The following is a 112885-nucleotide window of genomic DNA, read 5'->3' as shown; positions in this document are numbered from 1 at the left end:
CAGCCGAGGTCCGGCTCCACACCATCGATGTCTCCCTCGACGTCCGTGACGCCACGCGCGCCGAGGAGACCACGTTCAGCACCCGCGCGATCCTGTCGTTCGATGCGCGCGTCGGCGGTGAGACCTGGGTCGACTTCCTCGGTTCGAGCGTCGATGCGGTCATCGTGAACGGCGAGAGCCGGCCGGTGGAATGGGACGGCGCGCGCATCCGCATCCGCGACCTCTCGGAGCACAACACCGTCTCGATCGCGGCGCGCGGCGTCTACAGCCGCTCGGGCGAGGGCCTTCACCGCTTCGTCGACCCGGTCGACGGCGCCGTCTATCTGTACACGCAGTACGAGCCCGCGGACGCGCGACGCGTCTACCCGTGTTTCGAGCAGCCGGACCTGAAGGCACGCTGGCGGATGCGGGTCACGGCGCCGGAGGGCTGGCGGGTGCTGTCCAACGGTGCGGAGACCGACCGCCGGGACCTCGGCGGCGGCACCGAGGTCACCTTCGCTGAGACCCTTCCGATCTCCAGTTACATCACCGCCGTCGCAGCGGGCCCTTACCACCGCGTCAGCGCGGTCTGGGACGGACCCGAGGGGCCGGTCGACCTGGGCGTCCTGTGCCGTGCCTCGCTGGCGCCGTACCTCGACGCCGAGGAGATCATCGACATCACCCGCCGTGGGCTCGCGTACTTCGGTGAGGCGTTCGGACTCGGCTATCCGTGGGGCAAGTACGACCAGATCTTCGTGCCCGAGTACAACCTCGGTGCGATGGAGAACCCCGGTCTCGTCACATTCACCGAGGCGTACGTCTTCCGCGGGGCCGCGACCGCCGCGCAGCGCGAGGCCCGCGCCAACACGATCCTTCACGAGATGGCGCACATGTGGTTCGGCGACCTCGTGACCATGCGGTGGTGGGACGACCTGTGGCTCAAGGAGTCCTTCGCGGACTTCATGGGCTCGCATGCGTCTGTCGTGACCGGGCTCTATCCGGATGCCTGGGTGAGCTTCGCGAGCCGGCGGAAGGGGTGGGCCTACGAGCAGGACCAGCTTCCGACCACGCATCCGATCGTGGCCGACATCCCCGACCTGCAGGCGGCCAAGCTCAACTTCGACGGGATCACGTACGCCAAGGGAGCGTCCGTGCTCAAGCAGCTCGTCGCGTACGTGGGGGAGGAGGCGTTCTTCGCCGGCGCGCGCAAGTACTTCGCCGACAACGCCTTCGGGAACACCACGCTCGGTGATCTGCTGGACGCCCTGGAGCACACGTCCGGGCGCGACCTGCGGGCGTGGAGTCGCGCCTGGCTCGAGACCACCGGGATGTCGGATCTGTCGGTCGAGCGCGATGGATCGGACGGCGTCACGATCGTCCAGACCGATCCCCGACCCCACCGCGTGACGATCGGACGGTACGCGGCGTCGGAGGGGGCGCTCCGCCGAGAGGGCGGGGTCGAGCTCGATCTCGTCGACGCCCGGACGCCGCTGCCCGGGGATGCCGCGGGCGTGATCATCCCGAACGACGACGACCGCACCTATGCCAAGGTGCGCCTCGACGGTGACACGACGGCAGCGCTCGAGCGCTCGCTCTCGACGATCGGCGATCCGCTCGCCCGATCGGTGGCGTGGGCCGCGCTCTGGAACGCGGTTCGCGACGGTCGCCTCGATGTGGCACGCTACCTCGAGATCGTCGGAGTGCACGCCGCGGCCGAGACCCACATCGGCCTCCTCACCGACGCGGTCGCGCATGCCGACTACGCGATCGCCCACTACGCCGCTCCCGCACAGCGCGAGTCGCTCGCCGCGGCCTGGCTGGAGACCGTCTGGCGGTCGTTGCACGAAGCCCGCCCCGGGACGGACGCCCAGCTCGTCTGGGCGCGCGCCCTGGGCGCTGCCGCCGCGGTGGATGCGGGGCGTGCGGCGTCGTTGCGCCAGCTGCTCGCCGGCGAAGGGCAGCTCCCCGACGGTCTCGTGCTCGATGCGGACCTGCGATGGAGCTGGCTGTTCGCGCTCGCCTCGACGGGCCAGGCCAGCGCCGCCGAGATCGACGCCGAGCTGGTCCGCGACGATACCGCGAAGGGGAGGCGAGCCTACCGCGCCGCCCGAGCGGCGCTGCCCGAGGCGCCGGTGCGCGAGGCCGCGTGGGTCGCGGCGTGGACGGATGAGACCCTGTCGAACGACGAGCTCGACGCCACGATCGCCGGTGTCCGCGCCGGAGGGCGACGCGATCTCATCGCGGCCCTCGACGGGGACTATTTCTCGCGCATCGGCCGAGTGTGGGAGACCCGGAGTATCGAGATCGCGCGCCGCCTCGTGCGCGGTCTGTTCCCGGCGACGGCTGACCTGACGGCGGCGACGACGTGGCTGGACTCGAACCCCGGGGCGCCGGCCGCGTTGCGTCGCATCGTGATCGAGCAGCGCGATGTCCGCGAGCGCGACCTGCGCGTGCAGAGCGCGCAGGGCCGACCGGCGTGACGCGAGGAGGACCCCGGGGCTTCATGCCACGGGGTCCTCGTCGGCGGTGCAGCGCTGGCTGTCAGCGGTTCGCGATCCCGCGGATGGGCGGGTGGTGGAACGTGTCGCCGAACGCCCGCTCCGATGCGCCCTCCCGATCGAGGTAGGGCGAAGCACCGCCGTCGATGAACGGCCAGCCGGCGCCCAGGATGAGACACAGGTCGATGTCCTGGACCTCGGGAACGACGCCCTCGTCGAGCATGAGCTTGATCTCCTGCGCCAGGCCGTCCTGAACGCGCTGGAGGATCGTGTCGGCCGCGACCGGCGACGAACCCGTCGCCTTCTTCGCGATCTTCTCCGCGGCCTTGGTGAAGCCGGTGACCCGTCCTCCCTTGTCCTTCTCGACGACCTCGGGCAGTTCCGCGAGCTGGTGGAAGTTCTCGTTCGCATAGAAGCGGTCGGGGAACGCCGAGGTCATCGTGTCCTGCACGTGTGCGGCGACCTTCCAGCCGACGAGGTCGATGAGCTGGAAGGGCCCCATCGGCAGCCCCAGCGGCGCGAAGGCCTTCTCGACATCGGCGACCGGCGTGCCCTCGTAGACGGCACGCGCCGCCTCGCCCATGACTTTCGCCAGCAGTCGGTTCACGACGAAGCCGGGCGCGTCGGCCGTCAGGACGGCGTTCTTGCCGAGGCCCTTCGCGACGACGAACGCGGTCGACAGGGCAGCATCCGTCGTCTGCGATGTCTTCACGACCTCGATCAGCGGCATGACCGCGACGGGGTTGAAGAAGTGGAAGCCGACGAGACGCTCGGGGTGGGCGAGCTTCGCGCCGATCTCCGCCACGGACAGCGACGAGGTGTTCGTCGCGAGGATCGCGTCGTCGGCGATGATCTTCTCGATCTCGCCGAAGACCTGCTGCTTGACCCCGACCTCCTCGAACACCGCCTCGATGACGAAGCCGCAGTCGGCGTACTCGCTCTTGTCGACCGTGCCGTGCACGAGCGAGCGGAGCTTGCCCGCCGTGTCGGAATCGATGCGGCCCTTCGCCTCGAGCTTGCCGATCTCGTCACGGATGTAGGCGAGCCCCTTGTCGACGCGCGCCTGATCGAGGTCCGTGATGAGCACGGGCACCTGGAGCTTGCGGACGAACAGCAGCGCGAACTGGCTGGCCATGAGGCCCGCGCCGATGACGCCGACCTTCGTCACCTTCTTCGCCAGCGCCTTGTCGGGAGCGCCGACCGGCCGCTTCGCGCGCTTCTGCACCAGGTCGAAGGCGTACATCGACGCGGCGAACTGGTCACCCGAGATCAGTTCGGCCAGAGCGTCGTCCTCGCGGGCGAAGCCTTCGTCGCGTGAGCCGCCGCGGGCCTTCTCGAGCAGCTCGAGGGCCAGGTAGGGAGCCTTCGGGACGGTGCCGATCTTCGACTCGAGCATGCCGCGGGCAACCTTGACGGCGATCGGCCACTTGGTCAGACGCTCGAGCTTGCCGGGCTCGTTCTTGCGCGTGACCGAGACGGCGCCCGACAGCACGCGGTCGGCCCAGGCGAGCGAGTCCTCGAGGTAGCTCACCGCGGGGAAGATCGCGTCCATGATGCCCAGGTCGTGCGCCTGCTGCGGCTTGAGCACGCGGTTCTGCTTGAGCGGATTGCTGATGACCACTTCGAGCGCGTTCTCGATCCCGATGAGGTTCGGCAGCAGGTAGGCGCCTCCCCAGCCCGGGATGAGCCCGAGGAAGACCTCGGGCAGCGCGATCGCCGCGGCGGAGGCGTCCACGGTGCGGTACGTGCTGTTGAGCGCGATCTCGAGACCGCCGCCGAGGGCGAGGCCGTTCACGAAAGCGAAGGAGGGGACGCCGAGCTGCGACAGACGCCCGAGCACCTGGTGTCCGCGCTGCGCGACGAGCTTAGCGATCTCCTTCGAGGGCAACCGTGAGACATCGGAGAGGTCGGCGCCCGCGGCGAGGATGTACTGCTTGCCGGTGATGCCGACGGCGTCGATCTCCCCGGCCGCCGCGCGGGCGGCGAGCGTCTCGAGCACGCCGCCCAGCTCGGCGAGCGTCGCCGGACCGAGCGTGTTCGGCCGGGTGTGGTCTCGTCCGTTGTCGAGGGTGATGAGCGCCAGCGTGCGCCCCGAGGCGAGCCGGACATCGCGCAGCAGCGAATGCGTGACGACCTCGTCACCGGTGAGGGCGTCGAGGGGGGAGAAGTCGATGTCGTCGTAGGTCATGTCGGCGCGCCTCACTTCTTCGCGGTCTTCTTCTTGCCGGTGTAGTGCGGGTTCTCCCAGATCACGGATCCGCCCTGGCCGAGGCCCACGCACATCGCGGTGAGGCCGTAGCGGACGTCGGGGCGCTCGGCGAACTGCGCGGCGAGCTGGATCATCAGACGCACACCGGATGCCGCCAGGGGGTGACCGACCGCGATGGCGCCGCCCCACGGGTTGACGCGCGGATCGTCGTCGTCGATGCCGAAGTGGTCGAGCAGCGAGAGCACCTGCACCGCGAACGCCTCGTTGAGCTCGAAGAGCCCGATGTCGTCGATCGTCAGGCCGGCCTTGGCGAGCGCCTTCTCGGTCGAGGGGATGGGGCCGATGCCCATCACCTCGGGCTGGACGCCGGCGAAGCCGAACGAGACCATCCGCATCTTCGGGGTGAGCCCGAGCTCCTTCACCGCGCGCGAGCCGGCGAGGAGGCTGATGGTCGCGCCATCGGTGAGGGGCGACGAAGTGCCTGCGGTGACGCGGCCGTGCGGCCGGAAGGGGGTCTTCAGCTGCGCGAGGCCCTCCATGGTGGTCTCGGGCCGGCGCCCCTCATCCTCGGTCGCGAGGCCCCACGCGCCGTCCGCGGACTTCACCGCGACGGGAACGAGGTCGGGCTGAAGCTTGCCGGCGTCGTACGCGGCCTGCGCCTTCTGCTGGCTGCGCATGCCGAACCGGTCGGCGCGCTCCTTCGTGAGCACTGGGAAGCGGTCGTGCAGGCGCTCGGCGGTGATGCCCATGTTCAGGGCATCTGCGCTGACGAGCTTCTCGGTGAGGAATCGGGGATTCGGGTCGGTGTCTCCGCCGCCGAGCGGGTGGCGGCCCATGTGCTCGACGCCGCCCGCGAGGGCGAGGTCGTACATGCCGATGCCGATCGACCCGGCCATCGTGGTGACGCTGGTCATCGCGCCTGCGCACATGCGGTCGATGGCGAAGCCCGGCACACTCTGCGGAAGGCCGGCGAGGATCGCCGCAGTGCGGCCGAGGGTCAGGCCCTGATCGCCCTGCTGCGTCGTCGCGGCGATCGCCACGTCATCGATCCGGTCGAGCGGCACATCGGGGTTGCGTTCGATCACGCCCCGGATCGCTTTGACGACGAGGTCGTCCGCTCGGGTGTTCCAGTACATGCCCTTCTCGCCGGCGCGCCCGAACGGGGTACGCATGCCGTCGATGAAGTAGACGTCCGAGATCTCGGCCACTTTGCCTCCAGAAGATGGGATCGACTCCAGCCTAGAGAGCCGGGGAGGCCGGGAAAATCGGTTGGATCGAACCTACGAACCGCTCGAGGAGGGCGCGGCATCCCCGTTCACGGAATCCACAAAGGCTTGCGCGATCACCTGTGCGGTCTGCTCAATCTGCCACGGACGTGCGCCGAGCTCGGCGAGTGCTGCGCCGACCGTCTCGGCGGAGATCTCGGCGGGCGGCGCCCACGCCACGCGGCGCAGGAGCTCGGGCGTGAGCAGGTTCTCCGTCGGCATCGACAGCTCCTCGGCACGCTGCTCGACGAGTGGCTTCGCCGCCTTCAGGCGGGCGTCGGCGGGAGGGTTCCGGTCGACCCAGGCCCGCACCGGCGGAAGTCCGTCGCCGGGCAGCCGGTCCGGCGGCAGCGACTGCTCGGCCCGGCCCGCCTCGAAGGCCGCCCACCAGCGGTCGAGCTGCGAGCGGCTCGCGCGGCCGGTGAAGTCCTTGACCTTCGCCAGGTCCTGCTTCGTCTTCGGGTCGGCGGCGAGCGCCGCGACGAGCGCGCGGTCGGGGACGAGCCGGCCGGGAGCGATGTCCTGCTCGCGGGCGTACTCCTCGCGTGCGGTCCACAGCGCACGAGCGACGGCGAGGGCACGCCGGCCGCGAATGGTGTGCAGGCCGCTGAGCCGGCGCCACGGATCCTCGCGGGGCGGTTTGACCGGCCGGTCGAGCACGGCTTGGAACTCCTGGGCCGCGAACTCCACCTTGCCCTGGGCCTCGAGCTCGCGGGCGAGCACGTCGCGGACGTCGATCAGGTGCTCGACGTCGAGAGCGGCGTACTCGAGCCACGATTGCGGCAGCGGGCGCGTCGACCAGTCGGCGGCCGAGTGCGCTTTCGCGAGGACGATGCCCAGCGTGTCCTCGACCACGGCGCCGAGCCCGACGCGGGCGTGGCCCAGTAGCCGTGCGGCCAGCTCGGTGTCGAAGATCGATGTCGGGTCGAGGCCGGCCTCGCGCAGCGAAGGCAGGTCTTGGCTCGCGGCGTGCAGCACCCACTCGACGTCGCCGATGGCGGCCTGGAGGGGCGCGAAGGTCGAGATCGCCGGCGGGTCGAACAGGTGCACGCCCGCGCCGCGGCGGAAGACCTGGATGAGATAGGCGCGTTGCGAGTATCGGAAGCCCGACGCCCGTTCGACGTCGACGGCGACGGGGCCGTCACCGGCCGCGAGCAGTTCCGCGGCGCGTTCGAGTCCGGCGTCATCGGCGATGACGGTGTATTCAGCCACGGTTCCCCCGGCGTGCTCCGAAAACGGCGACGCCCTCCGACCCCGGAGGAAGGCCGGCCAGCATGCAGGTCAGTTCCGCCCAGGCGTCGATGTGAGCGGTGATGTCTCCGACGGGGGTCCACGAGGCGCGCAGCTCGATCTGCGCACCGTCGCCCTCCTCGGCAAGGCTCCCGAAGCCGCGCGAAAGTGTCTTCGTCGCGGTCCCCGAAACCGAGTGGAACGAGGCGTCGCGGTGATCGAGAGCGTCGATCAGCCATGACCAGGCGACCTCGGCGAGAAGCGGATCGACTCCGATCTCGGGTTCGAGCGGCGCCTGAGCGAAAGCGACGATGCGCCACGGACCGCCCCAGGCGTCGGGCTCGTCGTCGTCGTCGTGGAGGATGACGATGCGCCCGGTGCCGTAGGGGGAGTCGACGGCGTGATCCTCGGGCCGCACATCGCCGGCGAGTGCGAGGGCTTCCGGCGCGAGCCCGGTCGGTGCGGGGATCTCGCGCACCACGAGGTCGTCGCGGAACGTCATCGCCAGCACCGCATCGCGAGCGACGACGAATGCCGTCGCGTCGGCGGGAGGACGGGAATCGGCCACGTCGACAGACTAGAGTGAGGCCTCGATGATGGGTTCCAGGCGCGCCGGGGCTGCGGGCGCATCTCCCGCAGCAGCCACCGCCGCGAAGGCGACGATCGCGGCGCTCGCCGGAGCCCTCGGTATCTCGCTCGCGGCGCTCGGCACCGTGTCGATGCGCGTAGCTCGCAGAGTCGTGACGCCCGCGGGGCGGGTGCCCGACACGGAACTGCTCGCCGTCGACGTCGCCGCGCAGACGCTCACCCTCTCGCGCACCCCAGACACCGAGCTCCCCGGTCGATACGGGCTGTTCACGACGGGCACCGCGTCGTACGTCAAGGTCGGTGCCGTGCTGGCTCTGGACGAGAGTTCGGTCAAGCGCAAGCTGCTCACGCAGATCGGAACCGACGACCGGCTGTCGGCTGCTGCCGCGTTCAGCGGCTGGTACTACTCCGATCCCGCGGAGCTGCACCTGCCTTACCACTCCGAGCTCGTCGGGTCCCCGCTCGGACCCTGCCCGGCATGGTTCTTCCCGGCCACGGACGAAACCGGAGCGCCGAGCGACACCTGGGTCATTCAGATCCACGGACGTGGCACGACGCGGACCGAGACGCTCCGCGCGGTGCCGGTGTTCCACGCCGCCGGTGTCTCATCCCTGCTGGTGTCGTATCGCAACGACGGCGAGGCGCCGCGCAGTCGCTCGGGCACGTACATGCTCGGCGCGACCGAATGGCGCGACGTGGATGCCGCGATCGGAGCGGCCCGCCGCCGCGGCGCGCGCCGGATCTTCCTCATGGGCTGGTCGATGGGCGGCGCGATCGCCCTCCAGGTGGCACTCAACTCGGCCCATCGCGACATCATCGCCGGAGTCGTGCTCGAATCGCCGGCGATCGACTGGCGCATCGTGCTCGACTACCAGGCGCACCTGCTGCGCATCCCGGGGCCGGTCGCGAGCACGGCCGTGCGGGCACTGGACAGTGAGTGGGGCTCGCGGGTCGTCGGGCTGAACACGCCGATACCGTTCGACCGGCTCGACGTGGTCGCGCGTGCGGCCGAGCTGCGGCATCCGATCCTCATCCTGCACAGCGACGACGACGGCTTCGTCCCCGCGGACGCGTCGTATCAGCTGGCGGAGGCGCGTCCCGATCTCGTCGAGCTCGAGGTGTTCCGGATCGCCCGTCACACGAAGCTGTGGAACTACGATCCGGAGCGCTGGACCTCGGTCATCCGCGAGTGGATCGAGCGCCGACGCTCAGCCGCAGATAGCTGAAGCCGGCGGCATCCATCAGCGCACCCGCGACGGCGGTCGGCGCGTCGTCGGCGACCGGCAGGACCGGAAGTCGGACGGGGCCGATCCGTGGCGCGACCGTGAGACAGATCTCGTCGACCACGCCCGCGGCGACGAACTGCGCTGCGAGGGTCGGACCTCCCTCGCAGACGACGCGCTCCCAGCCGCGGGCCGACAGGGCGGCCAGCACGTCGGCGGGGGACAGATCGGGACCGCGGCCAGCGGTGACGACGGTGACGCCGGCGGGCGCCTCGGGGTGGACGCCGTCGGGGACGACGAGGACGACGCGCCCGGCCTCGGCCTCGGTCAGGCGGTGGCCGTCGAGACGCCCCGACCGCGAGACGATCGCGAGGGCAGCGGTGCGCGGGACGACGTAGCCCTCGGCCCGGACGCTCTCCGCGCCCACGACGACGACGTCGGCATCCCGGCGGATGATGCCGAGGATGCTGCGGTCGGTCGGGCTCGTGATGGTGTCGCTCGTCCCGTCGCCGCCGGAAGCCGACCCGGTGAGGGTGGTGACCATGTTCAGGCGGACGTACGCGCCCGGCGCTCGCCGGTAGCGCCGCTCGAGCCACGCCCGTCCGTCATCCGTCGCGGAATCGGCGCTTTCGCCGGTTTCCGGAAGCATCTCGGTCACACGCACGGCGTCATCCTTTCACGCGGTTAGGGTTGATCCGTGACGAGCACATCCGCCGGAATCCTGCGCCTCAGCGACCGCCGTCCCGAGGTGAGCGGCACCGAGATGCTCGCCGCCCTGGTGCCGCCGCCGCAGTTCGACGCGGCGACCTTCGATTCGTACCGGGCCGACCCGCAGTACCCGTCGCAGCAAGAGGCGAAGGACCTCCTCGAGGCGTTCGCCGGGGGCGGCGCCCCCGCGGCGCGCGGGGGACTGTTCCGCCGTGCGAAGAAGGTGCCCGAGACGAAGCCCGGCGTGTATCTCGACGGCGGCTTCGGCGTTGGCAAGACCCACCTTCTCGCCGCGATCTATCACGCGATGCCGGCACGCCGGAAGTACTTCGGGTCGTTCATCGAGTACACCGCGCTCGTGGGGGCCGTCGGCTACCAGAACACCGTGCAGCTCCTCCGCGGGGCCGATCTGCTCTGCATCGACGAGTTCGAGCTCGACGACCCGGGCGACACGATGGTGATGACGCGGCTCCTCGGCGAGCTCGTCGCGTCGGGCACGCGTCTCGCGGCGACCTCTAACACGCCGCCGAACGCGCTGGGCGAAGGGCGATTCGCCGCTCAGGACTTCCTGCGCGAGATCCACGCGATGTCGGCGAGCTTCCAGACGATCCGGATCGACGGCATCGACTACCGGCAGCGTGCCGTCGACGGGCACGCCGTCGCACTCGCGCCCGATGAATACGAGGCGACGATCGCGGAGGCCGCGGCATCCGGACTCGTTTCGGACGACGCGTTCGCCGACGTCATCGCGCACCTCGCGACCGTCCACCCCTCGCGCTACATCCGTCTCGTCGATGACATCGCTACGATCGGCCTGCGTGACGTGACGCAGTTGGCAGACCAGTCGGCCGCCCTGCGCTTCGTCGCGTTCGTCGACCGCGCCTACGACGCCCAGATCCCGATCCGCGCGACGGGGCGTCCGCTCGACGAGGTGTTCGGCGACGAGATGCTCGGCGGCGGATACCGCAAGAAGTACCTGCGCGCCATCTCGCGCCTCGTGGCTCTCACCCACTCCTGAGCGCCTGTGCAGGAGTCGTGCGGCGCGAGGAAACCTGATGTTTACCTGGGGAGCGGCAGCGTAACCGTTCGGAAACACGACTGCGCCGTCGGGGGAAACTGGGCGCCTCGACACTGAGGGGACCCGACGCTACACCTGCGTCCCTGCAGAGAGGTTCCCTTCGAGATGGATCAAGGCAACACCGCATTCATACTCATCGCGGCCGCATTCGTCCTGCTGATGACGCCAGGACTCGCGTTCTTCTACGGCGGTCTCGTCAAGGCCAAGAGCGTCATCAGCATGATGATGATGAGCTTCGGCGCCCTCGGGCTCATCGGCGTCCTCTGGGTGCTCTTCGGCTACGCCATCGCTTTCCCCGGCGCTGAGGGAACCGTCGCCCCCTGGTCGATCGACTGGAGCGCGATCGGTCTGAGCAGCCTGCTCGAGACGCCCGCCGACGCCGACTTCCCGCCGATGGCCTTCGTGTGCTTCCAGGCGACCTTCGCGATCCTCACCGTCGCGCTCGTCTCGGGCGCCATCGCCGACCGCGCCAAGTTCGGTGCGTGGATGCTGTTCGCCGGCGTCTGGGCGACGATCGTCTACTTCCCCGTCGCGAGCTGGGTCTTCAACTTCGGCCTCGCTGATGACGGCTCCTTCGAATACGGCGGTTGGATCACCAAGGGCCTGCAGGATGTCTTCGGCGTCGGAGCGATCGACTTCGCCGGTGGTACCGCGGTGCACATCAACGCCGGTGCTGCGGCTCTCGCCCTCGCCCTGGTCCTCGGCAAGCGCGTCGGCTTCCAGAAGGGCGTCCACGTTCCCCACAACCCGCCGTTCGTGCTCCTCGGCGCCGGCCTGCTGTGGTTCGGCTGGTTCGGCTTCAACGCGGGCTCCGAGCTCGCTGCCGACGGCACCGCCGCGCTCGCCTTCATCAACACGATCGCCGCTCCCGCCGCAGCTCTCCTGGCCTGGCTGCTCGTCGAGAAGATCAAGGACGGCAAGCCCACCTCCGTCGGCGCCGCGTCGGGCGCTGTCGCGGGCCTCGTCGCCATCACCCCGGCGTGCGCCTCGGTGGACCCCATCTGGGCGATCGTGCTCGGCCTCATCGCCGGTGCCGCCTGCGCCCTGGCGATCGAGCTGAAGTACAAGCTCGGCTTCGACGACTCGCTCGACGTCGTGGGCATCCACCTCGTCGGCGGCCTCATCGGAACGCTCTACCTCGGCTTCTTCGCCAACGGCACGGGCCTGTTCATGGGCGGCGACGCCAGCCAGCTGATCGTCCAGGCGATCGCGGCCCTCGCTGTCCTCGTCTACTCCTTCGTGCTGGCCTTCATCATCGGCTTCGCGATCGAGAAGACCATCGGCTTCCGCGTGAAGAACGAGGACGAGATCGCCGGCATCGACACGGTCATGCACGGCGAGGTCGGCTACACCCTCTCGGACGCGAAGGTCTGATCAGACCTCGGCTCTGACCCGGGCGGGGCATCGCGGAGTGATCCGCGGTGTCCCGCCCTGTTTCTCGTTGGCGCTCGGTTGGCAGGCGGCGCCGCTTCGCGAGAGGTGAAGCGGCGCGAGCTGCCAGGCGAAGCGGAGGGGGAGACGGGGTGGCGCGCCTCGCGAGCTGGGTAGGTTTGGGCGCATGGGTGTGCTTTCGCGTGTGTGGGACCTGCTGCGACCGCGTCGGACGGCGGGTGACTCGGGTCGGCCTGCCGCTGCGCGTCCGCGGCCGGGGACCGTCACGCCGGCTCGCCCCAACATGCCGTCCGCGTCGGGCGGAGGGGTCGCGGGCGCGGCATCCGTCGTCGAGGTGGCGCTGCCCGATGCGCGCAGCCTGCGTCTGGCTTACGAGCCGACGCCCGACGGGCAACCCGATCCCGGCGAGATCGTCTGGGCGTGGGTTCCGTATGCGGAGGATGCCGCGCGCGGCAAGGATCGCCCGCTCCTCGTGCTCGCGCGCGCCGACAGTGGCCGCAGCTGGGCGATGAAGCTCACGAGCAAGCCGCACGACGGCGAGCGCGACCACATCCCGCTCGGGACGGGGGACTGGGACCGCGAGCGGCGACCATCGTGGCTCGACGTCGACCAGATCTACCTCGTGCCCGCGAGCGGCATCCGCCGCACGGCCGGCGCCCTCGACCGCGCGACCTACGGTCGGGTCGCGCAAGCCCTCTCGCAGCGCTACGGCTGGCGCGCCGCGCGCTGACCCGCGCCGGCTCGGCGCCTCGAAAGCGCACCCTCTCGGCGAGGACGTGCCGGGGAGCGTGCGCTCTCGCGGAGACGGTGCGTCCTCGGCGCATGGGGGCCTGCCGTGATCGCCGCACGGGTGGTTTCATGGCGTCATGAGCGAATCGTTCTCGGAGGCCCCGGGGGCGCACCCGGGGGAGCCGCACGCGTCGTCCATGTCGGGGCGGCTCAACTGGTTGCGCGCGGGCGTCCTCGGCGCGAACGACGGCATCGTGTCGACCGCGGCCCTGGTCGTCGGTGTCGCGGGGGCGACGACGGAGGCCGCACCGATCTTCGCCGCCGGCGTCGCGGGCCTCGTGGGCGGCGCGATCTCCATGGCGCTCGGCGAGTACGTCTCGGTCAGCAGCCAGAGCGACAGTCAGCGGGCGATGATCACCAAGGAGCGCCGCGAGCTCGCCCAGGACCCCGAGGCGGAGCTCATCGAGCTGGCGGGGCTCTACGAGCAGCGCGGGCTCTCGCCCGAGACCGCGCGACGGGTGGCGGAGGAACTGACCCAGCACGATGTGGTCGCCGCGCACCTCGAGGCCGAGCTGGGGCTGACCGAGGACGAGGTCGTCAGTCCGTCGGCGGCGGCCGGAGCGAGTGCGCTCGCCTTCACCATCGGCGCGCTGCTGCCGCTCCTCGCGATCCTCCTGCCGCCCGCCGGCATCCGGGTTCCCGTCACTTTCGTCGCGGTCCTCGTCGCTCTCGCTCTCACCGGCTACCTGAGCGCGCGTCTCGGCGACAGTCCGCCGCTTCGCCCCGTCATCCGGGTCGTCGTCGGAGGGGCACTCGCGCTGATCGCGACGTTCACGGTGGGCTCGCTCCTCGGCGTCTCCGGTGCCGTCTGACCCCGTCTGACCCGCCGTCGAGTGCGCACCGCTGACGCGAGGACGCATGGTGTTCGGTGCGGGCTCGCGGCCTTGGTGCGTGCTCGGCGAGGGCAGCGCGCACGCCCAACGAAAAACGCCCCGGCTGTGAGAGCCGGGGCAGGGTGGTGGGCGATGCGGGACTCGAACCCACGACCTCTTCCGTGTGAAGGAAGCGCGCTAACCAACTGCGCCAATCGCCCATCTGGCCCGTGAGGGCCGAGACACGAGCATACCGGATGCCGCGACGGTTCCCGAACGCGGCGGCGAGACACGCGCGGGGCGACGCCGGTTTTGCACTCGTGCGATCGTCGGCTAATGTTTAACAAGTGCCGGAGCGATCCGGAACGAAATGCGGATGTAGCGCAGTGGTAGCGCATCACCTTGCCAAGGTGAGGGTCGCGAGTTCGAATCTCGTCATCCGCTCGAGTGCGAGGATCTCCCGTCAGGGTGATCCGGCACGTGGGTCAGAACCACACACGGTGGCGTGGCCGAGCGGCTAGGCACCGGCCTGCAAAGCCGTTTACACGGGTTCGAATCCCGTCGCCACCTCGCCTCATAACTGAACAGCCTGTATAGGCGCGATTGGCGCAGCGGTAGCGCGCTTCCCTGACACGGAAGAGGTCACTGGTTCGATCCCAGTATCGCGCACCGAGAAGCCCCCGGTTCTGCCGGGGGTTTTGTCGTTTCCGGGTCCGTGACCTGGGTCTCCGCTGCGCCGGAGTTCTCCGCCGGTTAGGCTCGGCGCCATGACTCAGCTCGTGCTCACCGTCGTCGGAGACGACCGGGTGGGACTCGTCCGCACACTCGCCGACACCGTCGCCGCGCACGGCGGCAACTGGGCGCGCAGCGAACTCGCGGAGCTCGCCGGCGCCTTCGCGGGGATCGTGCTGGTGGAGGTGCCCGCAGACCGCGAGGCCGGCCTCACCGAGGCGCTCGAGCGTCTGGACGGCTTACTGCGCATCACGACACACCAGCCGTTGACGCCAGTCGTCGCGAGCGGGCAGGTGCTGCGTTTCACGGTGCTCGGCAACGACCGTCCCGGAATCGTGCGCGAGATGAGCGACGCGATCGGCGCCCACGCGCTGAGCATCGACGCGCTGACCAGCCGCACCCTCGACGCTCCGATGGCGGGCGGCACGCTGTTCGAGGCGACTCTCGTGGTCCGCCTGCCCGCGGAGTTCGACGCCGCCGACATCGTGGCGGACCTCGAGCGTCTCGCGGGTGAGATCCAGGTCGACCTCACCCTGACGTGAGCCTCGACACCTCTGGCGGTTACGCCCGGGCGCGGTGAGGCTCAGCGCAGCGCGAGCGGCAGGACCGACAAGCCGACGACGAGCGGTGCGGCGACGAGGCCCCAGAGGATGAAGCGCCGCCAGGGGACGTCGACACCCACCGCGTGCAGCCGCTCGTGCCAGAGCAGCGTCGCGAGCGACGCCCAGGGGGTGATGAGCGGTCCCGCGTTGACACCGACGAGCAGCGCGCCGAGACGCTCCGGGGTTCCCGCCGCCGACTCGAGCAGCAGGTACGCGGGCAGGTTGTCGACGGTGTTCGCCGCGACGAGGGCGGTGCCCGCCATGCGCCACAGCTCGAACGGCCCGCCGGCCTCTCCGGCGACCAGCGACACCACCGCTGCGGAGCCGAGGGACTCGAGCGCCGCCATGGCGGTGAACAGCCCCGCCGCGAACACGAGCAGCTGCCACGGGACGAGGCGCGCGGAGAGCCCGCGGGGCGATCGCCATGCGAAGAGTCCGATGAGCAGAATCGCGGCGACCGTCGCCGGGATCCACGGCTCCAGCCCGCTGACGAGGGCCGGCATGAGTGCGAGGACGACGACGGATGCCACGACCAGCTGCATCCGGTCGGTGACGCGCGGCACAGGCGCGGGCTCGAAGCGGCCGACGAGCGAGCGCCGATGGACGGCGAACAGCAGCGCGACCGTCACGAGGATCGCGACGGCTGCAGACGGCCCCATCAGCGCGAGGAACGCCAGGGGGCCGCCCTCGGGCAGCCGGCTGAGGGCCAGCAGGTTGGTCAGGTTCGACACGGGAAGCACAAGCGAAGCTGTGTTCGCGAGCCACACCGTTGTGAAGGCGAAGGGCAGCGGCGGCAGTCCGTTGGCGCGTGCGACGGCGACGACGACCGGGGTGAGCAGCACCGCGGTCGTGTCGAGCGAGAGGAAGGCCGTGGCGACGACGGCGAGCGCCACGACGAGGAGCCAGAGCACAATGGTCCGGCCCCGGGAGGCGCGGGCGAGCCGGCCGGCTGCGACGTCGAACACGCCGGCCTTCGCCGCCAGCTCCGCCACGATCGTGACGGCGACCACGAAGGCGAGGATCGGCGCGACCCGCTCGACGATCCTGACGAGCTCGCTCGGGGGCAGGATGCCGCTGACGACCGCGCCCGCCGCCACGAGCAGCAGTGCGGCTCCGGCGATGGCGAGCTTCACGGCATCCATCATGGGCCCTCGGGGCCCGCTCTGAAGCCGCCGACGCTCACGAGTAGGATCGACGCATGGAACGCCGGATCGGAGCCCGTGTGCTCACCCGCTTCGTCGCCGCCGGCCGAACGCTCTCGGCCTGAGCGGGCGGGACGCGGCGAGCGTCCGAAGCTGAGTAGCCTTGATCCGAGCCAACCATCTGGAGATGTTCCCTTGACTGACGTCGTTTCCCCGTCGGACGTGTCGTACCCCGCCGACGGCTTCGCCCTCTTCCCCGACCGCTCCGTCGTCGCCCTGCGCGTCAACGGCGATCTGAAGGACCTCGCGACGGTCGTCGCCGAGACGGATGCCGTCGAGCCGGTGACCGTATCGAGCCCCGACGGTCTCGCGATCCTCCGCCACTCGACGGCGCACGTGCTGGCCCAGGCCGTGCAGCGCATCCGGCCGCAGTCGAACCTCGGGATCGGACCGCCCATCGAGGACGGCTTCTACTACGACTTCGGCGTCGATGAGCCCTTCACTCCGGAGGACCTCAAGTCGATCAAGAAGGAGATGGAGCGCATCGTCCGCGAGAACCAGCGATTCGTCCGCCGGGTCGTCACCGCTGACGAGGCGCGCGCCGAGCTCGCCGACGAGCCCTTCAAGCTCGAGCTCGTCGACCTCGCCGGCGGCCCCGGGTCGGGCGCTGACGCGGCAGAGGGGGCGTCAGCCGAGATCGGCGCCGGTGAGCTGACGATCTACGACAACGTCACCCGCGACGGGGAGACCGCCTGGAAGGACCTCTGCCGCGGACCGCACGTGCCTGGCACCCGCATGGTCGGCAACGGCTGGGATCTGACCCGGGTGGCGGCCGCCTACTGGCGCGGCAGCGAGAAGAACCCGCAGCTGCAGCGCATCTACGGCACCGCGTGGCCGTCGAAGGACGAACTGCGCGCGTACCAGGAGCGCCTGGCCGAGGCGGCCCGCCGCGATCACCGCAAGCTCGGCGTCGAGCTCGACCTGTTCTCGTTCCCCGACGAGATCGGCCCCGGCCTGTCGGTGTTCCACCCCAAGGGCGGCATCATCCGCTACGAGATCGAGCGCTACATGCGCGAGCAGCTGCTCGCGAACGACTACGAGGTCGTGAACACGCCGCACATCACCAAGGGCGATCTGTTCATGACGAGCGGCCACCTGCAGTGGTATGCCGACGGCATGTACCCGCCCATGAAGCTCGATGAGACCGTCGACGCCGAGGGCAACGTGACGCGGCAGGGGCAGGAGTACTACCTCAAGCCGATGAACTGCCCGTTCCACAACCTGATCTTCCGCTCGCGCGGACGCAGCTACCGCGAGCTGCCGCTGCGGCTCAGCGAGTTCGGGTCTGTCTACCGCTACGAGAAGAGCGGCACGCTGTCCGGGCTCACCCGCGTGCGCGGCATGACCCAGGACGACACGCACATCTACGTCACCCCCGACCAGGTCGAGGACGAGCTCGTGCGGAGCCTCGAGTTCGTGCTGCAGACTCTGCGCGACTACGGACTCAACGACTTCTACCTCGAGCTGTCGACGAAGGAGGAGGGCAACCCGAAGTTCATCGGCGACGACTCCCTCTGGCAGCAGGCGACCGAGACGCTCCGGCGTGTTGCCGAGGGGTCGGGTCTCGAGCTCGTTCCGGATCCCGGCGGCGCGGCGTTCTACGGCCCGAAGATCTCGGTGCAGGCCCGCGATGCGATCGGCCGCACCTGGCAGATGTCGACCATCCAGCTCGATTTCAATCAGCCCGAGCGTTTCGAACTCGAGTACACCGGCCCTGACGGCGAGAAGCACCGCCCGGTGATGATCCACCGTGCCCTGTTCGGGTCGATCGAGCGCTTCTTCGCGATCCTGCTCGAGCACTACGCGGGTGCCTTCCCGGTCTGGCTCGCGCCCGTGCAGGTCGTCGGCATCCCCGTCGCCGACGACTACGCGCCGTACCTGCAGGAGATCGTCTCGCGTCTGCGCAAGGCCGGCGTCCGTGCCGAGCTCGACCGCTCGGATGACCGGATGCAGAAGAAGATCCGCACCCACACCACGCAGAAGGTTCCGCTGCAGCTCATCGCGGGCGAACAGGACCGCGCCGGAGGCACGGTCTCGTTCCGCTTCCGCGACGGATCGCAGACCAACAGCGTCGCCGTTGACGAAGCCGTCGAGCGCATCCTGGCGGCCATCGCGAACCGCACGCTCGTCGACACGGCGGAGCACCTGGACGCTGCGGGACAGCTCGCGTGACCGGCTCGTCGGACACCCCGCGCCCTGTCGAGGACGCCGCGCGCCTGGCCGGGGTGCCCGACGAGTTCCAGCGGCTGTGGACACCGCACCGGATGGCGTACATCCAGGCCGGTCCCGAGCCGCTGCGCGACGAGTGCCCCTTCTGCGCGGCGCCCGGCAAGTCGGATGCCGACGGCCTCATCGTCGCGCGGGGGCGCACCGCCTACGTGCTGCTGAACCTCTTCCCGTACAACTCGGGTCACCTGCTGGTGTGCCCGTACCGGCACATCCCGACGTACGACCTCGCGACCGCTGAGGAGGTGGCCGAGATCGGCGCGCTGACGCAGACGGCCATGCGCGTGCTGCGCGAGGTGTCGCGGTGCGACGGTTTCAACCTCGGGATGAATCAGGGCGCGGTCGCGGGCGCCGGCGTCGACGGGCACCTGCACCAGCACGTCGTGCCCCGGTGGGCGACCGACGCGAACTTCTTCCCGATCATCGCGAAGACGAAGGCACTCCCGCAGCTGCTCGGCGAGGTCCGCGAAGCGGTCGCGGGCGCCTGGCCGACCGACTGACCAGTCCTTCCTCGTGCTCGACCCCGAGCGCAAGCCCCGCCGCGGGGCGCCGCGGGGACGATAACCTGAGCGCTCCCTGAGGAGGCACCATGTCGATCACCGCCCGTCCCCGTACCGCGACCCTCGCCGCACTGGCCGTCCTGGGCGTGGTCGCCCTGGCGGGGTGCACGCCCGCGAGTGATGCGGGCTCTTCGGAGGGGACTCCGACTCCGGCTCCGACGGCGTCCGCGCAGGAGGAGAGCTCGGCTGCGACCCCCGACGCGGGCGACGCTCTCGCCGAGCGCGACGCCTTCATCGCGGAGCAGCAGCAGCCCGTGGGACAGCCCACGCTCACCGCGAAGACGCCCGCGCAGCAGGAGCTCGTCGCCCAACAGCGCGCGCACCTCGAGGCGAACGGCGGACAGTGGTCCGAGCAGGCCGAGACCGTGACGCTCGCCCTTGCCCTGGACGCGTGCGAGACCTCCATCCTCAACGGGCACCAGGTCGACCAGAACGTGTTCCAGATGCACGTCACGTCGTCGCCGCTCATCCAGAGCCTCGCCGTCGACGACGCGTCGCGCGAGGGCGCCGTGAGCATCATGGTCTTCGGCACGCGGTTCCTGTGCCCGGACGACGCTCCGCAGTGGGAGCAGGCGTGGACGGAGTCCGGCGGACAGTAGTGACGCCGGTCAGCGCACCTGCTCGACCGTGAACTGCATCCGCGGGTGCGCGTAGGCCTCCTGGCTCTCGACGAGCTGGAGTTCGCGCTCGCCCGACTCGTGCGTACGCGTGAGCAGGTCGAACACGCTCGAGGTCGTGCGCGCCAGCGCCTCGGCTGCGGAGCCGGTGCTGCGGTAGTGAGCGGTGAACAGGGCCGCCGTCACATCGCCGGATCCGTTCGCCTTCATGGGAATGTGGGGCGTGCGGACGATCCAAGCCCCGGCGTCGTCCGCGGCGAGCATCTCGATCGTGCCTTCGGGTCGGTCCGGGCGCTCGACGCTCGTCACGAGCACGGTGCGCGGACCCATCGCGCGGGCGGCGTCGACGGATGCGAGAGTCGAGTCGAGATCGGTCGGCTCGGTCTCGGTCAGGAAGCCGAGCTCGAACTGGTTCGGGGTGATGATGTCTGCGGCCGGCACGACGCGCTCGCGGAGCAGGATCGGGATTGCGGGCGCCACGAAGCACCCGGACTTCGCGTTGCCCATGACGGGGTCGCACGCGTAGACGGCATCCGGATTCGCGGCCTTGACACGCGCGACGGTGTCGAGGATGACGTCGGCGATGCCCTCGCCCCCCTGGTAGCCCGACAGGACGACGTCGATCTGCGGGAAGGCGCCGCGATCCTCGACACCCGCGATGACGGCGCGGACGTCGTCCGGGCTGATCATCGGGCCGCCCCAGGCGCCGTACCCGGTGTGGTTGGAGAAGTTCACCGTGTAGACCGGCATGACCTCCACGCCGATGCGCTGCAGCGGGAACACCGCGGCGGAGTTGCCGACGTGTCCGTATGCGACGGCCGACTGGATCGAGAGCACCTTCATGGGGTCATGCCTTTCGAGAGGGGAGGGCGGATGCGACGAGGTCGCGCGTGAGCAGTGCGGCGTCGGCGTCGTCCAGGTCGTGCACGGTCAGCCGCAGGTGGCGCGAAGGTGCGTCGTCGGCCAGCCGGAATTCGTCGCCGGTGCGCGCGAGCCAGCCCCGGCGCATCAGGGCGTCGGCGACGGAGCGGGCGGTGCCGGGTACCTCGACCCAGAGACTGAGTCCGTCACCGGGTGCGCAGGGGAGGCCCGCGCGCGTCAGCTCGGCTGCGAAGGCGCTGTTGCGGTCGGCGTAGTGAGCCCGAGCGGCGGCGATCGTGCCGGCGGCGGTGTCGTCCGAGACGAGAGCGTGTGTCAGTCGCTGCAGCAGGTGGCTGACCCATGTGGTGCCCGAGCCGAGGCGCAGAGCCAGGCGTTCCGCGGTCGTGGGGTCGGATGCCGTGACCGCGAGGCACATGTCCGGTCCGAGGAACTTCGACACCGAGCGCACCCGTGCCCAGCGTTCGTGCTGGTCGCCGATGACCGAGCGGTACGGCTGGGTCGACAGGAGGGAGAAGTGGTCGTCCTCGATGACGAGGACGAACGGATGATCGGCCAGTACCGCGCGCAGGGCTGCCGCACGCTCGGCCGACAGGCTCGCTCCGGTGGGATTCTGCGCTCGCGGGGTGATGACGACGGCGCGGGCGCCCGCGTCCAGGGCTGCTCGCAGTCCATCGATCGTCATGCCCTCGTTGTCGACGGGCACCGGGATCGCGCGGTAGCCGGCGAGGCGCACCGTGTGGATGCTCGCGAGGAAGCACGGGTCTTCGAGGGCAACCGCGTCGTCGCGGGTGAGAGCCTGCGCCAGGAGGCGCTCGACGGCGTCGACGGCGCCACCGGTGACGGTGAGGTGGATGCCGGCATCCGCTGCCGTGTCAGCGGCGAACCAGTTCCTGGCCCAGGCTGCGAGACCGCCGTCGATGACCGGTTCGCCGTACAGGACGGGGCGTCCGGCGACTCGGCCGAGCACGCCGCGCGGATCGGGGATGAGAGCAGGATCCGGATTTCCGGACCCGACGTCGCGCAGCACCGTGTCGGCGGCCACGCCCTCGGCGGCGACGGGGGAGACCTCGGCGATTCGCGTTCCGCCGCGGCCGCGGGCCACGACGACGCCGGCCTGCGCGAGGAGCCGGTAGGCGGCGACCACGGTGTTCCGGTTGACGCCGAGCTGCTCCGCCAGGGCGCGCACCGGTGGCAGCGCGTCGTCCGCGCGCAGGGCGCCTCGCTCGAGCAGCATCCGGACGCTGTCGGCGATCTCACCCGCCGTGTGTCCGGTGATCGTGTCACGGGAAGTCATCGGGACGATCTTATGTCGGATGCCATGCTACTTTTTGGCCTAGGCCGAACTGCATCCCGAAAAGACGGCCGGATCGGAGCCCCATCGTGTCGAACGACCAGACCGTCACCGGATCATCGCGCGTCAAGCGCGGCCTCGCAGAGATGCTGAAGGGCGGCGTCATCATGGACGTCGTCACCGCCGACCAGGCACGGGTCGCGGAGGATGCCGGCGCCGTGGCCGTCATGGCGCTCGAGCGCGTCCCCGCCGACATCCGCGCCCAGGGCGGGGTGGCGCGCATGAGCGACCCCGACCTGATCGACGAGATCATCGCGTCGGTGTCGATCCCCGTGATGGCGAAGGCGCGCATCGGGCACTTCGTCGAAGCGCGCGTGCTCCAGGAGCTCGGTGTGGACTACATCGACGAGTCCGAAGTGCTGTCGCCGGCCGACTACACGCACCACATCGACAAGTGGGGCTTCACCGTCCCGTTCGTGTGCGGTGCCACCAACCTCGGCGAGGCTCTGCGTCGCATCACGGAGGGGGCCGCGATGATCCGCTCCAAGGGCGAGGCCGGCACGGGCGACGTCTCGGAGGCGACGCGCCACATCCGCACGATCACCGCCGAGATCCGTGCTCTGCGAGCGAAGAGCCCCGACGAGCTGTACGTCGCGGCGAAGGAGCTCCAGGCGCCGTACGACCTCGTCGCCGAGGTCGCAGCCACCGGCACCCTGCCGGTCGTGCTCTTCACCGCGGGCGGTGTGGCCACCCCTGCCGACGCCGCGATGATGATGCAGCTCGGCGCGGACGGCGTCTTCGTGGGTTCCGGCATCTTCAAGTCGGGCGACCCTGCTCGCCGTGCCGCGGCCATCGTGAAGGCGACCACCTTCCACGATGACGCCGCCGTCGTCGCCGAGGCCTCGCGCGGACTCGGCGAGGCGATGGTCGGCATCACCGTCTCCGATCTGCCTGCCCCGCACCGTCTCGCCGACCGCGGCTGGTGAGCCGGTGGACGAAGGGATGCCGCCGCACGTCGGAATCCTCGCCCTGCAGGGAGACGTCCGCGAACACCTGCGCGTGCTCACGGAGCTCGGCGCGACGGCATCCCTCGTCCGTCGTCCCGGCGACCTGGCGGCGGTAAACGGTCTCGTCCTGCCGGGCGGTGAGTCGAGCGTCATCGACAAGCTGGCACGCGCGTTCGGGATGCAGCAGCCCATCCGCGACGCGATCACGGCGGGCATGCCGGTCTACGGCACCTGCGCCGGGCTCATCCTGCTCGCCGACCGCCTCGACGGGGCGATCGCGGGTCAGGAGACCTTCGGCGGGCTCGACGTGACCGTGCGACGGAACGCCTTCGGCGGGCAGACCGAATCGTTCGAGACGGCGCTCGCCGTCGCGGGCTGGGACGCGCCCGTCCACGCGGCGTTCATCCGAGCGCCGCTCGTCACCGAGCTCGGGCCGCGGGTGCGGTCGCTCGCGACCCTGCCGGATGTCGGGGTCGTCGCGGTCGAGCAGGGCCGTCTGCTCGCGACGGCGTTCCACCCGGAGGTCTCGGGCGAGCGCCGCTTCCACGAGAGGTTCCTCGCGCACGTCCGCGAGGCGAGCGCATCCGCCCGGTAAGATCGAGCGCATGTCCGGTCACTCCAAATGGGCCACGACCAAGCACAAGAAAGCCGTCGTCGACGCGCGCCGTGCCAAGTCGTGGGCCAAGCTCATCAAGAACATCGAGGTCGCCGCGAAGCTGGGCGGCCCCGATCTGCAGGGCAACCCCACGCTCTTCGACGCCGTCCTGAAGGCCAAGAAGACCTCGGTCCCGAAAGACAATATCGACCGCGCGATCAAGCGTGGCGCCGGTATCGGCGGCGAGGCCGTCGAGTACTCCTCGATCATGTACGAGGGCTACGGACCGAACGGAGTCGCGTTCCTCATCGAGTGTCTGACCGACAACAAGAACCGCGCCGCGGCCGAGGTCCGCACCGCTCTCAGTCGCAACGGCGGAACGCTGGCCGACCCGGGCAGCGTCGCTTACAACTTCAGCCGCAAGGGCGTCATCGTCGTCCCGTCCGAGGGCACGACCGAAGACGACGTCATGCTCGCGGTCCTCGAGGCGGGGGCGGAGGAGGTCGAGCCGCACGGCGACGGCTTCGGCGTCATCACCGAGGCCTCCGACCTCGTGTCGGTGCGCAGCGCCCTGCAGGACGCCGGCATCGAGTACGACTCCGCCGACGTCGAGTTCGTCCCCTCGCTCAAGGTGGAGGTCGACGCCGACACCGCCCGCAAGGTGTTCCGTCTCATCGACGCCCTCGAGGACAGCGACGACGTGCAGAACGTCTACACGAACTTCGACCTCACGCCCGAGGTGCAGGCCGAGCTCGAGAGCGACGACGAGTAACAGTCCGGGCATCGCTCGCAGTTCCCGGCATCCCGCGCACCTCGTTCTGCGTCGGATGCCGGGAACTGCGCGTTTCGCGGGTTGTCGCCGCTCCGCTCGGCTGCGGCAGACGTAGCGTGGGGGAGTGACCTCTCTGCGCGTGCTCGGTGTCGATCCCGGGCTCACCCGATGCGGAGTCGGCGTCGTCGACGTCGCCCGCGATCGATCCGCCGCCCTCGTGCATGTCGGGGTCGTCAGATCCGACGTCGAGCTGCCGATCGAGCGGCGGCTCGCGACGATCGCGGCGGGCCTGCGTGCGGTCATCGCGGAGCACCAGCCTCACGTCGTCGCCGTCGAGCGGGTCTTCGCTCAGCACAACCGGAGCACCGTCATGGGGACGGCGCAGGCGAGCGGCATCGCGCTGCTCGTCGCCGCGGAGAGCGGCCTCGATGCCGCGACCCACACGCCCTCCGAGGTCAAGGCGGCGATCACCGGCTACGGCTCGGCGGAGAAGCTGCAGGTGCAGACGATGGTCGCCCGCGTGCTGCGCCTGGACGCGCTGCCCCGGCCCGCGGATGCCGCTGATGCCCTGGCCCTCGCGATCTGCCATGCGTGGCGACGCGGTGTCGGCGGCCCGGCGTCGTCCGCCGGCGCGGCGGCGCTCACTCCGGCGCAGCGGGCGTGGGCGGACGCCGAGCGCCTGGCCCGGCGCTGACGCTCCCACCCGGTGGTCAGCGACGCGTGTCGCTCGAACATACCTGCGAAGCGGCGCCTAGGCTCGGATCATGATCTCCTCCCTGCGCGGCAGCGTGCTGCACCTCGAGTCCGACAGCGTCGTCATCGACGTCGGCGGGGTCGGGTTCTCGGTCGCCGTGACCCCCGACATCCCGCGCTCGTTCCACGTCGGCGATGAGATCGTGCTGCACACGAACCTCGTCGTCCGCGAAGACGCGCTCTCGCTGTTCGGCTTCGAGACGCGCGAGCAGCTCGGAGTCTTCCTGCTGCTCATCGGCGTGACCGGTGTCGGACCGAAGTCGGCTCTCGGCGTGCTCTCGGCATTGAGCGTCGCCCAGATCGCCGAGGCGGTCACCGCCGAAGACGACGCCCCGTTCCGGCGGGTGTCGGGCATCGGGCCCAAGACCGCGAAGCTCATCGTGGTACAGCTGGCGGGCAAGCTGCAGGCGGTGCCGTCTGCTCAGCCGGCGTCCGCTCCCTCGGGGGGAGGGACGCTCGTGGGTCAGGTCGTCGCAGCGCTCGTGGCTCTGGGGTGGAGCGAACGCGTGGCGACGGATGCCGTCGCGCAGGTCACGGCGGATGCTGCGGCCCCCGCGACCGTGCCCGCCCTGCTGAAGCTCGCGCTCGCGCAGCTCGGGCCGGCGCGACCGGAGCAGACCGGTGTCTGACGCGCACGAGCTCGCCGCCGACGAGACCGAGCTGGCCGTCGAGGGGGCACTGCGGCCGACCTCGCTCGCGGAGTTCGTCGGACAGCAGAAGGTGCGCGGGCAGCTCGAGCTGCTTCTGCAGGCGGCCGCGATGCAGGACCGTCCAGCCGACCACATCCTGCTGTCGGGACCTCCCGGTCTCGGGAAGACGACGCTCGCGATGATCGTCGCCCACGAGAGCGGCCGGCCGCTGCGGATGTCGAGCGGCCCGGCGATCCAGCACGCGGGCGATCTCGCGGCGCTGCTGTCGAGCCTCGTGCCCGGCGAGGTGCTCTTCATCGACGAGATCCACCGTATGGCGCGCTCGGCGGAGGAGATGCTGTACCTCGCGATGGAGGACTTCCGCATCGACATCATGGTCGGCAAGGGTGCCGGTGCCACCAGCATCCCTCTCGAGCTGGCCCCGTTCACCCTCGTCGGCGCAACGACCCGGTCGGGCCTCCTGCCCAACCCGCTTCGCGACCGGTTCGGGTTCACCGCGCACATGGAGTATTACGAGCCGGAGGAGCTCGAACGCGTGATCCAGCGGTCCGCGAGCGTCCTCGCCGTCGATGTCCCGGCCGTCGCACGGGCCGAGATCGCGCGCCGCTCCCGCGGCACACCGCGCATCGCGAACCGCCTGCTGCGCCGCGTCCGAGACTTCGTCGTGGTGCACGGTGACACAGCGGCGGGTGCGACGGAGGCGGATGTCGCGGCCGCGCTCGAGCTGTACGACGTCGACGCTATCGGCCTCGATCGGCTCGACCGTGCCGTGCTCGACGCACTCGTGCGCCGATTCGGCGGTGGGCCCGTCGGGCTCAACACCCTCGCGGTCACGGTCGGGGAGGAAGCGGAGACGATCGAGTCGGTCGTCGAGCCGTACCTCGTCCGCATCGGGTTCGTGGGCCGGTCGCCGCGCGGCCGCGTCGCGATGCCCTCGGCCTACCGCCACCTGGGCGTTCCCCGCGCCGACGGGGCGCTCGAGATCGATGACCTATAATCGCTGAAGGCTTCTCGCCGACGAATCCCGAGGGTGCGCATTCTTCGCGTGCCTACCCGTGAAAGGTGCTCCCACCTCCATGCTCTTCTTCGCCACCACCCCGGCCGACGCCCCTCCCGCGAACCCGGCGGTGCAGTTCTTCGCCGAGTACGGTCTGCTGATCATCCTCGCGCTGCTCATCGTCTTCATGTTCTGGAGCCAGCGCCGTCGCGCGCAGCGGATGAAGGCTGAGCAGGCGGAGAAGTCCCGTCAGCTGCTTCCCGGAGCGAAGGTGCTGCTGCAGGGCGGCTTCTACGGCACGATCGTCGAGTACGACGGCGAGGACCTCTCGAAGTCGGCTCGCGTCGAGCTCGCGCCCGGCGTCGAGGTCGAGGTGCACAGCCAGGCGATCCTGCGTGTGGTCGACCCCGCAGAGGGAACGCTCACCGAGGACGAGTACATCGAGGCCGAGGAGCACCACGACGAGTACGTCGCCGACGTCGAGCAGGGTCTGATCACCTCGGTCAGCGACGACGCCGCGCGGGATCGCGCCGACGCCGCTTCCGAGGGCGCGGCCGACCGCGACGACAAGCCCCGCGCCTGACCCGCCGCTGACCCGGCGCTCGCTCGACGAAAGCTGACCTCCCCGTGGCGACTTCCACACCTGTGCGCCGTGCCTGGCGCGCGCTGACCGGACTCGTGGTCCTGACGGCGCTCCTGTTCGGTATCAACGCGCTCGGCGTCTATGTGTTCAAGGCGAGTTCGTGGGCTCCGGAGCTCGCACTCGACCTCCAGGGCGGGACGCAGATCATCCTCGAGGCGCAGTCCGACGGGGCGGCGCCCTCGAGCGAGCAGATGCAGCAGGCGGCGTCCATCATCCGACAGCGCGTCGACGCATCCGGCCTGGTCGAGGCCGACATCGCCACGCAGGCCGGCAACCAGATCGTCGTTCAGCTTCCGGGCGAGGTCGATGACGAGACCCGTGAGCGTATCGACGCCTCGGCCCAGCTGCAGTTGCGCGCGGTGCTCTACACCGGCTCGCCCGCCACCAGCTTCGTCGGCGACGACGGCAACGAGACGCCGTACCCGACTCCCGATCCCAACCTGCCGGCGACCCCGTCGACGACGCCGTCCAACGGCAGCGACCCGGCGTGGATCACCGAGGCGCTGCAGGCTCAGTTCCTCGCCTACGACTGCGCGAATCCGGCGAACGACCCCGCGGACGCACCGGCCGATCAGCCGCTCGTCACCTGCGACCGCACCGGGACCGCGAAGTACATCCTCGGCCCGGTCGAGCTCGACGGCTCGTCCATCGACAACGCCACGAACGGTCTCGAGCAGAGCACCGGTCGCTGGGCGGTGAACATCACGTTCGATCAGCAGGGCACCGAGACATTCGGCAAGATCAGCCAGCGACTCTACGGACAGCAGTCGCCGCTCAACCAGTTCGCCTTCGTGCTCGACGGCGCTGTGCTGTCGGCGCCCTCCATGGATGCCGTCATCCTCACCGGCAAGCCGTCCATCACGGGCACGTTCGACCAGGACAGCTCGAAGGTGCTCGCCGACCAGCTGAAGTTCGGTGCTCTGCCGCTGAGCTTCGAGGTGCAGAGCACCAACACGATCTCCGCGACCCTCGGCTCCCAGCAGCTGCAGATCGGTCTCATCGCCGGCCTCATCGGCCTCGCCCTCGTCGCGGTGTACTCGCTCGTCGTATACCGGGCGCTCGGAACCGTCATCATCGCGTCACTGGTGGTGATGGCCGTGCTCACCTACGCGGCGCTCACGATCCTCGCCTGGCGCATGGGCTTCCGGCTCTCGCTGGCCGGTGTCGCGGGCCTCATCGTGACCATCGGTTTCACCGCAGACTCCTTCATCGTCTACTTCGAACGCATCAGAGACGAGCTGCGCGACGGCAAGTCGATCACGAGCGCGGTCGAGGACGGCTGGTCCCGCGCCAAGCGGACCATCTTCATCTCGAAGTCGATCAACATCCTCGCCGCGGTCGTGCTGTACATCCTGGCCGACTCGACGGTGAAGGGCTTCGCGTTCACCCTCGGGCTCACGACCGCGATCGACATCCTGATCTTCATCCTCTTCACGCATCCCGTGCTGCAGCTGCTCGTGCGCACGCGGTTCTTCGGGTCGGGGCACAAGCTGTCGGGTCTCGACCCGGACGCGCTGGGCGCCGTGTACCGCGGACGGGCGCAGTTCCGCGAGCCGGTCGCCGCGGCGGCGAAGACCTCCGCAGGACGCCGCGCAGCGAAGTCGCGTGGTGAGGCCGAACGGCGACAGACGATCGCGGAGCGCAAGCGTGCTGAACAGGCCGCAGGCGACCAGCGCGATGCGACGGGGGACAAGCACTGATGCGTTTCTTCAATCGGTTCGGCAACGACCTCTACACGGGGAAGCTCTCGTTCCCCTTCGTCGCCCGTCGCACGCTGTGGTTCATCATCGCCGCCGCCCTCGTGCTGGGCTCGGTGCTCGTCCTCGTGGTCAAGCCGCCGCAGTTCTCGATCGAGTTCACGGGCGGATCGCAGTTCACCGTCACGAACGTGTCGAACACCGATCAGCTGCTCGCGACCGACGCGGTGCAGGAGGTCGTGCCCGGCGCGACGACGAAGGTGACGACGATCGGCGAGGACGCTGTGCGCGTGCAGACCGACCAGATGTCCGACGCCGAGACCCGCGACGTCACGGCGCGACTGGCCGAGGCGTACGACGTCCCGGCCGCCGAGGTGAGCTCATCGTTCATCGGGCCGAGCTGGGGCCAGGACGTCACCCGACAGTCGCTGTGGGGCCTGGCGATCTTCCTCGCGCTGACGTTCCTGATCCTGGCGCTGTACTTCCGCACCTGGAAGATGTCCGTCGCCGCCATCATCGGCCTGGTCGACGTGCTCGTCGTGACCGTGGGCGTCTACTCGCTCTTCGGGTTCGAGATCTCTCCCGCGGCGGTCATCGGCTTCCTCACGATCCTGTCCTACTCGCTGTACGACACCACGGTCGTGTTCGACAAGGTCCGCGAGAACACGTTCGAAGACGGCGAGAAGTCGGGGCGGACGTTCGGCGAGTCGGTCAACCTTGCGGCCAACCAGACGCTCGTGCGCTCGATCAACACGACGATCGTTGCGGCCCTTCCGACCGGTGCGATCCTCTTCATCGGTGCGCTCTGGCTGGGTGCTCAGACCCTCACCGACATCTCGCTGTCGATCTTCGTCGGAACGCTCGTCGCCGCCTACTCGACGCTGTTCGTCGCGGTGCCGCTGTTCGCCCTGCTGCGCGAGAACGAGCCCGCTATCAAGGCGAACGACACCCGGGTTCTCGAGTCGCGCGAGCGTGCTTCGGTCGAGGCCTGAGCGCCGCGAGGGCGCGTAGAATCGATGTCTGCATGGCGGAGGTGAGGGTATGACCGAGATCACCCCGCCCCCTGCCCAGAGCTCGCTCCGGCGTCTCGTTCCTCGGATCTTCTCCCGCGCTGCGCCGCGGGAGGGGCTGGAGCAGCTCGTCCGGACGGTGCGCGCACATCACCCCAAGGGCGACATCGCGATCATCGATCGCGCTTATCAGACGGCGTCACGGGCGCACGCGCAGCAGAAGCGTCAGAGCGGCGAGCCGTACATCACGCATCCGCTCGCCGTAGCCCAGATCCTCGCCGAGCTCGGCCTCGGCCCGAGGGCCATCGCGGCCGCGCTGCTGCACGACACCGTAGAGGACACCTCGTACGGTCTGGACCAGCTGACGGCGGAGTTCGGCGACGAGGTCGCCATGCTCGTCGACGGTGTCACGAAGCTCGATAAGGTCAAGTACGGCGACGCCGCGCAGGCCGAGACCGTGCGCAAGATGATCGTCGCGATGTCGCGCGACATCCGCGTGCTGCTGATCAAACTGGCCGACCGGCTGCACAACGCGCGTACCTGGGGCTTCGTGCCGCCGGAGAAAGCGGCGAAGAAGGCGACCGAGACCCTCGAGATCTACGCGCCGCTCGCGCACCGGCTGGGTATCCAGGCCATCAAGAGCGAGCTCGAAGACCTCTCCTTCGCGGTCCTGCATCCGAAGCTCTACGCCGAGATCGACAGCCTCGTCACCCAGCGCACCCCGCAGCGCGAGCAGTACCTGCAGACCGTCATCGACGCCGTCGAGACGGATCTCCGTGAGCTCCGCATCCGCGGTCGCGTCATGGGACGGCCGAAGCAGCTCTACTCCGTCTACCAGAAGATGGTGGTGCGTGGGCGCGAGTTCGACGACATCTACGACCTCATCGGCATCCGTGTGCTGGTGACGACCGTCCGCGACTGCTACGCCGTACTCGGCTCGATCCACGCGCGGTGGACGCCGTTGCCCGGGCGGTTCAAGGATTACATCGCGACTCCGAAGTTCAACCTGTATCAGTCGCTTCACACCACCGTGATCGGTCCGGGTGGTCGCACGGTCGAGATCCAGATCCGCACCCACGAGATGCACCAGCAGGCCGAGTTCGGTGTCGCGGCGCACTGGAAGTACAAGGAGCGGATGGCGGGCGGCAAGGCCGACGCCAAGGCTATCGACAACGACATGGCGTGGCTCGCCCACATCTCCGACTGGCAGGCCGAGACGGCCGACCCGGGGGAGTTCCTCGACTCGCTCCGATTCGAGATCGGCGCGAAGGAGGTCTACGTCTTCACCCCGAAGGGGCGGGTCATCGGCCTGCCGGCGGGGGCCACCCCGGTCGACTTCGCCTACGCCGTGCACACCGAGATCGGCCACCGCACGATGGGTGCGAAGGTGAACGGGCGTCTCGTGCCGCTCGAGTCGACCCTCTCCAGCGGCGATGTCGTCGAGGTGTTCACCTCGAAGAACCCCGACGCCGGCCCGAGCCAGGACTGGCTGACATTCGTCAAGAGCACGCGGGCCCGCAACAAGATCCGCGGCTGGTTCACGAAGGAGCGGCGCGAAGAGGCCGTCGAGCAGGGCAAGGACGCGATCGCTCGGGCGATGCGACGTCAGAACCTGCCGCTCCAGCGCCTCATGGGGCAGGACGCGTTCACGGAAGTGGCGCACCAGCTGCGCTACGAGGACGTCACTGCGCTCTACGCGGCTGTGGGCGAGGGGCACGTCTCGACGCAGTCGGTGATCGAGAAAGTCACCGCGCTCGTCCGGGCAGAGGAGGACACCTCCACCGGACCGATCCAGCTGCCGGCTGTGGGACGGTCGCGCCAGAAGCGCGACAGCGACTCGGGTGTTCTCGTCCGCGGTGCGCCCGACATCCTCGTGAAGCTCGCGAAGTGCTGCACGCCGGTTCCGGGTGATGAGATCGTCGGCTTCGTCACCCGCGGGAGCGGCGTGTCGGTGCACCGCTCCGACTGCACGAACGTCGAGTCGCTCATGCGCGATCCGGAACGACTCATCGAGGTGTCGTGGGCGCCGACGACGAAGAGTCTCTTCCTGGTCCAGATCCAGGTGGAAGCGCTCGACCGTGCCGGGCTCCTCAGCGACGTCACGCGCGTGCTCAGCGAGCACCACGTCAACATCCTCTCCGCGTCGGTGCAGACCAACAACGATCGGCTCGCACTCAGCAGGTTCGTGTTCGAGATGGGCGACACCGTCCACCTCGACCGCGTGCTGAACGCGGTGCGGCGCATCGACGCGGTCTACGACGTGTACCGCGTCACGTCGTCCTGACCGGCGGGCGCTCCAGCCAGGCCAGGGCCTGCCGTTTGAACGGCAGGGGGCCGCTCGACGCCAACGACCGATGTGCCTCGTCGAGGATGCCGGGGAACGCGGCGATCATCGCGACGGCGCCGGCGCGTGGCGCGTCGCTGGCGGCGGCATCGGCGCGCAACAGGTCGCACAGGGTCCGGACGCGGCTCGACACAGGCATCCCGCCCAGATGCACGGTCTCTCGCGCCGGAAGCTGAAGGTCGCGGTAGTGCAGCCGATGATCGAGCACGTGGTTCCGGCGTCGCTCGGTGCAGCGCTGCACGCTGTGCCGCACCGGGGGGTCGGCGAGCGCGCCGTGGACCCAGGCAGCCGATTCGTGCGTCAGGGCCAGGCCCGGCGCGACGAGGGGGCGCAGCGATGCGGCCCGGATCTCGGGTCCTTCGACGACGTCCGCAGGCATGAATGATTCGCCGACCTCGACGACGTCACCGTCGAGACGTGCAGCAGCCAGCTCGGCCAGGGAGAGCCGGGTACCCGGGGTGTAGACGAACGGCCAGATCATTCCGTCAGTCTGGCGGGTGCGTCCGAACCGCGCGGAGAGAGCCGAACGGTCTGTGGACAGCATGGCCTCCACAGACCGTTCGCGTTCGCGGGGAGAGAGTCAGCCGCCGAGAGCGCTGAGCCAGGCCTTCCGGGCGCTGAGGGCCTCTTTGGCCTGTGCGATGGCGCGTTTGTCGCCCGACGCCTCCGCGTCGGCGACTTCGGCTTCGAGCTTCGCGATCGCGTCGTGCAGCTGCGACAGCATGTCGCCCTGGCGCGCCTTCGTCTCGGGGTTGTTGTTCTTCCAGTCGGCGTCCTCGCGCGCACGCACGGACTGCTCGATCTTGCGGAGCTCGTCGTCGAGGGCGCGCTCCTTGTCACGGGGGAAGATGCGACCGATCTCGTCCCAACGACGCTGAATGCCCGTGAGCAGCGCCCGGGCGGCAGCGGTGTCCTTCTCTGCGGTCACGGCGGCGGCCTCGTCGAGCAGAGCGCGCTTCGCGACGATCTTCTCCTGCGAGGCCTCGGCGTCAGCCTGCTCGCGCTCCGCTCGGGCACCGTAGAGCGCGTCGCCTGCGGCCTTGAACCGTGCCCAGAGCGCGTCGTCGGCCTTCTTGCCCGCGCGGCCCGACTGCTTCCACTGCTCGAGCAGATCGCGATAGGCGCCGATGCCGTCCTCGCCGCGGGGAGCGAGGGCCTCGGCCCGCTCGATGAGGCGCTGCTTCGCGTCGCGCGCGCTCTTGTGCGTCTCGTCGAGGCTGGCGTAGAACTCACGACGGTGCTTGTCGATGGTCGATCGGGCGTCGCGGAATCGCTTCCAGAGCTGCTGGCCGGTGCCGCGGGGGAGACGCGGGCCGTCGGCCTGATGGCGCTGCCAGCGGTCGAAGAGGTCGGTGACCTCTGCGGAGGTCTGCTTCCACTGGATCGACTTCGGATCGCGCGAGGCGATCGCCTCGATCGCCTCGACGAGCGCCGTACGCTCGGCGATCGCGGCGTCGAGCGCCTGCTTGGCCTCCGCCGCCTCGGACTCGGAGGCGGCGTCGAGCTCGCCCTCCAGCGCGACCAGGCGCGCCTCCAGAGCGGCCAGGTTGCCGACGGCCGCAGCCCCCGCGATGCGGGAACGGAGCGTGCTCACGGTCGAGCGCAGGTCGGAGGCTGACGATCCGCCGCGGCGGTGACGGACCTCGATGAGCGTCACTTCGCCGGCGAGGTCGGAGAACTTGCGCTGGAAGTAGGCGAGCGCCTCTTCCGGCGTGCCGTCGGGGTACTGGCCGACGACGCGCCATTCGGCCCCCTCGCGCACCGAGACGGTGCCGTCGTCATCGACGCGACCCCACGGGGCGTCGTCGGCGGGGGTGGTCGTGGAGTCAGGGGTGGAAGTCACGGAAGGCACCTCGTCGCGGCTCGCGCCGCATGGGGGTCAGGTCGGGGGACAGCCTAGTACGGAGGGCGTCAGGGCGACGGGATCGTTGTCGGAGTGGAATCCGCCGGTGTCGGGGTCTGTGTCGGCGTCGGCGTGGGTGACAAGGTCTCCGTGGGAGATGGCGCCGGACTCTCCGCGGGCGCGGGCGCTCCGGGACCTGCGGTGAAGTATGCGACCTGAGCGCCGATAGCGGCGAGGATCAGCACGCCGCCGGCGACGGCGGCGATGACGTTGTCGCGCGACCGGCGCCGTGCGAGGCCGTCGTGGTACTCGCGCCGGGCCGCATAGAGACGGGCGCGTTCGTGCGCCGCGCGATCGTCCCGGTTCCTGCCGCGACCTGCCACGTTGCCTCCTTCGTGCCCGTTGCGGGCCGCTCAAGCCTATGGCGCGGGTCTGCGCCGCGACAAAATCCTGGTGTCCGCGCGCGCGAGTAGCCTGAGAGGATGACCGATTCGAGCGCGCTCTTCTCCGGGCAGACGCCGCTCGCGGTGCGGATGCGCCCCACGTCGCTCGACGAGGTCGCCGGCCAAAGTCATCTGCTGCGGCCCGGCTCGCCCCTGGTCGCCCTCGCGTCGCCCGACGGCAACCGGGCGGGAGCGGTATCCGTCATCCTGTGGGGGCCGCCCGGCACCGGCAAGACCACGCTCGCGCAGGCGATCGCCCGCTCGTCGGGCCGCCGTTTCGTCGAGCTGTCGGCGGTCACGGCCGGCGTGAAGGACGTGCGCGAGGTCATGCAAGAGGCGATGACGCAGCGCGACCTCTACGGCATCTCGACGATCCTGTTCCTCGACGAGATCCACCGCTTCACGAAGGCGCAGCAGGATGCTCTGCTGCCGGGCGTCGAGAACGGCTGGGTCCTGCTCATCGCCGCGACGACCGAGAACCCGTCGTTCTCCGTCGTCGCGCCCCTGCTGTCCCGCTCGCTGCTGCTCACCCTCCAGCCGCTCAGTGACGACGACCTCGGCGGGCTCATCGACCGCGCCGTCGCGGACGCCCGCGGACTCGCCGGCTCGGTCGTCCTGGCCGACGATGCGCGGACGGCGCTGATCCGGCTGGCCTCCGGCGATGCCCGACGCGCGCTGACGTCGCTCGAAGCCGCCGCGACGATGGCCGAGCCCGGCGATGACGACGAGGCGCCGGTCATCGCCGCTGACCACGTGGCTCAGGCGGTCGACCGTGCATTGCTCCGGTACGACAGGCAGGGCGACGAGCACTACGACGTCATCAGCGCGTTCATCAAGTCGATCCGCGGATCGGATGTCGATGCCGCCATGCACTACCTGGCTCGGATGATCGAGGCGGGCGAAGATCCTCGGTTCATCGCGCGGCGCCTGGTCATCTCAGCCTCTGAGGACATCGGCCTCGCCGATCCGCAGGCTCTCACGATCGCCGTTGCCGCCGCCGACGCGGTCGCTTTCATCGGAATGCCGGAAGGCCGCATCCCGCTCGCCGAGGCCACGGCGTATCTCGCGACCACCGCCAAGTCGAACGCCGCCTACAACGCGATCAACGCGGCCATCTCCGATGTCCGCGCCGGCGGGTTCGGTCGCGTGCCCAAACATCTGCGCGATGCTCACTATGCCGGCGCGAAGCGGCTGGGGCACGGCAAGGGGTACGTCTATCCGCACGACCTCGAGGTCGGCGTCGCGACGCAGCAGTACCTCCCCGACGAATTGCGTGGCAAGCGGTACTACGAGCCGACGAATCGCGGTGTCGAGCGCGAGATCGGCGCGCGGGTCGAGAAGCTGCGGAAGATCCTGGGGGACTGAGCCGTGGACGATCCCGTACCCGCGTGGACGCTGCTGGGCTCGTCGCCCGCCTTCGACGGCTACGTGCGCGTGCGCCGCGACCGCTACCTGCTGCCCGACGGCAGTGAGAGCGACTGGGATGTCGTCGAGGTCGGCGACACCGTCACGGTGGTCGCGGTCACGCCCGACGACACCGTCGTACTGTTCGATCAGTACCGCGTCGGCCCCCAGCGCGTGCTGGGCGAGCTGCCCGGCGGGCTGATCGATCCCGGCGAGGACGCTGTGGCGGCGGGCGTGCGAGAGCTGCTGGAGGAGACCGGGTATCGTGCCGGCGCCGTCTTCGACGCCGGCGGCGAGTGGGCCGCCGCGAACGCCCGGCGACGACGGCACGTGGTCATCGCCGCCGACTGTCTGCGCGTTGCCGCGCCGGAGTGGGGCGAGCACGAGACGGGCCGGGTGCGGACGATCGCGGCATCCGACCTCATCGATCACCTGACTGCCGGCGAGACCAGCGACGGCGGGCCCGCCCTGCGGGGGCTCATCCGCTTCGCGGCGAGTCGGGGCGTCGACCCCGCACTCCGCGGTCTGCAGTCTCGCGTGCGGGAGCTTCTCGCGACGTTCCCCGCCGACGACGACACGACGGCCGGTGCCGATCCGTTCGACGCGTTCTGGGATGCCGCCGACGGGAAGAACGCCGCCGCCCTGTGGGCCGAGCTCGACCAGCTCGCCGCGGACTCGGCCGAGGCGGTGCGCAGCTACGAGCGCGCCTCGCTGCACGACTTCCTCGGCGAGGAAGCGGAGGCGATCCCGCTGTACCGGTCGGCGCTCGATGAGGGCCTGGCCGGAGATCGACGCTCGGCGTGCGTCATCCAACTGGCGAGCTCGCTGCGCAACGTCGGCGATCCCTCGGGCGCTCTCGCGCTGCTGCACCGCTTTCCCGACACCGATCCGCTCGTCGACGCCGCCCGGGCGTTCGAGGCGCTGGCGCTGTTCAGCGATCAGAAACCCGCGCCCGCACTCCGGACGGCTCTGCAGGCGCTCGCGCCCCACCTCCCGGCCTACCGTCGTTCGGTGGAGGCGTACGCGGCCGACCTCGCCTCGCCGCGCCGTATCCGGGTCATCTCGGTGGCCGTCATCGTCGCCGACGGGTATGTCCTCGCCGAGGAGTACCCCGGCGGGCCGGGCGAGGGCCCGTTCCTGCGAGCACCCGGCGGCGGCGTGGAGTTCGGCGAGACCGCGGCGGCCGCCATGCAGCGCGAGCTGCGCGAGGAGCTCGCCGCCGGCGTCGACGAACTCACGCTGCTCACCGTGAGCGAGAACATCTTCGACGACGGTCGCAAGAGCGGGCACGAGATCGCGCATGTCTTCGCCGTCCGCAGCGCCACGCTCGAGGCACTGCCCCTCGGGGAACGGCTCCCTGTGCTCGACGGAGACACCTCCGTCGGCTGGTATCGCATCGACGACCTGCGACGCGATGCGACCCCGTTCTACCCGGCCGGCGTCCTCGACCTCGCCGCCGCGGTCGACGCGGACGCCGTCTGATAGACTCGACCGGCTCGAAGCCCAGTTTTCGGGCATCCCTCTCTTCTGATCAAGACCTCTCGGCGTGCCCCGGCGTGCAGTCCGAGACGGGCGAGGAGACGGAGATACGTCCGTGAGTCGTGAACGTCGCGACCACGTCATCGGAAGGAGAGCTTCGTGACCACGAAGTCTCAGGACCGCCGCAAGGTCCGTCTGTCGCGCGCCCTCGGCGTCGCGCTGACCCCGAAGGCCGCCCGCTACCTCGAGAAGCGTCCCTACGCTCCGGGTGAGCACGGCCGCACCAAGCGCAAGGCCGACAGCGACTACGCCGTCCGTCTGCGCGAGAAGCAGCGTCTGCGCGAGCAGTACGGCATCCGCGAGAAGCAGCTGCGCATCCAGTTCAACGAGGCCCGCCGCAAGGACGGTCTGACCGGTGAGAACCTGGTCGAGCAGCTCGAGATGCGTCTGGACGCGCTCGTCGTTCGTGCCGGTTTCGCCCGCACGACCGCACAGGCCCGCCAGCTGGTCGTGCACCGTCACATCCTCGTCGACGGCCAGCTCGTCGACCGCCCGTCGTTCCGCGTGAAGCCGGGTCAGCTCATCCACGTCAAGGAGAAGAGCGAGTCGCTCGAGCCCTTCCAGGTCGCAGCCGCCGGCGGTCACGCCGACGTCCTGCCCCCGGTCCCGGGCTACCTCGAGGTCGAGCTCGACAAGCTGCAGGCGCGCCTCGTGCGCCGCCCGAAGCGCGCCGAGGTGCCCGTCACGTGTGACGTGCAGCTCGTCGTCGAGTACTACGCCGCGCGCTGAGTCGTACGGCTCGCTGAGTCTCAGCACTGCCATGAAGGGCGTCGGGTTCTCCCGGCGCCCTTCATGCTTTGCACCTAACATGGATGCCATGAAGAACGCGCTGTGGTTCGTTTTGGGCGTCGCCGGCGGTTTCGTCGCCGCGCACGTGGTCAACAAGGATCCGCGCGGTCACGAGATGCTCGCCGAGGTCGACGCGCGGATCTCCGAATTCGCCGATCGGATCGGCGATGCCTACCGCGAGCAGGAAGCCCGCATCGAGGGTCTCGCAGCCGACGTGAAGGGCGTGGCCTCCGACGCCCTCGACTCGGCCGCGGACGCCGCCTCCGACGCCGCGGACGCAGCGCGCGACGCGGTCGCGAAGGCCAAGAACGCCGCCGACTCCTCACACTGACACCCGACCTGATCTTGACGTCGTGCCTCCGGGCGCGACGCCGATGCCTGCCTGCCGAAGGAACCCGATGAAGACCGCCGAGATCGCCCAGCGCTACCTGGACTACTTCGAGAAGAAGGGGCACACGATCGTGCCCTCCGCATCGCTCGTCACCGACGACCCCGCGCTGCTGTTCACCGTCGCAGGCATGGTCCCCTTCATCCCCTACCTCTCGGGCGACGTCCCTGCCCCGTACGCGCGAGCGGCCGATGTCCAGAAGTGCATCCGCACCAACGACATCGAAGAGGTGGGCAAGACGCCGCGCCACGGCACCTTCTTCCAGATGCTCGGCAACTGGTCCTTCGGCGACTACTTCAAAGAGGGCGCCATCTCGTTCGCATGGGAACTGCTGACCAGCCCCGAATCGGAGGGCGGCCTCGGGTTCGACCCCAAGGATCTCTGGGTCACGGTCTACGAAGAGGACGACGAGGCGCGCCAGCTGTGGCTGAAGCACTCGACGCTGCCCGACGAGCGCATCCAGCGTCTCGGCAAGGACACCAACTACTGGAGCACCGGCCTCCCGGGTCCTGCCGGACCGTGCTCGGAGATCTTCTTCGACCGCGGTCCCGCGTACGGCATCGACGGCGGACCGGCGACCGACGACGACCGGTACGTCGAGATCTGGAACCTCGTGTTCATGCAGTACGAGATCGCAGACGTGCGCTCGAAGTACGACTTCACGATCGTCGGCGAGCTGCCGAACAAGAACATCGACACGGGCATGGGGCTCGAGCGCGTCGCCTTCATCAAGCAGGGCGTCGACAACATGTACGAGACCGACCAGGTGCGTCCCGTGCTCGATAAGGCCGTCGAGCTCTCGGGCAAGACCTACGGCGCGAACCACGAAGACGACGTGCGGTTCCGTGTCATCGCAGACCACGTCCGGTCGTCGCTGATGCTGCTCTCCGACGGCGTGACGCCGTCGAACGACGGGCGCGGCTACATCCTGCGCCGTCTGATGCGTCGCGCCATCCGCTCGATGCGCCTGCTGGGCGTCGACGGACCGAGCTTCGCGGAGCTGTTCGCAGCGTCGCGCGACGCGATGAAGGAGGCGTACCCGATCGTCGAGACCGATTACGCGCGGCTCTCGCAGTACGCTCTCGCCGAGGAGGCGACCTTCCTGCGCACCCTGGCCGCGGGATCCGAGCTGCTCGACGAGTCGGTCGAGCAGGCCAAGAAGGCGGGGGAGGGCAAGCTGAGCGGCGCGCAGGCGTTCCTTCTGCACGACACGTACGGGTTCCCCATCGACCTGACTCTCGAGATCGTCGAGGAGGCGGGGCTCAGCGTCGACCGCGGCGCCTTCGATTCGCTCATGCAGGAGCAGCGCGAGCGCGCCAAGGCCGACGCGCGGTCCCGCAAGGGGCAGCTCGCCGACACGAGCGTCTACCGTGACTTCCGCGCTCAGGGCGAGACGGTGTTCACGGGCTACACCGAGCTCGAGACGGGCTCGCGGGTACTCGGCCTTCTGGTCGGCGGCGTCTCCGTCGACCGCGCCAGCCAAGGTCAGATTGCCGAGGTGATCCTTGCCGAGACGGCGCTGTACGCCGAGTCGGGTGGCCAGGTCGCCGACAAGGGCGTCATCGTGGGCCCCGGCTACGAGCTCGAGGTCCTCGACGTGCAGAAGCCGGTGCCCGGTCTCGTCAGCCACACCGTCGAGGTGACGACGGGTGAAGTGGCCGTGGGCGAGGCCGCCACGACGGTGGTGGATGCCGCGAACCGCCGCGCTGCGCAGCAGGCCCACTCCGCGACGCACCTCGTCCACGCGGCACTGCGCGACACGCTGGGCAAGAGCGCGACCCAGGCCGGCTCGCTCAACCGCGCCGGCTACCTGCGCTTCGACTTCTCCTGGGGTCAGGCGCTCTCGCCCGAGACTCGTACCGAGATCGAGGAGATCGCCAACAACGCCGTCCGCGACAACCTCGAGGTCACGACCCGGATCATGTCGCTCGACGAGGCGAAAGCCGCCGGCGCGATGGCCCTGTTCGGTGAGAAGTACGGCGAGACCGTCCGCATGGTCGACATCGGCGGCCCCTGGTCGCGCGAGCTCTGCGCGGGGACCCACGTGTCGTCGAGCGCCGAGATCGGGCTCATCAACCTCATCGGCGAATCGTCGGTGGGCGCGTCGAACCGGCGCGTGGAGGCGCTCGTCGGGCAGGACGCCTTCCGTGAGCTCGCCGCCGAGCGTGCCATCGTGTCGCAGCTGACGACCTCGCTGAAGACGCCGCGCGACCAGCTCGCCGCTCGCGTGGCCGAGCTCGCTGCGAGCCTGAAGGCCGCCGAGAAGCGGATCGCCCAGTTCGAGGCTCGCGCCCTCGCCGACCGGCTGCCGCAGCTGGTGGGCGCTGCGGCGGCCGCCGGCCCGTTCCAGATCGTCGCCGAATCGCTCGGCTCGGCGGGATCGGCGGACGATGTCCGCACCCTGGCACTGCAGGTGCGCGACCGTCTCGGAGCCGACGCCGCAGCGATCGTCGCCCTCGGGGCCGTCGTGGGGGACCGCCCCGTCGTGGTCGTCGCCACCAACGATGCCGCCCGCGCGGCAGGAGCCAAGGCCGGTGTGCTCGCGAAGGCCGCGGCATCCGCTCTCGGCGGCGGTGGCGGCGGGCGCGACGACGTGGCGCAGGGCGGCGGTACGGACGCCGCAGCGCTTCCCGTGGCCCTCCGCGCGGTGCGCGACGCGGCGAGCGGCCTGTGAGCGGATTCCGGCCGGGCGTGCGGCTCGGCGTCGATGTGGGTACGGCCCGCATCGGCGTCGCCCGATGCGACCGCGACGGCCTGCTCGCGGTTCCGGTCGAGACCGTGCCGCGCGCAGAGGGAGATCTCGCACGCATCGGCGCTCTGGCCGAGGAGTACGACGCCGTCGAGCTCGTTGTGGGCCTGCCGGTCGCGCTCAGCGGGCGGGAGACCGCGTCGACGGCAGACGCGCGCGGTTTCGCCGAGGCTCTCGCGGCCGCCGGACACCGTGTCCGTCTCGTCGACGAGCGGCTGAGCACCGTGAGCGCCCACAGTGCGTTGCGCGGCTCGGGCCGATCACAGCGATCGTCTCGTAGCATTGTTGACCAGGTCGCCGCCGTAGTGCTCCTCCAGCAGGCACTCGACGTCGAGAAGAGCACCGGTAACCCGCCCGGTGTTCCCGTCGCACCCTTGCAGGAGCACCCCTGACATGACTGACCGCCCGCCGCACGACAATGGCGTCCCGACGAGCCGACGCGCCGCGCGTGCGGCACCCCAGAGTCCGGCGTCCCAGGGTCCGGCATCCACGCCGGGAGGCGCAGCGCGTCCCGACGACTCCTCGCGTGCGGAGCACACCCCGACTCCGGCCGCGGAGCACCGCGGATCGGTGGACGCACCGGCGTCCCGCGAGCAGGCTCTGGGCGAACAGACGTCGTACGGTCAGACGCCGCGGGCCGCTGCGCCTGCTGTCGGCACACTCGACGCCCTCTTCACGGGCGACGTGAGCACGCACGAGGTGGGCGCCGTCCCCAGCCGGCATGATCGCGACCGCAAGAAGAGCCGGATCGCCAAATGGGTCGTCCTCATCGTGATCCTGGCAATTCTCGGCAGCATCGTGGCCGCGGGCGCATGGGTGTGGAACACGTACGAGCCTCAGATCCGCTCCGTGATGGGGTGGGAGGAGCCGAAGGACTTCGAGCCCGGCGAGGCGACCGGCGAGGTGCTGGTGACCGTCGTGAGCGGCGACACCGGGTCGACGATCTCTCAGACGCTCTTCGATCAGGGCGTCACGAAGACGCCCACTGCGTTCTACGATCACCTCATCGCGACGGCACAGGACCCGACGTTCCAGCCGGGGGTGTACGCGTTGCAGCAACGCATGACGTCCGAGGCGGCCCTGACGCTCATCCTCGATCCCGCGAGCAAGCGACAGAACGCCGCCCAGCTGCGAGAAGGCTTGACCGTCGACCAGACCGTCGGGGTGCTCGCGCAGGGCACGGGTATGCCGGTCGAGGACTTCACCGCCGCTGTCGCCGACCCATCCGCGTACGGCGTCGCGGCCGACACGCTGGAGGGCTGGCTGTTCCCGGCGACCTATCAGTTCGACCCCGGGCTCTCGGCCACGGACATCGTGCGCACGATGGTCGACCGCACGCTCGAGTCGCTCGACGCCGCGGGCGTTCCGCAGGAGCGCCGCGAGGAGATCCTCACGACGGCATCGATCATTCAGCGCGAGGCGCGTCTGTCCGACGACTTCTTCAAGGTCTCTCGCGTCATCGCCAACCGCCTCGCAGACGGCATGCCCCTGCAGATGGACTCGACGGCCCAGTACGGGTACAACGAGATGCACGACGGTACGGTCAGCTCGTCGGCAGAGGCGCTCGAGGACGACAATCCCTGGAACACCTACGTCCGAGCGGGGCTGCCGGCGGGGCCGATCGCGAATCCCGGCGATGAGGCGATCGACGCGGCGATGAATCCCGCAGACGGGCCGTGGCTGTACTTCGTCACCTGGAACATGGACACCGGCGAGACGATCTTCTCCGCGACCTACGAGGAGCACCAGGCCGGCATCGAGCAGTGGCACGCGTGGTGCGACGCGAATGACAACCGCGGCTGCTGACCTGTCTGCGGGAGACCCGCGCCGCTTCGAAGTGTGGGGCTCGCCGATCGGCCACAGCCTGTCGCCGGTCCTCCACACCGCGGCGTACGACCGGCTCGGTCTGCCGTGGCGGTACGGGCGGCGGCACGTCGACGAGGCGTCGTTCGCGATCGAGCTGGCAGCCCTCGGGCCGGAGTTCCACGGGCTGTCGCTCACCATGCCGCTCAAGACACTCGCGCACGACGCGGCTCGGATACGGGATGCCGCGGCGAACGCAACCGGCGCAGCGAACACGCTCCTCCGGACGGGCGATGGGTGGGCGGCGTTCAACACCGACGTCGGCGGGCTCGCGGCTGCGCTCGCGGAGATCGGGTCCGCGGCTGCGCCTCGTGCCCGCATCGTCGGGGCAGGCGCGACGGCGACGTCGGCGCTCCTCGCGCTCGAGCGCATCGGCGTCGGCCGGATCGACATCGCGGCACGACGGCCCGCCGCAGCCGAGCCGTTGCGGACGCTCGCGGCGAGCCGAGGCATCGCGGCGACGGTGTCGCCCCTCGACGCGCCGGCGGGGGAGGTCGAGCTGACCGTGTCGACCCTGCCGGGCGACGCGCCGGTCGCTGACGCCGTCTCTGCGGGTCTCGCCGCGAGCGGGGGCACGCTCTACGACGTCGTCTACGGCACGTGGCCGACAGCGCTCGGACACGCCTGGCTCGCCGCAGGACAGCCGGCCCACCCGGGCGCGACCATGCTGCTGCATCAGGCGGTGCTCCAGATCCGCATCTTCGCGACCGGTTCGCCCGACGACCCGCTGCCCGGCGAGGAGGACGTCGTCGCCGTCATGCGCCGGGCGCTCATGGGAGGATAGACGAATGCTCCGCGTGCTCACGGCCGGCGAATCGCACGGCCCCGAACTCGTCGCCCTCATGGAGGGCCTCCCCGCCGGCGTGCCGGTCTCACGTGCCGCGATCCAGGCCGACCTCGCTCGGCGCAAGCTGGGCTACGGCCGCGGCTCGCGCATGAAGTTCGAGGAGGACGAACTCACCATCTCGACGGGCGTCCGACACGGCTTCAGCCTCGGCAGCCCCATCGCTCTGCGCATCGGCAACACCGAGTGGCCGAAGTGGGTCGAGGTGATGAGCCCCGAGCCGATCGAGCTCACCGAGCGCTCCCGCGGGCGCGGTGCCGCCCTGACTCGGCCTCGCCCCGGCCACGCCGACCTCGTCGGCATGCAGAAGTACGGATTCGACGAGGCCCGGCCGATCCTCGAGCGCGCGAGCGCCCGTGAGACGGCCGCGCGCGTGGCTCTCGGCGCGGTGGCCCGGTCGTTCCTGAACGAGCTCGGCATCCGGCTCGTCAGCCACACGCTCTCGATCGGCCCTGTGCGGGTGCCCGACGGCTCGGCGCTGCCGACGCCCGACGATGTCGACGTGCTGGATGCCGATCCGCTGCGGTGCTTCCACGCCGAGACCTCTGCCGCGATGGTCGCCGAGGTGGACGCTGCGAAGAAGGACGGCGACACGCTGGGCGGCATCGTCGAGGTCCTCGCGTACGGGCTCCCGCCCGGGCTCGGATCCCACGTGCAGTGGGACCGCCGTCTCGACGCGAAGCTCGCGCAGGCGCTCATGGGTATCCAGGCGATCAAGGGCGTCGAGGTCGGCGACGGCTTCGAGACCACGCGTCGTCGCGGCTCCGCAGCACACGACGAGCTTTTCGCGACCGACGCGGGCATCGCGCGCTCGAGCGACAAGGCGGGTGGCACCGAGGGCGGGATGTCGACGGGCACCGTCCTCCGGGTCCGAGCGGGCATGAAGCCGATCGCGACGGTGCCGAAGGCGCTGCGCACGGTGGACGTCGCGTCGGGCGACGCGGCGACGGCTCACCACCAGCGGTCCGACGTCTGCGCCGTGCCGGCAGCCGGTGTCGTCGCCGAAGCGATGGTCGCGATCGTGCTCGCGGAGTCCGTGCTCGAGAAGTTCGGGGGCGACAACGTCGCCGAGACCCGCCGCAACCTCGAGGGATACCTCGCGGCGATCCCCGAGACGCTGCGCTCGGCGGCGCTGAGCGACGACGCGATCGGATGACCGCCCCGGCGATCGTCCTGATCGGACCGATGGGCGCGGGCAAGTCGAGCATCGGCAAGAAGCTCGCGCGCGTTCTCGGCGCGACTTTCACCGACAGTGACGGCCTCGTCGTCCGCGACCACGGCCCCATCGAACGGCTCTTCGCGGAGGGTGGCGAGGAGCGCTTCCGCGAGATCGAGAGGCTCGCGGTCGCCGAGGCCCTCGGGCGCGGCGGTGTCGTCGCCCTCGGTGGCGGCGCGGTGCTGCATCCCGATACCCGGAGCGACCTCGCCGCGCACCGTGTGGTGCTGCTCACCGTTTCGGAGCAGACGATCGCCTCCCGCCTCGCCGGCACCACGCGCCCGCTGCTCCAGGGCGACGACCCGGTGGGTCGCTGGCGCGAGGTCGCCGAGAGCCGACGCGAGCTCTACGATCAGCTCGCCGACGCACGCTTCGACACATCCACCGGCCGGATCCAGGACATCGTCGACGCCATCGCGGCGTGGGCTCAGGAGGAGACGTCATGACAGACACCACCGTCATCACCGTCGGGGGCACCGCGCCTTACGACGTGACCATCGGGCGCGGCATTCTTCCGCTCGTCGGCTCGGCGCTGCCCGAGGCCGCTCGCAAGGTGCTCATCGTGCACCCCCCGACGCTGTCCGCACAGGCCGAGCGTCTCCGCGAGATCCTGGGGTCGGACCGCCAGGTGCTGCTGGCGGAGATCCCCGACGCCGAGCAGGGCAAGCGCGTCGAGGTCGCGGCGTTCTGCTGGCAGGTCATGGGCCAAGCGGACTTCACGCGCACGGATGCCGTTGTCGGGTTTGGTGGCGGCGCCGTGACCGACCTCGCCGGCTTCGTCGCCGCGACGTGGCTGCGCGGCATTGCGGTCGTGCAGGTCCCCACGACGGTGCTCGGCATGGTGGATGCCGCCGTCGGCGGGAAGACGGGCATCAACACCGCCGAGGGGAAGAACCTCGTGGGGGCGTTCTGGCCGCCGGTCGCCGTCGTCTGCGACCTCGACCTGCTCGACGGGCTCTCGCGCAACGAGCGCGTCGCCGGCTTCGCGGAGGTGGTGAAGGCCGGATTCATCTGGCACCCCGAGATCCTCGACCTCATCGAGGCCGATCCCGAGGGGGCCGTCGACCCGCACAGCGACGCGTTCCGGCGGAGCATCGAGCTCGCGATCGACATGAAGGCGAAGGTCGTGGGGGAGGACCTGCGCGAGGCCGGACTGCGCGAGGTGCTCAACTACGGCCACACCCTCGGCCACGCCATAGAGCATGCCGAGCGGTACCAGTGGCGCCACGGCGCCGCGATCTCGGTGGGGATGATGTTCGCGGCCGAGCTGTCGCGTCTGGCGGGACGACTCCCGGATGCCGCAGCCCAGCGTCACCGCGACATCCTCGAGACCCTCGGGCTGCCCACCTCGTACCGTGCGGGTGCGTGGCGCCAGCTGCTGGCGACGATGCAGCGCGACAAGAAGACCCGCGGCTCGATGCTGCGGTTCATCGTGCTCGACGACATCGCCAAGCCGACCGTTCTGCAGGCCCCCGATGAGTCGCTGCTCTTCGCCGCCTACCAGGAGGTGGGGGCCTGAGCCGGCGCGTCATCGGTAGGGTGGGCGCGTGAGCACCCCTCGACGCCTGCTGCTGGTCAACGGGCCGAACCTCAATCTGCTCGGCACCCGCGAGCCCGAGATCTACGGACGCGAGACCCTCGCCGACGTCGAGGCCCTCGTCATCGCGGCGGCCGGGGAACGCGGCGTCGAGGTGCGCTGCGTGCAGAGCAACCATGAGGGCGTCCTCATCGATGCCATCCACGAGGCCCGAGCGGACTGCGTCGGCATCGTCATCAACCCCGGCGGGCTCACGCACACCTCCGTCGTCCTCCGTGATGCGCTCGCGGGAGTGTCCCTGCCGGTGGCCGAAGTCCACATCTCCGACGTCTACGAGCGCGAGAGCTTCCGCCACCACTCCTACGTCGCCGACGTCGCCTCGGTCCATGTCATCGGCGAGGGTGTCGCCGGATACGCGCGCGCGACGCGACAGCTGCTCGACATCCTCGCGTAGAATCGATCCTCGGCCCGTCGGCCGCCCGACCACACGAACGGAACTCCACACTCATGGCATCGACCGCAGACATCAAGAACGGCGTCGTCCTCAGCATCGACGGTCAGCTTTGGAACGTCATCGAGTTCCAGCACGTCAAGCCCGGCAAGGGTGGCGCGTTCGTGCGCACGAAGCTGAAGAACGTCGTGTCGGGCAAGACCGTCGACCGCACCTATAACGCCGGCGCGAAGATCGAGATCGAGAACGTCGACCGCCGCGACTTCACCTACCTGTACAACGACGGCGACAACTTCGTCTTCATGGACGTCGACGACTACGACCAGATCACGGTCCCCGCCGCCACCGTCGGCGACGCCAAGAACTACCTGCTCGAGAACCAGCAGGTGCAGATCGCGCTGAACAACGGCAACCCGCTCTACATCGAGCTGCCCGCTTCGGTCGTCCTCGAGATCACGTACACCGAGCCGGGCCTGCAGGGCGACCGCTCGTCGGCGGGCACGAAGTCCGCGACGGTCGAGACCGGCTACGAGATCCAGGTTCCGCTGTTCGTCGAGCAGGGCACGAAGGTCAAGGTCGACACCCGCACGGGTGACTACCTCGGCCGCGTGAACTGACGCCGGTCCCCGCCCGATGAGCGCTCGCTCCAAGGCGCGCAAGCGCGCCCTCGACATCCTCTACCAGTCCGACATCCGCGGCGACGACCTCGGGGTGACCCTCGCCGCCGAGGCGAAGCGCGCGGCGCTCGAGCCCGCCCGCGAGGCGTCGTGGCTGTACGCGCGCGAGATCATCGACGGCATCATCGACAACCGCGACGACATCGACGAGCAGATCACGACGTTCGCGAAGGACTGGTCGCTCGCGCGGATGCCCGCCGTCGACCGGGCGATCCTCCGACTCGGCGTCTGGGAGATCGTGTACAACGACGCGGTTCCCGCCGCAGTCGCTATCGACGAGGCCGTCGAGCTCGCGAAGGAGTTCTCGACCGACGGGTCGAGCGCTTTCGTCCACGGCGTCCTCGGTCGGGTCGCCCGCCTGGGCTGACCGACGTCGGAGGCACCCTCGAGAATCCTCGTATGAGGTCGAACCCGTGATCGAGAGGGCAGCGCCGTCGTGGCGCGCCGTCCTGGCGCCGGCGGCGTCGGGTGAGAACGCGGTCGCCCTGGGCGTGCAGCTGCGCCAGCGAGAAAGCGCCGCCGCCGCTCACTGGGGGCCGCGTCGGGTGCTCCCGGCGACCCCGCGGAGCGTCGCCACCTCCGACGGCGAGCTCCGGCTCGCGGTGCGTCCGCTCTCTCGCAGCGGAACGAGTGGCCGATGGGTGCAGGGCGACGAGAGCTGGGAATCGCTGCGACGTGGTGCGTGGCGGGTCGATCCGGTGCGCGCGCGCTGGTTCTCGACGCTGTACGGCATCGCGCATGACGCTCGGCTGCTCGGCGGCTACGGCGACTCGGAGTGGTTGACGCTCGACGGCGCCGACTCCGAGCTCCTCTGGCCCCACCTTCGCGCCGCGGCCGGTCTCGGCATCCCGATCGTGCCGACCCGACCCGATCAGCAGGTGCTCCTGGCCGACGGCGCATCGATCGAGGTGCGGGTGGACAGCGTCGACGGTGACCTGCAGCTCACGCCCGTCGTGCGGTTCGCCGGCGGTGAGGAAACCGCTGCCCATACGCGCCCGCTCGGACATGTCGGCATCTACGGCGCCAGCCAGGTCGCGGATGGCCTGCGGGTCGTGTTCGCACCGGTGGGCTTCGGCCCGGGTGTCCGATCTCTCCTGGCGGCCGGCGACTCGATCCGCGTTCCCGCGGCGGATCGCGAGGAGTTCCTCCGCGAGGCATACCCCAGATTGGCCCGCGAGACGGTCGTCGTGCCCGCCCCGGGAGTCCGATTGCCCCCGCCCGAACGCACGACGCTCGTCGTCACGGTCGATCACGGCCCGCGCGACGAGCTCGCGTACGCGTTCGCCTGGCAGGTGCCCGGCGCAGGCCGCGTCGCGTGGGACGCTGCGGCGGGATCGGCGTCCGCCGATCCTGAGCTCCGAGTGGCCCTCGAGGCGGCGTGGGCGAGCGCTACGGACGACCCGTTCGTGCCCGAAGGAACCCGCAGCGGCGTCGAGGCGGCGGAGTTCACGACCGAGGTGCTGCCGGTGCTGCAGGCGCTCGACGGGGTCCGCGTCGAGGTGTCGGGCGTGACGCGGTCGTATCGGGAGCTTTCGGGCGATCCGCGCATCACCGTGAAGACGGTCGAGACCACCGACGCGGACTGGTTCGACCTCGGCGTGCACGTCGAGGTCGAGGGACGCCGCGTTCCGTTCCGTCCCCTGTTCACCGCCCTCGCGCAGCGTCGGAAGAAGATGCTGCTGTCCGATGGTGCGTACTTCTCCCTTTCGCATCCGGCACTCGACCGCCTGCGCGAGCTCATCGAGGATTCGCGCGACCTGGTCGAATGGGAGACCGGCAGCGCCCGCGTCAGCCGCTATCAGGTGGAGCTCTGGACGGCGTTCGAGGACGTCGCCGACGAGGCGGAGCCGGCCGTACGGTGGCGTGCGGCCGTCGACGACTTCCGCGATGCGGCAGCCGAGGGCGTGCCGGCGGCCGCCGCGGAGACGCCGGTCGGCATCGTCACCGCCCTGCGGCCCTACCAGCATGAGGGGTACGCGTGGCTCGCGGCACTGCGCGACGCGCGCCTGGGGGGCATCCTGGCCGATGACATGGGGCTCGGCAAGACTATGCAGCTCCTCGCGCTGCTCGAGCGCGAGCGCGAGCGCGGTTCGAGTCGGCCCGCGCTCGTCGTCGCGCCGACCTCGGTCGTGTCGGCATGGCGCGACGAAGCTGCACGTCATGCCCCGGGCCTGCGCACTGTCGTGGTCGACGGTGTGGGGGCCGCGCTCGAGCGGATCGAGGCGGATCTCGTCCTGACCTCCTATGCGCTGCTCCGCCTCGATGCCGCCGCGTACGCCGAGCGCGAATGGTCGACGGTCGTGCTCGATGAGGCGCAGTACGTCAAGAACCCGCGGACGCGCGCGCACCGCGCCGTGCTCGGTCTGCGTGCCGATGTCGTCTTCGCTGCCACCGGCACACCGCTCGAGAACAGTCTGACCGACCTCTGGGCGATCCTGTCGCTGACGAGCCCCGGCCTCTTCCCCTCGGCCCGACGCTTCCGGGAGGAGTATGTACAGCCGATCGAGCGTGGCCGTGTCGACGAGAACCTCGAAGGGGGCCCCGCGCGCGAACGCCGGCTTGCGCGGCTGCGGCGGCGCATCCGGCCCTTCCTGCTCCGACGCACGAAGGATGTCGTGGCTCCCGAGTTGCCGCCTCGGCAGGAGCAGGACGTGCGCGTCGAGCTCTCGAGCGGTCACCGTGCCGTCTACGAGCGCGTGCTGCAGCGGGAGCGCCGTAAGGTGCTCGGGCTGCTGGACGATCTCGGCAGCCAGCGGTTCATCGTCTTCCGATCCCTGACTCTTCTGCGCATGCTGGCGCTCGCGCCCGCTCTCGTGGACGCCGGTGGGCCGGGTCTCGTCCCGAGCAAGCTCGAGGCGCTCCGGGGGCGCTTGGACGAGGTGATCGCCGAGGGGCACCGAGCGCTCGTGTTCAGTCAGTTCACCTCGTTCCTCGACATCGTCGAAGCCGACCTCCGGGCGCGCGGCACCGGAGTGGTCCGCCTCGACGGTTCGACGAGCAACCGGGCGGCGGTGGTGGAAGCGTTTCGGAGGGGCGATGACCCGGTGTTCCTCATCAGCCTCAAAGCGGGCGGCGTGGGGCTGACCCTCACGGAGGCCGACTACGTCTTCCTGCTCGATCCCTGGTGGAATCCGGCGGCCGAGCAGCAGGCGATCGATCGCACGCACCGCATCGGCCAAGACCGGCCAGTGAGCGTGTACCGCCTGATCGCGGCGGGCACGATCGAGGAGAAGGTGGTGGAGCTGCAGCGGCGCAAGGCACGACTCGTCGGTGCGGTCCTCGACGCCGACGGCGCGTTCTCGAACGCCCTGACCGCCGACGACATCCGCCTCCTGCTGGCGTGAGCTTCCCCTCGCATCGACGTCGGGTGAACTGACACGGCCCACGGCGGGCAGGGGTCGCCGACGCCTCACGTAGACTCGACCAGTCGCAACAGGAGGTCATCGTCATGCGCATCACAGGCCTGGGACACGCCGGAATGTTCATCGAGACGGCAGGGGGCAGCATCCTCTGCGACCCGGTCGTCGGACCGAGCTTCTTCGGCTCGTGGTTCCCGTTCCCCGACAACCGGGGCCTCGACTGGGAGCGCTTCGGGCGCGCCGACTTTCTCTACATCTCGCACCGGCACCGCGATCACTTCGACCCCGCGCTGCTGCGCGCGCACGTCCCCACCGACATCCGCGTGCTTCTGCCGGACTACCCGACCGACGATCTCGAACGCGATCTCCGCGATCTCGGGTACGACAACATCATCTACACGCAGGCGGGTGTGCCCCTAGAGTTCGGCGACCTCAAGGTTATGGTCACGCCCCTGCGCGCCCCGAGCGACGGCCCGATCGGCGACTCGTCCCTGTCGGTCGACGACGGCACCGCCTCGGTGCTGAACCAGAACGACTCCCACCCGCTGGATCTCGAGAAGCTGATGGCGTTCGGCAAGCCCGAGGCCTACTTCACCCAGGTCTCCGGCGCGATCTGGTGGCCGATGGTCTACGACCTGCCGCAGGACGCGAAGCAGAACTTCGCTCAGCTCAAGCGCGATGCGCAGAACAAGCGCGCGATGTACTACATCGACAAGGTCGACGCGCCTCACGTCTTCCCGATGGCCGGACCGCCGATGTTCCTGCGCGAAGAGCTCTTCCGTTACAACGGCTGGGGCGAGCAGAACGACTCGATCTTCACCGATCAGGCGCAGTTCCTGGCGCATATGGCCGAAGAGCGTCCCGATCAGAAGGGCTACCTGTTCGTTCCGGGAACGCAGGTCGATCTCAACGACGGCGTGCTGGAGGTCACCCAGACGCTGTACACGGATGCCGAGATCGAGCGCATCTTCTCGGACAAGTGGGCCTACCTCGCCGAGCAGCGCGACAGTCGTCAGGCCGAGGTCCGCGCCGAGATCGAGCGTCGCGCCCCGATCCTGCCGCCGGATGAGATGCTGGTTGCGATCAAGCAGTGGTGGGAGCCGCTTCTGCGCCGCGCGCGGACGATCCGCAACGGTGTGGGCGGGATGGTGCGCTTCCGCATCGGCGAGCTCGACATGGTGGTCGACTTCCCGAAGGCGAAGGTCCGCGAGTACGCCGGTGAGGAGTGCATCTACTGGTACACGATCCCCGCCGACCTGGTGTCGACGAACATCCGCGACCACGAGATCGACTGGTCGAACTCGATCTTCCTGTCGATGCAGTTCGAGGTCGGCCGCAGCGGCAAGTTCAACGAGTTCCTCACGACGTTCTTGAAGTGCCTGTCCCGTGATCGCATCGAGTACGTCGAGAACTGGTACGCCGAGCAGTCGGATCAAACCGAGGATGCCGAACTGGGCGACTGGACCGTGCAGCGCCGGTGCCCGCACCTGCGAGCAGACCTCACGAAGACGGGCAAGATCGAGGACGGTGTGCTCACCTGCTCGCTGCACGACTGGAAGTGGGACCTCGCGACCGGGCGATGCCTGACCACCCAGGGACACCCGATTCGCGCGAGCCGCATCATCGAGACCGCGAACGCGACGAACCCCGCCGCCTGATCTCGTCAGCGCCGAACGGGTGGTGGCCGATCACGACGTGATCAGCCACCACCAGACGAGCAGCAGGGTGACGAGGAAGCCGCCGAGCTGGTTGAGCCAGAGAAAGCGGTCCCAGCCCGCGGTGGCTCGTTCGCACGTCTCGTCGGTGATGTTCCGGAACGGCCACAGCGTGATGAGGTACGGGACCGCCACGAGAGCCGCAAGCGGGCCCGGCCAGCTGGTCGCGAGCATGAGAACGCCGGCGAGGGCGTAGCAGCCCAGCGCGAATCTCACGGTCCAGCGCGCGCCGCGCACGGTCGCGATGGACGCGATCCCCGCCTCGCGGTCGGCCTGGACGTCCTGTACGGCCCCGAACGCGTGCGAGGCGACGCCCCACGCGGCGAAGCTCAGCAGGATGAGGACGAGCTGCCACGTCCAGGTCGCGCCGGTGAGGACCAGCCCGTACACGGCGGGGGAGAAGAAGTGGATGCTGCTCGTGATCGAGTCGGCGAACGGCCGCTCTTTCAGCCGAAGCGGGGGAGCGCTGTAGAACACGACGAAGAAGAGGCTCGCGGCGAGGACGAGCCAGGACAGCGGGGGGCCGACCGCGACGAGATAGGCCACGAAGGGCAGGCACGTCAGGGCGGCGGCCCAGAGCGTCGCCCGGTGCACCCGCCGGTCGAGGATGGCGCCGTGCGCGCCGCCCTTCCGCGGGTTCCGCAGGTCGGACTCATAGTCGAAGACGTCGTTGATGCCGTACATCGCGAGGTTGTACGGGACGAGGAAGAACAGGGTGCCGATGAGCAGCGTCGCGTCGATCTGGCGAGTGGTGAGGAGGTACGCCGCGGCGAACGGGTAGGCGGTGTTGATCCAGCTCACCGGGCGGGAGGCGACGAGGAGCTGGCGCGCGAGCGCGGGGGCGGTCATCGTTTCGGCTTCTCCAGGAGGGTCGCGACGGCAGGCACCAGGAAGGCCGCGCACAGCGGGTAGGCGAAGTCTTCGAGCGGCGCGAGACCGATTCGGATGCCGCTCAGGTGCTCTTCCGGATAGGTGAACAGCCCGGCGGCGATCATCACGTTATCGAATACCGCCGTCAGCAGGACGAGCACGACCGCGGCGACCGAGGACCAGGCCATGCGGGCGGCGAAGCGCGGGCGCCGAGCGGACATCGCTGTCACGACGACGGTCACGAGGACGAAGGGGATGACGATGAGGGGATAGGTCATGGCGCGACATCCCTCCGGCGGGGCTCGTGCGGCCGTCCCTCGTGCCGGCGCCGCGCGCCGCCGTAGGCGACCAGCGCGAGGTAGCTGAGGAAGAGGAGGAAGACCGGCTCTTCGAGCGGCAGGTGCGGGGCGAGATCGACACCGAGCAGCGCGGGGCTGTCGCCCTTGACGAACACGCCCGTTGCGATGCCGACAGCGTCCCACAGCAGGAAGAATGCCGTGCCGAGCACAGAGGCGATCACCGTGCGTCGACGGTCGCGCCAGAACGCCAGGCGGAACCGACGATCGAGCAGCCCGACACCGCAGAGCGATACGAGCAGGGCGAGCAGGTACAGGCCCGGCACCGCTCAGCCGGTGGGGGCGGCCGGCTCGGGCAGCGGGCCGGCGGTCGTGTCTCCGCGCAGGCGCTTGACGACGAGCTCTGCCGAGATCAGGCACATCGGCAGCCCGATGCCCGGGAGCACGGAAGCGCCGGCGTAGTAGAGACCGGGAACCTTCTTGGAGGCGTTGCCCGGGCGGAACAACGCGCTCTGTCCCAGCGTGTGCGCGAGTCCCAGGGAGTTTCCGCGCCACGCCCCGAGGTCGCGCGCGAAGTCCGCGGGTGCGATCGTGCGGCGGACGCGTACGCGAGAAGCGAGATCGTCCACCCCGGTCCACTGCGCGATCTGCTCGATCGCCCGGTCGGCGGCGGCTTCGATCGCGGCATCACCGGCCCCGTCGACACCTCCGCGGCCGAGTTCGGGGTCGGCCGGAATGGGAACCAGGACGAACAGGTTCTCCGATCCGGCTGGAGCGACGGTGTCGTCGGTCGCGCTGGGACGGCACACGTACAGCGACGCGGGATCGGGGATGTGGGTGTCCCGTCCCGAGATCGCATCGAAGTTCTCGCGCCAACCGCGGGTGAAGAGCAGGGTGTGGTGCGACAGCTCGGGCAGTTCGCCCTCGACGCCGAGGAGGATCAACAGCGCGCCGAAGCTCGGCGTGCGCTTGCGCCACCAGCGCTCGGGGTACGTCTGCCGCTCGGGGGGGAGCAGGACCGTCTCGGTGTGGTGCAGATCGGCTGCGGACACCACGATGTCGGCGGCGACCTCGCTCGTGTCGGCCAGACGGACCCCGCGGGCGCTGCCGTCCGCGGCGGTGAGGATCTGCGCGACGGCGGTGCCGGTGCGCACCTCGACGCCGCGGTCGCGCGCCAAGCGCTCGATCGCCGCGATGATCTCGGTGAAGCCGCCGCGCGGGTACAGCACCGCGTCGTCGAGGTCGAGGTGGCTCATGAGGTGGTACAGACTCGGCACGTCGTACGGCGACGAGCCCAGGAAGACCGCGGGGTAGCCGAGGACCTGGCGCAGCATCGGGTCCTGGAACCGGCTGTCGACGAACCGGTTCAGCGAGCGGGTGAGCAGCGGAGCGAGCGTCGGGATGCGCCGCAGGATATCGGGGTCGCGGAGCCCCTCGGACGAGGCGTACGTGTCGTACAGGAACTTCGATACCGCGAGGTCGTAGGCGTCGGCAGCGGAATCGAGGTATTCGTCCAGTCGTGCGCCGGCACCGGGCTCACGGCTCTCGAACAGCGCTGTCGCCTCGGCTCGCCCCGACACGACGTCGATGTGATCTCCGATGCCGTCGCCCTCGGGCTCCGCGTAGACGCGATAGGCCGGGACCAGGGGGACCAGGTCGAGTTCAGCCGCCGCCGTCGTCCCGAGCAGGGCGAAGAAGTGCTCGAAGACCTCGGGCATGAGGTACCAGCTGGGCCCGGTGTCGAACCGGAAGCCATCGCGCTCCCACGAGCCTGCCCGTCCGCCGGTCTCGTCCCGCGCTTCGATCACGGTCACGGCGTAACCCTCATCGGCCAGCAGTGCGGCCGTGGCGAGACCGGCGATGCCGCCGCCGATGACGACGACGCGCGAGCCGGGCGCGGGGCGCTCCGATCGTGCGCGGCTCATGCGCCGGCTCGCAGGGGAGCGGCGCCGACCGTTGCGCGAGCGGCCAGGCCGAGTTTCACGGTGTTCGGGACGCGCACTCGCTGATCGGTGTCACCGGCCCGTCGCAGGCGGCGGGAGAGCGCCGTGAACAGATCGTGCGCTGCAGTGACGGCGCGTCGGCAGTCCGCCGGCAGGCGCGGGATGATGGCGCCGGCCGCGTCGAGGTCGGCGTCGATACGGTCGAGTACTTCCACACGCGAGGCGGTGCCGTCGGCGCCGTCGACACCGAGGTAGTCGCGGCCGAGGGATCCGACGTCGTGGGGGAGATCACGCAAGAAGTTCACGTCCTGGAATGCGGCGCCGAGGCGACGTGCGCCGTCGACGAGATCGGGGTCGGCGGGGCGCGGGTGCGAGCCGCCGGCGTTGACGAAGGTCTGGAGGCACATCAGTCCGACGACTTCGGCCGAACCATAGACGTAGGAGGCGTGCGAGCCCGCGTCGTGGGACGACACCTCGAGATCGGTCCGCATCGAGGAGAAGAAGGGTCGCACGAGGTCTGCGCCGATACCGCATTCCCGCGCCGTCGACGCGAACGCGTGGACGATGAGGTTCGCGCTGAAGCCCTCCTCGACCGCCAGGAGCGTCTCCTCCTCGAGCGCGTCGAGGACGCGTCGTTGTGCCGTCAGGGGCATCCCGGCCTGCTCGGCGGATCCGTCGACGATCTCGTCGGCCACGCGAACCAGGGCGTAGATGTTCCGCACGTGCGGACGCACGCGCGGCCCCAGGAGCCGCGCAGCGAGCCCGAACGAGGTCGAGTAGGCCGAGATCACGACGGCTGCGGCGTCGCGCGCGGTTCGGTCGTACAGGGCGATCGCGGAGTGGTCGGGGGTCACGGGATCCGTCCTTCGATGCCGTCGGCGAGCTGCTCGATGAGCGCACGCGCGGCGGGTGGCAGTTCGGCCGCTCGACGCCGCACCGAGGAGAGCGTCTGGCCGATGAGGGTGACCAGCTGCTCGCGGGCGCCGCTGGCGTCGAGCTCGCGCTGTGCCGCCTGGACGGCGATCGGACCCGTCGGCGCCATCGCCAGCGCGGACGACACCTGTGGCCAGGACGCCGAGTCGCGGGCGAAGGAGATGAGAGGCGTGCGCTTGGCCTCGCGGAGGTCCGCGCCGGCGCCCCGGCCGGCCTGCGCCTCGTCGCCGAAGGTGCCGATCAGGTCGTCCACCAGCTGGAAGGCGAGGCCGAGGTCCGCTCCGACCGACATCAGTACGCCGCGATCACCGTCGTCCGCCCCGGCGAGCACGGCACCCGCCGCGAGCGGTGCGCAGAAGGAGTAGACCGCCGTCTTGTCGTGAGCCGTGCTGAGCAGTTGCGCGGTCTCCGGCTCGGCAGGGACGACGGCCTGCTCGACGTCGGCGAGCTCTCCGATGGCCGACACCAGCACGGCATCGTCGAGCAGATCGAACAGGGGTACCCGCTGATCCGACGCGACGTCGGCCGTGGCCACGAGACGCGCCGCCTCGTAGAGAAGGATGTCGCCGGCAAGGACGGCGGCGGCATCGCCCACCCGCTCGGCGTCGTCTGCGCTGACGCCCAGGGACCGGGCGTGCGATCGGAAGGTCCCGCTGACGTTGGGAACACCGCGCCGCTCGATGTCGCGGTCGATCAGATCGTCGTGGATCACGAACGCGCTGTGGAGCAGTTCGAACGCGGCTGCCACGTCCCACAGGCCGGGCGTCGCCAGGCGGTCGCCGCCGAACGCGTCGAACGACGCCACCACCAGAGCCGGGCGGAAGCGCTTGCCGCCGGATGTCGCCGCCGAGGCGGCGCGGATGAGGGCAAGAGCCGATGAGCCCCGAGGGATCGCCCGCTGTGTGAGCCTGGTGAGGACTTCCTCGAGCGCGCGATCGACAGCGGCTCTGCTGTCATCGGGCAAGGAGATCACGTTCACCGTCCTGGATATGCCATTGGCGAGGCGTTTTTGCTAGCTTAACTAGCGTTTGAGCTGATGATAACCAGGCTCGAGAGGTGGTGTCCACATGGCTGACCCGAATGCCGAGGTGGCGAGAAGTCGTGTAGAGCGCTCGGCTCTCGAAGCCGTGCGAGCGTTCAGCGACGCGATGGATCGCATGCATACCGGGCTCCGCTCGGACATGGACATGAACGCCACCGACCTCTCGGCGCTGCGCATGCTCAGCATTCGCGAGCAGCGCGGTGAGCTGGTGAAGCCGCACGACCTCGCGCGCCATCTGGGTATATCGAGCGCTTCCACGACGAAGATGCTCGATCGACTGGCGAATGAGGGGTTCATCGAACGCGCGCCGCACCCGAACGACCGACGTGCACTGGTCATCACGCTCACCGAATCGTCCCGGCAGGACTTCGGCCGGCATTTCGCCGCACGCCTGCGCCGCATGCGCGAGGCGATGGACCCGTTCAGTCCCGAGGAGCTCGCGACGGTCACACGCTTCCTCGACGGCATGAGCGAAGCGATGCTGGCCGATTGACGAAGACCCGCCGAGACTTGCTCCGCTGGCTTTCGGCGGGCGCGGCTACATGCAACGAAGGCCCCGTCTTTCGACGGGGCCTTCGTGTTCTTGTTGCGGGGACAGGATTTGAACCTGCGACCTCTGGGTTATGAGCCCAGCGAGCTACCGAGCTGCTCCACCCCGCGGCACAAGAGATAACACTAGCACGGGGTCCGAGGGGCGTCCAATCGGGGTGGCATCCGGAGCGTCCCGGGCGTGTCGTGACGCGACCGGCATCCGGGTGTTGGCGTCCTCGGTCCGGGGCGAGGAAGATAGCGACATGAGTCCCGCCACCCCGGTCACCGACCGAGGCGATGACGTCGCAGACGACGGTCGTGCCGAGTCGGCGGACGAGCGTGCCGACCGCAACTGGAACGAGCTGCTTCAGGAGTTGCGCGTCCTGCAGACGGGCACCCAGATCCTGACCGGTTTTCTGCTGGCTCTCGCCTTCCAACCGGCGTTCCGCGACCTGAGCGGGCCGCAGCGGGTGTTCTATCTGACCCTCGTCGTGCTGGCAGCACTCAGTGCGATCGTCGCCCTGTCGCCGGTGGCCCTCCATCGCGGCTTGTTCCGCCGCCGGGCCAAGCCCGCAGTCGTCGCGTTCGGTCACACGGCTCTGCTGTTCGCGCTGGTGACGGTATCGGTCCTGCTAGTGGGCGTGGTCGTCTTCGTCTTCGACGTCGTGGTCAGCACTGCGGCATCCTGGGTAGCGGGGGGCGCGCTGGCGTTCCTCATAGCTCTGCTCTGGGTGGTCTCACCGCTCATCTACCGCCACCGCCGTTCGGAGGACCGATGACAGCTCTCGCCGTGGCCCAGTTCGCGCCCGCGGCCGACGTCGACGACAACCTCCGCGCGATCGCCGGGTTCGTCGAACGCGCTCGGTCGCGCGGAGCCCAGATCGTCCTTTTCCCGGAGTACTCGAGCTACTTCGTCGACCCGTTCGACGAGACGCTCCGCGAGAACGCCCAGGACCTCCAGGGTCCGTTCGTCGAGGGGCTCGGCGACCTCGCACGTCGTCACGGCGTGCACATCGTCGCGGGCCTTCTGGAGCGGGCTTCGGACGCCGAGCGCGTGCGCAACACGGTCGTGGCCGTGGGACCCGACGGGCTCGTCGCGTCGTACCGCAAACTGCACCTCTACGATGCCTTCGGGCAGCGCGAGTCCGACTGGGTCGAGCCCGGTGCGATCGCACCGCCGGAGACCTTCGAGATCGACGGCGTGCGCTTCGCGCTGATGACCTGTTACGACCTGCGGTTCCCGGAGATCGGCCGCGTACTCGCCGACACCGGCGCGCACGTCGTCCTCGTTCCCGCACAGTGGGTGCGCGGCCCGCTGAAGGAATTGCAGTGGAACACGCTGCTGCGGGCTCGCGCTATCGAGAACACCTTCTTCGTCGCGGCCGCGGACCATCCGCCGCCGCTGGGGGTCGGCAACTCCGGGGTTTTCGATCCGCAGGGTGTGGAGATCGCCGCGGTGGGAACGTCGAGCGACGTCGCCGTTGCCCACATCGACGTCCGTGCGGTCGAGCGCGTCCGACGGGTCAACCCCGCGCTTCGGCTGCGCCGCTTCGAGGTCGTGCCCCGGTCAGAAGGCCCGCGCGAGTCGAGCTGACGCCTCGGCCAGGACGTCCGGGCGCTTGCAGGCGGCGAACCTCACCAGCGTGGCGTACTCGGTCCGGTGCGCGGGCGACGCGAAGGCCGTCAGCGGGATCGCCACGACACCCGCACGGTCCGGCAGCTCCCGGCAGAACGCGTCGCCGTCGGAAGCCCCGAGGGGCGCGGCATCCGCCACGGTGAAGTACGAACCGGCCGGGGTCGACACGGCGAAGCCGGCCTCGCGCAGCCCGGCGCCGAGGAGATCCCGACCCGCGCGCAGACGATCGGCGATACCCGAGAAGACGCCGTCGGGAAGCCGCAGTCCGGCGGCGACGGCAAGCTGGAACGGGCCGGCGTTGACGTACGTGAGCCATTGCTTGACCGCGAGGACTGCGCGGACGAGCTCGGCGGGGCCCGTGACCCACCCGACCTTCCAGCCCGTCACCGAGAACGTCTTGCCTGCGGACGAGATCGACAGCGTCCGCCCAGCGGCGCCGGGCAGGGTCGCGATCGGGACGTGGGGCGCGTCGAAGGTCAGGTGTTCGTACACCTCGTCCGTGACGATCACGGCGTCGTGCCGATGCGCCAAGCGGACGATCTCGTCGATCGTCTCGCGCGAGAAGACCGTCCCGGTCGGATTGTGCGGGTCGTTGACCAGGATGATGCGGGTGCGATCGGTGACGGCTGCGGCGAGCTCGTCGAGGTCGGGCTGGAAGTCGGGCCACCGGAGCGGAACGCCCACGAGGCGGGCACCGGACAGCGCGACCAGGGCCGCATACGCGTCGTAGTAGGGCTCGAAGACGACGACTTCGTCATCCGGGCCGTCGACCAGCGCAAGCACCGTCGCGGCGAGAGCCTCGGTAGCGCCGGCGGTCACCAGCACCTGCGTGTCGGCGTCGAGCTCGATGCCGTACCAACGCGACTGGTGCTCGGCGATCGCGGCCAGCAGTTCCGGCTCTCCGCGACCGGGCGGGTACTGGTTACGGCCGCCGGCGATGGCCGCGCGCGCGGCCTCGAGGACCTCTTGCGGCCCGTCCTCGTCGGGGAAGCCCTGACCCAGGTTGATCGCGCCCGTTCGAGCGGCGAGCGCGGTCATCTCGGCGAAGATGGTGGGGACGGGCAGACCGTCATCGGTCAGGAGACCCGCGCCTCGTGCGGCGCGGCGCCACGCGCCGGGAACCTCGTGCATCCGGCTCAGGCTACACGCATAGGCGTGTCCCATCCTCGGCATAGGCAAACCACAGCATGGGGCGGCAACCTGTTCTTGCTTGGACAAAGGAGCAACCTCGATGAGCGATCAGAACTTCCCCGACGACCGGACTCCCGACGCGCGCAGCGACGCCGAGCAGCCTGCCGACCACGCCCGTACCTCGCCCGTGTCGGCACCTGACGCGGCAGCGACGCCGCGCGCCGACGCGACCATCCCGCCCCGCCCGCCGCTGCCCGTCGCGCCGGCGGACCCCGGCCCGGCCTTCCACACCCAGCCGACTCAGCCCTACGGCCAGCCCGCACCGCACAGTGGCGCTCCGGCCTTCGGTCAGCCCTTCGCGACGACCGCGGCCCCCGAGTCCCACGACCGAAGCAAGGTCGGAGGCGGGAAGATCGCGGCGATCCTCGTTGCGGCGGCCCTCGTCGGTGGTGCGGCCGGTGTCGGTGGCGCGGCGGCGGTGGGATCGTCGTTCGTCGCGGCTCCCGCTTCCCAGAGCTCTGGCCCGTCGTCGATCACCGTCAACAACCCCGACTCGGTCAACGCGACCACGGCCATCGCGACGAAGGTGCTGCCGAGTGTCGTGACCATCTCCGCCTCGTCCGGCACCTCCGGCGGCACGGGCTCCGGCGTGATCCTCAGCGAAGACGGCTACGTGCTGACGAACACGCACGTGGTCACGCTCGACGGAGCCACCGGCGACCCGAAGCTCTCGGTCACCACCTCGGACGGCCGGGTGTACGCGGCCACGATCGTGGGCACCGACCCGACGTACGACCTCGCGGTCATCAAGCTGACCGACGCCTCGGGCCTCACCCCCATCGAGTTCGCCGACTCGAGCAAGCTCAACGTCGGCGACCAGACGGTCGCCGTGGGCGCGCCTCTGGGGCTGTCCAACACCGTCACGACGGGCATCGTGAGCGCGCTGAACCGCTCGATCCAGATCGCGTCGTCGGCGGCGCCCGAATCGGAAGGCGGATCGCAGCAGGAGACCCCGGGCGGGCGCACGCCGTTCGAGTTCGATTTCGGCCAGGGGCAGCAGACGCCGTCCCAGCCGAAGTCGTCGATCGCGATCTCGGTCATCCAGACCGACGCCGCCATCAACCCGGGCAACTCCGGCGGCGCGCTCGTCGATGGCAAGGGCCGACTGATCGGCATCAACGTCGCGATCGCGAGCGCGGGCGGGGCGTCCACCGAGGCCGGCTCCATCGGTGTCGGGTTCGCCATCCCCTCGACGGTCGCCGAACGCGTCGCGAACGAGATCATCGACAACGGCTCGGCTACCCACGGCCTCCTCGGCGCGACGGTCGGAGATGCCGCTGCGGCACCCGGCGCGACGCGTGCCGGCGCTCTCATCAATGAGGTGAGCTCGGGTGGTGCCGCCGCGTCGGCGGGCCTGCGCAACGGCGACATCGTGACGGAGTTCAACGGGATCGCCATCACCGATCAGGTCGACTTGACCGCACAGGTGCGCGCACTGGCCGCAGGCAGCGAAGCCAAGCTCACGTATGTGCGTGACGGCCGTGAGCAGACCGCGACCGTGACCCTCGGCCAGTTGCAGCAGTAAGCGCCGTACCGGCCCGGACGCCACCCCGCGATAGGCTCGCGGGGTGGCGTCCTTCTCGTTCGGCGCGGGCAATGTGCGCAAGGTCCTGCGCATCCCCGCCTATCTCGCGGGACGGCTCGCCACCCTCGTGATCCCGCGTGATCGATCCGCTTGGGTGTTCGGGTGCGCCGTCGGCATCGCCGATGGGGCGCTCGCCCTCTGGCAGGCGGCGCCCCGTCGCCGGGCCGTGTGGCTGGTGTCGTCGCAGCGGCAGGCCGACGATGCGAAGCGCCTCGGCATCCCGACCGTGCAGCGGGACTCGCTTGCGGGCTTCTGGTATACGGCCCGGGCGGGGGTCGTCGTGGTCACGCATGGTCTGGGCGACGTCAATCGCTACGGCGTCGGCGGTGCGTTCCTCGTGCAACTGTGGCATGGCATCCCCCTGAAGCGGATCGGCCTCGACGCGCCGGTCACGACGGACCCCGGTCGGCTGGGCGGTGTTCCCGGCATCCGGCGACTCTTGGCTCTGGCGTATCGGCGCACGCAGGCTCAGATCGACCTCCTGCCGGCGGCGTCCCACCGCGTGCGCGGCCGCCTGGAGAGCGCCTTCGGGCTCGACGACAGCCATGTGCCCGTGCTCGGTGAGCCGCGGGTCGACGTGCTCTCGCCCGCCGACCGCCCACAGGGGCGACAGGACGCGCGTCGGCGCCTCGAGACCGCGGTCCCCGGCCTCGCAGATGCTCTTGCCGTGCTGTACGCGCCGACCTGGCGCGACGGAGACCCCGATCCGGCGACGCCCGACGCTGCCGACTGGCAGCGCATCCTCACCGTTCTCGAGGCGCACGACGCCGTTCTCCTGGTCCGCTCTCATCCCCTGGGCGGGGGCGACTACACCCCACCGTCGCCGACGCCGCGCGTCCGCATACTCGGGAGCGACCTCGTCCCGGACGTGACGCCCCTGCTCCCGGCCATGGACGCGCTCGTCACGGATTACTCCTCTCTCGTCTACGACGCCGGGCTCGTGCCGCTGCCGACGCTCTTCCTGGCCCCCGATGTCGAGCGCTACGCCCGCACTCGCGGCTTCTACGGCACCTACGGGGAGGTCGCGGGCGACGACGCCGCCCGATCGTGGCCCGAGCTGTGCTCGCAGCTCGACGAGCTCCTCGCGGGAGGACCGGAAACGGATCGTCGTCGCCGCCGATCGGCTGAGCTGAGCCTGCGCATGCACGCGTGGCGAGACGGCGGGAACGCGCGTCGAGTACACGAGGCGATCGTCGCTGCGGTGCCGGAAGCTGCAGGGGAGCGGTCATGATGCGTATCGGGTTCGATGTCGAGGGCTCGCTCGTCCTCACCGTGAGTGGTGCCGGGCCCGCTCCAGGCGAGGTTCAGGTCGTCGGCCCGCGGGCGCGATCTCGCGCCGAGGTGACGACTGTGGCCGGCGGCTGGACGGCGCGTGTCCCTCTGCACGCGTCCCGCTGGGGCGGCGCCTCCCTCCCGCTGCCCGGGGGAAGCTACGACCTCGTCATCGACGGCGTCCGAATGCAGGGCGACGGCGGCCAGGACACCGAGATGCCGGCGCCCTTCCACGGGAGCACGCTTCGCGCGAGCTGGGACGGAGCACTGCTGCGCATCGGGCCGCCCGTCGATCCGGCGCTCGCGTCGGGAGAGGGGAGTCGGGCCCTCGAACAGCGCTATGCCGCTCACCGCGGACCCCTCGAGAACGCCGTCTTCTTCGAGAGCTTCTACGGCCGGAGCGCGAGCGACAATCCGCTCGCGATCGACCGCGAACTGGCGCGCGTGGCTCCCGCAGTCACCCGCTATTGGAGCGTTGTCGATCTTTCGGTCGCGGTGCCCGAGGGAGCGATCGCCGTGGTCGACGGAAGCCCCGAATGGTGGCGAGCCCGGGGCGCCGCCCGACTGCTTGTGGTCAACGACTGGCTGCGCCGGCAGTTCGTCCGGAAACCGGGTCAGGTCGTCCTCCAGACCTGGCACGGTACGCCTCTGAAACGACTCGCTCTCCACCGGCCGGGCTTCGACCCGCGACGGGTCCTCGCCGTGTTCCGTGAGAGCAGGCGCTGGGACATCCTCCTCGCCCAGAACCCCTACAGCGCACGTGTGCTCCGGGCGGCGTACGCGTTCCGGCGCAAGCCGGTGTGGGTCGAAGGGTATCCGCGGACGGATGAACTGCACACCGGCGATCGGGAAGCCGTGCGCGCGTCTCTCGGGATCGATGCCGGAGAGCAGGTGCTGCTGTATGCGCCCACGTGGCGCGACGACCGTGAGACGATCGTCGACTTCCTCGATCTGCCGGCGCTCGCCGAGGCGACCGGCGCCGTGGTGCTGGTCCGCGGGCACTCGCGGACGCTGGCGCCCGGCGCCGACGAGCGCGGGGCCCGCGTGATCGATGTGACGTCGTACCCCGACCTGGCTGCGCTTCAGCTCGCCTCGGACGCACTCATCACCGACTACTCGTCCGTCATGTTCGACTACTCCGTCACCGGGCGGCCGATGTACTTCTTCGTTCCCGACCTCGAGCACTACCGCGGTGAGCTGCGCGGGTTCTACTTCGATCTGACGGATGCGGCCCCCGGTCCGGTCGTGCGGACGCAGAAGGAACTGGTTCGCGCCATCACCTCCGGCGAGGGGGGCGACCCCGAGCGGTACGCCCGCTGGCGCGCCCGGTTCAACGCTCGTGATGACTCTCGGGCCGCAGAGCGCGTGGTCGCGCGGATCCTCGACCAGGGATTGGTCTCGCGCGATTGACCTAGGGAAGCGGCGTGTTCCGCTCGAGGCGCGATGTGTCGACGGTGCCCCGCGCCCCGCGCGCGGCGCCCTGCAGAAAGCCGACGCCCCATGACAGATGCATGGACGGCAGGACCGCGAGGGTCCAGAGGCGGTCTCGCAGTCCGCGACCGCCGCCGCGCCCGGCCGCGACGACGGCGATGAGGACCGCGTAGGCCGCGACAGGCGCATGGACGATCGACAGCAGGATGCCGGCGCGTCCCGGCGCCGCTCCGAGGAGCTGGGCCGCGCCGACGACGAGCGATGCGGCGGTCGCCACGACGAGTGCCGGGGGAGCGAAGAAGCGCAGACCGTTCCGTCTGCCGAAACGTCGTACGAGCTCGCCCCGCCATGAGCCGGTCGCCCGGAACTGCCGTACGAGGCGGGACCAGCTGTCGCGAGGCCAATAGGTGACGTGCAGGTCGGGGTCGAACCACACCCGATACCTGGCTCGCCGGATGCGGAGGTTGAGCTCCCAATCCTCGCCGCGGCGGATTCCTTCGTCGAACAACCCGACCTCGTCGAGGACGCTGCGCCGCATCACGCCCAGGTAGGCGGATTCGGCGGGGCCCTCGGTGGTACCGCCGTGGTATGCGCCGCCGCCGAGCCCGATGCGCGAGTTGTAGGCGCGGGCCACCGCTCGCTGGAAAGCGCTTCGGCCTTCGGCGCGCATCACACCGCCGACGTTCGCCGCCTGCACCCGAGCGAGCGTGTCGAGTGCGGCGCGAGTGTACCCGGGCTCGAGCTCCGAATGCGCGTCGACCCGCACGATCGTCGGGTAGCGAGCCGCCTGGATCGCGATGTTCAAGCCGACGGGGATGTGAGCCGCGGGGTTTCGGACGAGGCGGATCCTCGGCTCCTCGTCGGCGAGGCGGCGGGCGACCGCGTCCGTTCCATCGGAGGACGGGCCGAGCGCGAGGATCACCTCGATCGGCGCGTCGAGGTCCTGTGCGAGCGCGCTGCGCACCGCGTGTTCGAGGTAGTCGCGCTCATTGAGCACGGGGATGACGAAGGACACGCCCGCGCCTCGGTCCGGTACGGGCGCCGGACGCCATCCGTGCGCGTCGTCATGCATCCGTCGATCATGTCACGCGTCCCAGCTCCGGCTGACCCGCTCGGTACCCTGGAAGGGTGGGAATCATCTCGGACGTCCGAAAAGCCGTCGCACTGGTTCGGCGTGCCGTCTCGAACCGGGCCGCGTACGTCGACGTGCGACGCTCCCTCTCCAGGGCGCCGCAGCCACCCGCCGGTCACTTCCGCATCGCGGTGTACTTCGCCGACGGTGACGTGAACATGTACCAGATACGGCAGTGGTACAAGCCGCTCCAACTCCTCGCGAAGACCTGGCCGGTCGTCGTCATCAGCCGCAGCGCCACCGGCGCGCAGGCGATCCTCGCCGATGGTGCGCTGCCCGTCCTGTTCGCCCCGACCGTCCGGGCCCTCGAATCGGTCGTCGCCGCGCAGGACATCCGGGTCGTCCTGTACGTCAATCAGAACACCCGCAACTTCCAGATGTTCCGCTACGGGCACCGGTGGCACGTGTTCATCAATCACGGTGAGTCCGACAAGATGTACATGACGACGAACCAGTTCAAGGCGTACGACTACGCCCTGATCGCCGGTGACGCCGCTCGAGAGCGTCTCGGGCGCGTTCTCTGGGACTACGACCTCGACGCGCGCACGATCGCGATCGGTCGGCCGCAGGCGGACCACTTCTCGGGATCCCTTCCGTACCCCGAGGACCGCCGCCGCGTCATCCTCTATGCGCCCACCTGGGAAGGCGACCGCCCCGCAGCGCACTACGGCTCGATCGCCTCGCACGGCGAGGCTCTGGCGGCCGCGGTCCTCGCGTCGCCGCAGCACCGGCTGATCTATCGCCCGCATCCGAGGTCCGGGGTCGTCGACGCGGCGTACGGTGACGCGCATCGGCGCATCGTCGCGGCGATCGCCGCCGCTAACAGCGCTGACCCACTCGCTCATCACGTGTACGACGATGGTCCCGAGCTGGGGTGGCAGCTCGCCGCCGCCGATCTCGCCGTCGTCGACATCTCCGCGATGATCTACGACCGGCTGGCGGTCGCGAAGCCGCTGCTCGTCACCCGGCCCGCGGATCCGGCAGCGCTCGTCGATACGGGCGGCTACCTCGCGGATGCCGCCTGGCTCAACGCGGCCTCGGCGGCGTCGATCGTCGAGATGGCAGACCGCATCGCCGACGACCCCGACGCATCCGGGCGCCTGCGCGGGTGGTCGCGTCACTACTTCGGCGACACATCGCCGGGGGCCGCGACCGCGCGCTTCCACGCCGCGATCGAACTGCTCATGCAGCGATGGACGGAGTGGGACGCACGCACGGTCACCGTCGCCGACGAACGCGACGAGGCGGAGTTCGACGACGCCTGACGGGGACCCTCGCCGGCTTCAGAAGCCGGCGAACCCGATCATCGCCGCGCCGGCGAGGAAGAGTGCCGCGAGCGCGATGGCGATCACGACGAGCACCAGATGCACGGTGAAGAACCGGGTACGCCGCCCGTCGGCACCCCGCGCGCGCGGGTCACGTGCGACACGTCGCAAGAAGGTCGGCCACGTGACGATGTTGAAGACGGCGCCCACGAGGAGGACCGTCACGACGAAAGCGATCATGATTCTCTCCGATCGACGGAAGCGTCGTTCGCATCGTCTTCTCGAGCGCTGCGACGCTCGACACGCCGGAAGGGTCGAGAGGCGAGCGAGCCGATCTGACGGCCGCCCTCGGCGAACGCGCCGCTGATCCGACGCGCTACGAGCGCCGGACCTCGTCCGTTCGGTTGATTTTCGTCTCCGGGATCCAGCGTCGCCGGGAACACGCTCGGGACAATGCCGAAGGCCCGGCGTGCGCCCGAGATGACGCGGCGCCCGAGGATGTGGTTGCCCGTCCCGCCGATCGCGGCGCCGATGCCGAACGGAAGCGCCTTGCCGACGACCGACGCGCCTCCCGCCGCAGCGAAGCGTCGCAGGAAGGCGTGCTTCAACCGGTCGAGCACGGGGCCGACCGCGGTACGAGGGAGGGATGACGTCACGAGTTCACCCCAGTAGGAGCTGCGCGGTGCGCCCTTCCCGCTGGCCTGTCGCGCGAACTGACCGACCAGATCCGCGCCCTCGCGACCGAGCATGAGGGCGAGAACCAGAGCTCGAGCGCGATCGGGGTTGTCGACCGGGATGCCGTGCAGTTCTGCGAGGGACTGCGCGAACAGAGCCGTCGCTTCGAGGAACCCCGCCGTCTCGACGCCGCTGAGGGCGAGCGTCGTGGCCGTGCCGATCCCGGGAATCACCGCCGTGGCACCGACGGCCGCGCCGCCCGTGGTGACCGCCGTGAGGTATCGACGTTCGAGCATCTGCACGACCTGAGCAGTCGTGGCATCGGGGTGCCGCTGCCGGATGCCGCGCAGATGTGCCAGGACGACCGGACGCTGCACGGCGAGAAGCCGATCGAGGGTGCGGACGGTCAGCGGATGCTGCGCGCCCTCAGGATCGCCCGGGTCGCGGCGTGGAGCGTCGTCGGGAAGAGAGTCGATGCGATGCACCTTTCGGGCCATGACACTCATCCTCTCGCGCCGTGGGCGCGGCGGGGTCAGACGTAGAGGTTCGCGCGCTCGAGATCTTCCGCGAAGTCGACCTCGACGGCGTAGAGGTCGGAGATGTCCATCGGCTCCAGCAGCAGGCCGTTCTCGGCGATCGCGAGCTCGAGTCCGCGCTCGAAGTAGTCCTGGTCGTCGACACGACCGAGCTGCGCGATGAGAGCCTTTTTGTCGCGCCCGGAGATGTAGTTGATGCCGACCGCTTCGCCGATGCCGCCCCGGACGGTCTTGGAGAGCTCCTTGATGAACCCCTCGCCGCTGACGGTGTACTTGACCTCTTCGTCGCTCACCTTCGCGGTGTTGACCGTGACGAACGACTGATCCCGCTCGATGAGCGAGACGGCGCGTCCGAGCACGCGGGGGTCGAACACGACGTCGCCGTTCATCCAGAGCACGCCGCCGCGGCCCGAGGCCTTGAGTGCGCGCAGCAGGCTCTGCGAGGTGTTCGTCTCGTCGTAGCGGGCGTTGTAGACGTAGTCGACATCCGGGAATGCGTCGACGATCGTCTCGGCGCGGTAGCCGACGACGGTCGTGATGCGCGCGTCGTCGCCGAAAGCGGCGCGGATGTTGTCATGCTGCTGCTGCATGATGCTCCGGCCGTCGTTCAGCTCGGTCAGCGGCTTGGGGAGGGAGCGGCCCAGACGGGAACCCATCCCTGCGGCGAGGATCACGATCTGAAGGCCCACGAGCATCTCCTGAAGTTACGAGTTAGATCAGTATTCACCGAGGTGAAACCCCGGCAGAGTCTTTTTCATGGTAGCGACCGCTTCTGGGAGCTCGCCGGAACACTCGGAGCCGTTGCGCTTTCGTGACCTTCCTGGTAGCGCGATTCTCGGTGTTTGCTGATGACGACGAGCCGTGGGGCCGACCACCCGCTTGATAGGTTTGGGGGGTGACAGACGACACCTCCGCCCCCCAGATCGAGAAGCGTGTCGAGTCGCCTGTCGATACCTCTGTGCCACCTCTGCCGGACATCCCCGCCGAGGTCGCTGCGGCCGGACTCGCGGTCGCCGCGACGTCGGCTGCCGCCTCGCCCGAAGAAGCGTCGACGGACCGCAAGGAGTCCCCCGTGAAGACGGCGAAGCCGCGGAAGCCGCGCGCGCCGGGGGCACCCGCGGCGAAGAAGTCCCCGCGGAAGCCGCGCTCCGCGAGCGCTTCGACCGCGGCGGGTACGACGCCGCCCAAGCCTGAGATTCCCGCAGCCGTCGCTGCGGCCGCGTTTGTGGCACCGGCGGAGGACGCCGCGCGTGAGAACGCGGAGCCGGATGGCATGGCATCGAGCGATGCGATCCTGGGCGACGCGGCATCCGCGCCCGCTGAGCCGCACGACGAGGCAGCGACGGACGCGGCTGAACCGGAGAGCGCCCCGGCGACCGAGCCTGAGCCGGAGCCAGAGCCCTCGCCGGAGCCCGAGCCTGAGCCGGAGCCAGAACCCCAGCCGGAACCGGAACCTGAGCCCGAGCCCCTGCCGGAACCCGAGCCAGAGCCTGAGCCGGAACCCGAGCCGGAGCCGGAGCCGAGGCCGGACCCCGAGCCCGTCGTCACCGCGCCGGCGGCCGATGCTGTGGCTGATGTGGGGACGGAAGCCGCGCCCCCGGCGCTGCGTCTGCGCGGCGTCACCAAGGCCTACGGCGAGGCGCGTGCAGTCGACCGCATCGACCTCGAGATCCCCGCGGGGTCGTTCTACGGGCTGGTGGGTCCGAACGGTGCCGGCAAGACGACCACGCTGTCGATGATCGCCGGACTCCTCCGTCCCGACGAGGGGGCTGTCGAGATCGCGGGCATCGACATCCGTCGAGACCCGGCCAGGGCGAAGCGGCAGATGGGCGTCCTGCCCGACCGCCTGCGGACCTTCGACCGGCTGTCCGGCCGTCAGCTCCTGTACTACTACGGCGTCCTGCGGGGACTGAAGCCCGCGGTCGTCGAGAATCGCATCAACGACCTCGCTGCGGCCTTCGATCTGACCGACGCGCTCGGACGCAGCGTCTCGGATTACTCGGCCGGCATGACGAAGAAGGTCATGCTCGCGGGTGCCATGATCCACGCGCCGCGCCTTCTCGTGCTCGACGAGCCCTTCGAGTCGGTGGATCCCGTATCGAGCGCCGCCATCCTCGACATCCTGCAGAAGTACGTCGCCCACGGCGGCACCGTCATCCTGTCGAGTCACGGCATGGAACTCGTCCAGCGCGCCTGCTCCGGCGTCGCCGTTCTCGTCGGCGGCCGCATCCTGGCAGCCGGGACGGTCGACGAGGTGCGGGACGGGCGCACGCTGGAACAGCGGTTCCTCGAACTTGCCGGCGGGACCAGCGCGGTGGAGGGCCTCGAATGGTTGCACACGTTCTCCGACTGAGGTTCGACGTCCTGGTCGGGGCGCTGCGATTCCACCGTGCCCGCGCTCTGACAGCGCTGGCCGCGGCCGTCGTGCTGGTCGGTGCGATCGTCCTCGCGCTCCTGCGCCTGCAGGACGCGCCCCTCGCGAGCGCACTGGTGGTGCTCGCGGTCGGTGGGGCGGCCGTGTCGGCCTGCTTCGCGGTGGTGCCGTTGGTCACTCCCGTTCGCGACCCTCTCGATCCGCGCGCCTTCATCGTGACCGGCCGTGACTGGCGGCTCGTCGCGGCCGCGACCGCCGCGGCCAGTCCGCTGAGTCTGCCTTCGGCGGCCGTGATCGTGGTCGCGGTGGCCGTCGCCCTGACCTGGATCGCCCATGGCGTCGACCCGGTAGCGGCGGGTTTCGGCGCCGCGCTGATCGTCGTCACCCAGCTCCTGCTCGCGCGAGTAGCCCTCGGGGTCGCCGCTCTCGTGCTCGCCGACCGCCGGTCGCGCGAGCTGACGACGCTGCTGCTGCTCGGCATCGCGGTGGTCGCGATCCCGGTCGCGGTCTTCCTCGCATCGCTGGACTGGGACGACGGCGTTCCGGGCCCCCTACTCGCTGCGGTGAGGACCCTCGCGGTCACACCTGTCGGGGCGGCGTGGGTCCTGCCCCTCGATCCGCGTCCGGCCGTCGTCATCGTCGCGGTCCTGTCTGTCGCGGCGCTGACCGCAGCATGGATCCTGATCGTGCGACGGATGCTCACCCACACCGAGCGACCCGTATCCGTCCGTGAGCGCCGCGGACTCGGCTGGTTCACCGTCACCCCGGGCACGCCCGGAGGGGCGGTGGCGGCGCGCTCTCTCGTGTATTGGCTGCGTGATCCGCGGTACCTCGTCGACATCGCGATCATCCCGGTCGCGGCCGTCGTCGCGGTCGTGCCTCTCATCATCGTCGGCGTGCCGCATGAGATCGCGGCGCTGATCCCCGCTCCGCTCATCGCCCTCCTGCTCGGTTGGGTCGTCCACAATGACCTCGCGTACGACGGTTCGGCGGTGTGGCTGCACATCTCGAGCGCTGTGCGCGGTGCGTCTGACCGCGTCGGGCGACTCGTGCCGCTGCTCCTGGTCGCACTGCCGCTGCTCGCAATCGCGATCCCGGTGGGAATCGGCATCCACGGCGACTGGAACGTTCTGCCGGTGATGGTCGGGGTGTGCTCCGCGCTGCTCTTCGGTGGCCTCGGCCTCTCGTCGGTGTCGTCCGTCCTTGCTCCCTACGCCGTCGCCCGGCACGGAGACAGTCCGTTCCAGCAGCCCCAGCGCACGGGCGGCGGGGTCGCTCAGGGCGCGGTGCTGGTCGGCGCGCTTCTCGCCGCATCGCCGGCGTTGTGGTGGTCCTGGCGGTTCCTGCAGGGGGAGGCGCACGCGCAGTGGTGGGCTCTCGGAACCGGACTCGGGGTCGGGCTGCTTGTGCTCGCAGTCGGCATCCTCATCGGGGGTCTGCTGTTCGACCGCCGCGGGGACCGGCTGATGGCATTCGCCGAGACGACCTGATCGTTCGCCGATAGAATTCCCGCATGAGCACTCCTCTCGATTCTCCCGACCAGGGCGGTCTCGCGACCCTCGACCGCGAGCTCGAAGAGCTGATCCGCGAGGAGACGATCGAGCCGGGCGACCATGAGCGGTTCTCGCACTACGTCAAGAAGGACAAGATCCTCGAGTCGGCGATCACCGGCAAGCCGGTGCGCGCATTGTGCGGCAAGAAGTGGACGCCGGGTCGTGATCCGGAGAAGTTCCCCGTCTGCCCGACATGCAAGGAGATCTACGAGTCGATGACGCGCTGACGCGTCGTCGCTGGACCCGGCGTTGTCGGCGTTGTGGGCCCAGTCGACGCGGCGACCTCAATCGGCGTCGCGGTAAACCGTGGGGATCGCGGGCTCGGATCGGCTGAGCGCCAGAGCGCGCACCGGCATCTCCTCGATCACGCTGGCGTGGTGGGCGCGGGCGGCGCGAACCCCGGCGGCCCCGATCCATTCGGTCACAGCACGCCCATCCGAGAAGAGCGTCGTCTGCAGTGCGCGCGCGTCGGGGTGCTCGGCAGGGGTGTCGAGCGGCTCGAAGCCGTCGGAGACGACGACGACCTCCTCTTTGGCCGTACCGCCGTCGAGCGCACGGAACGCCGTCTTGCGACCGCCGTGGGAGGCCTTGTCCGTTGACGCCTTCGCGACCGAGAGCCACGATCCGTCATCGTTCTGCCGCGCGACGAGCTTGTACACCATGCCCGCTGTAGGGGTGCCCGAGCCGGTGACGAGTGACGTCCCCACGCCGTATGCGTCGACGGGGGATGCCGCCAGGGACGCGATCGCGTACTCGTCGAGATCGCTCGTGACCGTGATGCGTGTGTCGCGCGCGCCGAGCGCATCGAGCTGCGCGCGGACGTCGGCTGCGACGGTCGGGAGGTCGCCCGAGTCGATCCGAACGCCGCCGAGGCCGGTACCGGCGACTCGGATCGCCGTCGCGACGCCCTCGGTGATGTCGTAGGTGTCGATCAGCAGCGTGGTATCGACGCCGAGAGCGTCGATCTGGCTGCGGAAGGCCGCTTCCTCGGTGTCGTGGAGCAGCGTCCAGGCGTGTGCGGCGGTGCCCATGGTCGGGATGCCCCACGTGCGGCCCGCCTCGAGGTTGCTGGTCGCGCCGAAGCCCGCGATGTGCGCGGCCCGGGCCGCAGCCACCGCGCTGCGCTCGTGCGCACGACGCGAGCCCATCTCGGCGAGCGGGCGGTCACCGGCGGCGATCGCCATACGCGCCGCCGCCGTGGCGACGGCGGAGTCGTAGTTGAGGATGCTGAGCACGAGGGTCTCGAGCACGACTGCCTCGGCGAAGGTGCCCTCGACGGTCAGGACCGGCGAGCCGGGGAAGTAGAGCTCGCCCTCGCGGTATCCGGTGATCGTGCCCGTGAAGCGGTAGTCGGCGAGCCACGCGAGAGTCTGCTCGTCGAGCGCCCCGTGCTCGCGCAGGAACTCCAGCTCCTCGTCGCCGAAGCGGAAGCTCTCGACCTCCTCGAGCAGTCGCCCGGTGCCCGCGACGACGCCGAATCGCCGCCCGCCCGGGAGCCGGCGCGCGAAGACCTCGAACACGCAGTGCCGATCGGCGGTGCCGTCGCGCAGCGCAGCCTGCAGCATCGTGATCTCGTAACGGTCGGTGAGCAGAGCGCTGGAGGCCATGTGTGCCACTGTAGCGACGCCGCATCCCGCTGCAGCGCCTCGGGATGTGAGGGCGCGACGCCAGGTAGGCTCGATGATCGTGAATGACGCGCCCATCGGAATCTTCGACTCGGGTGTGGGCGGGCTCACGGTGGCACGGGCGATCTCGCAGCTGCTGCCGCGAGAGTCGTTGCTCTATATCGGCGACACGGCTCATTCGCCCTACGGCCCGAAGCCCATCGCGGACGTCCGGCGCTACGGGCTCGAGGTCCTCGACACTCTGGTCGACGAGGGCGTGAAGATGCTCGTGATCGCGTGCAACACCGCCTCATCGGCCCTGTTGCGCGACGCGCGGGAGCGCTACGACGTCCCGGTCGTCGAGGTCATCAACCCTGCCGTGCGCGCGGCGATCTCCACCACCCGGAACGGCCGCATCGGCGTCATCGGCACGATCGGCACGATCGCATCCCGCGCGTATCAGGACATGCTCGAGGTCAACGAGCGCCTCGAGGTGTTCGCGGCATCCTGCCCGCGGTTCGTCGAGTTCGTCGAGGCGGGCATCACGCAGTCTCCCGAAGTGCTCGCCGTGGCCGAGGAGTACCTGGCGCCGCTCCGGGACGCCGGGGTCGACACGCTCGTCCTGGGCTGTACCCACTATCCCTTCCTCGAAGGCGCGATCAGCTACGTCATGGGCCCCGACGTCGCGCTCGTGTCGAGCGACTCCGAGACGGCGAAGGACGTGTACCGACAGCTGGTCTCCCGCGGCCTGCTCGCGAACGACGACGCGGTGCCCCGTCACGTCTACGAGGCCACGGGCGACTCCGGCGACGACTTCCTGAACCTGGCCGACCGGCTCATGGGTCGCGGCGTGCCGTCGGTCCGCATGGTCCAGACCGGAGCGATCGTGCTGCCCAAGCTCGCCCCACCCGCATCCTGACCCTCATCCGCCGTCCGATCGGAGACCCCCTCATGACCGATTCCCTGCGCGCCGACGGGCGCACCGCCGACCAGCTCCGCACCGTCATGATCGAGCGCGGCTGGAGCGCCCATGCCGAAGGATCGGCTCTCGTGAGCTTCGGCGGCACGAAGGTGCTCTGCACGGCGTCGTTCACCAACGGCGTCCCGCGCTGGCTGACGGGCAAGGGCAAGGGCTGGGTCACGGCCGAGTACGCCATGCTGCCGCGCGCGACGAACAGCCGGAACGACCGCGAGTCGATCAAGGGCAAGGTCGGCGGGCGGACGCACGAGATCTCGCGTCTCATCGGCCGGGCCCTGCGCGCCGTCGTCGACACGAAGGCGCTGGGCGAGAACACGATCGTCATCGACTGCGACGTGCTGCAGGCCGACGGCGGCACCCGCACCGCCGCGATCACCGGGGCCTACGTCGCTCTGGCCGACGCGATCGAGTGGGGCCGGTCGCAGAAGTTCATCGCACAGCGCTCCGCGCCGCTGGTCGACTCGGTGTCGGCGGTGTCGGTCGGGATCATCGACGGAACGCCGATGCTCGACCTCGCCTACGTCGAGGACGTGCGGGCCGAGACCGACATGAACGTGGTCGTCACCGGCCGCGGGCTCTTCGTCGAGGTGCAGGGCACCGCCGAAGGCGCGCCCTTCGACAAGCGCGAGCTCGACGCGCTGCTCGAGCTCGGTGTGAACGGATGCGCGCAGCTGCGCGACATTCAGGCGGCGACGCTGGCATGACCGGCCGCATCGTCCTGGCCACCCACAACCCGCACAAGGTCGAGGAGTTCCACGCGATCGTCGCGACGGTGCGCCCCGATCTGGAAGTCATCGGCTACGACGGTCCGGAGCCGGTCGAGGACGGCGTCACCTTCACGGAGAACGCGCTGACCAAGGCCCGGGCCGCAGCGGCGCACACGGGATTGCCGGCGCTCGCCGACGACTCGGGGATCTGCGTCGACGCCCTCGGGGGAGCCCCGGGCGCCTTCTCGGCCTACTGGGCCGGCCATAAGAAGGATGCCGCCGCCAACACGGCCCTGCTGCTCGATCAGCTCTCCGACATCGCCGACCCGCGTCGCACCGCGCAGTTCGTGTCGGTCATCGCCCTCGTCGACGGTGACGCCGAGCACGTCGTCGAGGGCGTCTGGCCGGGCCGGCTGGCGACCGAGGCAGCGGGCGAGGGCGGTTTCGGATACGACCCCGTCTTCGTTCCCGACGGACAGTCCGGGCCCGCTCGCACCGTCGCGGAGTGGTCCGCCGCGGAGAAGAACGCCGCGTCGCACCGGGCGCGAGCCTTCGTAGCGCTCACCGAGCTGCTGCGCTCGCTCTGATCCCGCGGGCCACGCGCGCACCAGCGGCCGACGGCCGGGGCTAGGCCGACGGGCGAGCCTAGCCGTCGTCGCGGCGGACGTCGCCGGGCGCTCGATCCGGCCGCAGGCCGCGCCACCGGGCATGGCGCAGGATGCCGCCGGGGGTGAACTCGGCGAACTCGACCTCGCCGACGAGCTCGGGTCGCACCCACAGCGCATCGGATGCGTCGGCCGCTGGGACACCCACGAACGGATTCCGATCGGTGCGGAGCGGGTCGAGGGCCGCGGTGAGCCGTGTCAGCTCGGCATCCGAGAACCCTGACCCCACGCGGCCGGCGTACCGGAGCGCCCCGTCGTCGTCGGGGATGCCCAGCAGCAGCGACCCGATGCCGCCCCGTCGGGCGCCCTTGCCCGGCCGGATGGCACCGACGACGACGTCCTGCGTTTGCGTCAGCTTGACCTTGAGCCACTCTTCGGTGCGGACGCCGATGCGATAGCGGGACGACGGGTCTTTGACGACCGCGCCCTCGAGATCGAGCTGGCGGGCCACGGTGAGCGCAGCGTCGAGGTCATCCGCCACCGGCGGCACGGCCAGCGGAGGCCGTGCTCGCGCCGAGGCGGACTCGAGCAGGCGACGACGTTCCCGCAGTGGGAGATCAGTGACATCACGGTCGCCGTGGCGCAGCAGGTCGAAGACGAAGAAGTCGGCCGGAGTCCGAGCCGGTTCTCGGGCGATCTCGCGGGCCTTGGTGAGGTGCATCCGGTTCTGCAGGAGCGGGAAGCTCGGCCGGCCCGCCTCGTCGAGCGCGACGATCTCACCGTCGAGGACGAGGGCCATGTCGCCCAAGCCGAGATCGGCATCTGCGTCGGTGAGCTCGGGGTAGCGTGCGGTGATGTCGGTACCGCTTCGCGCGTACAACCGCATCCGCTTGCCGTCCCAGAAGGCGATCGCCCGGACTCCGTCCCACTTGAACTCGACCCAGGGACCCCACCGTTCCGCGGCCGCGCGGGCAGGCCCGGTCGACGAGGAGACGGCCAGCATGGGCGGCACCGGACCCGCCGCGCCCAGCGACGACGCCGCTGTCTCGAATGCTGGAGAACCGGGGCTCGCCGCGCCTGCCGCATCCGCGACGTCGGTTTTCATCCGGTGCAGCAGCCACTGCGACTTCTCACCCGACCCGCCGGTGCGGATGAGCACGAGGCGCGCATCGGCTGCCCCTCCGCCGTTCGTGCTTCGAAGCGTGAAGATGATCTCGTCGTCGCGCCACTTCTCGAGGTCGTAGAGACCGGTGTCCCAGATGGTCATCGTTCCCGCGCCGTATTCGCCGGCCGGGATCTCGCCGTGGAAGGTCAGGTACTCCATCGGGTGCGGCTCGGTCATCACGGCGAGATGGTTGCGGTCCGGTGTCTCCGGGATGCCGCGCGGCACGGCCCAGCTGACGAGTACGCCATCCCGCTCCAGTCGCAGGTCGTAGTGGAGGCGGCGAGCATGATGCTCCTGGATGACGAACCGGGGTTTGCCGGCGGAGCCGGTACCCGGAACCCCCGACGCACTCACCGACACCGCCTCGGGCATCGGCTCGGGAGTGCGGTCCGCGGAGCGCTTGGCGAGGTAGGGCGCGAGCGGTGCCGTCCGCCGGGGCGCGAGGGGCGTCAGCAGGTCGCCGAGGTCACGGGCGCGCTCGAGCATCTCGTCGAAGCGCAGATGGCGCAGGTCGGGGTCGTCCAGCTCGTCCCACGTCCGTGGTGCGGCCACTGTCGGCTCGTCGCGGCCACGCAGTGAGTAGGGAGCGATGGTGGTCTTAGAGCCGTTGTTCTGGCTCCAGTCGAGGAAGATCTTGCCCGCCCGGGCGCTGCGGGTCATCTGGCTGATGACGAGGTCGGGGTGGTCGGCCTCGAGCGCCCGGGCGAGCTCCTTGGCGAACGCGGAGGCCTGCTCGCTCGTCTGCGCGCCGGCGAGCGGAGCGTACAGATGGATGCCCTTGCTGCCGCTCGTGACGGGGAACAACTCCATGCCCATGTCCGACAGGATGCTGCGCACCCACCGCGCCACCTCGGCGCACTCGGCCAGGCCGACGCCGGGGCCGGGATCGAGGTCGAGGACGAGCCGGTCGGGGGCGCCGCGTTCGCCGGCGTCGGTGAAGCGCCACTGCGGGACGTGCAGCTCGAGGCTCGCCACCTGTGCGAGGTAGACGAGCGAGGCGACCTCTTCGACGAGGGGGTAGTCCTTCGACCCGCTGGAGTGATCGATCGGCAGGCGGGGGAGCCACGACGGGGCGCCGGGCTCGAGGGCCTTCGCGAAGAAGTCCGGCTGCTCGACGCCCTCGGGCCAGCGTTTGCGTGTCACCGGGCGCCGGTCGAGATGCGGCAGCATCAGCGGCGCGATGCGCGAGAAGTAGTCGATCACCTCGCCCTTCGTGGTGCCCGTTCTCGGGTACAGCACCTTGTCGAGGTTCGACAGGCGCAGCCGGCGGCCGTCGACCTGGACCGTCTGCTCTCCTGCCATGCCGACAGGCTATTGCGCCACCCGCTGGCGTCGGTGAGGGGTTGCGGTGTGTACTTCGTGCATGAGATCGATCTGGAAAGGCGCCCTCACCTTCGGGCTCGTCAATGTGCCGGTGAAGGTCTACTCGGCGACCGAGGACCACGACGTGCCGCTGCACCAGGTGCACAACGCCGACGGCGGGCGTATCCGCTACCAGCGCATCTGCGAGATCGACGGCGAGGTCGTGCCCTACGCCGACATCGATCGCGCCTACGACGACGGCGAGCAGACCGTCGTGCTCACGAAAGAGGATCTGGCGTCGTTGCCCTCCGAGCGGAGCCGCGAGATCGACGTCGTCGAGTTCGTGCCGAGCGATCAGATCGACCTGCTCACGCTCGACAAGGCGTACTACCTCGAGCCCGACTCCTCCTCGCCGAAGTCGTACGTCCTGCTCCGCAAGACGCTCGAGCAGACCGACCGGACCGCGATCGTGCGGTTCTCCTTGCGGCAGAAGACGCGGCTCGCCGCGCTGCGCGTGCGGGGTGATGTGCTTGTGCTGCAGACGCTGCTGTGGGCCGACGAAGTTCGGGAGGCGGCGTTCCCCGCCCTCGACGAGTCTGTGCGCATTTCGGCGAAGGAGCTCGAGATGTCGGCATCCCTCGTCGAGAGCTTCTCGAGCGACTTCGATCCCGAGGCGTTCACGGACGAGTACCAGGAGGAGCTGCGGACGCTCATCGACGCCAAGCTCGAGAAGGGCGACGCCCTCGACACCTCGGAGACCTTCGGTGAGAAGGCCGAGAAGGAGGGCGGCGAGGTCATCGATCTGATGGAGGCGCTGCGGGCGAGTGTCGAGCGCAGCCGTGCGGCGCGTGGCGGGGGCTCGAAGACGTCGGACGGCGGCGACGCGAGGCGCTCCGGCACGAAGACGGACGCGAAGAAAGGCACCGCGAAGAGCGCCGCGAAGAAGGACACGGACGAGAAGGCTCCCGCGAAGAAGGCTCCCGCGAAGAAGCCGGCCGAGAAGAAGGCTCCGGCGAAGAAGAGCGCGAAAGCCTCCTGATCAGCTCCGCGGGTCGGTGCGCCGGTCGGTGTCGGTCGTGGACCCGTCGGGGCGGTGCGCGTGCGGAGCGCCGTGGCCGTGCTCGCGGAAGACCTCCGGGTCGAGCACGAGCTCGCGCGCCTCGTCGGCGTCGGTGTATTCGTCGGGCCCCGCGGCCATCTCCTTCTTCGCCTTGCGCTTCTCGGCGAAGTAGTGCCACACGATGAAGAAGACGGTGCCGACGACGGCCGCGAGCAGGATGACGTCGATGTACTTCGCGACGAACTCGCCGACGCCGGGAATGAGGCTCACGAGGTAGCCGATCACGGTCAGGCCGAAGCCCCAGATGACGGCCCCGATGAGGTTGTAGAGCGAGTACCGATGCCACGGCATCTTGCCGACACCGGCGGCGACGGGCGCGAACGTGCGGACGATGGGCACGAAGCGGGCGAGGATGACGGTGACGCCGCCGTATCGCTCGAAGAACGCGTTCGTGCGCTCGACGTTGCGGCGACTGAACAGGCCCGATTCCTTGCGCTCGAAGACGGCGGGACCGCCCTTGCGACCGATCACGTAGCCCACCTCACCGCCGAGGAAGGCCGATAATCCGATCAGGAGACCGACGATCCAGACGTTGATCCCGAAGACTCCGTGGGGTGCGTGCGTGACCGGGTTCGACAGCAGGCCGGCCATGATCAGCAGCGTGTCGCCGGGAAGCAGGAAGCCGACGAGCAGTCCCGTCTCGGCGAAGATGATGAAGCACACCACGAGCAGAGCCCACGGACCCGCCGCGCTGATGATGGTGGCGGGGTCGAGCCAGGGGATGAGGGCGATCTGATGCACGAGTTTCCCGTCGGGAGAGGATGACGCGAGGGCGGGCGAACGCCCGATCCGTGCGGAAGGTGGGACTTGAACCCACACGCCGTGAGGCACAGGAACCTAAATCCTGCGTGTCTGCCAATTCCACCACTCCCGCGGACGGGTTCAGTCTAGGCGTCAGCGATAAGCGAATCCGTCCGGATAACCCCCGAATTCGCCGAGACGGCGAAGCGACCACGGTGCACCGGCGCACGTGGCCGCCTCAGTGGGTGCGCACACCCGAACCGCGCGCCAGGGCCTTCGCGTCGAGCGACGATGTCCGACCTCGCTGAGCCGCTATGGCGTGCGGGACGCTCCCGGCCTCGCTGAAAGGAGCGACGCCGGGGCTTCAGCGAGTCGCGGGGAGCCGCCGACGAACCAGTACCCGGCGCCGACGACGAGCCCGCCGCCGACGAGGTTCCCGGCGCCGACGAGCAGCAGGTTGAGGGCGAAGCCGCCCACGGTCGCCGACGGGTCGCCGGAGAGCAGACCGATCGTGAACGTGGTCATGTTCGCCACGACGTGCTCGAAGCCGGAGGTGATGAACGCGAGGATCGCGGCGAACACGACCAGGATGCGGGCGGTCTCGCTGCTCAGCCGCACCGTCATCCAGATCGCGACGCAGACGAGGACGTTGCACAGGATGCCGCGGGCGAACAGCTCGAACGGCGACTCATGGACCTTCGCAGCGAGCATGTCGGAGATCATCGCGCCGGCCGCAGCGTTGCTGTGCAGCACCCCCGACGCGACGATCAGCGCTCCGAATACGACCGATCCGACGAGGTTGGCGCCGAACGTCCACAGCATCGCCCCGGCAGCGCGCCCCCGCGGCACGGCCCTCATGAGCCCCGCCTGGGGGATCGTCATCATCGAGGAGGTCACGAGCTCGCCGCCCGCGATGACGACGATCGTCAGGGCGACCCCGAACACCAGTCCCGACACGAGCTTGCCCCAGCCCGAGCCCGCCGCGAAGAGGGGCCCGGCTGCCGTGACCATGAGCACGACCCCGACACCGATGTAGGCGCCGGCGAGCATGCCCGACACCGTGAAGCGAGCCGGGGAGCGCAGCCCGTCCGCCTTGTGTCGGCCGTTCTCGGCTTGAGCGGCGAGCGCCTCGGGGATCGTGAGCACGGGATCACCGTCCTTCCGCCGCCAGTGTGCGCTCGATGCGCGGGCGGAAAGGGGGCGGCGGGCCGGAGATAACCCCGGTCAGCGCGCGGCGAGCGCGCTCGGCTCGGAGACCTCGGCTCGGACGATGGCGGCCCCGGCCACCAGAGCGCTGATCTTGTCGTACGCGACAGTGCGGGGCAGCGGCGCCATGCCGCAGTTCGTGCTCGGGATCAGCTTGTCGGCGTCGACGAACGCGAGGGCGCGACGAAGGGTCTCGGCCACTTCATCCGGGGTCTCGATCTCGTGGCTGGCGACGTCGATGGCGCCGAGCATGACCTTCTTGCCTCGGATGAGCTCGATCAGCTCGACCGGAACACGCGAATGATGGCTCTCGAGCGAAATGACGTCGATGCTCGAGCGCTGCAGCAGCGGGAAGGACTCCTCGTACTGCCGCCACTCGGGGCCGAGCGTCGCCTTCCATTCGTTGTTCGCCGTGATGCCGTAGCCGTAGCAGATGTGCACCACCGTCTCGGCGCGCAGGCCCTCGGCTGCTCGCTCGAGCGCGGCGATGCCCCAGTCCTTCATCTCGTCGAAGAACACGTTGAACGCGGGCTCGTCGAACTGGATGATGTCGACGCCGGCGGCCTCGAGCTCGCGGGCCTCCTGGTTGAGGATCGTGGCGAACTCCCACGCGAGCTTTTCGCGGCTTGCGTAGTGGCGATCGGCCAGCGTGTCGATCATGGTCATGGGGCCGGGGAGCGCCCACTTGATGGGCCGGTCGGTCTGCTGTCGGAGGAAGGCCGCGTCATCGACGAACACCGGCCGGCGGCGGCTGACGGCGCCGACGACCGTGGGGACGCTCGCGTCGTAGCGGTCGCGAATGCGGACGGTCTCGCGCCGCTCGAAGTCGACACCGTCGAGGTGCTCGATGAAGGTCGTGACGAAGTGCTGGCGCGTCTGTTCGCCGTCGCTGATGATGTCGAGTCCGCGGCGCTCCTGCTCGTGAACGGCAGCGCGGAGGGCGTCGCGCTTTCCTTCGACGAGCACATCGCCGGTCAGCTCCCACGGCGACCACAGAACTTCGGGCTTGGCGAGCCAGGACGGCTTGGGCAGGCTGCCGACGGTGGACGCGGGCAAGAGGGTGTGCGACACGGATCGTCCTTCGTCTCAGCGGGTCAGCGCGGCCGGCACGGCCTCGGCGGTCGGGGCGGCGTAGCGGGCGGCCCAGCGGCTGAGGACCTGACGGTGGGGGGTCACGAAGTGCTCCTCGGCGTACTTGCCCTGCGTCGTGGCGAGCTGGCTGCGCTCGACCCGGTCGTAGGTGATGTCCGTCCGCACGAAGTCGTCACTCTCGAGGGTGGGCCGGTAGACCTCGCCGGCGGGCACGGTCGCGTTGTAGATCTCGGGCCGGTAGATCTTCTGGAACGTCTCCATCGTGCTGATCGTGCCGATCAGCTGCAGATCGGTGTAGTCGCCGAGCAGGTCGCCGCGGTGGTAGAACGCCAGCGGCGCGACGCTTCCGCGCGGCATGAAGTACCGCACCTGCAGCCCCATCTTCGCGAAGTACTCGTCCGTGAGCGAGAACGAGTCCTGCTCGTACTCGACGCCGAGGACCGGATGCCGGTTGCCGTTGCGCTGGTAGGTCCGGCTCGTCGACACGCTGATGCACACGACGGGCAACTGGGGGAACCGCTCGCGGTAGGCCTCGGACTCGAGGAAGTGCTGGAAGAGCTTCCCGTGGAGGTCGCCGAACCCATCCGGCACCGTGAACGCACCGGGCGTCTGCTGCGCGGACGGCAACAGGATGCTGAAGTCGTAGTCGCGCAGGTACGACGAGAAGTTGTTGCCGACGATGCCGTGGTGGCGCTCGCCGGTCTGCCGGTCGAGGATGTGGATGTCGAGCACCTCGAGCAACGGGAACTCGCGGTCGTCGGCAGCGTGCGTCGCCGCGTCCTCGGCGTCATCCTCGAACCGCAGGTTCGCCGAGACGATGTCGAGCTCGGCGGTGTAGCGGTCGCCCTCCGGGTTGTCGGTGCGGGCGAGGTCGTTCAGGCGAGCGTCGATCATCGAGAGCGCTGCGCGGAGGTTCTCCCGGCGGCGCTCGCCGCGGGCGAGGTTGGCGAAGTTCGTCGTGATCCGCGATGAGTCGGAGGGGGAGTAGTCCTCGTCGAAGCGAGTCGTCGAGATGCGGAACGTGAAGTCGTTCGCCATGAGCAGCCAATCGAGCGGAGCTCCGAGGAGCCATGCGGAAGATGTTGGCTCCATGGTGCGGGTAGAGGGAAGCCATCGGGTAATCCGCTGTCACTATCCTTTGCTATAGCCTGGGCCTATGGCCGGTCGTCGGAGCGGGATCACCCTGCAGCAGCTGCAGTACTTCATCGAGGTCGCCGCGGAGGGCTCGATCTCGGCGGCATCCGATCTGCTCTACGTCGCCCAGCCCACGATGTCTGCGGCCATGAAGGACCTCGAGGCGCGGGTCGGCCGCGATCTGCTGGTGCGGTCGGCCCGAGGCGTGACTCTCACCACCGACGGCGTCGAGTTCCTCGGATACGCCCGTCAGGTCGTCGAGCAGACCGAGCTGCTCGAGCAGCGCTACCTCGGGCGGCCGCCGTCGCGCCGGCTGCTCGGCGTCTCGACGCAGCACTACTCGTTCGCCGTCGACGCGTTCGTGCGGATGGTCAGGAGCACCGGAGCGCCCGAATACGAGTTCTCGCTGCGCGAGACCCGGACGTGGGACATCATCGAAGACGTCCGGACGCTGCGCAGCGAGCTCGGCATCCTGTTCCGCAACGACTTCAACCGGAACGTGATCGACAAGCTCTTGCGTGACTCGGGGCTGGCTTTTCACCCCTTGTTCGTCGCCGAGCCGCACATCTTCGTCTCGCGTCGGAACCCGCTCGCCTCGCGATCCCGAGCGACGCTGGATGACCTCGCCGACCTGCCCCGCCTGACCTTCGACCAGGGCGCGAACAACTCGTTCTACTTCGCCGAGGAGATCCTCTCGACGCTCTCGAGCAAGCAGGAGATCCGGGTGTCGGACCGCGCGACGATCTTCAACCTCATGATCGGCCTCGACGGCTACACGATCTCGACGGGCATCATCAGCGATGATCTCGATCCGGAGATCGTCGCGGTTCCTCTTGACGTCGACGAGCGCATCGAGATCGGCTGGATCGGCCGCACGGCCGTCCCGCTCACGGAACAGGCCCAGCGGTATCTCGGTGAGGTGCGGGCCGTCGTCGGAGGGTTCGGAATCGAGCTGCTCGGGTGAGGCTGGGGCGTCGCCGCAGGGAGCAATCACCGGCTGCTGGTCCGACCCTGTGGATAGTCGTCACCGCCTGACCGCATAGCGGCCACGATGCAGGGGTGAGCATTTCTCTCTCTTCCGCATCCGGAGCCGAGCCGCCTGACGTGCCGCCGGAGACGCGGATCGCGTGCCGTCTGCGCGATCGGCTGCGGTCCGAGGGCATCGATCCTGCTGAGCGCCCGGACGAGGTTGAGCGCGTTGCGGTCGCGGAGGTGCAGCGACACAACGATTTCGCTCTGGCACGCGGGCTCGAAGCGGTTGACGACGAGTCCGCTGCGGTGCGCCGCGTGCTGGCTTCCGTGGCCGGTTACGGCCCCTTGCAGGCGCTTCTGGACGACCCGAGTGTCGAGGAGCTGTGGATCAACGCTCCCGACCGCATCTTCGTCGCCCGAGGCGGACGGAGCGAGAGGGTCGCTTTGGCCCTGACCGAGGAGCAGGTGCGCGACCTGGTCGAGCGGATGCTGCACGCCAGCGGTCGCCGCGTCGACTTGAGTCAACCCTTCGCCGACGCGTCGCTTCCCGACGGTTCGCGGCTCCATGTCGTCATCCCCGACATCACGCGGCATTGGGCCGTCAACGTCCGCAAGTTCCTCCGCACGTTCCGCACGCTCGACGACCTGGTGGCGGTCGGGTCGGTGACCGTGGAGGCGGCGGACATCCTGCGCGCCGCGATCGCGAGCGGACGGAACATCATCGTGTCCGGGGCCACCCACGCGGGTAAGACGACCATGCTCAGCGCGTTGGTGGCAGCAAGCCCCGACGAGCAGCGCGTCGTCACGGTGGAGGAGACGTTCGAGCTATCCGTTGATCTGCCCGACGTCGTCGCACTGCAGGCCCGGCAGCCAAGCCTTGAGGGCGGGGGAGAAGTGACGCTGCGGCGCCTCGTGAAGGAGGCCCTGCGCATGCGACCCGACCGTCTCGTCGTGGGGGAGGTGCGCGATGCCGAAGCTCTCGACCTGCTCCTCGCTCTCAACACCGGCGTCCCCGCCGCCGCCACGGTGCACGCCAATTCCGCCGCGGACGCGCTGCGGAAGCTCTCGGCCCTCCCGCTACTAGCCGGCCGGAACATCGACGTCGAGTTCGTGCGTGACGCGCTCGCGGCATCCGTCGACATCGTGGTCCACTGCGAGCTCCTGGAATCGGGGCGCCGACGCATAGCCGAGATCGTCTCGCCCACCGGCGTGGTGATCGACGGTGTCATCGCGACCCGGTCGGTGTATCGGAGCCACGGGTGACCCTCCTCTGGGGCGCGACCCTCGGTGCGGGGCTCGTGCTCATCGTCGCGCCCTGGCTGTCGCCTCGTGAGGCGACGACACCGGCGACGTCCGCTCGCGCGCGCGGATTCGGCCGCGGCCTCCTCGAATCCGCAGGATTCGCGCATGCGCCGGTGAGCGGGCTCGGCGCCATATCGGTCGGGTCAGCAGCGCTCGCCGCCGCGGCTGCCTGGCTGGTGACCTCCCTCCCCGTCGTCGCCGCCGTCGCTGCCGGGGCAGGAGCGCTGCTGCCGACGGCCGGGCTGCGCTCGCGCGCCCGCCGACTTCGAAGAGCGCGCCGGGGGCTCTGGCCCGACGTCTGCGATCTGCTCGTCGCATCGGTTCGGGCCGGCATGCCGCTCGGTGACGCGGTCTCGTCGATCGCCGAGACCGGGCCGCCCGCCCTGCGACCCGCGTTCCGGGGCTTCGCGCGAGATCTCGCCGCGTCCGGTCATTTTGACACCAGTGCCGCGCGTCTGCAGACGGTTCTCGCAGACCCGGTGGCCGACCGCATCGTCGAGACCCTCCGGATGGCCCGGCAGGTCGGAGGGACTGAGCTGGTCCCGGTGCTCAGGGCGCTGTCGACGTCCGTCCGCACCGATGCGGCTCTCCGCGCCGAGGTGGAGGCACGCCAGTCGTGGATCCGAGGCGCAGCCGTGCTCGGATTGGTCGCTCCCTGGGTGGTGCTCACGCTCCTGGCGCTTCGACCTGAAGGGGCGCGTGCGTATGCCTCGGCGGAGGGAGCGATCCTCATCATCGTGGGCGCGGCGGTGTCGTTCCTCGCATACCGGGTCATGCTGCGGATCGGCAGGCTTCCCGAACCGCGGCGGTGGGTGCGGTGACCGGAGTGTCAGAGCTCGCCGTTGCCGTCGTGCTGGGCACGGCGCTCGCCGCCGGTGTGCTTCTCACGATCTCCGGAATGCCGCGATGGGTCGCGCCGCCTCTCGAGCGCAGGATTGCGCCCTATCTGCGCGACATCGCCGATCCGATCGGCCTGACCCCGCTCCATGCGGGCTCGTCGTGGCTCGCAGGCTGGCGGGAACGCACCACGCGGATGGGCGCGAAGCTGGGCGGCTCGGTAGCACTCCGCCGACGGCTCCTGCGGGCCGGCTGGGCGCTGACGCCCGAGAGGTTCCGTCTCCGGCAGCTGTTCGCGGGGGTCGGGGGACTCACGCTGGGCACCGCGCTGACGGTCGCCGTTGTGATACGCGGCGATGCCAACGGTGCCACGCTGCTGCTCCCGGTCGTCCTCGCTGCCGCCGGAATGCTCGGTCTCCACATGATGCTGGCCCAGGCCGCGGAGAAGAGGATGCGGCAGGTGCGAGAAGAGGTGCCCACGGTGCTGGAGTTCCTCGCGCTCTGCCTTTCTGCGGGCGAGAGCCTCAACGATGCGTTGCGCCGCGTCAGCGAGGTGGGTGCCGGCGAACTGACAGGACACCTGCGCGCTGCCGTCCTCGCCGCCGGGACCGGGTCGACCCTGACCGATGCCCTGCGTGACATGGCGCGTTCTCTCGAGGTGGCCAGCATCGATCGAGCGGTCGATCAGCTGGTCGGAGCGGTCGAACGCGGTGCTCCCTTGGCCCAGGTTCTGCAGACCCAGGCTGCCGATGCGCGGGAGGACGCGAAGCGCGTTCTGATCGAGCAGGCCGGGCGCAAGGAGATCCTCATGCTGCTTCCGCTGGTCTTCCTCGTGCTGCCTCTCTCGGTCCTGTTCGCGGTGTTCCCCGGCATCGGGATGCTGCGCCTGGGGCTGTGAACCACATTCAGAACGAAGAAAGGGAACGTGATGAGACGAACGGTCACGATGGTCCGAGGCGCGGCACGAGACCTCCGGGACGACGAGCAAGGCGACGTTCCCGGCTGGGTGCTCGTCACCCTGATGACGGCCGGGCTGGTCGTCGTCATCTGGGCGCTCGCCGGGCCCGCGCTGTCGAACCTGTTCGAGCAGGCCATCGCGCGAGTGTCCGGACTCTGACATGGCGTTCGCTCTCGACGACCGAGGGTCGAGTCCGGCGGAGTTCGTGATGGTCGGAGCGCTGCTCACCCTGCTGACCCTGGGGGTCATGCAGCTCGCTCTCGCCGTCTACGTCCGAGGGGTCGCTCACGACGCGGCGGTCGAAGGCGCGTATGACGCTGCACTCGCCGATGTGACCGACGCGGACGGAGCTGCGCGCGCCCGGGAGATCGTCGACCGGACGCTCGGGCCGGGGTTCGTGCAGGGCGTTCAGACACAGCGCACGGCAGTCGACGACGCGGCGATGGTGCAGGTGACGATGCGGCTCACCCTGCCGCTCGTCGGACTGATGGGCATCCCGGCAGCGTGGGAGGTGACTGCGCATGCGCCTGCGGACGACGGGGAGTGAGCAGCACCGTGCTGACGACGGATCGGCGTCCCTTGAGTTCCTGACCGCGGGACTCATCCTGCTCGTCCCCGTCGTATATCTGATCGTCTCCCTCGGCGTCGTTCAGTCGCACACGTTTGCGGCCCAGGCGGCAGCACGACACGTCGCCCGCGCGGTTGCGACAGCCACTGACGTAGCCCAGGCCGACACGCGCGCTGAAGCGATCACGCGCGCTATCGCCGCCGAGTACGGCATGGCAGCCGACGATCTCGCGCTCGCCGTCGAGTGTTCGGGCAGCGGTCCCTGCCCCCGAGCCGGTGAGATCGTTCGCGTCACCGCGCGCACCGACGCGGTGCTGCCGCTCGTGCCTCCCGTACTCGGCCTCGACCGGCTCGCCCGTGTTCCGATCGAGGCGACGGCGGTGCAACGGATGCCGCGCCTGTGGGGCACGCCATGAGGCGTCACCACCGGTTGGGCGACGAGGGGAGCGTGCTGCCGCTCACGCTCGGATACGCCCTGCTCGCGATCGTGCTCGTCCTCGTCAGCGCGGACGCGATGAGCCTGTATCTCGCCCACAAGCGGGCAGACACCGTCGCGGATGCCGCGGCCCTGGCGGCATCCGACGGATTCGCTTTCGTCGTCGAAGGCGGCTCACCGCGCGCGCTCCTCGACCCGGCTGATGTCCACGACCAGGCCGCCGAGGTCATCGCGGCAACCGGTGACGTGACGCTGGTCGAAGCCGGCACGCCCGATGGGCTGTCCGCGCGAGTCACCGTGGCGACGGTGTGGCATCCTCCCGTGTCGTCGATGTTCGTGCCCGACGGTGTGCGGATCGAGGCGACTGCGACGAGCCGGACCGTGCTGCGCTGAGTCCGCGAGGCGCAGCAATCGCGCAACCTCCTTCCCGGAGGAATCGGCGCTGGCTAGGGTCGGATGACCGGCTATGCGTGGAGGGGGAGCCCGCTCATGACCCAGCAACTCGATGTCAACGATGACGCGGTGACGCGCCTCGGTCTGATGGACACCGCCCCGGAGGAGCGCTTCGACCGCATCACGCGGCTCGCCCGCGAGATGTTCGACGTCGACTACGCCGTGGTCAATGTCGTGAACTCAGAGACGGTGTTCACGAAGTCGCAGCCGGCGGAGTCGGACTTCCGGCACACCCCGATCGAGGACTCGTTCTGCGGCGAGGCGGTCAAACAGCCAGCGGTGCTCGAGGTGCGCGACGGCCGCGCCGATCCGCGGTTCGCCGACCGCGCGATCGTGGCCGAGCACGGCATCCGCTTTTACGCGGGCTTCCCGATCCACACCGACGCGGGAGAGACCGTCGGCACACTCTGCCTGCTCGATACCTCGCCCCGTGATCTCAGCGACGCCGACCGCGACGCGTTCGAGCGGTTCGGCCTATGGGCGCAGGCCGAGATGCGCATGGACGATCCCGGTGCCTCCGGTGCCGGGCCCGTGCCTGCCCCGTCGGTCGCCCCGGCCGTGCGCGATGACCGTCTGGCGGCGGGGGAAGTTCGCCTGGCCGCCCTGGCGATCCCGTATGGGCAGGTCAGCGGCGACCGGAGCAGCTGGCAGCAGGTCGGAGACCGCATCATCGTCACCCTCGCCGACGTCATGGGCAAGGGTGAAGAGCCTGGCGGGTTCGCCGAGGAGCTGATCGGCGCGCTCCAACAGCGCGCTCACCTCGACCCTGTCGAGGCGATGCTCTCGGTCGAGGACTACGCCCGGCACGACAAGCGCTACCGCGAGACCTTCGCCACCCTGTTCCACGCGGTCATCGAGACCCGGAGCGGCCGCGTGGCTTATGTCGATGCGGGACACGGGCTCACGCTGCTACTCCGTGCCGACGGCACGAGCGAGCGCCTGAGCTCGCGCAACCTGCCGCTCGGCCTGCGCCCATCCGACGCCGAGTGGGAGGCGGGCGAGACCGTAGTCGGTCACGGCGACCTGATCGTCTCCGTCTCGGACGGGGCCCTCGACGCCTATGACTCCACGCTCGACAGCCTGCGTCTCATCGGCGAAGACCTCCGCCGCGCCAGCGAACCGGATGCCTTCTTCGACGAGCTGTCCATCCGCGTCTCCGAGCACGTCGTCGACGATGACGTGACGGCGGTGGTCATCTCGGTGCGCTGACGCACGACGCGGGCGCGCTCTGACCGCGCGTCAGCGGGGGATCACCGAGAAGAGGAACCGCCGCCGCACCATCAGGTAGATGAGCGCGATGACCGCGGTATGGATCAGCGTGCCCTGCCAGAAGCTCTGCCGGTCGAGGCCCGGGATGTTCGCGACGGCGAGCACGAAGAACACGTGCACGATGAAGACGTAGAGGCTCGCCTGCCCCAGCGGGATCCAGAGCCACCCCATGACCGCGTTGATCGGCTTCCAGGCCACCGTGAGCACGGCGTAGCTGCAGGTGATCACGAGAACGAGGTCGAGCAGGCGTCCCCAGTGCAGATCGATCCGCGGGTAGCCCGAGTCGTACAGCATCCCGTAGAGGCCGGCAGGGAATGGGGCCGGCTCGAACCCGAAGCTGTCGCCCGCCCAGAGATAGACGAGGAACCCGGCGTAGCCGACGACGAAGAGCCCGATGAGGATCTTCCCCGGTGTGGAGGTGAGCGCCCGGATGATCTGGCGCCGGTAGTACCCGATGACGAGTCCGTGTGTGAAGAGCACCTGCCAGGCCAGTAGCGGGAAGACCGCATTGAACTGCGACGGCAGGGGCGACAGCTCCGGCATCGTGATGTGAAGGGCGTACAGGCCCCAGCTGCCCGCCAGCACGAGCCACCACAGGCGCCGACGGATGAGCCACATGAGTGCGGGGTAGGCCAGGCTCAGCACGACGAACAGCCCCATGATGTTGAAGGGCCACGGCCCCATCTCGAGCAGGAGGAGTTGTCTCACCGCGTACCAGGGCGGCGGGTAGTCGAGCAGGCGGTCGGCGTTCGGATAGAGGTCGTACACGCGGCCGGTCGTCGCTTGTCCGTCCTCGCCGGTGCCGCGGTCGGTGAACGTCATGATCGCCGATGCGTCGATGAACGGCACGAAGCTGACGATGAAGATCAGCAGGATGACGGCGAGGGCGACCAGGTACTGCTTTCGCGCGCGTGCCCAGGCCGCGAGCGCAGCAGCCCATTCCCCGCCGCGTTTGACGGCCGCCGGGAAGACCATGCCCAGCACGATCCCGCTGAGGAGGACGAAGAGCTCGGCGCCCGTGATGGCGCCGATGATGTTCAGCGACGCGAACGAGTAGGGGCTCAGGACCTCGATGTGCGTCACGACGACCACGATGATGACGAAGCCCCGCATCATATCGATGCGCAGGTCGCGAGTCGCGGAATCGTCGGGGTAGCGCCACGACGGCAGCGTCCGTCCCACGATCCCCGAGACGAGGAACGCGATGGCGAGCACGGCGGCGGCGCCGGTGATCCAGTTCATCTCGTCGTTGCCCTCGCGCACCTGCACGGTGCTGGCCGAGGCCTGCTCGGGGGTGATCACCTCGGTGATCGGACTCCACTGCACCTGCCCGGATGCCGCGAGGTCGGCGCGGAACGCGCTCGCCAGCTCACCCGAGGCGGTCAGACGCCAGTCGACTTCCTGGGCACCGGCCTCGGCTTCCTCGCGCACGGCCTCGAGCCAGGTGACCGCGGTGATTCGCGGGTGGTCGGGCAGCTCGGCGAGCACCTGGCGCCACCAGCCCTGCTTGACGGCGAGCTCGGTGTCTCCGTCGAGTGAGAAGTCGTAGAGCGCGCCGGTGTCGAGCAGAAGGTCCCGGCTCTCGCCCGCCGCGAACCTGTCGTAGAAGGTCTCCGCCTGCGGCACGGTGTAGCCCCACTGCTCGTCCAGGCGCGCGGCCACCTCACCCCCGTCAGGAGCGCTGTTCGACACGAGCGGCACGTCGCGACCCGCGGCGGCACCCGACTCGCCCTTGCCGAAGTAGAACATCGTCAGACCTACCCGGTCGACGGCATCCGCGTCGGGGAAGTAGGGGCCGTACGGGTCGTCGGCCTCGGTCAGCAGTCCGTCCGCGTCGGTGTCGAGCGCACGAAGGTCCGCGGGGGAGAGGTCGTCGAGGCGCCCGTCGGCGCGCTCGAAGGGGTACCCCGCGCCGTATGACGGGGCCCAGACCATCTCGGCTCCCGACCCGCCGTCGTGGACGACGTCGGCCACGGCCTCGAACGCGCGCACGAACTCGCGCGGCTGCTGCCCCCACGAGGTCCACGAACCGTTCATCTCGGGGGCGAAACGCACGAGATGGTGCGTGTCGTAGTCGCCCTGCATCTTCTCGAGCATCGCGTTGAACGCCGCGGCATCGTCGCGCGTCAGGTCCGCGAGAGGAACCCGCGGTTCCATGCTCAAGACGAGGACGGCGCCCTGGGCGGAGGCCGCCGTGGCTGCGCGAGACCAGTCCTGGCGGGCTCTGTCATCGAGGGGGTACGACAAGCGGATGGCGTAGGTCGCGGGCGTCTCGCCGAGCCGGTCGGCGTATCCGTCGGGGCCGTCCGAGCCCCAATCGAGCTCCGGGCCGAACCAGAGTCCGTCCTGCGTGACGGGGGCAGGCTCGCCGGTATCAGCGATGGCCGTGGGCGCCGTCAGAAGAGCGGTGGCCGTCGCTAAAGCCAGGGCCGCCAGCGCCCGCCGCAAGTGCCGCGTCACTCGCGGCGGCACTCGAGAGTCCAGACGTTGCGCCCGTTCTCGTAGCGGTGCTCGACGGAGTCGACGCTCGCGAGGGCGAGGGCGAGGCCGCGGCCGTCCTCGGAGTCGGCGTCGGCCATGGTCACAGCACTGAGGTCGAGTTCGGCGGGCTGAGCGTCGTCCTCGAAGGTCGCTGTCAATGCCTCGGGTGTGGCCCGCAGATCGAGGGTGAAGTGCCGTCCTTCGGCGCCGTGCGCGGCTACGGAGTGCTCGACGATGTTGCCTGCGATCTCGACGACGGCGATCTCGAATGCGAAGCGCGCACGGGGCTCGACGTCGCCGGCTTCCTCCCACCACGATGCGAGCAGATCATGGACGGCCTCGACGCTCTCGAGCGAGACATCGGCGACGAGCGACCGGTGGACGACCTCAGCCATCGAGGGCGTCCTGCACGGTGGCGCGCGGCCGGAGCACGCGGTCGAGGTTCGTCAGGCCGAGCACCATCGTCACCTGTTCGCTCGGCGCAGCGAGCCGCAGGTCGCCGCCGCCTTGACGTGCGGTCTTGAGGCACGCGACGAGGGCGCCGAGGCCCGACGAGTCGATGAAGGCGACATCCGACAGATCCACGATCACGGGCGCTTCGCCCGCGGCGGCGATCTCTTCGGTCACCCGCTCGCGGAAAGGACGGGCCGAGACCATGGTGAGCCGCCCGTGGGGGCGGACGACCCGACCGTTCTCGCGTACGTCGATATCGAGGTCCAGCATGGGTCAGGTCTCCTTCAGTTCCAGGTGTGCCGGTGGCCGGTACAGCACGGCGCGGATGATGATGCTGAAGACCATGAGGTCGTACAGCACCCAGACGATGTTGATGAGGGGCGCGATGCCCTGGGCCTGCCCGACGGCGTACCGGATGGCGACGGCGACGAGCGACAGGACGAGCGCAGCCATCGCGATCAGTTGCGGTTTCACGAGGTCCCACCGCGGGCTGTCCTCGGCGGCGCGCGTCTTCGGGGTGACGGCGAACCCCAAGGCTCGACCGCGGTAGACGTTCGCGAACGCCGTCGTCACGGAGCGGATCCAGACGGGGAAGAGCGCGAGCGAGTACTGCGCGCCGCGCCAGGTCGGGCGTCCGTTGGCGACGACGAGGAAGAGCAGCTGGTTCAGGAGGAAGAAAGGGATGAAGCGCGCGAAGAAGTCGACACTCCATGCCTGCACGGGCATGACGCCGAACGTCAGGTACAGCACCGGCGCGGCGATGTAGACGATGCCGGCGAAGCCGGCCAGGTAGCTCCACATCGTGCCGAAGTACATGATCCGCTGGCCCCAGCTGAGGCTGCGCTGCACGAGGGGGTTCTCGCGGAACATCACCTGCATGGTGCCCTGAGCCCATCGCAGCCGCTGCGTCAGCATCGTCGGCAGATCCTCGGGGGCGAGACCCTCGGCGAGCACCTCGTCGTGGTACACCGACTTCCACCCCAGGCCGTGCAGCCGCATCGAGGTCGCCATGTCCTCCGTGACCGAGATGGTCGCGAGGGGCATGATCGCCTGGGCCTCTTCGTCGCGCCCGACATCGAACGCCGAGACGAGCATGCTGATCGACTCGAGCGCAGCCAGCGGAGAGAGGCTCCGATCGCCCAGAGCGTCGAGAGTGACCTCATCGATGACGGCGAGGGCCTCGGTGTCTGCGGTGAGCTCGGCGAGAGCGCGCAACTCCTCGCGGACGTCGGAGACGTCCTGATCGCTCAGCTCGCGACGCACCCGATCGATGCGGCTCTGGAACGCGTAGGTCACATCCGCGAGGGCATCGCCGCGTGCGATCTCGACCTTCACCTGATCGAGGGCGTCCGCGACGGTGTCGAGGGCGGCCGCGATGCGCGGGTCCGATCCGTGATCCCGGCGAGCGCGTGCGAGAACGCGACGGGAGGATCGCACGCCGCGGTTGACGGCGAGCGTGACTTCGTCGACGTAGCGTGAGACCCCGAGCTGCATCAGTGCCTCGCGGCGGAGGATCGCGTTCGATCCGCAGAAGAACGCCGCGTTCCACCCGTCCTTCGACTGCTGGATCGGGCCGTAGAACAACGGCGCCTGGCTGCCGAGCGGGTCACTGGGTGGAACGTTGACGAACCACTGCGGCGTCTGGACGAGGGCGACCTTGTCGTCCATGAACCAGCCGAGCGTGCGATCGAGGATCTTCGGCGAGGGCACCTGGTCGGCGTCGAGGATGAGCAGGAACTCGCCCTCCGTGACCATGAGGGCGTTGTTGATGTTCCCGGCCTTCGCGTGGCGTGGCCGGTCACGCCACGCCTGCGACCGGGTGACGACGCCGATGCCCTCCGCCTCGGCGAGACGGCGAAGCTCGGGCCGGTCGCCGTCGTCGAGGATCCAGGTCTCATGCGGGTAGCTGATCGCCTGCGCGGCGCGCGCCGTGCGCATGACGAGGTCGAGCGGTTCGTTGTACGTGGTGACGAGGACGTCGACCGTGACGTCGCGCGTCAGCGGTGGCGCATCGTGGCGTTCCCGCAGCCGCCAGGCGCCGACGGCGAAGATGAGCGAGTCGATCAGGCTGTACGTCTCGGCGAGCACGAGGGGTACGGCGATCCACCACGCCTCCCAGTTCACCGAGGCGAGCCAGCGCCAGACGATGTAGTTCACACCGGAGATCGCTGCGAGCAGAACCACCAGGCGGATCAGTGCGAGACGTCTCGACGACTTCTTCGACTGGCGCGCCGCATCCCGCCGCGTCCCCTCGCGGCCCAACGTCGTCTCGAAGACCATCGATCTCCCTCGGTCGAGAGCAACGCTGTCAGCCCCCGGTCGCAACCTGAAACGGGTTGCGCCAGGAACGACGTTCAGACCAAGATTCGCCTCAGCAATGCGTCGCTACATGCTCAGGGTAGCCTTCCACCGTCAGGCCCCGATCGCGCAGCACGACGGAAGGAGGGGTCTCCGGATCGGCGCACATCTCGTCCCAGGCGCGCGGAAGATTGTCGGTGTACTCGATGTCGACGACGGCCTCGCCATAGACCTCGGTGTAGCGGGAGCACTCGAGATACGCGGCGCATTCCTCGACGACGGCGAAGTCGAAGCCTGCCTCGTCGCGGAGCTGGTGAGCGAACTCCGCCGCATTCTTCTGACCTGCGGCGAGACCCGCATCGTGGGCGACGTCGACGTAGGCGGCGGCGAGAGCGAGATTGCCGTCGATGTCGAGCATGCCTTCGGAGCGCGTGAACGAATCGAGGTTGTCGAACTCGACCGCCTCGAACCCGGACTCGGCGCAGCCGCGGATCCAGGGGGCGACCAGGGCGAGGATGCGCTCGCGTTTGTCGGCCGTCGATGAATCGATCAGCACCTCGTCGGGCCAGTCCGGATCGACGAGGGGCTCGCCGTCCACCGTCACGAGCAGATCCTCATCCCACAGGTCGCGTTCTGCCGGCTGCGTCTGGAACCCGTTGACGTAGCAGATCGAGTAACGGTCCGGCGCGGGCTCCGCTGTGCGGTCGCGGCCGACGATCTCCACGGCCTCGCCGGGCGGGTACGCTCCGCTCAGCTGGTAGTCCGGCTTTCCGCCGACCGGCGGCAGTATGACGTCGACGGCATGCGCGGACTCGGCGACATCCCTCTTCGCATCCCCGTGCCCGGGGATGCCGACAGCGCAGCCGGAGAGAAGGGCGGCGATCAGGATGGCCGAGCCGGCCTCCGCGAATCTGCGCACGACGAGCATGCTACGCGGGGACGTCCCGGTCGTCGGGGCTGCCGTCCGGGCCCTCGGGATCAGGGCTGATCCGGGTGCGCGGGACGAAACGGGGAACCCACCGGACGAACCCCAATGCGCCGACGAGACCGAATACGCCCATGACACCGGCTGCCACCGGCAGCGAGGCGACAGCCGTGATCCCGGAGACCAGCAGCGGGGCGGCGGCACCGCCCGCGTCGGTGAGCGTGCGCCAGGAGCCGAGGAACGGGGCCGGGTTCGCCGTCGGCGCGACATCCGCTCCGAGCGTGAGGAGGATCCCGCTCGAAAGTCCGTTGCCGACACCGAGCACGGCGGCGAAGAGCGCGAACCAGAGCTCGGGCTGCGCGCTGGCCGACGTGAGTGCCAGCGCGATGAGGCCCGCGCTCATGAGCAGCATGGCGGGGAGGGCCGCCCACAGGCGGCCGAAGCGGTCCATGACCTGACCGCTGGCGTAGAAGAGCGCGAAGTCGATGGCTCCCGAGACGCCCACGACGAGTGCGATCGTCGAGCCGTCCAGTCCGATCGCGACGCCCCACAGCGGCAGCAGCACCTGGCGCGTGGATCGCAACGCCGACAGCGACGCGGCGGCGACGCCGAGCCGCGCGAGCACGTCGCGATTGCGCCAAGCGGTGCGGACGACACCGGTGCCGGGGACGCGGCGCGTGCGGACGGGCGCCGTCGTGATCGCTTCGCCCTCGACGGTCCGTGCGATGGCGGGCGGCGGTCCCAGCCGCTTCTCGGGTTCGGGCCCGAAGGCGACCAGTGCGATCATCGCGACGAGGCAGACGCCGAAGAACCAGATCGTGGCGTGCTCGTCGCCGAACGCCCACAGCAGCGCAGCGGCGATGAAGGGTCCGACGAACATGCCGAGGCGGAAGCTGCCGCCGAGCAGCGACAGGGCCCGAGCGCGGAATGTGAGTGGCACGCGGGTGGTCATGAACGCGTGACGGGCGACTCCGAAGGCGGCCGCGCAGATGCCGATGAGGAAGACGGATGCCGCGAACACCCCCAGCACCGGGGCGAAGGCCATAGCCCCGACACCGACGAGGGCGAGCAGCCCGGCGATGATCATGGTGGCCCGCTCGCCGATGCGGGCGACGGCCCACCCAGCGGGCAGATTGCCGCACAGCTGTCCCACCACGAGTGCGGCGGCGACGAGCGCCGAGGTGGCGACGTCGGCGCCCAGCTCGGCGGCGATGACCGGGATGAGGGGGATGACGGCGCCCTCGCCGAGACCGAACAGGGTCGTCGGGCCGTAGATCATCGGGGCGAGGCGCCAGAGAACGCGGCGGATCGGTTCGTTCTCGTCGCTGGCTCCCATTGCTTCCACGATACTCTGGAGTGCCATGCTCGAATTCGATATCTCCGCCGACATCCAGGCCCTGCGCTCCACGTTCGCCGACATCCAGGCGGTGGTCGACGTCGAGGCTCTCCGGGCCGAGATCGCCCGCCTCTCCGAGGAGGCCGGCGCGCCCGATCTCTGGGACGACGTCGAGAAGGCTCAGAAGGTCACCAGCGCCCTCAGTCACCGCCAGGCCGAGCTCAAGCGCGTCACCGAGGTCGAGCGCCGACTCGACGACCTCGATGTCCTCGTCGAGCTCGCGATCGAGATGGACGATGAGGAATCGGCTGAGGAGGCGCGCAAGGAGCTCAAGCAGCTCGAAGAGGTCATCGGCCAGCTCGAGGTGCAGACCCTGCTCGACGGCGAGTACGACGACCGTGCGGCGGTCGTGACGATCCGTTCGGGCGCGGGAGGCGACGACGCCACCGATTTCGCCGACATGCTGTTGCGCATGTACCTGCGCTGGGCCGAGCGCCACAAGTACCCCGTGAAGGTCATGGACACCTCGTACGCCGAGGGCGCGGGGATCAAGTCGGCCACGTTCGAGGTCGACGCGCCCTACGCGTACGGCACGCTGTCGGTCGAAGCCGGTACGCACCGTCTCGCGCGCATCAGCCCCTTCGGGTCGGCGGATAAGCGCCAGACGAGCTTCGCCGCCGTCGAGGTCATCCCGGTGATGGAGGAGGCCGTCGAGGTCGACGTCCCCGAGAACGACATCCGCGTCGACGTCTTCCGCTCGTCCGGCCCCGGTGGGCAGTCGGTCAACACCACCGACTCGGCCGTGCGCATCACCCACATCCCCACCGGCATCGTCGTGTCAATGCAGAACGAGAAGTCGCAGATCCAGAACCGCGCAGCGGCCATGCGTGTTCTGCAGACCCGACTCATGCTGCTGCAGCGCGAAGAAGAGGCCGCGAAGAAGAAGGAGCTCGCGGGCACCATCACCGCGAGCTGGGGCGACCAGATGCGCTCCTACTTCCTCTACGGCCAGCAGCTCGTCAAGGACCTGCGCACCGGCCACGAGGTCGGCAACCCGTCGACCGTCTTCGATGGCGACCTCGACGGGTTCATCGCCGCGGGCATCCGGTGGCGCAAGCGCAAGGACGACGACGCCTGATCGAGTGCTGAGGCGCGGATGCCGCGGCGCGCGGGTGTCGCGGCGTGGTTGTGCGGGGGAGCCGCTTAGGCTCATCGAGTCATGATCCGGTTCGAACACGTCAGCAAGCGGTATCGCGGCACCTCGAAGCCCGCGCTCAGCGACGTCGACTTCGAGATCCAGCGCGGCGAGTTCGTCTTCCTCGTCGGCGCTTCCGGATCCGGCAAGTCGTCGTGCCTGCGGATGATCCTGCGCGAGGATGTCGCGTCCGAGGGGCGCGTGGTCGTGCTCGGCCGCGACCTGCGCGGCCTGTCGACGCGCAAGGTGCCCTACTTCCGTCGCCACATCGGCGCGGTCTTCCAGGACTTCCGGCTGCTGCCCAACAAGACCGTCTTCCAGAACGTGGCCTTCACCCTCCAGGTGATCGGCTCGTCTCGCGCTTTCATCTCGCAGGCCGTTCCGGAGGCGCTCGCGCTCGTCGGCCTCGCGGGCAAGGAGAAGCGGCTGCCGCACGAGCTCTCGGGCGGTGAGCAGCAGCGCGTCGCCATCGCGCGCGCGATCGTCAACCGGCCGCAGGTGCTCCTGGCCGACGAGCCCACCGGAAACCTCGACCCCGCGACATCCGTCGACATCATGCAGCTGCTCGCCCGGATCAACGCCAACGGCACGACGGTCGTGATGGCCACGCACGAGGCCGGCTTCGTCGACCAGATGCAGCGCCGCGTGATCGAGCTGAGCGGTGGCGTCATGGTCCGCGACGAGGTCGGCGGCGGGTACGGCGACACCTCGGCACTCCCGAGCCTGGCTCCCGAGCCGGTGCGCGGCGCCGCCGCGGTCGCTGCTCTCACGGCAGTTCTGGAGCTGCAGCGTGAGATCGCCGAGACCCCGCCCACCGCGCACGTCCCGGTGCCCGACGAGCCCGAGGCGCCGGCGGAGCCGCCGCCGCCCGTCGGGGAGACGCGGGCCATCCCGATCGTCGCCCCCGACATCGATCTTGCCGGCCTCGGACTGCCCGACGTCGCCAAGAAGCTCGGACTCGGCGATCGCGACGATCGCAGCGACGAAGTGGGGCCCACGTCATGAGAGTCGGCCTGATCCTCGGCGAGGCTCTGACGGGCCTGCGCCGCAACGCGTCTATGGTGATCTCCGTCGTCCTCGTGACCTTCGTCTCGCTCACCTTCGTGGGTGCGGCGATGCTCATGCAGATGCAGATCAGCAAGACGAAGGACTACTGGTCCGAGCGTGCGCAGGTCGCCGTCTACATGTGCCGTGAGGAAGCAACGGTGCAGAACTGCGCCGACGGTCCCGCGACCGACGAGCAGATCGCGGCGGTGGCCGAGAGGCTGGCCTCGCCCGCGTTGCAGAGCGTCGTGCGCGATGTACGGTTCGAGACGAGTCAGGAGGCGTACGACAACGTCCTCTCGCTCATGGGGGAGGACTACGCCGAGTTCGTCAGCCCCGAGCAGCTGAACAACACCTACTGGGTCAACCTCGCCGACCCGTCGCAGAGCGACGTCATCAGCGAGGCGTTCAAAGACTTCGACGGAGTCGAGGAGGTCGCGAACCAGCTGCAGTATCTCGACCCCTTGTTCTCGGCGCTCACCGTCGCCACATACATCGCGGTCGGCATCGCCGGTCTGATGCTGATCGCTGCGGTGCTCCTCATCGCGACGACCATCAGGCTGTCGGCTTATGCGCGGCGGCGGGAGCTCGGCATCATGCGGCTCGTGGGAGCCTCCAACCGGTTCATCCAGACGCCCTTCATCCTCGAGGGGGTGTTCGCGGCGCTGATCGGATCGGCTCTCGCGAGCGTCGCGATCATCGCGATGGTGCAGGTCGGAGTCGGCGACTACCTGTCGTCGCAGATCGACTTCGTGACGACCTGGGTGAACCTGGGCGACGTCGCGCTGGTGGTTCCGGCTGTCATCGTGATCGGCGTCGTGCTGGCCGCCGTCTCGGCCGGGTTCGCGATCAGACGGTGGCTGCGCGCCTGAGGCCGAACCCGCTGCGTCGCCCGCGCGTCGCCGTACCCCTAGACTGTAGGGCTGCGCCAGTGCACCAGGAAGGAGGCGCGTCATGCCGAAGGAACAGGGCGAGAAGCTCGTGGCGAGCAATAAGCGCGCCCGACACGACTACGCGATCGAGAAGACGTACGAGGCGGGTCTCGTGCTCACCGGCACCGAGGTGAAGTCGCTGCGGCAGGGCCGCGCGAACCTCACCGACGGCTACGCCTACATCGACAACGGTCAGGCCTACCTCGATGCCGTGCACATTCCGGAGTACTCGCAGGGCCACTGGACGAATCACGCGACCAAACGCACGCGAAAGCTGCTGCTCCACAAAGATGAGATCATCAAGCTCTCGCACGCGGTCAGCGCCGGGGGGTACACCCTCGTACCGCTACGGCTGTACTTCTCGGACGGCCGGGCGAAGGTCGAGATCGCGGTCGCGAAGGGTAAGCGCGAGTTCGAGAAGCGACAGACCATCCGCGAGCGCGAGGACAAGCGCGAGGCGGAGCGGGCGATGCGCACCCGCAACCGACTCGGCGAATAGCGGTATCCCGCTTCGCCGTCCGGTCGTCAACGGGCGCGGAAGCGCGCCTCGACCGCGGCGGTCACGACGATCTCAGCGGGCCGGAGCTCGATGCCCCCGGACGACGCGTCGGCTGACATCGTCGCCGCTCGCGCGAACATCGGCGCGGCAGGCGGAGCCTCGGCGCCGCTGAGGAGCCCGACATCGGCGATCTCGACAGGCTCGACCGTGCCGTGACCGAGCGCGGTCGCGTACGCCGAGGCGCGTGCCACAGCGACGCCGACGGCGGAGGTCGCGACCTCGCGTTCGATCGTCGCCCGTGTCGCGGGGGAGAGCTGCCACTCGACGTTCGAGACGCGCATCCCTTCGTCGTCGGAGAGCAGAGACACCCATTCCGCGAGCGCGACGAAGTCGTCGAATGTGGCCACGAGGTCGATCGTCGCGTGGTGCACGGGCGCGAGCTGGTTCCCCTCGGGGTTCCACGGCCGGTCGGACCAGGTCGAGACGGACCCGCTCGACCAGCTCGAGACGACGCCCGCTCGTGTGAGCTCCTCGAGGCGCGTGCGCAGGGGTGCGATCGTCGCGGTCGCCCGCGAGACAACGGCGGTCCGTTCAGGACCGTCGGCGGAGGCGGCGGCGGAGACGATCGCGACCTCGGGCGAGACGCGTCGCTCGGCCTCGCCGCGGACGGAGATGAGGATGTCTGCCATGCTCCGACTCTAGGCGCGGAGGGTGGGAATGGCGTGGGGCGCCGATCGGTTGTAGTCTGTAGTGCTCGGGTGCTGCGGCATCCGGTTTGGTAAGTCCACAGTGTGACAGCGGCCCTTCGACCGAAGGCTCATGGGGATGATCGGTTTCGACATCGCCTGTGTGTCGGCGAGAAGCGGGCCGAGGATGCAGGGTTATCTCGTTAACGATCTCTGCAAAACTATAAGTGCCGAATCCAAGCGCACTGACTTCGCCCTCGCTGCGTAAGCGAGCCCGATAGTCCGTCAGACCGTGTGTGATCCCGCCACGGACCCTGGCGTCATCTAGGGATCTTGCTGCGTGACGGCGTCCGGACGTCACGCGGGACTCTTCCCGGACTGGGCCCGTCGACTTATGTGTCTGTACTGAAAGTCGGGGCCGAGCAGAACGCCTCTACAGACTGCGCCCGGAGAAGACGCCGTATCTCAGCGATGGACGGGGGTTCGATTCCCCCCATCTCCACCACTGCCGCTGTCACGCTGCATAGCCCCCGATCCCCCTGGAAACAGGGGATCGGGGGCTTCTGCTATGTCGAGCCGACACCGTCGTGCGCTACGTTCGGGGCATGGCGTACTGGCGGGACAACGTGAGGACGTGGTCGGGATCGCGGCTGTGGCTGTTGATCGTCCAGATCGTGGTGGCCGCCGGCCTGCTCGCCATGAACGTCTGGTCCGTCGCGCGCGGTGACGGCGGCGCATTCACGATGGTGCTCGCGGTGCTGTTCGGCGTGCTGCTCGTGTTCTGGGTCGCGACACTGATCGGCGTCATCATGGCCCGTCGTGACGGCGCTGCCGCACACGACGACGGTCCCGAGTGATGCTGTCGGCGCAAGCGAAAGCCCCCGACCTCGGTTGAGGCGCAGGGGCTTTCGCTGATACGTGCGGTCTCAGGTCTTATTGCGAATCGAACGCATGAGCCAGGCGATGACCGCGATGATGATCAGCGCGATGCCGATGAAGAGCAGGAACTTCACCGCTTCGACGAAGATTCCCGTGAACAGCAACGCGATGCCGATGATGATGAGGATGATCGCAAGTGCAGGCATGCCTCGATTGTGCACGTGGGTGCCCCCTCAATGCAGGCGCTTGACCTCGCGGGCCGCAGACTCTATGCGCGAGGCTAAGGACGTGCGTCGGCAGCCGACTGTTCGGTGCCCTGGTGGAAGCGCAGCGCGAGGGCGTCACCCGAGGTGGCCCAGACCGACGAATGCCGGCTGATCCGGGTACCGGCGATGAGCCGGTATGTCACGAGCACCGTGTCCACGTCGAGGCGCTGGATGACCCACTCGTCCGTATGCGGAGTGTCGCGGGTCGCCTCCTCCAGGAGCTCGACGAGAAGGTCGGAGCGCGTCCATAGGCGGCCGGACCGGCCGATCTCGGTGAAGTCCGGGTGGATGAGCTCGCGGAGGCGGCGCGCGTCCTGCCGGACGGCACTGGTGAGCAGGTCGCGTTCGGCGTCGCAGATACGGCCCGCCAGATCGTCGGCGACACCGACGGCGTGAAGCTCTCCCATCAGCGTCGCTCGATGACGACGAGGCCCTGCTTCACATCGGCGACCTGGGCATAGCCTTCGCCGAAGAAGTATGTGACGCCGTATCCGTCGCCGTCGATGTTCAGCGCGAACGCCGGATCTTCGGTGATGTAGACCCCGCCGTCGCCCTCTTCGCGGATCCAGCCTTCCGAAACGAGGGCGCGCTCGGCGTCTGAGGTCTCGGCGGCTGTCAGCGGTGCCCAGCCGAACTGGAGGATGTTCCCTCCGGGTTCGGCCGCGTTCGTCCAGGTGCAGGAGACGCCCGCGTCGATCTGCATCTCGCCGATCATGAACGGGCCCTGCTGGTACTCCCAGCCCTGCGACTGCAGCTCTTCGAGGCTGGCCTCTCGGATGATGTTCTCGCAGGTCGGGTCCGGGAGCGCCGGCTCCGAGGCGGTGGCCTCCGGCGTCGCGACGGGAGAGGAGGGGACGGCTTCCGGCGGCGCGGTCTCCGTCGGTTCGGGTGCGGAGCAGCCGGTCAGGAACGTCAGAGCCAGGGCCGAGCCGGTCGCGAGGACGAGGGATGCATGCCGCCGGGTCATGCGCGACCGCCCTCGTGAGCGAGCATCTCGAGGAAGGTGTCGTGCAGGATGCCGTTGGTCGCGAGCGATGAGCGCGTCGACAGGGTCTCAGCGCCGTCGATGTCGGTGAAGCGTCCCCCTGCCTCGGTGACGATGGGCACGTGGGCGGCCAGGTCGTACTCCTTGACACCGAACTCGGCGACGAACTCGAGCCGTCCTTCCGCGAGGAGCATGTAGGGCCACGCGTCGCCGTAGCCACGATCGCGCCAGACTCGGCGCGAGAGTGCGAGGAGCTGTTCGCCCCGGCCGACTTCATCCCACTGGCGGATGCTCTGGAAGCTGATGCTCGCCTGCGCGAGGTCGCCGATCGACGAGACCGAGAGTGACCGCGGCGTCGTCTCGCCCGGGACGTTCGTCCACGCCCCGTGCCCTGTCGCGGCCCACCAGCGGCGACCGATGGCCGGCTGACTGACGACGCCGACGCGAGGCGTGCCGTCCACGGACAGCGCGATCAGGGTCGCCCACATCGGGATGCCCTTGAGGTAGTTCGCGGTGCCGTCGATCGGGTCGATGATCCACTGGCGTCGTGCGTCGCCGGTGGCGCCGTACTCCTCGCCCAGCACGCCGTCGTCCGGGCGCTCGGCGGCCAGCATGTCGCGGATGGCGCGTTCTGTGGCGAGGTCTGCCTCGGTGACGTGCGACGCGTCCGCTTTCAGGCGCACGTCGAGGTCGGCCGCGTCGAAGCGGGCCATGCTCACCGCGTCGGCGGCGTCTGCCAACCGGAGTGCGAATGCCAGGTCGTCGGCCAGGGCGTCTGCAGAAGGCGCTGTCAGATCCGGTGTGGTGGGGGTCACGGCTCCAGGATACGACGCGCCGGGGGCCTCGATTGGCGCGATGACGCGAAGTGGGGTAGCGTTTCTCCTCGGTTCGCTTCACTGCGAACAGCCTGCACCTCTAGCTCAATCGGCAGAGCAACTGACTCTTAATCAGTGGGTTCTGGGTTCGAGTCCCAGGGGGTGCACCAGCACGAAGGCCCTGCAACTCTCGCCAGTTGCGGGGCCTTCGTGTGTTGCCGTCAGGGCGCGGGCGAGCGCTTCAGAACGGCGGAGCGGCGTGAGCGGGCCGCGCGACAGCGACCGACCCGGTCGGTGCTGCGTGCAGGACGGAGTGCCGTCCGTCACCGCCGGGCGGCTCCGTGACGGTGAAGGCGACGAGTGGTGGTGGTGCGTCTTCGCGGTAGATCCGCCCGGTGGGTGATGTCCAGATCAGCCGTCCGCCGGGGAGTTGTCGTACTCGCCATCGGGTGTGGTGTTTGACGTCGTGATGGCGTTTGCAGAGGTTGGCGAGATTGCACACGTGGGTGGCACCTCCGTCGGATGCGGCGATGGTGTGGTCGAGTTCGCAGCGGATGGCGGGTTGCCGGCATCCGGGGAACCGGCAGTGCCGGTCCCGTGCCCGTAGGAGTCGCACCATGGCGGCGGTGGGCCGGTAGCTGTCGCATTCAAGGACGGTTCCCGTGACCGGATGGGTGAGCAACCGGTCCCACGAGGTCGCGTTGCCCGCGAGTTCGCGGGCGGTGGGGGCGTCGATGGGGGAGCGCCCTGCCAGGTCGGCGGGCCCCTCGTCCTGTCCCATCAGCGTCAACGCCGATACCGCGACCTGCACGTGCGCGCGGATCGCTCCGAGGGTTCCGTCGCCGTCATCGGTGCCGGTGGGGTCGAGCGCCGGCGATCCAGTCAGGAGGAGGTCGGAGAACACGTCGGCGCGGACCTGATCGACCGTGCGGGCATCGTCGACGAACGACGACCCGTCGCAAATCGTCGTATCGGCATGGGGTGCGCCACCGTTCGCGTCGGTTCGCGCGTCAGGGGCGTCGGCTCGTGCTTCGGGGGCGCCCGCGGCGTCAACCGCATCAGCCTGGGCCCGCGCATTGATGATCTCCCGGGCCTGACGCGTCAGCCGGTCCACGATTCCGTCGGCGATCACGGTCGGCAGGGTCGCGATCAGGTCGGACATTCCGTCCGGCCCGGTCTGCACCCGCACGCACCGCCCCGCGGCGGCTTCTTCGTGCCGCTCCGTGAACGTCCGCGGGTGCATCCGCTCCGCCAGCATCCGCAACGCGTCCCGCACCCGGTTCGGTGTCTCGCCCTCGCACCGCTCGATCGCGACGCGTTCGAACTCCGCTCGATCCGCCACGGGCACGATGCAGCCGATCTCCTGGATCACCCGCACATGCCCGCGGACGATGCGTCCGTCCTCCCACGCGGCCATCGTCAGCGGGAAGTTGTCGACCAGATCGCGCGCCTCGTCGATGCGCCGCTGCAGCGTCCGGTCGGTCGCGACGAACACCCCGGCCAGTTCCGCGGCGATCCCGCGCAGCGCCATCTCGCGCGCCTTGACCTTCTCCGACGCGCCCACGGCCTGCTTCTCCGCGAGAACCCCCGCCGCAGCGAGCACCCGAACCTCACGAATCTGCGCCAACCGCGCAGCATCCGCCGCGCCCTCGGCATCCGCGACCAGCACCGCCAGGGCATCGACGTCACCGTCGCTGCCCATCCCGCTGCCGAGTCCGTCATTCGAATGCATGTTCGAATACTGTCACGAACCCCCGACATCGGCCCACCACTCTCCACAGGGGCCGGAATCTCTTCCCCGCGGCGGGGACCTGCACGGGCCGTCGATGTCGGGGACGCTCGTAGGCTTGAGAACATGACCACGCCCGAGATCGTCATCGTCGCCGCCGCCCGCACGCCGCAGGGGCGCTTGCAGGGGAGTCTGTCGTCCGTTCCGGCACCCGAGCTCGGTGGCGCTGCCATCGCCGGTGCTCTCGCGGCATCAGGCGTCGCCGCCACTGCGGTCGACGCCGTCATCATGGGGCAGGTCCTCCCCGCGGGCAATGGACAGAATCCGGCTCGGCAGGCCGCGCTCGCGGGCGGCATCGGCTGGGACGTCCCGGCCTCCAGCGTCAACAAGGTCTGCTTGTCCGGCCTCACCGCGATCATCGACGCGTCGCGCATGATCGCGCTGGGTGACGCCGAGGTGGTCGTCGCGGGCGGCATGGAGTCGATGAGCCGAGCGCCACACCTCCTTCCCGGCTCTCGCTCGGGATGGTCGTACGGATCGATCGAGGTGCTCGACCACGCCGCGTTCGACGGTCTGACCGATGCGTACGATCGCGAGAGCATGGGCGCCTCGACCGAGCGTCTGAACCCGCGCTTCGACGTCACCCGCCAGGAGCAGGACGCCGTCGCCGCGCGCTCGCACCAGCGTGCCGCCGCTGCCCGCGACGCGGGCCGCTTCGTGGCTGAGATCGCGCCGGTGACCGTTCCGCAGCGACGAGGCGAGCCTGTCGTCGTCGACACCGACGAGGGTATCCGCGCCGACACGACCGTCGACACTCTCGCCGGCCTGCGCCCCGCCTTCGCGAAGGACGGCTCGATCACGGCGGGCAACGCCTCGCAGATCTCCGACGGCGCAGCCGCGGTGCTCCTCACCACCCGCGAGCGCGCGGAGCGCGAGGGATGGCCGGTACTGGCCGTGCTCGGTGCCAGCGGTCAGGTGGCCGGACCCGACAACTCACTCCACGAGCAGCCGGCCGCCGCGATCGAGCGCGCACTGGTGAAGCAGGGAATGACGGCATCCGACCTGGACCTCATCGAGATCAACGAGGCGTTCGGTGCCGTCGTGGCAGCCTCGGAGCGCCGCCTGGGCGTCTCGCCCGACATCGTCAACATCGACGGCGGGGGAATCGCTCTTGGCCACCCCATCGGCGCTTCCGGGGCGCGGCTCGTCGTGCATCTGGCCCATGAGCTCGCGCGCCGCGGCTCGGGCGCGGCCGCAGCAGGCCTGTGCGGGGGCGGCGGTCAGGGCGAGGCCCTCATTCTGACCCGCTGACCCGGTACGGAGACGGGTCGGGGTCAGCGCCAGCCGCGCTTGACCCGCTCCGCGAAGAGCTTGTCGCGGTCGACGTTCGAGTCGTCCGCCACGAGCCGCCCACGGGCACCGCGGTAGCTGTCGACGACAGCGCCGATCGCCAGCGCCATCGTGATGCCCCAGCTGAGCCATGCCAGGGCGGTGCGCCACGTGAACGGCTCGTCGCTGCGGGCCGAGCGGAGGAGCGTCACGCCACCGGTGATCGCGGAGAGGAGGCCGGTGCCGAAAAGGTACTTGCGCATACCACAAACGTAGCCGCCCGCAGGGGGCGCTGGGCGCGCGGGTAGGCTGGGATCACCGCCGATCGCAGCCTGGAGGCATGCATGAGCACCGCTGATTTCGTCGTCGTCGCCAACCGGCTTCCGGTTGACCGGAACACGGACGGTGGTGGGGACGGAGAATGGCGCCGTTCGCCGGGAGGGCTCGTCACCGCCCTCGAGCCCGTCATGCGCCGCACCGAGGGCGCGTGGGTCGGCTGGCCCGGAAAGCCCGACCTCGAGTTCGATCCGTTCGACTTCGACGGCATGCACCTCGTTCCCGTCGCCCTCAGCGGCGCCGACGTCGAGGACTACTACGAGGGCTTCTCCAACGACACGATCTGGCCCCTCTACCACGACGTCATCGCCGCCCCGCGATACCGGCGCAACTGGTGGGAGGCATACCAGCGCGTGAACCGGCGCTTCGCCGAGGCTGCGGCTGCGGTGGCAGCGGACGGCGGAACCGTGTGGGTGCAGGACTACCAGCTGCAGCTCGTGCCGAAGATGCTGCGCGACATGCGTCCCGACCTCACGATCGGGTACTTCCACCACATCCCGTTCCCCGCTTACGGGCTGTACTCGCAGCTCCCGTGGCGGAAGCAGGTGCTGGAGGGCCTCCTGGGCGCTGACGTGATCGGTTTCCAGCGCGTGGCCGACGCCGGCAATTTCGCGCGCGCTGTGCGGCGTCAACTGCGGTACGAAACCAAGGCCAGCGGCATCCGCGTCCCCGCCCCGGGCGGAGGGCACCGCACGGCACTCGCCAAGGCGTTCCCGATCTCGATCTCGACCGACGACTACATCGAGCTCGCACAGCGTCCTGACATCCAGGCGCGGGCCGCGGAGATCCGCGAGGATCTCGGCAACCCCAAGACGGTCCTGCTCGGCGTCGACCGGCTGGACTACACGAAGGGCATCCGGCACCGCCTCAAGGCTTTCGGCGAGCTCATCGAGGACGGACGGGTCTCCGTCGAGGACGCCACTCTCGTGCAGGTCGCCAGCCCCAGCCGGGAGCGCGTCGAGTCGTACGTGCAGCTGCGCGACGAGATCGAGCTGACTGTCGCGCGCATCAACGGCGACCACGACACCTGGGGTCACAGCGCGATCCGCTACATGCATCAGGCGTTCCCGCGCGAAGAGATGGTGGCCCTCTTCCTCGCCGCCGACATCATGCTCGTCACCGCGCTCCGTGACGGCATGAACCTCGTTGCGAAGGAGTACGTCGCCAGTCGCATCGACAACCGCGGGGTACTCGTCCTGAGCGAGTTCGCCGGCGCTGCAGACGAACTCGCGAGCGCCGTGCGCATCAACCCGCACGACATCGACGGGATGAAGGATGCCATCGTGCGGGCGATCGAGATGCCCGCAGCCGAGCAGGGGAGGCGCATGCGTGCTCTCCGCAAGCGCGTGCGCGAACACGACGTCGACGACTGGTCACGATCATTCCTGGACGCGCTCGCGACCGCCGCTCAGTCCAATAGCCCGGCTGAGTCGGCTGCCACCGCGCGCGCCGTCTCGACCGCCGCCACCGAAGCGGAGCACAGCGCATGAGCGCCGTCGCGTCCACATCGCCCGAGGGTCTCGCAGAAGCCGTCGCGCGCGCAGCGAGCGCACGGCACCTCCTCATCGCGCTCGACTTCGACGGCACGCTCGCCCCGCTCGTCGATGAGCCGATGTCGGCCAGAATGCTGCCCGCCGCGCGCGACGCGCTCGCGCGGCTCGCTCACGCACCCGCGACGACGGTCGCGCTCGTGTCGGGTCGTACGCTCGAACACCTGGCCGAGATCTCCGAGCGCGAGCCGGATTCGCGGATACATCTCGCCGGCTCGCACGGCGCCGAGTTCTGGCATCCGGGCGCCGACTCCCCCCAGGACAGCGACAGCGACGTCTCACTCCGCGACGAGCTCACGGCGCGCGCGGAGCAGATCATCGGAGGCCTCGACGGCGCATGGATCGAGCACAAGCGGTTCGGGTTCGCCCTCCACACGCGGTTGGCCGATCGGGAGCAGGCCGCCGAGGCAGCCACCCGGATCGATGATCTCGTCCGGACCGAGGCGCCCGCGTGGCGCCGCCGCACCGGCCAGGACATCCTCGAGTTCGCCTCGCGGCACGAGGGCAAGGACTCGGCCGTCCGCAGCCTCCGTGATCGGGTCGGGGCCGACGTCGTCCTCTTCGCCGGCGACGACGTGACCGACGAGGACGCGCTCGCCTCGCTCGAGTCGGGCGACGTGGGGATCCGCGTGGGTGGGGGAGAGACGATCGCTCAATACCGGGTGGCGGATGCCGCCGCCCTCGCGGTCCTGCTGGGACGGCTCGCCGAGGCCCGGGCGGGAGAATGAGCCCTGCCGCACGGGCATAGAATTCGAGAATGTCCGACAGCTCCGAGACCATCGACATCAAGCCCCGCAGTCGTGCCGTCACCGACGGCATCGAAGCCACGACCTCCCGAGGCATGCTCCGTGCCGTCGGAATGGGCGACGAGGACTGGGACAAGCCCCAGATCGGCATCGCCTCGAGCTGGAACGAGATCACCCCCTGCAACCTGAGCCTCGACCGGCTCGCGCAGGGTGCCAAGGAGGGCGTCCACTCGGGCGGCGGCTACCCGCTGCAGTTCGGCACCATCTCCGTCTCGGACGGCATCTCGATGGGCCACGAGGGCATGCACTTCTCCCTCGTGTCGCGCGAGGTCATCGCCGACTCGGTCGAGGCCGTCATCATGGCCGAACGCCTCGACGGCACGGTCCTGCTCGCCGGCTGCGACAAGTCGATCCCCGGCATGATGATGGCGAGCGCGCGCCTCGGCCTGTCGAGCGTCTTCCTGTACGCCGGCTCGACGATGCCGGGCTGGGTCAAGCTGAGCGACGGCACCGAGAAGG

109 protein-coding genes, 7 tRNA genes and 1 other RNA gene (2 of these 117 only partly in view) are annotated in these 112885 nt (G+C 69.7%); 73 read left to right on the top strand and 44 right to left on the bottom strand.

From position 1 onward, the window contains the following. Nucleotides 1–2459, top strand: the 3' portion of a protein-coding gene (pepN, locus tag O1W71_RS03405) for an aminopeptidase N (protein ID WP_269266530.1). It extends 43 nt beyond the left edge of the window; only the last 2459 of its 2502 coding nucleotides appear in the window; its start codon lies off the left edge, out of view; it ends in the stop codon at nt 2457–2459. A gap of 61 nt (nt 2460–2520) precedes the next feature. On the opposite strand, the gene O1W71_RS03400 is transcribed toward pepN, so the two are convergent. The 4 genes from O1W71_RS03400 to O1W71_RS03385 form a co-directional block, all read right to left on the bottom strand. Then, complete coding sequence (locus O1W71_RS03400) at nt 2521–4665, bottom strand: 3-hydroxyacyl-CoA dehydrogenase NAD-binding domain-containing protein (protein WP_269266529.1); 2145 nt, start codon at nt 4663–4665, stop codon at nt 2521–2523. Between the two features lie 11 nt (nt 4666–4676). After that, nucleotides 4677–5894 (bottom strand): thiolase family protein, encoded by a 1218-nt coding sequence (locus tag O1W71_RS03395; protein ID WP_112614188.1) that lies wholly within the window; start codon nt 5892–5894, stop codon nt 4677–4679. A 72-nt stretch (nt 5895–5966) separates the two neighbouring features. After that, nucleotides 5967–7163 carry a ribonuclease D gene (locus O1W71_RS03390; RefSeq protein ID WP_269266528.1) on the bottom strand — a complete coding sequence of 399 codons (1197 nt, stop codon included), beginning with the start codon at nt 7161–7163 and terminating at the stop codon, nt 5967–5969. Continuing rightward, nucleotides 7156–7749 carry a DUF3000 domain-containing protein gene (locus tag O1W71_RS03385; RefSeq protein WP_269266527.1) on the bottom strand — a complete coding sequence of 198 codons (594 nt, stop codon included), beginning with the start codon at nt 7747–7749 and terminating at the stop codon, nt 7156–7158. Before O1W71_RS03385 ends, O1W71_RS03390 begins: the two co-directional genes overlap by 8 nt. Nucleotides 7750–7774: 25 nt before the next feature. Here O1W71_RS03385 and O1W71_RS03380 point away from each other — a divergent pair, with 25 nt between their 5' ends. Further along, nucleotides 7775–8995 (top strand): alpha/beta hydrolase family protein, encoded by a 1221-nt coding sequence (locus tag O1W71_RS03380; RefSeq protein WP_269266526.1) that lies wholly within the window; start codon nt 7775–7777, stop codon nt 8993–8995. On the opposite strand, the gene O1W71_RS03375 is transcribed toward O1W71_RS03380, so the two are convergent. Next, nucleotides 8949–9656 (bottom strand): dihydrofolate reductase family protein, encoded by a 708-nt coding sequence (locus tag O1W71_RS03375; protein WP_269266525.1) that lies wholly within the window; start codon nt 9654–9656, stop codon nt 8949–8951. The genes O1W71_RS03380 and O1W71_RS03375 overlap by 47 nt on opposite strands. 33 nt (nt 9657–9689) lie before the next feature. On the opposite strand from O1W71_RS03375, the gene zapE reads away from it, so the two are divergent. The 4 genes from zapE to O1W71_RS03355 all read left to right on the top strand — a co-directional run bounded on the left by zapE (nt 9690) and on the right by O1W71_RS03355 (nt 13771). Further along, nucleotides 9690–10718 (top strand): cell division protein ZapE, encoded by a 1029-nt coding sequence (zapE, locus tag O1W71_RS03370; RefSeq protein ID WP_269266524.1) that lies wholly within the window; start codon nt 9690–9692, stop codon nt 10716–10718. Nucleotides 10719–10883: 165 nt separating this feature from the next. Next, the gene (locus O1W71_RS03365; protein ID WP_112614198.1) at nt 10884–12152 is read left to right on the top strand and encodes an ammonium transporter; all 1269 of its coding nucleotides are present in this window, start codon (nt 10884–10886) and stop codon (nt 12150–12152) included. Between the two features lie 184 nt (nt 12153–12336). Beyond that, on the top strand, nt 12337–12900 hold the full coding sequence (locus O1W71_RS03360) for a type II toxin-antitoxin system PemK/MazF family toxin (RefSeq protein WP_269266523.1): 564 nt from the start codon (nt 12337–12339) through the stop codon (nt 12898–12900). Nucleotides 12901–13036: 136 nt separating this feature from the next. Further along, the gene (locus O1W71_RS03355) at nt 13037–13771 is read left to right on the top strand and encodes a VIT1/CCC1 transporter family protein (RefSeq protein WP_269266522.1); all 735 of its coding nucleotides are present in this window, start codon (nt 13037–13039) and stop codon (nt 13769–13771) included. A gap of 144 nt (nt 13772–13915) precedes the next feature. Here O1W71_RS03355 and O1W71_RS03350 read toward each other — a convergent pair. After that, nucleotides 13916–13992 (bottom strand) — tRNA-Val (locus O1W71_RS03350). A gap of 151 nt (nt 13993–14143) precedes the next feature. Between O1W71_RS03350 and O1W71_RS03345 the strand changes: the two genes are divergently transcribed. The 4 genes from O1W71_RS03345 to O1W71_RS03330 all read left to right on the top strand — a co-directional run bounded on the left by O1W71_RS03345 (nt 14144) and on the right by O1W71_RS03330 (nt 15045). Beyond that, nucleotides 14144–14215 (top strand) — tRNA-Gly (locus O1W71_RS03345). Nucleotides 14216–14270: 55 nt separating this feature from the next. Further along, nucleotides 14271–14341 (top strand) — tRNA-Cys (locus O1W71_RS03340). A gap of 27 nt (nt 14342–14368) precedes the next feature. Continuing rightward, nucleotides 14369–14440: transfer RNA gene (locus tag O1W71_RS03335), tRNA-Val, on the top strand. 98 nt (nt 14441–14538) lie between these two features. Continuing rightward, entirely contained in the window at nt 14539–15045 is a 507-nt protein-coding gene (locus tag O1W71_RS03330) for a glycine cleavage system protein R (RefSeq protein WP_269266521.1), read from the top strand. 41 nt (nt 15046–15086) lie between these two features. On the opposite strand, the gene O1W71_RS03325 is transcribed toward O1W71_RS03330, so the two are convergent. Next, a complete protein-coding gene (locus O1W71_RS03325) occupies nt 15087–16247 on the bottom strand; it encodes an SLC13 family permease (protein WP_269266780.1) in 1161 nt (386 codons plus the stop codon). 195 nt (nt 16248–16442) lie between these two features. On the opposite strand from O1W71_RS03325, the gene thrS reads away from it, so the two are divergent. The 3 genes from thrS to O1W71_RS03310 all read left to right on the top strand — a co-directional run bounded on the left by thrS (nt 16443) and on the right by O1W71_RS03310 (nt 19692). Continuing rightward, nucleotides 16443–18479 (top strand): threonine--tRNA ligase, encoded by a 2037-nt coding sequence (gene thrS, locus O1W71_RS03320; RefSeq protein WP_269266520.1) that lies wholly within the window; start codon nt 16443–16445, stop codon nt 18477–18479. Next, complete coding sequence (locus O1W71_RS03315; RefSeq protein ID WP_181574121.1) at nt 18476–19033, top strand: HIT family protein; 558 nt, start codon at nt 18476–18478, stop codon at nt 19031–19033. Before thrS ends, O1W71_RS03315 begins: the two co-directional genes overlap by 4 nt. Nucleotides 19034–19122: 89 nt before the next feature. Continuing rightward, nucleotides 19123–19692 carry a hypothetical protein gene (locus tag O1W71_RS03310; protein ID WP_269266519.1) on the top strand — a complete coding sequence of 190 codons (570 nt, stop codon included), beginning with the start codon at nt 19123–19125 and terminating at the stop codon, nt 19690–19692. A gap of 9 nt (nt 19693–19701) precedes the next feature. Here O1W71_RS03310 and pdxY read toward each other — a convergent pair whose 3' ends face one another. Beyond that, a complete protein-coding gene (gene pdxY / locus O1W71_RS03305) occupies nt 19702–20553 on the bottom strand; it encodes a pyridoxal kinase PdxY (protein WP_269266518.1) in 852 nt (283 codons plus the stop codon). A gap of 4 nt (nt 20554–20557) precedes the next feature. Further along, nucleotides 20558–21886, bottom strand: a complete 1329-nt coding sequence (locus tag O1W71_RS03300) for an aminotransferase class I/II-fold pyridoxal phosphate-dependent enzyme (RefSeq protein ID WP_269266517.1) — start codon at nt 21884–21886, stop codon at nt 20558–20560. Between the two features lie 86 nt (nt 21887–21972). Here O1W71_RS03300 and pdxS point away from each other — a divergent pair, with 86 nt between their 5' ends. The 10 genes from pdxS (at nt 21973) to O1W71_RS03250 (ending at nt 32291) form a co-directional block, all read left to right on the top strand. Beyond that, nucleotides 21973–22869: a pyridoxal 5'-phosphate synthase lyase subunit PdxS gene (gene pdxS / locus O1W71_RS03295; protein ID WP_442923697.1), complete on the top strand. Its 897-nt coding sequence runs from the start codon at nt 21973–21975 to the stop codon at nt 22867–22869. A gap of 16 nt (nt 22870–22885) precedes the next feature. Beyond that, nucleotides 22886–23485: a pyridoxal 5'-phosphate synthase glutaminase subunit PdxT gene (gene pdxT / locus O1W71_RS03290; protein ID WP_269266516.1), complete on the top strand. Its 600-nt coding sequence runs from the start codon at nt 22886–22888 to the stop codon at nt 23483–23485. 10 nt (nt 23486–23495) lie between these two features. Continuing rightward, entirely contained in the window at nt 23496–24257 is a 762-nt protein-coding gene (locus O1W71_RS03285; protein WP_112614218.1) for a YebC/PmpR family DNA-binding transcriptional regulator, read from the top strand. A gap of 124 nt (nt 24258–24381) precedes the next feature. Continuing rightward, nucleotides 24382–24951 (top strand): crossover junction endodeoxyribonuclease RuvC, encoded by a 570-nt coding sequence (ruvC, locus tag O1W71_RS03280; protein WP_269266515.1) that lies wholly within the window; start codon nt 24382–24384, stop codon nt 24949–24951. 70 nt (nt 24952–25021) lie between these two features. Next, on the top strand, nt 25022–25639 hold the full coding sequence (gene ruvA / locus O1W71_RS03275) for a Holliday junction branch migration protein RuvA (RefSeq protein ID WP_269266514.1): 618 nt from the start codon (nt 25022–25024) through the stop codon (nt 25637–25639). Further along, nucleotides 25632–26657 carry a Holliday junction branch migration DNA helicase RuvB gene (ruvB, locus tag O1W71_RS03270; protein ID WP_112614224.1) on the top strand — a complete coding sequence of 342 codons (1026 nt, stop codon included), beginning with the start codon at nt 25632–25634 and terminating at the stop codon, nt 26655–26657. The genes ruvA and ruvB overlap by 8 nt, the downstream gene beginning before the upstream one ends. Before the next feature lie 79 nt (nt 26658–26736). Next, nucleotides 26737–27240, top strand: a complete 504-nt coding sequence (locus O1W71_RS03265) for a preprotein translocase subunit YajC (protein WP_112614227.1) — start codon at nt 26737–26739, stop codon at nt 27238–27240. A gap of 44 nt (nt 27241–27284) precedes the next feature. Then, the gene (gene secD, locus O1W71_RS03260) at nt 27285–29000 is read left to right on the top strand and encodes a protein translocase subunit SecD (RefSeq protein WP_112614229.1); all 1716 of its coding nucleotides are present in this window, start codon (nt 27285–27287) and stop codon (nt 28998–29000) included. Next, complete coding sequence (secF, locus tag O1W71_RS03255; RefSeq protein WP_112614262.1) at nt 29000–29989, top strand: protein translocase subunit SecF; 990 nt, start codon at nt 29000–29002, stop codon at nt 29987–29989. Before secD ends, secF begins: the two co-directional genes overlap by 1 nt. 49 nt (nt 29990–30038) lie before the next feature. After that, the gene (locus O1W71_RS03250; protein WP_112614264.1) at nt 30039–32291 is read left to right on the top strand and encodes a RelA/SpoT family protein; all 2253 of its coding nucleotides are present in this window, start codon (nt 30039–30041) and stop codon (nt 32289–32291) included. Here O1W71_RS03250 and O1W71_RS03245 read toward each other — a convergent pair. The 3 genes from O1W71_RS03245 to O1W71_RS03235 form a co-directional block, all read right to left on the bottom strand. Beyond that, complete coding sequence (locus O1W71_RS03245; RefSeq protein WP_269266513.1) at nt 32278–32832, bottom strand: SAM-dependent methyltransferase; 555 nt, start codon at nt 32830–32832, stop codon at nt 32278–32280. The two genes, O1W71_RS03250 and O1W71_RS03245, sit on opposite strands and share 14 nt — an antisense overlap. A 99-nt stretch (nt 32833–32931) precedes the next feature. Then, nucleotides 32932–34194: a DUF349 domain-containing protein gene (locus O1W71_RS03240; RefSeq protein WP_269266512.1), complete on the bottom strand. Its 1263-nt coding sequence runs from the start codon at nt 34192–34194 to the stop codon at nt 32932–32934. Nucleotides 34195–34262: 68 nt separating this feature from the next. Continuing rightward, the gene (locus tag O1W71_RS03235) at nt 34263–34577 is read right to left on the bottom strand and encodes a dioxygenase (protein WP_269266511.1); all 315 of its coding nucleotides are present in this window, start codon (nt 34575–34577) and stop codon (nt 34263–34265) included. Nucleotides 34578–34676: 99 nt separating this feature from the next. On the opposite strand from O1W71_RS03235, the gene O1W71_RS03230 reads away from it, so the two are divergent. The 16 genes from O1W71_RS03230 (at nt 34677) to O1W71_RS03155 (ending at nt 53111) form a co-directional block, all read left to right on the top strand. Then, entirely contained in the window at nt 34677–36002 is a 1326-nt protein-coding gene (locus O1W71_RS03230; RefSeq protein ID WP_269266510.1) for a replication-associated recombination protein A, read from the top strand. Nucleotides 36003–36005: 3 nt separating this feature from the next. After that, a complete protein-coding gene (locus O1W71_RS03225; protein WP_269266509.1) occupies nt 36006–37523 on the top strand; it encodes a tetratricopeptide repeat protein in 1518 nt (505 codons plus the stop codon). Nucleotides 37524–37679: 156 nt separating this feature from the next. Next, nucleotides 37680–38309 (top strand): 30S ribosomal protein S4, encoded by a 630-nt coding sequence (rpsD, locus tag O1W71_RS03220; protein ID WP_023951228.1) that lies wholly within the window; start codon nt 37680–37682, stop codon nt 38307–38309. A gap of 88 nt (nt 38310–38397) precedes the next feature. Next, entirely contained in the window at nt 38398–38700 is a 303-nt protein-coding gene (locus tag O1W71_RS03215; protein WP_114587817.1) for an ATPase, read from the top strand. A gap of 67 nt (nt 38701–38767) precedes the next feature. Further along, nucleotides 38768–41431: an alanine--tRNA ligase gene (gene alaS, locus O1W71_RS03210; protein WP_269266508.1), complete on the top strand. Its 2664-nt coding sequence runs from the start codon at nt 38768–38770 to the stop codon at nt 41429–41431. Continuing rightward, nucleotides 41428–41898: a Holliday junction resolvase RuvX gene (gene ruvX, locus O1W71_RS03205; RefSeq protein ID WP_269266507.1), complete on the top strand. Its 471-nt coding sequence runs from the start codon at nt 41428–41430 to the stop codon at nt 41896–41898. The genes alaS and ruvX overlap by 4 nt, the downstream gene beginning before the upstream one ends. 1 nt (nt 41899) lies before the next feature. Then, nucleotides 41900–43312: an endolytic transglycosylase MltG gene (mltG, locus tag O1W71_RS03200; RefSeq protein ID WP_269266506.1), complete on the top strand. Its 1413-nt coding sequence runs from the start codon at nt 41900–41902 to the stop codon at nt 43310–43312. After that, on the top strand, nt 43293–44153 hold the full coding sequence (locus O1W71_RS03195; protein WP_269266505.1) for a shikimate dehydrogenase family protein: 861 nt from the start codon (nt 43293–43295) through the stop codon (nt 44151–44153). Before mltG ends, O1W71_RS03195 begins: the two co-directional genes overlap by 20 nt. Before the next feature lie 4 nt (nt 44154–44157). After that, complete coding sequence (gene aroC, locus O1W71_RS03190) at nt 44158–45369, top strand: chorismate synthase (RefSeq protein ID WP_112614284.1); 1212 nt, start codon at nt 44158–44160, stop codon at nt 45367–45369. Continuing rightward, the gene (locus tag O1W71_RS03185) at nt 45366–45875 is read left to right on the top strand and encodes a shikimate kinase (protein WP_269266504.1); all 510 of its coding nucleotides are present in this window, start codon (nt 45366–45368) and stop codon (nt 45873–45875) included. Before aroC ends, O1W71_RS03185 begins: the two co-directional genes overlap by 4 nt. Next, nucleotides 45872–46948: a 3-dehydroquinate synthase gene (aroB, locus tag O1W71_RS03180; protein ID WP_269266503.1), complete on the top strand. Its 1077-nt coding sequence runs from the start codon at nt 45872–45874 to the stop codon at nt 46946–46948. Before O1W71_RS03185 ends, aroB begins: the two co-directional genes overlap by 4 nt. A 28-nt stretch (nt 46949–46976) precedes the next feature. Beyond that, complete coding sequence (aroQ, locus tag O1W71_RS03175; RefSeq protein ID WP_112614290.1) at nt 46977–47420, top strand: type II 3-dehydroquinate dehydratase; 444 nt, start codon at nt 46977–46979, stop codon at nt 47418–47420. Nucleotides 47421–47473: 53 nt separating this feature from the next. After that, nucleotides 47474–48034, top strand: coding sequence for an elongation factor P (gene efp / locus O1W71_RS03170; RefSeq protein ID WP_112614292.1), 561 nt, complete (start codon nt 47474–47476; stop codon nt 48032–48034). Between the two features lie 16 nt (nt 48035–48050). Then, nucleotides 48051–48461, top strand: coding sequence for a transcription antitermination factor NusB (gene nusB / locus O1W71_RS03165; protein WP_023951206.1), 411 nt, complete (start codon nt 48051–48053; stop codon nt 48459–48461). A 46-nt stretch (nt 48462–48507) separates the two neighbouring features. Beyond that, nucleotides 48508–51438, top strand: coding sequence for a DEAD/DEAH box helicase (locus tag O1W71_RS03160; protein WP_269266502.1), 2931 nt, complete (start codon nt 48508–48510; stop codon nt 51436–51438). A 104-nt stretch (nt 51439–51542) separates the two neighbouring features. After that, entirely contained in the window at nt 51543–53111 is a 1569-nt protein-coding gene (locus O1W71_RS03155) for a Rieske 2Fe-2S domain-containing protein (RefSeq protein WP_269266501.1), read from the top strand. Between the two features lie 30 nt (nt 53112–53141). Here O1W71_RS03155 and O1W71_RS03150 read toward each other — a convergent pair whose 3' ends face one another. Genes O1W71_RS03150 through O1W71_RS03125 form a run of 6 tightly spaced genes read right to left on the bottom strand, consistent with a single transcriptional unit; the run spans nt 53142 to nt 58189 of the window. After that, a complete protein-coding gene (locus O1W71_RS03150; protein WP_269266500.1) occupies nt 53142–54017 on the bottom strand; it encodes a prenyltransferase in 876 nt (291 codons plus the stop codon). Continuing rightward, nucleotides 54014–54316, bottom strand: coding sequence for a lycopene cyclase domain-containing protein (locus O1W71_RS03145; RefSeq protein WP_269266499.1), 303 nt, complete (start codon nt 54314–54316; stop codon nt 54014–54016). The genes O1W71_RS03150 and O1W71_RS03145 overlap by 4 nt, the downstream gene beginning before the upstream one ends. Next, nucleotides 54313–54660 carry a lycopene cyclase domain-containing protein gene (locus O1W71_RS03140; RefSeq protein ID WP_114587808.1) on the bottom strand — a complete coding sequence of 116 codons (348 nt, stop codon included), beginning with the start codon at nt 54658–54660 and terminating at the stop codon, nt 54313–54315. Before O1W71_RS03140 ends, O1W71_RS03145 begins: the two co-directional genes overlap by 4 nt. 3 nt (nt 54661–54663) lie before the next feature. Continuing rightward, nucleotides 54664–56259 (bottom strand): phytoene desaturase family protein, encoded by a 1596-nt coding sequence (gene crtI, locus O1W71_RS03135; RefSeq protein ID WP_269266498.1) that lies wholly within the window; start codon nt 56257–56259, stop codon nt 54664–54666. Further along, entirely contained in the window at nt 56256–57131 is an 876-nt protein-coding gene (locus tag O1W71_RS03130) for a phytoene/squalene synthase family protein (RefSeq protein WP_112614306.1), read from the bottom strand. Before O1W71_RS03130 ends, crtI begins: the two co-directional genes overlap by 4 nt. Continuing rightward, nucleotides 57128–58189 (bottom strand): polyprenyl synthetase family protein, encoded by a 1062-nt coding sequence (locus tag O1W71_RS03125; RefSeq protein ID WP_269266497.1) that lies wholly within the window; start codon nt 58187–58189, stop codon nt 57128–57130. The genes O1W71_RS03130 and O1W71_RS03125 overlap by 4 nt, the downstream gene beginning before the upstream one ends. An 88-nt stretch (nt 58190–58277) precedes the next feature. Between O1W71_RS03125 and O1W71_RS03120 the strand changes: the two genes are divergently transcribed. Continuing rightward, nucleotides 58278–58745: a MarR family winged helix-turn-helix transcriptional regulator gene (locus tag O1W71_RS03120; RefSeq protein ID WP_269266496.1), complete on the top strand. Its 468-nt coding sequence runs from the start codon at nt 58278–58280 to the stop codon at nt 58743–58745. Between the two features lie 93 nt (nt 58746–58838). On the opposite strand, the gene O1W71_RS03115 is transcribed toward O1W71_RS03120, so the two are convergent. Continuing rightward, a tRNA-Met gene (locus O1W71_RS03115) sits at nt 58839–58912 on the bottom strand. A gap of 134 nt (nt 58913–59046) precedes the next feature. Between O1W71_RS03115 and O1W71_RS03110 the strand changes: the two genes are divergently transcribed. After that, the gene (locus O1W71_RS03110; RefSeq protein WP_269266495.1) at nt 59047–59562 is read left to right on the top strand and encodes a DUF6328 family protein; all 516 of its coding nucleotides are present in this window, start codon (nt 59047–59049) and stop codon (nt 59560–59562) included. Beyond that, nucleotides 59559–60377: a carbon-nitrogen hydrolase family protein gene (locus O1W71_RS03105; RefSeq protein ID WP_269266494.1), complete on the top strand. Its 819-nt coding sequence runs from the start codon at nt 59559–59561 to the stop codon at nt 60375–60377. The genes O1W71_RS03110 and O1W71_RS03105 overlap by 4 nt, the downstream gene beginning before the upstream one ends. On the opposite strand, the gene O1W71_RS03100 is transcribed toward O1W71_RS03105, so the two are convergent. Beyond that, nucleotides 60351–61550: an aminotransferase class I/II-fold pyridoxal phosphate-dependent enzyme gene (locus O1W71_RS03100; protein WP_269266493.1), complete on the bottom strand. Its 1200-nt coding sequence runs from the start codon at nt 61548–61550 to the stop codon at nt 60351–60353. The genes O1W71_RS03105 and O1W71_RS03100 overlap by 27 nt on opposite strands. Before the next feature lie 100 nt (nt 61551–61650). On the opposite strand from O1W71_RS03100, the gene O1W71_RS03095 reads away from it, so the two are divergent. Genes O1W71_RS03095 through O1W71_RS03085 form a run of 3 tightly spaced genes read left to right on the top strand, consistent with a single transcriptional unit; the run spans nt 61651 to nt 65877 of the window. Further along, a complete protein-coding gene (locus O1W71_RS03095; RefSeq protein WP_269266492.1) occupies nt 61651–63135 on the top strand; it encodes a S1C family serine protease in 1485 nt (494 codons plus the stop codon). 43 nt (nt 63136–63178) lie between these two features. Beyond that, nucleotides 63179–64426 (top strand): CDP-glycerol glycerophosphotransferase family protein, encoded by a 1248-nt coding sequence (locus O1W71_RS03090; protein WP_269266491.1) that lies wholly within the window; start codon nt 63179–63181, stop codon nt 64424–64426. Continuing rightward, the gene (locus O1W71_RS03085; protein ID WP_269266490.1) at nt 64423–65877 is read left to right on the top strand and encodes a CDP-glycerol glycerophosphotransferase family protein; all 1455 of its coding nucleotides are present in this window, start codon (nt 64423–64425) and stop codon (nt 65875–65877) included. The genes O1W71_RS03090 and O1W71_RS03085 overlap by 4 nt, the downstream gene beginning before the upstream one ends. A gap of 1 nt (nt 65878) precedes the next feature. Here the strand turns inward: O1W71_RS03085 and O1W71_RS03080 are convergent, their stop codons facing one another. After that, on the bottom strand, nt 65879–66970 hold the full coding sequence (locus tag O1W71_RS03080; protein ID WP_269266489.1) for a glycosyltransferase: 1092 nt from the start codon (nt 66968–66970) through the stop codon (nt 65879–65881). Nucleotides 66971–67026: 56 nt separating this feature from the next. Between O1W71_RS03080 and O1W71_RS03075 the strand changes: the two genes are divergently transcribed. Then, a complete protein-coding gene (locus tag O1W71_RS03075) occupies nt 67027–68295 on the top strand; it encodes a CDP-glycerol glycerophosphotransferase family protein (protein WP_269266488.1) in 1269 nt (422 codons plus the stop codon). A gap of 18 nt (nt 68296–68313) precedes the next feature. Here the strand turns inward: O1W71_RS03075 and O1W71_RS03070 are convergent, their stop codons facing one another. The 3 genes from O1W71_RS03070 to O1W71_RS03060 are packed head-to-tail and all read right to left on the bottom strand — an operon-like array spanning nt 68314 to nt 70195. Beyond that, a complete protein-coding gene (locus O1W71_RS03070) occupies nt 68314–68535 on the bottom strand; it encodes an SCO4848 family membrane protein (RefSeq protein ID WP_269266487.1) in 222 nt (73 codons plus the stop codon). After that, entirely contained in the window at nt 68532–69467 is a 936-nt protein-coding gene (locus O1W71_RS03065) for a hypothetical protein (RefSeq protein ID WP_269266486.1), read from the bottom strand. The genes O1W71_RS03070 and O1W71_RS03065 overlap by 4 nt, the downstream gene beginning before the upstream one ends. Nucleotides 69468–69502: 35 nt before the next feature. Further along, a complete protein-coding gene (locus O1W71_RS03060; RefSeq protein WP_112614328.1) occupies nt 69503–70195 on the bottom strand; it encodes a phosphocholine cytidylyltransferase family protein in 693 nt (230 codons plus the stop codon). Between the two features lie 206 nt (nt 70196–70401). On the opposite strand from O1W71_RS03060, the gene O1W71_RS03055 reads away from it, so the two are divergent. From O1W71_RS03055 to O1W71_RS03045, 3 genes are read left to right on the top strand one after another with little or no spacing between them, the layout of a single operon-like run. Beyond that, nucleotides 70402–71859: an ABC transporter ATP-binding protein gene (locus O1W71_RS03055; protein ID WP_269266485.1), complete on the top strand. Its 1458-nt coding sequence runs from the start codon at nt 70402–70404 to the stop codon at nt 71857–71859. Next, the gene (locus O1W71_RS03050; protein WP_269266484.1) at nt 71835–73370 is read left to right on the top strand and encodes a hypothetical protein; all 1536 of its coding nucleotides are present in this window, start codon (nt 71835–71837) and stop codon (nt 73368–73370) included. The genes O1W71_RS03055 and O1W71_RS03050 overlap by 25 nt, the downstream gene beginning before the upstream one ends. Before the next feature lie 23 nt (nt 73371–73393). After that, nucleotides 73394–73660 (top strand): DUF3039 domain-containing protein, encoded by a 267-nt coding sequence (locus tag O1W71_RS03045; protein ID WP_023951164.1) that lies wholly within the window; start codon nt 73394–73396, stop codon nt 73658–73660. 57 nt (nt 73661–73717) lie between these two features. Here the strand turns inward: O1W71_RS03045 and O1W71_RS03040 are convergent, their stop codons facing one another. Continuing rightward, the gene (locus tag O1W71_RS03040; RefSeq protein ID WP_269266483.1) at nt 73718–75040 is read right to left on the bottom strand and encodes a nicotinate phosphoribosyltransferase; all 1323 of its coding nucleotides are present in this window, start codon (nt 75038–75040) and stop codon (nt 73718–73720) included. Between the two features lie 79 nt (nt 75041–75119). Here O1W71_RS03040 and murI point away from each other — a divergent pair, with 79 nt between their 5' ends. The 3 genes from murI to rdgB are packed head-to-tail and all read left to right on the top strand — an operon-like array spanning nt 75120 to nt 77310. Beyond that, complete coding sequence (gene murI, locus O1W71_RS03035) at nt 75120–75956, top strand: glutamate racemase (RefSeq protein ID WP_114587995.1); 837 nt, start codon at nt 75120–75122, stop codon at nt 75954–75956. A 32-nt stretch (nt 75957–75988) separates the two neighbouring features. Beyond that, the gene (gene rph / locus O1W71_RS03030; protein WP_269266482.1) at nt 75989–76720 is read left to right on the top strand and encodes a ribonuclease PH; all 732 of its coding nucleotides are present in this window, start codon (nt 75989–75991) and stop codon (nt 76718–76720) included. Beyond that, a complete protein-coding gene (rdgB, locus tag O1W71_RS03025) occupies nt 76717–77310 on the top strand; it encodes an RdgB/HAM1 family non-canonical purine NTP pyrophosphatase (RefSeq protein ID WP_269266481.1) in 594 nt (197 codons plus the stop codon). The genes rph and rdgB overlap by 4 nt, the downstream gene beginning before the upstream one ends. Nucleotides 77311–77368: 58 nt before the next feature. Here rdgB and O1W71_RS03020 read toward each other — a convergent pair whose 3' ends face one another. Then, a complete protein-coding gene (locus O1W71_RS03020; RefSeq protein ID WP_269266480.1) occupies nt 77369–79795 on the bottom strand; it encodes an ATP-dependent DNA ligase in 2427 nt (808 codons plus the stop codon). Nucleotides 79796–79856: 61 nt separating this feature from the next. Between O1W71_RS03020 and ku the strand changes: the two genes are divergently transcribed. Next, nucleotides 79857–80834, top strand: coding sequence for a non-homologous end joining protein Ku (gene ku / locus O1W71_RS03015; protein ID WP_269266479.1), 978 nt, complete (start codon nt 79857–79859; stop codon nt 80832–80834). Here the strand turns inward: ku and O1W71_RS03010 are convergent, their stop codons facing one another. The 5 genes from O1W71_RS03010 to O1W71_RS02990 all read right to left on the bottom strand — a co-directional run bounded on the left by O1W71_RS03010 (nt 80835) and on the right by O1W71_RS02990 (nt 84992). After that, complete coding sequence (locus O1W71_RS03010; RefSeq protein WP_269266478.1) at nt 80835–81656, bottom strand: DedA family protein; 822 nt, start codon at nt 81654–81656, stop codon at nt 80835–80837. It lies immediately after the preceding gene. 51 nt (nt 81657–81707) lie between these two features. Then, nucleotides 81708–81789 (bottom strand) — tRNA-Leu (locus O1W71_RS03005). Between the two features lie 179 nt (nt 81790–81968). Continuing rightward, entirely contained in the window at nt 81969–82802 is an 834-nt protein-coding gene (locus O1W71_RS03000; RefSeq protein WP_269266477.1) for a formate/nitrite transporter family protein, read from the bottom strand. A 78-nt stretch (nt 82803–82880) separates the two neighbouring features. Continuing rightward, complete coding sequence (locus tag O1W71_RS02995) at nt 82881–83933, bottom strand: methionine synthase (RefSeq protein WP_269266476.1); 1053 nt, start codon at nt 83931–83933, stop codon at nt 82881–82883. Nucleotides 83934–83948: 15 nt separating this feature from the next. Continuing rightward, nucleotides 83949–84992: a putative oxygenase MesX gene (locus O1W71_RS02990; protein WP_269266776.1), complete on the bottom strand. Its 1044-nt coding sequence runs from the start codon at nt 84990–84992 to the stop codon at nt 83949–83951. 118 nt (nt 84993–85110) lie between these two features. On the opposite strand from O1W71_RS02990, the gene O1W71_RS02985 reads away from it, so the two are divergent. The 9 genes from O1W71_RS02985 (at nt 85111) to O1W71_RS02945 (ending at nt 91822) form a co-directional block, all read left to right on the top strand. Next, a complete protein-coding gene (locus O1W71_RS02985; protein ID WP_269266475.1) occupies nt 85111–86052 on the top strand; it encodes a LysR family transcriptional regulator in 942 nt (313 codons plus the stop codon). Between the two features lie 95 nt (nt 86053–86147). Beyond that, the gene (locus tag O1W71_RS02980; protein ID WP_442923674.1) at nt 86148–87323 is read left to right on the top strand and encodes a CpaF family protein; all 1176 of its coding nucleotides are present in this window, start codon (nt 86148–86150) and stop codon (nt 87321–87323) included. Next, nucleotides 87320–88183 (top strand): type II secretion system F family protein, encoded by an 864-nt coding sequence (locus O1W71_RS02975; RefSeq protein ID WP_269266474.1) that lies wholly within the window; start codon nt 87320–87322, stop codon nt 88181–88183. The genes O1W71_RS02980 and O1W71_RS02975 overlap by 4 nt, the downstream gene beginning before the upstream one ends. After that, nucleotides 88180–89097, top strand: coding sequence for a type II secretion system F family protein (locus O1W71_RS02970; protein WP_269266473.1), 918 nt, complete (start codon nt 88180–88182; stop codon nt 89095–89097). Before O1W71_RS02975 ends, O1W71_RS02970 begins: the two co-directional genes overlap by 4 nt. 30 nt (nt 89098–89127) lie before the next feature. Next, nucleotides 89128–89316: a hypothetical protein gene (locus tag O1W71_RS02965; RefSeq protein ID WP_023951124.1), complete on the top strand. Its 189-nt coding sequence runs from the start codon at nt 89128–89130 to the stop codon at nt 89314–89316. A 1-nt stretch (nt 89317) separates the two neighbouring features. Next, nucleotides 89318–89704 (top strand): TadE/TadG family type IV pilus assembly protein, encoded by a 387-nt coding sequence (locus O1W71_RS02960; RefSeq protein ID WP_269266472.1) that lies wholly within the window; start codon nt 89318–89320, stop codon nt 89702–89704. Next, nucleotides 89679–90140 carry a TadE family protein gene (locus O1W71_RS02955; RefSeq protein ID WP_269266471.1) on the top strand — a complete coding sequence of 154 codons (462 nt, stop codon included), beginning with the start codon at nt 89679–89681 and terminating at the stop codon, nt 90138–90140. The genes O1W71_RS02960 and O1W71_RS02955 overlap by 26 nt, the downstream gene beginning before the upstream one ends. Next, a complete protein-coding gene (locus O1W71_RS02950) occupies nt 90137–90553 on the top strand; it encodes a pilus assembly protein TadG-related protein (protein ID WP_269266470.1) in 417 nt (138 codons plus the stop codon). The genes O1W71_RS02955 and O1W71_RS02950 overlap by 4 nt, the downstream gene beginning before the upstream one ends. A gap of 96 nt (nt 90554–90649) precedes the next feature. Beyond that, nucleotides 90650–91822 (top strand): SpoIIE family protein phosphatase, encoded by a 1173-nt coding sequence (locus O1W71_RS02945; protein WP_269266469.1) that lies wholly within the window; start codon nt 90650–90652, stop codon nt 91820–91822. A gap of 30 nt (nt 91823–91852) precedes the next feature. On the opposite strand, the gene opgC is transcribed toward O1W71_RS02945, so the two are convergent. The 6 genes from opgC to O1W71_RS02915 form a co-directional block, all read right to left on the bottom strand. After that, nucleotides 91853–94342 carry an OpgC domain-containing protein gene (opgC, locus tag O1W71_RS02940; protein WP_269266468.1) on the bottom strand — a complete coding sequence of 830 codons (2490 nt, stop codon included), beginning with the start codon at nt 94340–94342 and terminating at the stop codon, nt 91853–91855. After that, entirely contained in the window at nt 94339–94758 is a 420-nt protein-coding gene (locus tag O1W71_RS02935; RefSeq protein WP_269266467.1) for an ATP-binding protein, read from the bottom strand. Before O1W71_RS02935 ends, opgC begins: the two co-directional genes overlap by 4 nt. Then, on the bottom strand, nt 94751–95086 hold the full coding sequence (locus O1W71_RS02930) for an STAS domain-containing protein (RefSeq protein ID WP_331282639.1): 336 nt from the start codon (nt 95084–95086) through the stop codon (nt 94751–94753). Before O1W71_RS02930 ends, O1W71_RS02935 begins: the two co-directional genes overlap by 8 nt. 3 nt (nt 95087–95089) lie before the next feature. Then, nucleotides 95090–97096 (bottom strand): glycosyltransferase family 2 protein, encoded by a 2007-nt coding sequence (locus O1W71_RS02925; protein WP_112614368.1) that lies wholly within the window; start codon nt 97094–97096, stop codon nt 95090–95092. Between the two features lie 91 nt (nt 97097–97187). After that, complete coding sequence (locus O1W71_RS02920; protein WP_442923668.1) at nt 97188–98042, bottom strand: endo alpha-1,4 polygalactosaminidase; 855 nt, start codon at nt 98040–98042, stop codon at nt 97188–97190. Nucleotide 98043: 1 nt separating this feature from the next. Next, on the bottom strand, nt 98044–99375 hold the full coding sequence (locus O1W71_RS02915) for an MFS transporter (protein ID WP_269266770.1): 1332 nt from the start codon (nt 99373–99375) through the stop codon (nt 98044–98046). A gap of 25 nt (nt 99376–99400) precedes the next feature. Between O1W71_RS02915 and prfB the strand changes: the two genes are divergently transcribed. The 4 genes from prfB (at nt 99401) to smpB (ending at nt 103045) form a co-directional block, all read left to right on the top strand. Next, nucleotides 99401–100513 (top strand): peptide chain release factor 2, encoded by a 1113-nt coding sequence (gene prfB, locus O1W71_RS02910; RefSeq protein ID WP_023951108.1) that lies wholly within the window; start codon nt 99401–99403, stop codon nt 100511–100513. An 81-nt stretch (nt 100514–100594) separates the two neighbouring features. Continuing rightward, complete coding sequence (gene ftsE, locus O1W71_RS02905; protein WP_023951105.1) at nt 100595–101575, top strand: cell division ATP-binding protein FtsE; 981 nt, start codon at nt 100595–100597, stop codon at nt 101573–101575. Beyond that, nucleotides 101572–102486 carry a permease-like cell division protein FtsX gene (gene ftsX / locus O1W71_RS02900; RefSeq protein WP_112614372.1) on the top strand — a complete coding sequence of 305 codons (915 nt, stop codon included), beginning with the start codon at nt 101572–101574 and terminating at the stop codon, nt 102484–102486. The genes ftsE and ftsX overlap by 4 nt, the downstream gene beginning before the upstream one ends. Before the next feature lie 82 nt (nt 102487–102568). Beyond that, nucleotides 102569–103045 (top strand): SsrA-binding protein SmpB, encoded by a 477-nt coding sequence (gene smpB / locus O1W71_RS02895; protein WP_269266465.1) that lies wholly within the window; start codon nt 102569–102571, stop codon nt 103043–103045. A gap of 26 nt (nt 103046–103071) precedes the next feature. On the opposite strand, the gene O1W71_RS02890 is transcribed toward smpB, so the two are convergent. After that, nucleotides 103072–103734 (bottom strand): SIMPL domain-containing protein, encoded by a 663-nt coding sequence (locus O1W71_RS02890; RefSeq protein ID WP_269266464.1) that lies wholly within the window; start codon nt 103732–103734, stop codon nt 103072–103074. A gap of 132 nt (nt 103735–103866) precedes the next feature. Between O1W71_RS02890 and ssrA the strand changes: the two genes are divergently transcribed. Beyond that, nucleotides 103867–104236: a transfer-messenger RNA gene (gene ssrA / locus O1W71_RS02885) on the top strand. A 100-nt stretch (nt 104237–104336) separates the two neighbouring features. Next, nucleotides 104337–104588 (top strand): hypothetical protein, encoded by a 252-nt coding sequence (locus O1W71_RS02880; protein WP_269266463.1) that lies wholly within the window; start codon nt 104337–104339, stop codon nt 104586–104588. A gap of 69 nt (nt 104589–104657) precedes the next feature. On the opposite strand, the gene O1W71_RS02875 is transcribed toward O1W71_RS02880, so the two are convergent. From O1W71_RS02875 to O1W71_RS02860, 4 genes are all read right to left on the bottom strand, one after another. Next, on the bottom strand, nt 104658–104816 hold the full coding sequence (locus tag O1W71_RS02875; protein WP_269266462.1) for a hypothetical protein: 159 nt from the start codon (nt 104814–104816) through the stop codon (nt 104658–104660). Nucleotides 104817–104890: 74 nt separating this feature from the next. Next, a complete protein-coding gene (locus O1W71_RS02870) occupies nt 104891–105283 on the bottom strand; it encodes a nuclear transport factor 2 family protein (RefSeq protein ID WP_269266461.1) in 393 nt (130 codons plus the stop codon). After that, nucleotides 105283–105843 (bottom strand): hypothetical protein, encoded by a 561-nt coding sequence (locus tag O1W71_RS02865; RefSeq protein WP_112614380.1) that lies wholly within the window; start codon nt 105841–105843, stop codon nt 105283–105285. Before O1W71_RS02865 ends, O1W71_RS02870 begins: the two co-directional genes overlap by 1 nt. Further along, nucleotides 105840–106676: an inositol monophosphatase family protein gene (locus O1W71_RS02860; RefSeq protein ID WP_269266460.1), complete on the bottom strand. Its 837-nt coding sequence runs from the start codon at nt 106674–106676 to the stop codon at nt 105840–105842. The genes O1W71_RS02865 and O1W71_RS02860 overlap by 4 nt, the downstream gene beginning before the upstream one ends. Before the next feature lie 94 nt (nt 106677–106770). On the opposite strand from O1W71_RS02860, the gene O1W71_RS02855 reads away from it, so the two are divergent. Next, nucleotides 106771–106846, top strand: a tRNA-Lys gene (locus tag O1W71_RS02855). 71 nt (nt 106847–106917) lie between these two features. On the opposite strand, the gene O1W71_RS02850 is transcribed toward O1W71_RS02855, so the two are convergent. Next, complete coding sequence (locus O1W71_RS02850; protein WP_269266459.1) at nt 106918–108408, bottom strand: HNH endonuclease signature motif containing protein; 1491 nt, start codon at nt 108406–108408, stop codon at nt 106918–106920. Between the two features lie 123 nt (nt 108409–108531). Between O1W71_RS02850 and O1W71_RS02845 the strand changes: the two genes are divergently transcribed. Next, complete coding sequence (locus tag O1W71_RS02845; protein WP_269266458.1) at nt 108532–109716, top strand: acetyl-CoA C-acyltransferase; 1185 nt, start codon at nt 108532–108534, stop codon at nt 109714–109716. A 23-nt stretch (nt 109717–109739) separates the two neighbouring features. On the opposite strand, the gene O1W71_RS02840 is transcribed toward O1W71_RS02845, so the two are convergent. Next, the gene (locus tag O1W71_RS02840) at nt 109740–109997 is read right to left on the bottom strand and encodes a hypothetical protein (protein ID WP_269266457.1); all 258 of its coding nucleotides are present in this window, start codon (nt 109995–109997) and stop codon (nt 109740–109742) included. A gap of 81 nt (nt 109998–110078) precedes the next feature. On the opposite strand from O1W71_RS02840, the gene O1W71_RS02835 reads away from it, so the two are divergent. The 3 genes in view from O1W71_RS02835 to ilvD are tightly spaced (at most 29 nt apart) and all read left to right on the top strand, a layout consistent with a single transcriptional unit that may run on beyond the window. After that, nucleotides 110079–111560, top strand: a complete 1482-nt coding sequence (locus O1W71_RS02835; protein ID WP_269266456.1) for an alpha,alpha-trehalose-phosphate synthase (UDP-forming) — start codon at nt 110079–110081, stop codon at nt 111558–111560. Then, nucleotides 111557–112348, top strand: coding sequence for a trehalose-phosphatase (otsB, locus tag O1W71_RS02830; RefSeq protein ID WP_269266455.1), 792 nt, complete (start codon nt 111557–111559; stop codon nt 112346–112348). The genes O1W71_RS02835 and otsB overlap by 4 nt, the downstream gene beginning before the upstream one ends. 29 nt (nt 112349–112377) lie before the next feature. After that, nucleotides 112378–112885: the beginning of a dihydroxy-acid dehydratase gene (gene ilvD, locus O1W71_RS02825; RefSeq protein ID WP_112614394.1), read on the top strand. The gene runs 1199 nt beyond the window's last position; the window shows 508 of its 1707 coding nt (coding positions 1–508); it begins with the start codon at nt 112378–112380; the stop codon falls past the right edge of the window.

Source organism: Microbacterium sp. H37-C3 (genome assembly GCF_027157935.1).
Lineage (GTDB): Bacteria > Actinomycetota > Actinomycetes > Actinomycetales > Microbacteriaceae > Microbacterium > Microbacterium plantarum.
The sequence above is the reverse complement of the archived record's forward strand: the minus strand, read 5'-3'. Positions and strand labels throughout refer to the sequence as shown.

Coding starts and splice junctions, on each gene's coding strand:
- O1W71_RS02840 (WP_269266457.1), bottom strand. CDS start 109,997: ATGCGCAAGTACCTTTTCGGCACCGGCCTCCTCTCCGCGATCACCGGT.
- O1W71_RS03155 (WP_269266501.1), top strand. CDS start 51,543: ATGCGCATCACAGGCCTGGGACACGCCGGAATGTTCATCGAGACGGCA.
- O1W71_RS02925 (WP_112614368.1), bottom strand. CDS start 97,096: ATGGTCTTCGAGACGACGTTGGGCCGCGAGGGGACGCGGCGGGATGCG.
- O1W71_RS03285 (WP_112614218.1), top strand. CDS start 23,496: ATGTCCGGTCACTCCAAATGGGCCACGACCAAGCACAAGAAAGCCGTC.
- O1W71_RS03360 (WP_269266523.1), top strand. CDS start 12,337: ATGGGTGTGCTTTCGCGTGTGTGGGACCTGCTGCGACCGCGTCGGACG.
- smpB (WP_269266465.1), top strand. CDS start 102,569: ATGCCGAAGGAACAGGGCGAGAAGCTCGTGGCGAGCAATAAGCGCGCC.
- O1W71_RS03310 (WP_269266519.1), top strand. CDS start 19,123: ATGTCGATCACCGCCCGTCCCCGTACCGCGACCCTCGCCGCACTGGCC.
- O1W71_RS03040 (WP_269266483.1), bottom strand. CDS start 75,040: ATGGCCTCCAGCGCTCTGCTCACCGACCGTTACGAGATCACGATGCTG.
- O1W71_RS02845 (WP_269266458.1), top strand. CDS start 108,532: ATGACCACGCCCGAGATCGTCATCGTCGCCGCCGCCCGCACGCCGCAG.
- O1W71_RS02880 (WP_269266463.1), top strand. CDS start 104,337: ATGGCGTACTGGCGGGACAACGTGAGGACGTGGTCGGGATCGCGGCTG.
- pdxY (WP_269266518.1), bottom strand. CDS start 20,553: ATGAAGGTGCTCTCGATCCAGTCGGCCGTCGCATACGGACACGTCGGC.
- O1W71_RS03065 (WP_269266486.1), bottom strand. CDS start 69,467: ATGGCCCGAAAGGTGCATCGCATCGACTCTCTTCCCGACGACGCTCCA.
- O1W71_RS02870 (WP_269266461.1), bottom strand. CDS start 105,283: ATGGGAGAGCTTCACGCCGTCGGTGTCGCCGACGATCTGGCGGGCCGT.
- O1W71_RS02935 (WP_269266467.1), bottom strand. CDS start 94,758: ATGGCTGAGGTCGTCCACCGGTCGCTCGTCGCCGATGTCTCGCTCGAG.
- O1W71_RS02930 (WP_331282639.1), bottom strand. CDS start 95,086: ATGCTGGACCTCGATATCGACGTACGCGAGAACGGTCGGGTCGTCCGC.
- O1W71_RS02965 (WP_023951124.1), top strand. CDS start 89,128: ATGAGACGAACGGTCACGATGGTCCGAGGCGCGGCACGAGACCTCCGG.
- O1W71_RS03215 (WP_114587817.1), top strand. CDS start 38,398: ATGAAGAACGCGCTGTGGTTCGTTTTGGGCGTCGCCGGCGGTTTCGTC.
- O1W71_RS02875 (WP_269266462.1), bottom strand. CDS start 104,816: ATGCCTGCACTTGCGATCATCCTCATCATCATCGGCATCGCGTTGCTG.
- O1W71_RS03325 (WP_269266780.1), bottom strand. CDS start 16,247: ATGGATGCCGTGAAGCTCGCCATCGCCGGAGCCGCACTGCTGCTCGTG.
- aroC (WP_112614284.1), top strand. CDS start 44,158: ATGCTCCGCGTGCTCACGGCCGGCGAATCGCACGGCCCCGAACTCGTC.
- O1W71_RS03120 (WP_269266496.1), top strand. CDS start 58,278: ATGGCTGACCCGAATGCCGAGGTGGCGAGAAGTCGTGTAGAGCGCTCG.
- O1W71_RS02985 (WP_269266475.1), top strand. CDS start 85,111: ATGGCCGGTCGTCGGAGCGGGATCACCCTGCAGCAGCTGCAGTACTTC.
- alaS (WP_269266508.1), top strand. CDS start 38,768: ATGAAGACCGCCGAGATCGCCCAGCGCTACCTGGACTACTTCGAGAAG.
- O1W71_RS03080 (WP_269266489.1), bottom strand. CDS start 66,970: ATGCATGACGACGCGCACGGATGGCGTCCGGCGCCCGTACCGGACCGA.
- ku (WP_269266479.1), top strand. CDS start 79,857: ATGAGATCGATCTGGAAAGGCGCCCTCACCTTCGGGCTCGTCAATGTG.
- prfB (WP_023951108.1), top strand. CDS start 99,401: ATGCTCGAATTCGATATCTCCGCCGACATCCAGGCCCTGCGCTCCACG.
- O1W71_RS03265 (WP_112614227.1), top strand. CDS start 26,737: ATGCTCTTCTTCGCCACCACCCCGGCCGACGCCCCTCCCGCGAACCCG.
- pdxT (WP_269266516.1), top strand. CDS start 22,886: ATGCCGCCGCACGTCGGAATCCTCGCCCTGCAGGGAGACGTCCGCGAA.
- O1W71_RS03095 (WP_269266492.1), top strand. CDS start 61,651: ATGAGCGATCAGAACTTCCCCGACGACCGGACTCCCGACGCGCGCAGC.
- O1W71_RS03330 (WP_269266521.1), top strand. CDS start 14,539: ATGACTCAGCTCGTGCTCACCGTCGTCGGAGACGACCGGGTGGGACTC.
- O1W71_RS02960 (WP_269266472.1), top strand. CDS start 89,318: ATGGCGTTCGCTCTCGACGACCGAGGGTCGAGTCCGGCGGAGTTCGTG.
- O1W71_RS03250 (WP_112614264.1), top strand. CDS start 30,039: ATGACCGAGATCACCCCGCCCCCTGCCCAGAGCTCGCTCCGGCGTCTC.
- O1W71_RS03185 (WP_269266504.1), top strand. CDS start 45,366: ATGACCGCCCCGGCGATCGTCCTGATCGGACCGATGGGCGCGGGCAAG.
- crtI (WP_269266498.1), bottom strand. CDS start 56,259: ATGAGCCGCGCACGATCGGAGCGCCCCGCGCCCGGCTCGCGCGTCGTC.
- O1W71_RS03105 (WP_269266494.1), top strand. CDS start 59,559: ATGACAGCTCTCGCCGTGGCCCAGTTCGCGCCCGCGGCCGACGTCGAC.
- O1W71_RS03050 (WP_269266484.1), top strand. CDS start 71,835: ATGGTTGCACACGTTCTCCGACTGAGGTTCGACGTCCTGGTCGGGGCG.
- O1W71_RS03400 (WP_269266529.1), bottom strand. CDS start 4,665: ATGACCTACGACGACATCGACTTCTCCCCCCTCGACGCCCTCACCGGT.
- O1W71_RS03100 (WP_269266493.1), bottom strand. CDS start 61,550: ATGCACGAGGTTCCCGGCGCGTGGCGCCGCGCCGCACGAGGCGCGGGT.
- O1W71_RS02850 (WP_269266459.1), bottom strand. CDS start 108,408: ATGCATTCGAATGACGGACTCGGCAGCGGGATGGGCAGCGACGGTGAC.
- O1W71_RS03020 (WP_269266480.1), bottom strand. CDS start 79,795: ATGGCAGGAGAGCAGACGGTCCAGGTCGACGGCCGCCGGCTGCGCCTG.
- efp (WP_112614292.1), top strand. CDS start 47,474: ATGGCATCGACCGCAGACATCAAGAACGGCGTCGTCCTCAGCATCGAC.
- O1W71_RS03380 (WP_269266526.1), top strand. CDS start 7,775: ATGATGGGTTCCAGGCGCGCCGGGGCTGCGGGCGCATCTCCCGCAGCA.
- ftsX (WP_112614372.1), top strand. CDS start 101,572: ATGAGAGTCGGCCTGATCCTCGGCGAGGCTCTGACGGGCCTGCGCCGC.
- O1W71_RS03355 (WP_269266522.1), top strand. CDS start 13,037: ATGAGCGAATCGTTCTCGGAGGCCCCGGGGGCGCACCCGGGGGAGCCG.
- O1W71_RS02865 (WP_112614380.1), bottom strand. CDS start 105,843: ATGACCCGGCGGCATGCATCCCTCGTCCTCGCGACCGGCTCGGCCCTG.
- rph (WP_269266482.1), top strand. CDS start 75,989: ATGACCGATTCCCTGCGCGCCGACGGGCGCACCGCCGACCAGCTCCGC.
- O1W71_RS03045 (WP_023951164.1), top strand. CDS start 73,394: ATGAGCACTCCTCTCGATTCTCCCGACCAGGGCGGTCTCGCGACCCTC.
- O1W71_RS02920 (WP_442923668.1), bottom strand. CDS start 98,042: ATGCTCGTCGTGCGCAGATTCGCGGAGGCCGGCTCGGCCATCCTGATC.
- O1W71_RS03145 (WP_269266499.1), bottom strand. CDS start 54,316: ATGACCTATCCCCTCATCGTCATCCCCTTCGTCCTCGTGACCGTCGTC.
- nusB (WP_023951206.1), top strand. CDS start 48,051: ATGAGCGCTCGCTCCAAGGCGCGCAAGCGCGCCCTCGACATCCTCTAC.
- O1W71_RS03365 (WP_112614198.1), top strand. CDS start 10,884: ATGGATCAAGGCAACACCGCATTCATACTCATCGCGGCCGCATTCGTC.
- ruvA (WP_269266514.1), top strand. CDS start 25,022: ATGATCTCCTCCCTGCGCGGCAGCGTGCTGCACCTCGAGTCCGACAGC.
- O1W71_RS03195 (WP_269266505.1), top strand. CDS start 43,293: ATGACAACCGCGGCTGCTGACCTGTCTGCGGGAGACCCGCGCCGCTTC.
- O1W71_RS03230 (WP_269266510.1), top strand. CDS start 34,677: ATGACCGATTCGAGCGCGCTCTTCTCCGGGCAGACGCCGCTCGCGGTG.
- O1W71_RS02835 (WP_269266456.1), top strand. CDS start 110,079: ATGAGCACCGCTGATTTCGTCGTCGTCGCCAACCGGCTTCCGGTTGAC.
- aroB (WP_269266503.1), top strand. CDS start 45,872: ATGACAGACACCACCGTCATCACCGTCGGGGGCACCGCGCCTTACGAC.
- O1W71_RS02890 (WP_269266464.1), bottom strand. CDS start 103,734: ATGGCAGACATCCTCATCTCCGTCCGCGGCGAGGCCGAGCGACGCGTC.
- O1W71_RS03110 (WP_269266495.1), top strand. CDS start 59,047: ATGAGTCCCGCCACCCCGGTCACCGACCGAGGCGATGACGTCGCAGAC.
- O1W71_RS02990 (WP_269266776.1), bottom strand. CDS start 84,992: ATGGCGAACGACTTCACGTTCCGCATCTCGACGACTCGCTTCGACGAG.
- otsB (WP_269266455.1), top strand. CDS start 111,557: ATGAGCGCCGTCGCGTCCACATCGCCCGAGGGTCTCGCAGAAGCCGTC.
- mltG (WP_269266506.1), top strand. CDS start 41,900: ATGACTGACCGCCCGCCGCACGACAATGGCGTCCCGACGAGCCGACGC.
- O1W71_RS03150 (WP_269266500.1), bottom strand. CDS start 54,017: ATGACCGCCCCCGCGCTCGCGCGCCAGCTCCTCGTCGCCTCCCGCCCG.
- O1W71_RS02915 (WP_269266770.1), bottom strand. CDS start 99,375: ATGGGAGCCAGCGACGAGAACGAACCGATCCGCCGCGTTCTCTGGCGC.
- rdgB (WP_269266481.1), top strand. CDS start 76,717: ATGACCGGCCGCATCGTCCTGGCCACCCACAACCCGCACAAGGTCGAG.
- secF (WP_112614262.1), top strand. CDS start 29,000: ATGCGTTTCTTCAATCGGTTCGGCAACGACCTCTACACGGGGAAGCTC.
- O1W71_RS03070 (WP_269266487.1), bottom strand. CDS start 68,535: ATGATCGCTTTCGTCGTGACGGTCCTCCTCGTGGGCGCCGTCTTCAAC.
- ftsE (WP_023951105.1), top strand. CDS start 100,595: ATGATCCGGTTCGAACACGTCAGCAAGCGGTATCGCGGCACCTCGAAG.
- O1W71_RS02945 (WP_269266469.1), top strand. CDS start 90,650: ATGACCCAGCAACTCGATGTCAACGATGACGCGGTGACGCGCCTCGGT.
- O1W71_RS02950 (WP_269266470.1), top strand. CDS start 90,137: ATGAGGCGTCACCACCGGTTGGGCGACGAGGGGAGCGTGCTGCCGCTC.
- O1W71_RS03300 (WP_269266517.1), bottom strand. CDS start 21,886: ATGACTTCCCGTGACACGATCACCGGACACACGGCGGGTGAGATCGCC.
- O1W71_RS02955 (WP_269266471.1), top strand. CDS start 89,679: ATGCGCCTGCGGACGACGGGGAGTGAGCAGCACCGTGCTGACGACGGA.
- O1W71_RS03245 (WP_269266513.1), bottom strand. CDS start 32,832: ATGATCTGGCCGTTCGTCTACACCCCGGGTACCCGGCTCTCCCTGGCC.
- O1W71_RS03085 (WP_269266490.1), top strand. CDS start 64,423: ATGATGCGTATCGGGTTCGATGTCGAGGGCTCGCTCGTCCTCACCGTG.